We start from the raw sequence: 115,343 nt of genomic DNA, 5'->3' as shown, positions 1-115,343 counted from the left end.
GAGGCGATTTTGTAGCAAGGTACATTTAAAGATACGAGAAAATCTACAGAGGTAGCATCAAAAGGAGTGCTAAACCCAATTATTCCTAGTTCCTCGCAACGCTCAAAAATAGGTTTGTGCCATTCCCAAGGTGTGTAAGCCTGCTGATATAGCTGATACAGAGATTTCCCATGCCATAGACTATTAGGGGAATTAATGTAAAAATCACCCTCATTTATGTCTAAGGTCATTGTATCAGCAGTATAAGTCTGAACTTTAATTGCATGTACCCCGGCTTTAGCAGCTGCTTCAACGATATCTAAAGCTCTTTCTAAAGATTGGTTATGATTGCCGGAAATTTCAGCAACTACGAAGGGGAGATGACTAGCACCGATTATTCTATCTGCAATGTTAATTTCTCGCATTTACTCTCTCAATTAATCAAATTTACACTTGTCTATGATTAGAAGGATTGCTTGATGTCCTTGCAGTGTAGTTATTCCCATACTCTGAAAACCCGCTTTGGAAAATGCCTTAACAGATGCCTGATTACTTGGTTTTATGTAGGCATTAATTCTAGTAATATTGTAATCAAAAAATATTTGTTTACAAGCTAATTTAATTAAGCTACTGCCATAACCCTGATTACGAAACGTTGGGTCAATACTCATGGAAACAGTAGCTTCATAATTTTCTATGTCATATCGAATCTGTCCAATAGGTAAATTATTATTGTTAATGGCAATGTAAAAGATACAATTAGGGTTAATCAATTTAGATTTAAACCATTGAATATGATTTTCCCAAAGTATAGACTTTGAAGAAAAAGAAAGCGCACGTACTTCTGGAGCGTTTGACCATTCCCATAACAGCCGACAATCATCTTGCTGCACCGAGCGCAATTGAAAAAAGTTATCTTTTAGATAGCACAAAACTCGACTGCTTCCTTGACCATCCACTAATTCTTGGCTACATCTAGTCATTTTTTCCCGTCTTTCAGCAGTTATTAGTAATTGCGTTACTGCCGCTGCTATTTCAACAGCAGAAACATTCTCATGCCATCCCAAATTGACAACTACTCCCATTGCCTCTAGTTTTTCGGCAATCGCCCGTTGGTTATCTGCCAAAATTACCATTACACTAGGCAAACCCATAAAAGCCAGTTCCCAACAAGTGCTACCACCAGCGGTCACTGCCACATCAGCCCAAGACATAAGATCGGGCATATCCGTTACATTCCTTTTCAAGTGAATAGTAAACCTGGACTCCTGACTAGCCGATCGCAGCTGCTCATAATGCGGATTACTTCCTCCAACTACAACAACTGCTTCTAGCCCTTCTATTTCTACTTGTTGTAATCCTTGAATCACCTTGAGAGTTACATTATCTGGATCTGCACCGCCTAGTGTAACTAGTAACTTCTTAGCTATCAGAGGGAGCGATCGCTGCCATCCCCGCCACTGCCAAAATTCCCGCCGCAAAAGGCTATAGCTTGTACCAAGTAACAGTTTGGTATATGGCTGTCTATTCCTGTATAATCCCTCACAAGCATGAATATTTTGATTTAAAACAATGTCCGCGTGGTACTGTTTTGCGTGTCCATAATCATCAATGAATAAAAGTTTTAGCTCAGATTCCTTGATGATTTCTTGATACTTAGCACCAAAGTGGTAGCCATCTACCACAACCCAATTAGCATCAAAATGGCGTGCCATTTTCGCTATTTCTTCTGCATCTTCAGCACTTCCAATCTCAATCGGCAGGTAGATAACTTCCATTCTTTCTGCCTTTAACCGAGTTATTAAATCTGGTACTTTCGTCGCCATCACAAAAATTACTTGACCACCTGCATCTTGCCAAGCCTGGGCTAAAGCTAGACAACGCATTACATGACCTGTACCTATTTGTGTTGATGCATCTACCCGGATAAATAGCTTCATTTTTGATAAATTAATAGTTATACAGCATATTTCTTTTGTTCTACGTGTGCGTTAATTCGTGACCAATCAGGATACTTTCTGAGTAAATCCAAACAATCCTCAAGAGTAAATTTTGGAATTTCAGGATAAAGTGCTTCAATAATTCTTTTGATCAGTTCAAAATCATCTGCTGTATCAACTGTCCAACGATGTGAACTTTCATTTTCTGAATAAACTACCTGAGCTAATCGATAACGTTCAGGGTGCATATAAATAAATGGAGTAACATGCTCTCGGTCAGGTTGTGCTGTTGCTTCTACAAACGCCTGATGTAATGCTAAAAATGAAAAAACTTCAGTATCCATTCCTCGTGGATAACTTCTCTCTAAAGAGTTAGAAACATAATCATATTCATAATTAATATAAAATTGAATTACCTTGTCAATCACTTGTGGATCAATTAGCGGACAATCAGAAGTAACGCGAACTACTACATCTGCTTGATGTTCTTTGGCTGCTCCATAGTATCTGGCTAATACGTCTTCTTCAGAGCCTCGAAAATACGGTATTGAAAGGCGATCGCAAAGTTCAATGATTGGCAAATCTGTACTATTGTTTGTAGTAGCAATTACAATTTCATCAATCAACTTTACTCGCTTTAATCTTTCAATTTGGTATTCTAACAAAGGCTTATCTAATACCTTTTTGAGGACTTTTTCGGGAAGCCGAGTTGAAGTCATTCTTGCCTGAACAATAATTACAGTTTTCATATCAGCCTCTCTTTTAGCGAAGCTACTACCCTATCTTGACTCTCTTCATCTAGTCCATAATATATTGGAATACTGATAGCTTCTTTGTAATATTTTTCTACTTGTGGAAAGTGTCCTAATTTAAAACCGAATTTTTGGTAATAAGGCTGTATATGAACTGGAATATAGTGCAAACTCACACCAATTCCTGCACCGCGAAGTTCTTCAAATACCTGCCGATGAGTTTTATTAATCTTATCCAGTTTGAGCCGAATCACATAAAGATGCCAGCTAGAATAAGTATCTGGATGTTGCCACGGCAGCATTAATGGTAAATCTTGCAGTAGTTGATTATAGCGGTTAGCTAAAAACCAGCGACGTTCTACAAATTCATCTAGTCTTTGCATCTGACTAGCGCCTAATGCTGCTTGAATATCTGTTATCCGATAGTTGAAACCTAATTCAAGTTGCTGATAATACCAAGATCCATGAGATTCTCCTTGCATGAAATCTGGATTGCGAGTTATGCCATGACTTCTTAATGTAATTAATCTTTGATACAATTCCTCCTGATTTGTTAGCACCATACCGCCTTCGCCAGTCGTGATAATCTTGACTGGATGAAAGCTAAAAACTGTCATATCAGAAAATTGACAAGAACCAACAGATTGTCTCTGATAGGTTCCCCCGATTGCATGAGAAGCATCTTCAATAATTTTGAAACCATATTGCTGCGATAAAGCGGCAATTTTCTCCATTTCACAGGATTGCCCTGCAAAATGCACAGGTATTAATACTTTTGGCAGGCACCCTTGATCTTCTGCCTCAGCTAACTTACTTTCTAGTTCATCTACGCTTAAATTATAGGTATTTGAATCAATATCAATAAAATCTACTTTGGCATTACAATAAAGTCCACAATTAGCTGAGGCAACAAAGGTATTTGGTGATGTCCAAAGAACGTCTCCTTGCCCTAAATCAGCTGCAAGACAAGCAACATGTAATGCAGCAGTGGCACTAGAAACTGCTACAGCATATTTTGCCCCACAATAGTTAGCAACCGCTTGTTCAAACCTCTCTATCACTGGGCCTTGAGTAATCCAGTTTGAGTGCAAAACTTCAATTACAGCATCAATATCTTCTTGATTAATATCTTGCCGCCCATAGGGAATGTAGTCACTCATTGCTTCAACATATCCAATAATTGGAAACCTTTTAGCCATTCTGTATTTATTTCGGAGCTATACTCAAACCCTTCTGCCACAGGGACTCCTTTTTCACCTAAAGCATTGCAGGTGTAATCAATAGAATAGGCATATTCAATAGTTGGTTTAATTACATAATGATCCGCAAACTCCAAGGCTAAATGTGAAGCTTCAGAAGAAAACATAGCTTCATGTAGTTTCTCTCCTGGTCTAATGCCAACAATTTTAATTGGAACTCCTGGTGCAAGTGTTTCAGCTAAATCAGTAATTTTCATTGAAGGAATCTTGGGGACAAATATTTCTCCACCGTGCATTCTTTCAAAGCTATTAAAAACTAAATCTACAGCATGTTGTAGGGTAATCCAAAAGCGGGTCATGCGTGGATCTGTAATGGGAATTTCGGCGGATTTTTCCTGAATCAGTTTTTGAAAGAAGGGTACAACTGAGCCTCTTGAACCAACAACATTACCGTAGCGAACTACAGCAAACCGAGTTTTCATTGACCCAACAATATTATTAGCTGCAACAAAAAGTTTATCCGCAGCTAGCTTGGTTGCGCCATAAAGATTAATTGGATTAACTGCCTTATCTGTTGATAGAGCAATTACTTTTTCTACTTCTTGCTCAATGGCAACATCAATGACATTATTTGCACCGTGAATATTAGTTTTAATACATTCCATTGGGTTGTATTCAGCAGCAGGAATATGCTTGAGTGCCGCAGCATGAATAACATAATCTACACCTCTCATTGCCATATGCAAACGATCGCGATCGCGCACATCTCCAATAAAATAGCGCATCACAGGTGCGTTAAACTCCTGAGCCATCTCATACTGCTTCAGTTCATCCCGTGAATAAACTATGACTTTCTGAGGCTGATATCGGCTGAGAACCGTTTTCACAAATTGTTTGCCGAAGGAGCCTGTACCACCAGTGATTAAAATCGATTTGCCATTAAACATCTTGTATTTATTTGTAATCTTAAAATTATGATCTTCCAAAAATATTTAAGTGAAATTGTTACTTAGATTTTGGCGGGTTGTTTGTGCTGCGATCGCCATTACCCTCTTGTTTTTTAATCTTCTCTAATACAACTTTGTAATCTTGCCGCTCAGGGTGCAACTTCACCAACTTCTCCAAAGGTTCTATCGCACCTTTATAATCTTTCAATTGCAACCGCAGCAAAGACAATTTCTCTAAAGCAAGTTGGTTTTCTGGTTCCCGTTGTAAAACCAACTCGTAGCCCTGCGCCTGTTGCTGTAATCCTGACTCAGGAGAAGCAGACGCAGTTGCTGGCTTAGGTTGGGTAGCCTGTTGGATTGCTGGAATGACTGCAAATAACGTAGAACCAAAAAACGAGAACATCGACACTATCGTGACAATCTTTTGTCGCCGCTGAATCTGCTTTTTGCGGGTAATTAGATATTCTTCGTCTGAACCAGCCATGTCTCACATATTTGCTGCGGTAAACACTTAAGTATCAGCAAGCCTCCGTTCTGAGGATACCCATCTGCTCAACAGAAACTAACATCCGCGCTAAAAATTTTTTACACAAACTTCAAATGCTGACTCTGAAAACGAGAGAACCTTATGGTAAACCTATGCTGTAGCAATAATTTTGCCATGCGTAGTTTACCGCCGTAGGCATCGCTCCTATACCTCAAAGCAAAACCCTACCCTGTGCCCTAACAGGTCTTATTCTCTAAACAAAACATAAAAATTATATAAAGATTTACAATTATTTCGCCTAAAGCCAGATGTTTGCGATAATCTAAATAACATTTAAATCAACAGAAAGAGTAGACCATTTCTACTCAATTGCAAATTTCCCAGTCGGTCAAAAACCTTCAAAGTAGCTCGTATCCTATAGCTAGTGCAACAAGCAAGCATATTTTTCTTAATTTAAACAAACAGAATTTTCCTAGTACTCCTCAGTCACACTACTTAGTGGAACTTCCCTGAGGACTAATTATTCTGCTCGGCGTCCACAATAGATATCTTACGAAAGGTAGTGTTGCACTGTTGCGGAAAAAAGGTAAATGTAAAGAAGAAAAACAAAAGGGGCAAAAGTTAAAGGAAAAAGGGTAAACATAAGCATCCCTTACTCCTTCTCCCAAAACTTTTGTCTGACTTCTGCGAAAAGTTTAAGGACTGCTTGGTAAAATTGGGATTTTCTGGTGGTAATTACCGTACAAAACCGAATTTATCAGTAACTTAGTAGAGTTTGTTATGGTATAGTTAAAAAGTTAAGACTAGCTTTACCAAATTAAACCACTCTACGGGCCGGCAACAATTGCAGAATGGAAAGCAGTTTTAATTAAGCATTTACCCACAAAATTCAGAATTCAATCGAGGTTATGACTCAGCAAGTGATTCACCCAATGGTGAAATTGCAGCGCAACGTGCAATCACTCATAGAATCGAATATTATCAAGCCAAGCGATAGCATCTGGAAAATCGCTTTGCTCTATGGTAATGAATGGCAGCACTGGAAACAAGAACTGCTTGACTTTGGCTTTAGTATGCAAGACCCAGTTAGTGAATTGCTAGCTGTAGAAACTTGGGATGAAGAGTAGGGAATAGGGCATAGGGCATAGGGCATAGGGAATAGAAATTTTTAATATTCACTACTCCCTAGACGCGATTAATAGCGTCTCTACATACTCCCGATTCTCTAAACTTTGCAGGAAGCTAAAGCCGCAGCCAATTCTTTTGCGTTTTGATAGCGATCGCGTGGCAATGGTTCTGTAACCCGATCGATAACATCTCTTAATTGGGAACTAATGGTGGGAACTTTTGCCACATCAAACCTGAAGTTTCGCCCTCGTTGGCGGTAATACTTGAACGGGTTTTCGCCTGTGAGCAGAAAAATCAGCGTTGGCCCAATTGCATACAAATCAGATTGAGTCAAAGGTTGTCCTCGTTCTTGTTCGGGAGCGCAGTAACCTTCTGCACCAATTCGAGTACCAGGCGCTGTGCCAATTTCTTTAACTGCGCCAAAATCTAACACCACGATCCGATTTTCTGAACTTCGCACCATTAAATTGGCAGGTTTGATATCGCGGTGAATCAGTGGAGGCTCTTGGCTATGAAGATAGTCCAAAATATCACAGGTTTGGATCATCCAAGCGATCGCTTGGCTTGGTGTTACTGGACCAGTGGTATAGACACGTTTCTCCAAATCTTGTCCGTGGATTAGTTCCATTGCCAAGTATTTTTTTCCGCCTTCTACAAAGAAGTCATAATACTTGGGAATTCCAGGATGGTTAAGGGATTTGAGAGTGTGCGCCTCTCGCTCAAATAACTCTTGAGCTTTGACAATTTTTAGCATATCAGCATTCATTTGCTTCAAAACCAGCAGTTGTGGCACACCCGCAATCAGACCAGCCTCATCCCAAGCGAGATAAGTAGTACCCATACCTCCTTGTCCGAGAGTTCGTAACACCTGATAATGGCGAATTCTCTGTTGGACTGAGAGAGGTTGACCGCAGTGGATGCAAAACAGATTGTTTGGGGAGTTGCCTTCGTGCGTACAAGTGGAAGATAAATTTGCCAGATTTCCTGCTGAGTAAAGCGTCTCGGCGGCGTTTTCTTCTGTCCCTTGTATTTGTTGCTGCGATCGCAAACCAGTTTCCAGTACTGTTACCTGCTGAATTTGGAATTGCAATATTGGGCCTCCCTGTGCCAATTGCAAAAGGGAATTATCTGGTAACGGACTCTGAAGTACAAGGATACCGTTGAGAAAAGTCCCATTTGTACCCTGACTAATCAGCTGCCAAGCATCGCCATTGCTAGCATCACCGACTTTTCTTAGTTCTAGATGATGCCGCGAAACTAAACTATCATTTAAAACAACGTGATTATCTGCCGCTCGACCAATCCGAATTATGGAGGAGTTCTCAAAGCTCCACTGCTGGAGGGGCGTTTTCTGTTGCGGTTCTAACAGGGTCAGACTAACCACAATGTAACCTATAAGGTAAGAGGACTGAGTATTGGGGATTGGGGATTGGGGATTGGAGATTGGGGATTGGGGATTGGGTATTGGGTATAAAGAATTTTATCTTAGTCCCTAGTCCCCAGTCCCCCGTCCCCAGTCCCTTCTTTAACTTTCTAGATTTGGACGTACTTTTGCCCGAATAAGTATACCAGTAATATTGTCGTGACCGTTGTGTTGATTTGCCAAATCAATTAATTCTGTAACGCCCCGTTCTAAGTTAACACCAGAACTAAGTAAGGGTTCTAAGTGGGTCTGCCAATGAGTTTCTAGTAAATCATTGTCTGATAGACCGTCCGATGCCAACAGCAGAAGAGTGTCTTCGTTAATGTCGAAAAAGCCAACGTCGGGATTAATCGAGTTTTCATCACGAGGCCCCAAGGCTTGGGTAAGTTGGTAAGCATCTGGGCGGGCGTAAGCTATGCTTGCTTCCACTCCTCGATTTATTTCCCGTTGCCCAACTTCGTGATCTACTGTGACTTGTTCTAGCCCCTGCTTGCGCGTCAGGCGATAGAGACGGCTATCTCCCACATGAGCAACTGCTGCTTGAGTATCTTGAATTAAAAGCATTACTAAAGTTGTACCCATACGCCCAACTCCAGAACGGGCATCTTGTTGATTGAGCTTGTAAATCGCCTCATTAGCTAAATACACTGCCTCACGAATGCTATCTTCTGTTGGCAGCTGGTTGGCAATCCAGTGTTCTTGAAAGTATTCCTGTAGGGTGTTGACTGCTAACTCGCTGGCTATCTCGCCGCCAGCATGTCCACCCATACCATCACAAAGAATATACAAACCATGCCCTTCTAAAACTCGACTTTTAGGGAACTCCAGTTTCTGAATTTTGGTTTCGATGCCAAAGCAGTCCTCGTTATGATGACGTTGACGCCCCACATCTGTGCGTCCTGCATCTTCTAAGCTACTTAACTGCATCGCCAGCACCACAGTTGGCATATCATCAGTTTTGCTAATGATATCTTCTAACTCATCTGATTGCGGGGTAGTGGACACAGCAGTATTTTTCTCCTTTATTGGGGGCAAAGTTGCGCTTCCTAATGCTTCCAGTTCAACAGAGATTTCCTCCAAACGCGATCGCAATTGGGCGATCGTCTGAATCTTACCTACCTCTAAATCCCCCAACATTTGGACTACGGAGCCAAATTGAGTCCGTTGCGATTGTCTAAATAGTGCTTGCCAAACCCTTCCCAAAGCTTGGATAGTTAACGGCTCCTCTGGAATGGCAGATGTTTGGCGAGGGACATCTTCTGACGACTCTGTGGCAGGCTGAGAATTCGGTGATTCCACATACAACCTTTGTAGTGCCAACGTTTGGTCTTCATCCAATCGCAAATTCGACAAATCTAAAAGGCTTTGACGACAATTTACTGGTTCCAATACTGCCCAAAGTTGGGTCATTTCATAACACCAGTGTAAAATTTTTAACGAACTGGTTGTTTCTTCTTGCCACAGGTCGAGTAAATACTGCCAATCCGAGCGGTTTTCGATTATTAATACCTGTATATCACCTTGCTGCCATGCGTCGTGAATCGACGGTATCCTCCGCTCACCTTGGGATTGTAAAGCAATATAAAGTTTAGCAAGGCGAGGAATCTCATTCGCTTCCACTGATGGTGTGAGCAAATCTGATTCCTGATTTTCTAGGATTGCCTCAATCGGTGATATTTGATACGGCTGACAGTCTATAACTCTCACACCCACATCAGTAATAATGGCGGTTTCCGTTTGCGTAGGTAGCGCATCTAATAATTGATAGCGTTCTTGGGAGTCTAAATAGGAGCCTAATGTAATTTGAGTAGGAGATACAGGAGATGAGGAGGGTATTGCTTGTTCATCTCCCTCACCTCCCACATCTTTGACATCCCCTTCTCCTCTCAAAGCTTCCCCAGTCGTTTCTTTAGCAATAATTGCCCAAAACACTGTTCCACATTCTGCGTCACAGTTATGACAACGTAATACATTCACAGGTACATCATCGGTACCGCATTCAGGACAAACCTTGTGAGTCAGGGATGTGCCACAGTTTTGACAGAATTTGTTGCTATTGGGGTTTTCAAATTTACACTGAGGGCAAATCAGCATAGTGGAAGTTCCTTTATTCCCATTCGTTCCAAGGTGCTTCTAGCCACTAACATCCAAGGTGCCACAATTGGCTGTCCCTGACTACAGTAGATTGTAGTTGATCAATGAATTTTAGTGGCAGTATTAATTGTGACGCATATTAGATAAATATTTCATATATTGGCAGCTAATTCCTTGGAAATGGGGACTGGGGACTGGGGACTGGGGACTGGGGACTGGGGACTGGGGACTGGAACTGGGGACTGGGGACTGGGGACTGGAACTGGGGACTGGGAACTGGGGACTGGGGACTGAGGACTGGGGACTGGGGACTGGGGACTAGAGACTGGGGACTAGGAAATAATTTTTCTACTATCCAATCTCCAATGCCCAATGCCCAATCCCCAATCCCCAATCTCCAATGCCCAATGCCCAATGCCCAATCCCCAATCCCCAATGCCCAATCCCCAATCCCCAATGCCCAATTATCAAGAGTCTGGCAATTGTGGAGGTTCAGCGTCAAACCATTTTTGATAAATTTGCTTGTAAGTGCCATTGGATAACAAAGTTGCTAAACCTTTGTTAATTGCATCCAAATGCGGTGAATCTTTGGGCGTAGCAATTCCGTAGTATTCTTGGGTGAGCAAATCCGCAACAACTCTAATGCCTTTGAGTTTGCCGTTTTTAATCGCATACAAAGTAGCGAAAGCATCGCTAACCACAGCATCAACGTTGCCATTGAGTAAGTCTTGGAAAAATTCTGGCCCAGAATTAAAAGTACTAATTTTGGCGTTGAGGATGGTTTTGGCAAAATCTGCCCCAGTGGAACCAATTTGGACAGCAATTTTTTTGCCTTTGAGACTTTTTAAGTCTTTAATATTTTGATTGTCTTCGCGGACAGCGATCGCAAGTCCGGCTTTAAAATAAGGTCGTGAAAAAGCAATTGTTTTCAGGCGTTCGGCGGTAATTGTGATTCCACTAATTGCTGCATCAACTCTTTTAGCTTGCAAAGTTGAGATCGTGCCATCAAAGGGCAGACTTTCAAACTGGATTGCAAAACGTGCTACTTTAGCGATGCCTGCGGCGGGCGACGCCAACGCATTCATCAAATCAATATCAAAACCTTCTAACTTACCGTCAGCTGTTTGAAATTCAAAAGGGACAAAGGTGGGGTCTGTGGCGACCTTGAGAATTTTAACATCTGGGTTAGTAGTGGGATATAAACTTTGACAGGCAATAATTAGTAGTAGGCAGCCTAAGCTTAGAATTAGCTGCTGCCACTTGAAGTTAATTAATTTCACCATAGTAATTTTGTTCTAGCAACCAATTTTTACGATACTTGTCAAGATGTTATAAGAAAGAATACATACGTATGACTTTTTGCTAATTGCCTTTGTGTGTGTTCTATATTCTGACTCTCAATTTTTAATCGCTTATGGCTTCTACCACTTCTGCTTACCAAATTGCTGATTTGTTCGCCGAAAGAGCTAGAAATCTGACACCACCAACTTACGGCACTGAGTTAACCAAAATCATCACCGTCAGCTTTGCCTATGGTCTGGCTGACCCAATTCTCTTTCCTCATGCTGATTTGTCTGCTGCAAGTGCTGCTGTACTGGCAGAAGAAGCTCCGCTCGCTCTCAATTACGGGCCACCTTCAGCCCAACTTTATGACCAAATAATCCTCCGCTTGCAGGCTCAAGGAATCCCTGCCGATCGCGATCGCGTCATTATTGGCTACGGTTCCAGTCAGATTTTGGGCTTGCTACCAGATGTGTTTGTCGAACGTGGTGATGTGGTAATTGTGGAAGGGCCAACCTTCTTGGAAGTAGTTAATAGATTTGTCCAGGCTGGCGCCCGCCTGATTACTATTCCTGTAGATGAGATGGGAATGGATGTAGATGCGTTAGAAGAAACTTTAAGCGACTTGAAAAAACGGGGGATTCGACCCAGGTTTATTTACACTATCCCTACTTTTCATAATCCCACAGGCTCTACTATGCCGTTATCTCGTCGCCAAAAACTGGTAGCGTTAGCGGCTGAGTATGGCGTGTTGGTGGTGGAAGACGATGCCTATAGCGATTTGCGCTTCCAAGGTGAAGTTGTACCATCTTTGGCAAGCCTTGACAAGGATGGGTGGGTGTTATACGTGAATACCTTCTCGAAAATCATTGCGCCTGGTATCCGGCTAGGCTGGGCTTGTGGCGATCCAGCAATTATTGAGCGGTTGGCAATGTTCAAAAGTGAAGGGCCTGTGGGGCCGTTTGTCAGCCATGTGGTTGGTCGCTACTGTGCTACAGGCAAACTAGATTATCACATTCAGGAGCTAATCGTCTGGTACAAACATAAGTGTAATTTGTTGTTAGAAGCGATCGCTCAGGAGTTTCCCACTGATGTAGTTGCTTTGCGACCAAGTGGTGGGTTTTATGTGTGGTGTAAATTGCCGTCAGACATCAGCGCCAAAGCACTCTTAACTGCTGCCAATGAACATGGCATCAGCTTTCTCCCAGGAACTCGCTGCTACGCCAATGGACAGGGAGATGATGCCATCAGGTTAGCTTTTAGCTTTCAACCAACTAAAAAGATTGTCGAGGGAATCGCTACCTTGGGAGCAGTGCTACGTGGATGGCGGTAATTCGTAATTCGTAACTCGTAATTCGTAATTTGTAATTCGTACCTCGTTCCCAGTCTCAGACTGGGAATGCTCTTTGAGAGGCTCCCGCCTCCTATCTTAGTGGTAGCAGCCCAATGAAGACCATTTCCTTTTTACAACCTGGAAATGAGATTTTGGTTTTTAATAAATTTTGTAAATCTTTAAAAAATTTGCTCCAAGCGCTGAAAATCGCGCTGGACTTCATACCAGAGACTTTTATTATGAGGGTCTGTTTTCAAAGCTTTTTTAAGATAAATTCTGGCTTTGAGTAGTTGTTTTTCGGAAATTAGCGCCCGTCCCCAAATTTGATAGGCGATCGCTAACCATTGACGAACTTCTGCATCTGTTGACAAACGATCTGCTAAAGCTTCCGCCAGGGCGATCGCTTGCGGAAATCGTTTTTCTTGCAAAAATCGCTGCAATTGCTCATAAGTCTTCCACTTCAGCCGTTCTTCTATTTCCAACAGATTAGGCGGCTTTGGTTTCCCTGATTCTTGACTTGTCACCGTTGTTACTGGTGTTTTCTGCCTATGCGTTGCCTTAGCGTCATCACGCCCACCAGATGTTGATACCTGAGTTGAATGTGCCACAGTTTCCTCTGGTAGTACCACTGTCATCAGGAGTTTGTACGCTTCTGTCAAGGCAATAAACTTATCTTTGGCTTTGTTGTCATCTGGGTTGATATCGGGATGATATTGCTGCGCCAGTCGTCGGTAAGACGCTTTGATGTCAGCAAAAGAAGCTCCCGATCTTAAACCTAGTAAACGGTAGCAATCTCCAAGATCCATCTTGAGCTATCAGCTATCGAATATTTAGCTATTGGCTATTATCTGTCAGTATCAGCTTCAAGCCCGGACTATTAATGATAAGGGCTAATTTTCTATTTTAAAGTTCAATGTTGACAGTTTGTTTATAAAAGGGCATTGGGCATTGGGCATTGGGCATGGGGCATGGGGCATGGGGCATGGGGCATGGGGCATGGGGCATTGGGGAATTAATTATTCTTCCTTGTTCCTCTGCTCCTCTGCTCCTCTGCTCCTCTGCTCCCCTGCCCCCTACCTCCCTACTAACCAGCTACTACAGAGGTTCGTTCTTCAATCACACGGTCAATTAAACCGTATTCTTTTGCTTCTTCGGCAGACATGAAAAAGTCACGATCCATATCTTTTTCAATTTTTTCTATGGTCTGACCTGTTTTATCGGCATAAATGCCATTGAGCTGGTGACGAATCCGCAGAATCTCTCTAGCTTCAATTTCGATATCGGTTGCTTGTCCACGGGTACCACCTGAAGGCTGGTGAATCATAATCCGTGAGTGAGGCAATGCTAGGCGTTTGCCTTTGGTGCCAGCAGCCAGCAGGAAAGACCCCATTGAAGCAGCTAAACCCACGCAAATAGTCACTACATCTGATTTGATATGTTGCATGGTGTCAAAAATAGCCATGCCAGATGTAACCATTCCACCGGGGGAATTGATGTATAAATAAATGTCTTTACCTGGATCGTCTGAGTCCAGATACAGCATTACAGCGATAATTTGATTGGCAATTTCATCATCAATATCACGCCCCAAGAATATAATCCGTTCTCGGTAAAGGCGATCGTAGATGCTAATCCAATCTGTATATTGTCCACCGGGCATCCGGTAAGGAACTTTAGGAACGCCTATAGGCATAATTTACTCCGTTTTTAATTAGTCAGTCATTAGTCATTGGTCATTGGTCATTGGTCAATTGGTTGTTAACATTAATAATTTTTGGTTATTAACATAAGGACAAAGGACGAATGACAAAGGACAAAAGATAAATTAAAGAACACTGGCAGGAAGTGGAGGATTGGCGAGTTCTTCTTTCTCAAAAACCCGGTCAATTAAACCGTATTCCTTCGCTTCATAGGGTGTTAAATATAACAACCGATCCATGTCTTTAGTAATTTTTTCTGGAGGCTGTCCAGTGGTGCGATGTAAGATATCAACTAACGCCCCTTTATTTACCAAAACTTCCCTAGCGCGAATTTGAATATCCGTTGCTTGACCTTGGGCGTAGCTCTTGGGCTGATGCAGGATAATCGAGGAGTGAGGCAAACTAGCGCGGCAACCTTTTGTACCAGCACTAAGAAGCATTGCTGACATACCCATCGCGGAACCGACGCAGATGGTATGGATAGGAGGCTTGATATATTTCATGGTGTCAAAGATGGCGAAGGCTTCGGTTTCAAAGCCAATGGGTTCGCCACTGTAACCGGAAGTGCCGGTGGAATTGATATAGATTTTAATCGGTTTTTCCGGGTCGTCGGATTGCAAAAACAGCAATTGGGCCACGATCAATTCCGTAACAGCAGGCACCAGTGGCATCCCAATATAAACGATTCGCTCCTTCAATAAGAGGGAAGGTAAATCTGGCGGTGGTGTTCGGTAAAAGTTATCGCCGTAATATGGGGCTTGAACAGCCTTGATTGGGGAAATGTCCATAGCAACTGATCGCCTGAAACTATGCCGTTAACTGTAATACATCCTAGCGCGATGCCAGCCTTCCTTAAGGTGCGGATTTCTCCCTAATGCTGAAGGTGGCTTCGCATCTGCCAATGCTTGGCTTCTAAGATATTCTGATTATATTAGTGTATTTGTGTTGGATAGGTTTTCCGTAGAGCTAAAGTGGTGCTTTGAAGTTATTTTTTAGTATGTATATCCTGAATAGGGACTCTGAGTTATGAAGGTTAATTTGCAGCCTGCCTTGAATGATGGTAATTTGGACGCAAATCAACTGAACAGTCAACGTCAGTTGGGAATTTCGATTTCGGCGATCGCAGAAAATCAAGACCGAAATGTGCCACTGAATCTATGCTTGATTCTCGATCATAGTGGTTCTATGAACGGGCGATCGCTAGAAACGGTGAAAAAAGCAGCGAATCGTCTGGTAGATAGACTCAATCCTAGCGATCGCCTCAGTGTTGTAGTTTTCGATCACCGTGCCAAAGTTTTAGTACCCAGTCAAAGTATCGAAGATCCAGAGAAAATCAAACAGCAAATTAATCGCCTATCTGCTGATGGTGGGACTGCGATTGATGAAGGACTGCGCTTGGGGATTGAAGAGTTGGCAAAGGGAAAAAAAGATACTGTTTCCCAAGCCTTTTTATTAACCGATGGGGAAAATGAACACGGTGATAACAATCGCTGTTTGAAATTCGCCCAATTGGCTGCTAGCTATAATTTGACTTTGAATACTTTGGGATTTGGTGACAACTGGAACCAAGATGTTTTAGAAAAAATTGCCGATGCTGGCTTAGGTACTTTATCTTATATTCAAAAACCCGAACAGGCAGCCGAAGAGTTTAATCGCCTGTTTAGTCGTGTTCAAACTGTGGGATTGACTAATGCTTATCTGCTATTCTCCCTGATGCCCCATGTCCGGTTAGCGGAACTCAAACCTATCGCCCAAGTTTCCCCAGACACAATCGAGTTACCACTGCAACAAGAAGCTGATGGACGTTTCGCTGTGCGGTTGGGAGATTTAATGAAAGATGCAGAACGGGTAATCTTAGCTAATATTTATTTGGGACAATTGCCAACAGGTGAACAAGCGATCGCTAATGTGCAAGTCCGCTACGACGATCCAGCCGCTAACAAGGTAGGTTTAGTTACACCAAATATCCCAGTTTATGCCCATGTAGTCAAAAATTACCAAGCAGATCCGAATCCCCAGGTGCAACAGTCTATTTTGGCATTAGCGAAGTATCGCCAAACCCAGTTAGCCGAGACGAAATTACAACAGGGCGATCGCTCTGGTGCGGCGACAATGTTACAAACGGCTGCGAAAACTGCACTGCAAATGGGAGATACTAGTGCAGCGACGGTGTTGCAAACTTCTGCCACCCAGCTACAATCTGGTGGAGATTTATCTGAAAGCGATCGCAAGAAAACCAGAATTGTCTCCAAAACAGTTTTGCAAGATACTCCTCCCCAGTAAACTCAAGTTTAGATGAAAGTTAAATTGCTCTCGGCGTTAAATGACAATAATGTTGATCTGGCTCAAACAAGTAGCCAACGTCAATTGGCAATTACAATTTCGGCAATCGCTGGTGAGTCCGATCGAAATCTTCCCCTTAATCTCTGCTTGATTTTGGATAAAAGTGGTTCCATGCATGGACATCCAATTAAAATGGCGATCCAGGCGGTGGAAGGTTTAATCGATCGGTTGAAAGTAGGCGATCGCATCTCGGTTGTAGCTTTTTCTGGCACTGCGGAAGTCATTATCCCCAACCAAGCGATTGAAGACCCCGAAAGCATCAAATCTCAAATTAAAAGCAAACTGACTGCTAGCGGCGGCACTGCGATCGCTGATGGTTTGGAATTGGGAATTACAGAACTGATGAAGGGCACAAGAGGCGCTGTTTCTCAGGCGTTTCTGCTGACGGATGGACATGGTGAAAGCGGTTTGCGGATTTGGAAGTGGGATATAGGGCGAGATGACAATAAGCGCTGTCTGAAACTGGCGCAAAAGGCTGCCAAGCTGAACCTAACTATCAACACTTTCGGATTTGGCAATAGCTGGAATCAAGATATGCTAGAAAACATTGCCGATGTCGGTGGTGGTACTTTAGCTTATATCGAACGTCCCGAACAAGCTGTGGAGCAATTTAGCCGACTGTTTGGACGGATTCAATCGATTGGGCTAACTAATGCTTACTTGCTGTTATCTTTAGTGCCCAATGTCCGACTAGCAGAATTGAAACCCGTTGCTCAAGTTGCCCCAGACACAATCGAGTTACCAGTGGAAACTGAAGCTGATGGTAGCTTTGCTGTGCGTTTGGGAGATTTGATGCAGGATGTAGAACGGGTAGTTTTGGCTAACATTTATCTGGGAAAATTGCTAGAAGGGAAACAAGCGATCGGGCATCTGCAAATTCGTTATGATGACCCGTTGGTTAACGAACAAGGCTTACTTTCGCCCTTGATGCCAGTGTATGCAGATGTAGTGCGGGCATATCAACCGACATCTAATCCCCAAGTGCAACAGTCTATTTTCGCATTAGCGAAGTATAGGCAAACCCAGTTAGCAGAGGCGAAATTGCAACAAGGCGATCGCACTGGTGCAGCCACAATGCTACAAACGGCTGCTAAAACTGCTTTACAAATAGGAGATAAAGGTGCAGCAACAGTGTTGCAAACTTCCGCTACTCGCTTGCAAGCTGGGGAAAAACTTTCCGAAGCAGACCTTAAGAAAACTAGGATTGTATCAAAGACTGTTTTACAGGAATAGTAAAAATCCAGCTTAAGGTAATGGATGGTTGAGATGGACAAGTATGATTCATATCCGTTTTAGTGACGACCATTATGGCGGTGAGATTGATCTATCAGGTACACCGGGAGATTTGAGAAGCATTCGCCAATCGATTCTTGAATTCCTTCAAGCTCAGAATGTGCAAGTTTGTATTCCTGTCAATGAACTTGACCCAGCACCTTATGATTCTTGTTTAAATTCGTTACTCATTCGTAAGAGTGATTGTTCTCTCAAGGTTATGGTTGATGGCAGTTCTTTAAAGATTGAAGGAACACCAGAGAAACTAGAAGTGTTTGCAGACTGGTTTAATTTTGACACTAGTACAGAATCAGGCTATCATCACCACTTTGACTACTACGAAGGAAATGAGTGGGTTGATCCTGCCTCAGTTTCATTAATAATCTCAGTTCAGTAATGTGTACATCGGCAACCGAGCAGACGTGCAATAAAGTTACTAATTGCAGAATACCTGTATTTTTTAATTTGTGGAGTTAGTTAAATCGGTAATACTTGTGTTGTTTCAGGAGGGCATTTAACTACACCATTTATGTATTCTGGACGCGATGGTACACGCCCAAATTCATTGCTTCTACAGACAATACTTATTAGTTTCACTTGCTTGCTCCCAGGAATGCGAACTGCAAAGCTCGCTCCAACATACCACTTAAGTTCAAAGCCAAACATACCACCACAGTCGTCTTGAACGCCATAGCTATAAACAGCATCAATGGTTGTCTTAGAGAGAATATTAGTATCTGTTTTAGTATAGTAATGATAACATATTTGTGTTCCAAAAATTGGTGGAGATGAGCCATAGTTAGTTGCTGGTTCGTCAGGAGGTATAAAAAATATTTTGTTCTTTAAGAAGTAGTTTCTTTGAGTTTTAACTTTAGATATAATTTGCTTTTCTGCTTCTTCCTCCAGTCTTGATATTTCTTTATCCATCGCCTTATTTTCATCTTCTTTCTCACACCCACCAACAAAGAAACTCAGCAGAATAATGCTAAAAACTAAAAATTTTAGAGAAGGGTAAATAAATTTATTAGTATAATTACAAATCGGTTGTAACTTTCCTAAGTGTCGCAGATGCTTCAATTTTTCCAACATAAAGTAATGGGTTGAAAAGTTAAATCTAACTACGTGACAATAGTAATGTCTAGGTATTAAATCTATATCGTAAAGAACACCTGAAAGATTCTTGCTGAATGAAGCTTGCAAGCTAACGGCTCAACGATAGATCAACATGAATGCGGAAATTACTTAAATAAACAAGCAAACTGGGGTTTGAGAAAGTAAAAGCTCTTTTTACTTGTGGAAAATACCAAAATGAGAAAGCAAACTGGGGTTTGAGAAAGTAAAAGCTCTTTTTGCTTGCGGAAAACACTAAAATGAGAAAGCAAACTGGGGTTTAAGAAAGTAAAACGCCATTTTGAGTAAGCAATATGGCTTTTTGCTTATTAAATATGAAGTTTTGAGAAAGTAATATGGCTTTTTGCTGATTGAATATAAATTTAAGTTAAATATGCGAAAGTTTAGACATCCGGCAACAACGGTAAACGATGGTGTCAATACCTGCATCACGTAGCAATGCTGCCGCAGAGAGTGGTAATCCTTGCTCAAGCAACAATTTCATAGCGGTTAGATAGTTCAATGATGCGATCGCCCAAGTAGGACTATGCAAAAATTAAAGTTTGCATTTTCCAGATTAGCACTTTGCGAAAGCCCTGAACTTGCAAAGACTAGCAAAACTCTGCTAAAAGTGCTACAGGTAAATGATTAGTAGCTTGAAAAGTACACATGAAAACCACTGGCATTCATCATGTAGCGATTATTTGTTCTGACTATGATCGCTCCAAAGCATTTTATGTCGAAACTTTAGGCTTTTCGATTATTCAAGAGACTTTTCGCGCCGCCAGAAATTCTTATAAATTAGATTTAAAAGTTGCAGAAAATACTCAAATCGAACTATTCTCTTTCCCCAATCCTCCAGAACGGCCTAGTAAGCCAGAGGCTTGTGGTTTAAGACATCTTGCTTTTAAAGTTGATGATGTTGAGGAAACTGTTTTTTATTTAAAATCGAAAGGAGTAGAGGTAGAAAATATCAGAGTTGATGAAATTACAGGTAAAAAATATACTTTCTTTAAAGACCCAGACAATTTACCATTAGAAATTTATGAGCGTTAAAATTACTGCTGACAGGTCAACTTGTTATCACTATAGATAATGAAGCGATTGCACCACTGTAATTGTTAATCTCCTGAATACAAGTTATTTTTGATTCTAAGTCAACTTTACCGCATAAAATTTATCTGGTTGTTTGGGGGACAGTAAATACTTCTACCAAACGAATCGCCCGTTTCAGCATCCGTTACTTCCACAAGTTTAGCATTATCAGTACAGACACTTCTACCTTTAGCCATTCTCAACTCACCTTGGACAAAACCAGTCACAATCCACACCATTCGGTTGTTAGAAATCGATGATTTGTACTCCCCTGTTTTGGCTGTAAATTCCTCATATATTGTAAGTTTTGCTTCTACAATTTGCATCTTACTAGACTTTTTGATAACACTTTCAATCGTTATAAAACGGCTTGCTGGTAAGCTATTATTTGCAGGATATATTCGTACTCTTGAGTTGAATGGTATTGGTTGATTGACTGGCTTTTTTGTCTGTACTGGTTTAGCTATGACTGTCTGCACTAGCAATAAATTAGTGGTGCTAGCAAATATAAAAGCAGATAATGAAGTTATTCTAAAAATATTAACTGTAGTGCAAATGCGCTTCATAATGCTCAGAATTTTAACAATTTCATACCACTTTAAGCGATCGCTCCCATGAGTGATTGCATACATCACGCAACTCTATTCTGTCAGAACATCAAGTTTAGCTAGTTTTTTTAAGCTTTTTTCTGGGTTGCCAGTTGCGCCCATTGGTTTAAATCTGGTATATTCCCAGTCAAAAAACTCAAAAGCGATCGCTAGTAGATAAATATCTGCAATATCAGGTTAAAGAACCCAGGATAATGAATCATAATTAATCTCTATAGCTTTGAGCTATCAGCCATCAGCCACCAGTTACCAGCCGGAAGCTGAGATGCCGAATATTCAAGGCTTTTGATTCAACTTAACAAATTGACTATGAATTCTGAAAAAATCAAAAATTCTCTAAATATTTCGCCAGCGATACGTGTGGGAGTACTGGGTTTCGGCGGACTCGGACAAGCAGCCGCCAAGGTAGTTGCTGGCAAACGAGAAATGATTTTAGTTGCAGCAGCAGACCAAAAAGGTTACGCTTACGCTGCTGACGGTTTAAATACTAAAGAATCCATTGCAACATATCAGTCTCAGGGTTCAGTCGGTTATTTAGAGCCAATTGGTACATTAACAAATCAAAGTATTCAGGATTTAATCGAAATAGCTGAAGTAGATGGGTATTTTTTGGCTTTACCCAACCTACCTAATGACTTTATTCCCAATGTCGCCAAGGAATTTATCAAATCTGGTTGGCGTGGGGTACTAGTAGATGCGATTAAACGCACCACTGCTGTAGAACAACTCCTAGCGATGAAAGAGGAACTGCAAGCCGCCGGAATTACCTACATGACAGGATGCGGTGCTACACCTGGACTATTAACAGCAGCAGCAGCTTTAGCCGCCCAAAGTTACGCCGAAATTCATCAAGTTGAAATTACCTTTGGGGTGGGAATTGCTAACTGGGAAGCTTACCGCGCCACTGTCCGGGAAGACATCGGCCACATGCCTGGTTACACAGTAGAAGCTGCGAGGGCGATGACTGACGCGGAAGTAGAAGCACTACTAGATAAAACTAACGGCGTGCTGACCTTGAAAAATATGGAACACGCTGATGATGTGATGTTAGAAGTAGCCGGGATAGTAGGGCGCGATCGCGTTACAGTTGGTGGTGTAGTCGATACTCGCAATCCTAAAAAGCCTCTCAGCACTAATGTGAAGGTAACAGGACGCACCTTTGAAGGAAAGATTTCTACCCATACATTTACTCTGGGAGATGAAACCAGCATGGCAGCCAATGTCTGCGGCCCTGCTTTCGGCTATCTCAAAGCTGGCAGACAATTGCACCAACGCGGCATCTATGGAATATTTACCGCAGCTGAAATTATGCCCCAATTTGTTAAGTAAATAGGGAATGGGGAATGGGGAATGGGGCATGGGGCATGGAGAGCAGGGGAGCAGGGAAGATGAGGAGACAAGGGGGACAATGAGGATAAGGGGTAATTATTGAACAAGTCTCTCTTTTATCTCCCCCCTCTTCCTTGTCTACCTTGTCTCTTCTCGATGCCCAATGCCCAATGCCCAATGCCCAATGCCCAATGCCCAATGCCCAATCCCCAATGCCCAATCCCCAATGCCCAATGCCCAATGCCCAATGCCCAATGCCCAATGCCCAATGCCCAATGCTTAATCCCCAATTCTTATAATGGTATTTTAGTGCTGATAAATCGGAGGTAAGTGCGATCGCTACGGTACACTGGCAGGAACGAGTTGGTAATCAAAGAGATTGGATTTGGCGTGGCTGGCAAACTCGCTACACTTACATTCGTCCTAGCCAAAGTCACCCCAATACAACACCGCTAATTTTGTTACATGGCTTTGGCGCTTCCATTGGTCATTGGCGACATAATTTAGAGGTATTGGGTGAGCATCACACAGTTTACGCCATAGATATGTTGGGTTTTGGTGCTTCTGAAAAAGCCACAGCTAATTACAGCATCGAACTCTGGGTTGAGCAAGTTTACGATTTCTGGAAAACATTTATCCGTCAACCAGCAATATTAATAGGCAATTCCAACGGTTCACTGATATCTATGGCCGCCGCCGCCGCCCACCCCGATATGGTGCTGGGTATGGTGATGATGAGTTTACCAGACCCGTCATTAGAACAAGAAGCAATTCCTCTTGTGCTGCGCCCACTTGTCACAGCAATTAAAAATGTTGTTGCTTCGCCGTTGATACTTAAACCTGTGTTTAACTTCGTGCGCCGTCCTGGGGTGCTGCGTCGCTGGGCACGTCTTGCATACGCTAACCCAGAAGCGATTACCGATGAACTGATCGAAATTTTAGCAGGGCCTCCCCAAGACCGGGGTTCTGCGAGGGCATTTAGTGCTTTATTCAAAGCGGCGATCGGAATTAACTTTAGCCCCAGTGTCAAGACAGTATTACCAACCTTAACAATTCCGATGCTTTTAATTTGGGGACAAAAAGATCGGTTTGTGCCGCCAGCCCTAGCTAGCCAATTTGCCCAGTATAACGAGAAGTTGGAACTGCTAAATCTGGAAGACGTAGGGCATTGTCCCCATGATGAATGTCCAGAACAAGTTAACCAAGCGATTTTAGATTGGATTGAGAGAGGAGTTAGGAGTTAGGAGTTAGGAGTTAGGAATTAGGAGTTTGAATTCTTCCCCTGCTCCCTCATCTCCCTCATCTCCCTCAAGCTTCTGCCTTCTTGCACCTAGCCAATCGTTGCTTGGTTAGTGTCAACATCTGTAGCACCATTTACAGAACGCGCCACAGAAACCATTTTGTTGAGAATTTCTTGACTGGGAACTTTACCTTTCAACACTACAGTGCTACCCGTCTGAGCCACCCAAAGGGTATTAACATCGTCGAGTTGGGGATCTTCATCAAATGCCAACGCTACCCGCTTTGCTAAACCACTTTGATCGTATTCCCCGCTTAATCCCAGACGTTCTGGGGGTATTGATTGCGTAGCACTAGCAACATCACTACTAGGAGCTTGCTGTATAGCCTGTGGAGCCGGATTTACTTCTGCATTTTGAGGTTTTTCCATGCCAAACAATCTTTGTAGCCAACCCATAAAAACTTTTCTCCTATTAGAAACCGATCAAATCTGAGTATAAAAGGTTTGCAACAAATGCTGCATCTGCCAACAAAAAGATATACATTCAATCAAATTCTTGCTTGCAGTAGAATTTCTAAACAATTTCTCGATTGGAAATGCAATGAGTGCAGCTCTTAAGTTTACAATAGGAGGTCGCACTGAAAATTTAGTGCGGTAGTAGGTCTAGCATTGCCCTTAGCTAGTGTCTGCGTTACTCAATTCCTGCTCTAGCCTCTGTTGGCGAAGATGAAACATACCCTTTCAGTTCTCGTAGAAGATGAGGCGGGTGTTCTTTCCCGCATATCTGGTTTATTTGCGCGTCGCGGCTTTAATATTGAAAGCCTTGCTGTTGGCCCTGCTGAACAAGGAGGAGTCTCCCGAATTACAATGGTTGTCCCTGGTGACGATCGCGTGATCGAGCAACTCACTAAGCAACTGTACAAGTTAGTCAATGTCTTAAAAGTCCAGGATATTACCGAAACTCCTTGTGTAGAGCGGGAATTGATGCTTTTGAAGGTGAATGCTAGTACCAGCAATCGCTCAGAAGTGATCGAACTGTCTCAGATTTTCCGGGCGCGAGTCGTGGATGTGGCGGAAGATTCTCTCACTTTAGAAGTTGTGGGAGATCCAGGTAAACTAGTAGCGATCGTGCAAGTATTACAAAAATTTGGTTTGAAAGAAATCGCCCGTACTGGCAAAATTGCCCTAACTCGTGAGTCAGGCGTGAATACTGAGTTACTCAAATCTTTGGAAGCAAAGGTTTAGTTGGGAATTTAAATCAAGACTCAGAAATACTCAAACGCAGCAGAAGTTATAGTGGCAATTGTTACTATGACTTCTATTTAGGGACTAGCAAAAAAGAAATATTCAACTACCCACGAACCGCATAGTTTATAATTTATGTACAACTTTATGTACATTAACTAATGTTGTTTTACAAAATCACATCCCCAACCGATGCGAGAAATGACTTTTTTAAGTTATTAGAGCTGGTAGTAGAAAATCATCAGGTGTATATGATCAACCGTCGTGATGGTGAAAATGTAGCCTTGATTGCTGAATCAGATTTAGTGAGTTTACTTGAGACGGTTTATCTTTTGCGATCGCCTGCTAATGCGCGTCGTTTACTGGATGCAATAGAGGAGTCGAAAACAGGTAACATCCAATCTCAAACGCTAGCAGAACTTCAGCAGGAGTTGGGGATTGAGCAAGAAGAAAAAAAAAGCTGAACCTATTGAAATTAAATTAGTTATTGTTAATCGCAGTCCTGGTTTTAGTTCTCAATTTAAAGAAGATTTAGCTTGGTGGTTTAAGCAGGATTTTCAGAAAGCATCGAAAATATTAGATTTGGTTACGGCTGTAATGCAAGACCCGTTTGAGGGGATTGGTAAACCAGAACCATTAAAATATATGGATGCAGATATTTGGTCGCGGCGAATTGATTTAGAACATCGGCTTGTATATCGGGTGGGAAACACTCAGATTGATTTTTTAGCTTGTCGGTATCATTACGAATAAGGGCTGATTAACTACCTTTCAATTTTAGCGATCGCTTCTTCTGGTGAGACATTACCATAAATCACAGACATAATCCCTGGCAAGTATTCATCCATCATCGTCACGTTGGCGTAAACCACCCGTTGAATAAGTGCAAAACTGAGTCTGTCACCTTCAACATCAATACTAGTTTTGTAGCTAATTTCGCCATCGGTAAAATCTAACTCAAAATTGCCGATCATCATGCCAGAATTAGCTCTAGTTAAAAACTCTGCTACAGCCAGCCGCTTCTTTTCTGGTGAATTGACTGGACAAATTGAATAAAAAACGAATTGATTTTGTTCGCTTCTGGCTCTAGCGTAACAATTCCATTTGCCATTTTCGCCTTGGAACAATATTTGTAAAGCTGGCTGTCCTGGAAGTTGTACAAAGGGCCAATCATCAGCTTGGAAAAAATTGATTATTTCTTCAAAAATACTACCATCTGTAGAATCTGAGGGCAAATCTGCCTCTATTTTTTGTGTTATTTCATCTTGGTTAATATCAGCAAATTCAGTCAAAAATTTATCGATCCTTTCTAGCATTTTTGCAGATGCTTTCTGAGTTTTTACAGATAAATTAGCTTCAGTCCAATCTTTAAAAAAGTTGACAATACCTTCAGCAATTCTTTCACCGTTCGTGCTTGTTTGAGCTAGTTTTTCTGGACTAATATAAGACCAAAAAGTACGATAGCCGATTTCGCCTGATTCTTGTTGCTGTTTAACAGATAAACCTAACCAACTTTCGGTGGAAAGGATTTGATTATCAGGTTGTTCTTGACTTAAATTCAGGATATATTTTGCCGTTGCATCAATATTGACAGCGTGTTCTGCTAGTAGTGGTAATAAATCGGGTTTCAGACTGGTTTCGATGGTGATGTCTGGTTCGCGGAGAAATTTGTCAGATGATAGAGGGTTACGCACAGCTGGTTTAAGATTGAATAAAGCGGTGGTATCGATGCGTTGGTAGAGTTGTGGGTTGACTTGGAAGGTGAGACGACACGCAATGAGTTCGTTGTTTTGTTTGGTGAGAGTGAGTGCGATCGCGCGAACGGTTAAGGGAGATTGGCAGGAGTCGTGTAGGGTTAAGTCGGTGTTGATTTGATGATCATCTGTTTTAGCGATCGCGTACATATATGGTTATTTGACAATTAATGATTTTGCTGTAATAATTGAGCATCTAATTAGTAGCGATTGTAATGTCTGGTTCTCTTAGGAATTAGCCAGATGATAGGGGGTTATGCCCATCTGATTTGAGATTGAATCAGGTGGCAGTGTCAATAGTTACCACTTTTGAAAGTCCACTCTACTTGTTGTAGAGGTTAGCCAGGTTTTCAAGAATCTCACTAATTTCTTTCCATTCATGTTGTGTCGCAAGGTAGCGTGCTGCATCCACTACAGATATTAGAGCTTCGCCCTGGAAATTGTAAGACCAGAATGCAGCGCTGATCAGAGCATCAAAGGCGCGTGCTGGTTCACCCGATTCATCTAAGTTTTTGGCTGCTTCAACATGAGCCAAACCATTATATGTTTTGCCCTCGTTAGCTAAAGTTATTGTTGCTGTCCAAATCGGATCGCGTTTCCATTCTTGCAATACCGAATCCTGCTGTTTTACCAGAATCTGCGCCGCCTTAGCTACCCTTAAATCAGCATTACCACCGAGTTTGAAGATATGTTCAATTGTGCGGGAGGTGCTTGTATCTATAGAAGCAGGAAGTTTAGCAACCTCCCAAGCTGCAAGTTGCTGTTCTTCAATATTTTTCTTCAACTGGTTACTGATCTGTAGCGCTACAACTGCTGCTGCATTTCTCCAAGTACCAAGCCGATCGGGAAGCGGAATAGCTACTACCTGCTTAGTTATTGCTTGATGCAGGTATTTTCGATATAGTAGGTGTTGCGGATTTGAGTCTAAACGCTCCAAACTTTCACACGCAGCTTCCTGAACAACTGCTGCATTGTCGCTTTGTGGATATAATTTGTCATCGAAGATGACTGACTCCAGCCCTTCGAGATGATCCTCTCCACCCATTGCAACATGGAGTTCGATCAGTTCGTCCTTTACCTCCGGCCACAACTCACGTAGAGATTCCTTCCCACGGCGTAATTTATACAACTTATATCTATAAATGAGCATTGGTAGGGCCGTACTTAAAGAAGTAGATACAGTAACAATTTGGTTTTGAGAGCAGACAACTACAGGACTCTGCGCTAAGACTTTACCAGGTAAAAGGCGAATACCAACTATCTCCTTGCCAAAGGTATCTGTAAAAGGAAGAACTCTGGCGAAAGGAAGTACACTCCACGTACCTTGATTAACCAAACTGATACGCTGCTCTGGTTGGATATTAAAGTCTATTTTAGTTGCTTTGCGGGCACTTTCGCTCAAGTTGAATGTTGAGGGATCAAAAGAACAGGTTAAGGAAAGCCGAGTCATGTCGATGTCTGCTCCTTTTGTCAAGCTAAATGTTAGCTATTGTCAGCTTTTCATTTTATTTTGTCAGCTATGTGTCAGATTTACTCCTTCCTTATGTAATATTTTATGAAACTAAAGTTTAAATTTAGTACCAAAAATCAATTGGTATTCATTTTTTTGAGATGAAACCATAATACCTAATGTATTGGTCTATAAATTGGTTCCCATGTTTGTTCTGCTAGATCCTCCAAATCATTCATAGCTGCGTTTTTATTCTTTGAGCTACCATCTACTTTGCTGGCATCCAAAGCTAACTTTACTTTAGTTTTATCAAAGTGGTAGGCGTCATTAAAAGCTCGCTCAAGTAAATTGTTTAACTGATCTTTGGTGTTTTCTAAGATTCTTTCTCTATCATCATCGTCAATATCCTTGAATTCTTTTTCTGCATCACTCAAGATAATTTCAGCAACTTTCTTTTGGTTAGGTGATTGGGCTTTGTTTTTAATTTCTTGGTAACAAGCTGCTAAAAAATCTCTCCAGTTATTCGTCCTTGGATTCACAAGAAGCTTTTTCTGAGTGGCATCCATAACCCTTATCCGCTTCTGTTGAGTCAGTTGCTGCTCTGCATCTAGATGTTTTGCGAGTGGTTCTTTCAATTTGCTGTTATGCACAGCTGTTGAACTCTTTTTATGAGTATCTTCGTGAATTAGAATCGCGCTAAGTCCCACACCTTCTTTATTAATATTGTTGAGTTCAGCAACACGAGTATTAAGATTATTTGCCAGATCCTTAGCAGCATTATCATCTTTGAAAGGTTTATTTTTCAGCTTTTTGATGATTGCTTCCAAATCCTGACTGATGGCAACTTTTAGTCCTTTAGCAGGAACGTGGTGAGAATGGCGTGGTGGTTTGCGACCCTTAACTACATCCTTCACCACGTGTTTACCGACAATCGGGGCGGGATTGTCATATAATTTGGGTTTGGAAACCTTGTCTTTCTTCGCCTTAGGATTGATTTCACCCTCAAGATGAGCAGTTGTTTGCTCTTCAGCATCTTTGTCAATGACAAGTTTGCACGAAGTCATCTTATATTTAGCTTTAATTTTAGGCAGACGCTTCTCGACATCTTCAAATGAAAGTTTATCATTGAGCATCAGTGTTTGAGCTTCTGCTAAAGCTGCCTTAAGGTCAGCTTGTTTCTTCTCCATTGTCCGCTCATCAGCTTTGCCATTTCTGGCTTGCCTTTCTTTGTGTTTATCCTTGCCAGACCTAAATCTATCCTTAATTTTATTGCCAAACTTGTGAAACTTATCCTTAACAGATTTTTTCTTATTCTCAACCCATTTCTGACCGGCTTCCTTCTTATCTTCAACCCATTGCTTACCTGCTTTATATTTCTCCTTCGCCGTATCTTTAGCAGCGTTGAATTTCTTTCCAACCTTACTCTTGTTAAATTTGTTGCCAACTTTCTTAAACGCCTTCGCACCTTTATCAATTACCCAATCAACTGCTTTTTCCATCGGTTTACGCAGCTTCTTGAATATTGCTTGAACCTTGCCAGCAATTCCATCTAAGCCCAAAAGACTTGCTAGGAAACTGATCGCAACTGGTAAAGATTTAGCTAGGGCATTTTCAACGCCTTTGATTGCTTGATCGATCGCACCACTAGCGATCGCACCAATTGCATCCAGTATCGCATTAATTAAATCGGCAATCTGCTGGGCGCGTTCAATAAAGAATTTGACAATTTCATAAATCGCCTTAGCAGCTTTGATAAATGCTGAAGTCGGAGTCAACAAGCTGAGAATCCACTCAATCCCTACTGTAATCACTTTTTCAATGATAAAGTTCTTGATGGGTTCAATCACCAAAGCGTTGAGGTCGCCCATCTTCTCTTGGACAAACTCCCACATCCCAGCCACTCCCTGACTGGCTAAAACTTGAAATACATCAACAGTTTGTTCCAATCGGCTGACCTTTTCTTCACCCAATCGTTTCACAGCTTGGGCGCGAATTGCTTCGTAGGTAAAGCCCAAAAGCTGCATCGCTAGGCTAAAGATTCCTTTGAGGTCGAAATTTTCTGGCATTTCAATACCAGTTTCTGCCATTGTGCCTGTCAGCCAGCCAATTAATCCTTGTTGGAGGTGCTTCCCGATGTTATTCATGAAGTTGAGGAAGCCTTGCTTCACCGCCTGGATCAAATTAGTCAAGAAACCAATCGGGTCTTTGAGGATTTGCCCAACTACGCCAGCAACTCGCGCTAGCACTTGCAAAAGCATTTTGGTCAGTTCAACGATCGTCTTGATGACTCCCACGATGAAGTCGAAAGCTTTTTGAATAAAACCTTTATTTGCTGCCTTCATCTCTTCAATGCGGGCATCAACAGCTTCCAAGTTTTCTTTATACTTCTGGGCTAGGGTGTCAATTAGCTCATCTTGTTTATCGTCAACACTTTGTTGCAATTCTGCAAATTTGCTGTCAATGTCTGCGGCAGCTTGTTGACCAACTCCTTTTAAGTCTTGCGGTAGTTGATTAACATAATTCTGAATCTCCTGCTTACCATTAGCAATTTCTGCTTTGGCTTGGGTAAGTCCTTTACTGATAATGGCGACAACTTTGTTAATCACACCATCCATCTGATTAATATAAAGCTGCCGTCCCTCTTGATAGAAAGCGTTCACCTCTGAGGGCATACCAAACAATTTGTCTTTCAGCCATTTTGCTGGCCCAAAAAAGCCACTGTAGCGATCGCTCTTATAATCGTCCATCCGCTTGCCAACGTAATCCTCGAAGGCTTTTTTGGCGTCAGCAGCACCAGCATCAAAGGCTTGTATAACTTGAGTGTCTAGTTCGCTGAGGGTTTTCTCAACTTTAGCTTTAGTCTTGTCATAAATCTTATTAATATCACCAGCAACTTTTGCCCGTGCTTGCTCATCTTTGCTCTTGGCACCCACCTGCTGCTCCCCTACCTGACCCAGGTTTTGAGTACGGATACCGTGCATTGCTTGGAGATGCTGCTGGGCTGTAGCTGATGCCGTAGCTTGAGCGGTTGCGAGTATCCCTTGCTCTTGTTGGCGATATTGTGGCGGTGCTTCTTGGGCATTGGTTTGAGCGTCTTTCTTGGCTGCGAGTGCCCCTTGAAACTCCGGTTCATTGGAGTTTGCCAATTGCTCCTCGGTAATATCCGCCTCTTTCATCTGCTGGTCAAGTTTTTTACTGTCATTTTGCAGTGGTGCTTCGACTTCACTTTGTCCTTTAGATTTGGGTGCGGCTTTATCTGCATCAACACCTGTTGGCGGTGTCCCTGGCTCATTCTTGGGCAGTGGTGTTACTTGTTTAGCCTCAATCCCACTAGCATCAGGTTTTTCTTTAGTTTTCTCTTCTAGTTGACCCTGAGAGCTTTTCTGTTCTTCTTTAACCTGACCGCTCAAATCGCCTTTAACAGAGTCCAGTTTATTGTTATTTTTAAAGTTGTCCGCCTCTTCCAAGTTCTTGGGAGCCATATCAGCAATCCGCTCCATCAATTTGGCTTTGAAGGCGGCAGCGTCAAATCCTGGTGTTGGGGCCTGTTGCATCTGTCCAACTTGATTGGCTTGCGCTTTGCTGTCTACTTCATTACCTGGGGGTTGGGCTGCTGCTTGGGCTTCTTGGGCTTTGCTATTAGCAGGTGGGTGTTTTTTCTCAAGTCCTGCAACCTCTTTTGTTGTGCCGACTACCGCTTGAAATCCTGGGTCATCTTTAGGGGAAGTGGGAGCCTTTTTACCATCAACTGCTGCATCAGGTAATTTTACTGTTGTACTGGCTACATTTGCCCCTGGTAATCCGGCGATCGCTTTCCCGGCGTTTCCTCCAGATAAATCTGCGTTTACCTTACCTACATCTGCTCCTTTGCTTTGAGCTTGCTGTTGAGAATCGACCTTTTCTGTATTAACTTTAATATCTTTTGACTCAAGCTCTTTTGGTTGATTTCCCCCAACCTCAACCTGTTTCTGAGTTACTGCTGCACCAACTTTTTTTGTTGGAGGTGGGTCTGTTGCCGCGTTCCCACCATTATCTGGAGGTGTAGCGATAGCTTGATGTTTTTCTGTTGTAGGCTGATTTTGTTGTTCGCCGTTTTCCGTATCAGTTTTTGACTCTAATTTTTTTTGGTTATCTTCGTCACTTGGTTTTTGAAAATTCTCTCGCAGTTGGATAGCTAGCCCATGCCCCGCAGAGGTTGTCGGCACTTTTGTCTGGAGTTTATTTTCTTTTGGTGCTAGATGAAGAGATTTCGGCTGCACTGCACTGCCATTCTGCTGGACAACGTGCGTCAACTCATGGGCCAGTAATTCCTTGCCTGCATCACTTCCAGGAGAGTATTCGCCTTGACGGAAGAACACATCCTGCCCTGTGGTAAAAGCACGAGCTTGTATAGATTCATTTAAACGATTAGATTGAGCATCAGTATGAACCCGGACGCTACCGAAATCAGCCCCAAATGCTTGCTCCATTGGGTGCTTGATATCATCTGCAAGTGGCTGCCCATTGCCACGTGCTTGTTGGATTGAAGTTTCTAGCTCAGATGTTGCGGCTGTCCTTCCTCCACCCTGACGCTGCACCAAAGGAGTAACGGAATCCGCCAAGGATTTCATTTGTAATTGGTCTTCTTCCTCTGGTAATGCCTCCCGTTGGATAGATTGCACAGGTTCGCTCATCCTCTGCATCACCAATTGGGCGACACTATCAGCCTCCTGCTCATAAATGTCTCCAGGTTGGCTAACTGTCAGTTTTGTTTGTGGACGCCGCAGTGAGATTCGACTAATGTCATGTTCAAGCGGTTTGCTTGGGGATTTTACCTCATTCATTATCTGGGATGAAGTACCAAGCGGCTTCATTTGCAATTCTTCTTCTGGTAGTTCCTCCCTTTGTAGCAAGGGAATTTCTCCCCAAGATTTCATTTGTACTTCTTCTAGCAGTTCCTCGCGCTGAATACTGCCCTCTGGCTTCATTTGCAATTCTTCTTCATCAGATAATTTTTCTCGCTGAAGTTTTCCACTCTGTGGCTGATGAATTTTTTGCATCACCTGACGTGCTGTTTGGTCAGCTTCCTGTTCGTACTTATCTCCAGGCTCCCCAATCGTCAGTTTTCCTTGAATTGGTGTTGATGTATTTGGTCTTCTGACTGGAATATTGGCAAAGTTATGACCAAATCGAGTTGCTTTTTCCAGCCGAGAATTCAAAGATCGATCCATCTTGGCTTGCAATACAGTCAGCCGTTCTTGTCCCTCTGGCGTAATCGTCCGATGCTTGGCTTGTAATTCCAATCCAGTTACTTCCATCTTTTCTTCAGCTTCATTCTCTACATCCGTTTGTGTCACGGGCGTAAAAGATGCTTTTTGAGTTTGGCCACCAAACGGTCTATAGGCCAATTGAGGAGTTTGTTCTGGCGCTTGAAAATTAGAAAAGCTGGATGAGGGACTTTTGAGGGATTTCATCGGTTTTGATTGCAACTATTGACGATTAAATTTGTCAAGGTGATTAGTTTTGATTATCATTTACCCAAAATTGCAATTATCAAGATAATTTTAGAACGCTAATCAATTAGAAATAATTAAGATGTGTTACTCCTCGAGATAAGTACTGGCTTGTAAAGAGTCTCATGTCGAATAAAGGAGAACACGCAGCCGTGTTCCCCTAGTCACGAGGAAAAGTATCCTTGAATCTGCCTTTTGATATTAGTACTTTCTTAAGTTGACAATGTTTTTATGCAAAACTGACTCCTAGTGTATAAATAAAATCAGGATTAGAATTGCTACCAGAGAAATTTTAAATTAGATGATGAAAATATCACTTCCATCAAGATAGTTATCATTGATACCACAATCAAGATAGTCATTACTGAAGCTGAGACTAGTTATCGGTGCGAAACTGCTGAACAAATCAGATATAAAAATTTGTTAATAATCACTAGTTAGTACATATAACCAAGCCAGTTTTAACTATACTATCCCGCTAAATTTGATAGGACAATTAAAAATAATCCTCAAACTTAATTGATAGTAATAATTTCAAGCAAAACTGTGATGACTTATTTTATTTTTGAGAGTCTCTCGGCTAATAATAGTTAAATTATGAGCGATAATTTCCCAGGCGACCCAATTGAAAAATCGAGCATATATAGCCGTTCTAAACACCTCTAAAGCTTCAGTAAAAGTGTTCAGAGGCTTGTTAGCCCACCTTCGCCTTAAGGGAGCATCCCAGCCAAAATAAAGGAAGAAACTCGCGAATAATCTAGTTTTTTTTCCCTCTTTTTGCAAAATGGGATGCTTCCGTTTTCTGGCGATATTTTTTGTCATGTTACTATTAACGTCTTAACCTTAGATATTTAGCCATAGCTAAGATCGCAAAAAAAGTGATGAAAACGATAATTTTTTGTACAACGATACAAGTAGGAATCTCAGCAATCATAGGATTGCTCTGGGCAATAATTTATCTACTGTATAGCCAAAATATTCAAGTAACTCTCAAGTTGTTTTTATACTCATTTTTGGGAGGATTGTTTGGTGGAATAGTTGGTGGTTTTATTGGTCATTTAGTTGGTTCGAGGACATATAAAGAAGCACCAGGTGGTATCTTCATTGGCGATCAAGCCTTAAACTGGTTCTTTTGGTTTTTTGTTTTCTGGATTATAGGCATTATTGTAGGAGCAGTTTTAGGAGGATTGATTTTCATCAGATTTTATTCATAATCCATTCTGGATAAGTACGTATTTATAGATCCTATTCGTGCGTATTTTTGGATTTTTATCGAATTTCGGTCTTTTATGTTTGTTATGTGTTTAACTATAAACTTTTACGGCTCATAATACTATACATATATAAATGGAAACTCAAAGTGTCATAGCAATCGTAACGATTCCAACAGGAATTTTAGGAACGCTTGGAGCGATTTGGGCAATATTTAATTTCAGATATACCCAAAATATTCAAGCAAGTTTTGAATTGTTTTTCTACTTCTTTTGTGCCGGTTTGATTGCTGGAATAGTTGGTCTAATTATTGGTTTTTTATTTCGAGGATTGTAGGTTAGTAAAGTATCAGGTTTGGGACGGACATTATTAGAAGGTTCTTTGAGAGAGAGTACGCTAGTAGTAGTTATTTTTTCATGCCCAAATAGCAATAGTCAATAGACATCTTGCAAAAGTAGCTTTTGCTTTCCGGTTGGAGAAAGGTTAAAGGTTACTGGGTTTGGGAAAATTCCATACCTTTACCCTTTAACCCTTCCCCTTTTCCCCACAAATGCCAAGAAGTCTAAAGTCGAAATCGGGATCGTCCCCTGGTTGAACTGTGGCAATCTGGGCTGAAGGATTAATGTTTGAGCCTGATGATAAGCAACCTAATCCTTCAGGACTGGCAAGTGTATTGTTTGTACTTTATCCAGTATTTTTCCGCTTATAGAAAAGTGAAATTGTCACTATCAAGTGTGAGACCTACTACCCCCTGCACAATACCGATGATTTCATCTTGCTCTGCTCCCAGTTTGTCTAAGAATATTCGTGTGTTACTTCCAACAACTTGCAAGCGGTAATCCTGTGAAAATCCGTTGAGTTCAATTCGGTCTTGGCTAGAGTTGAAGTCAGTAATAAAAGCCAAGTCTCCAAAACCAGGATTCGTAGTATTGTTATCGTCGTAGAAAACATTTTCAGCGTCCCCCAGGATAAATCTATCTGCCCCAGCCCCGCCAGTCAAGTTATCAATTTCCCCTAATCCAGGTGGAAGCGGACTACCAGGAAAAGTACCGATGAGGATATCATTTCCAGATCCCCCATTGAGGATATCATTGCCCGGCCCGCCTTGTAGGCTATCATTGCCGTCCTCACCATTGAGAAGATCGTCGCCATTACTACCGTCTAGCGTATCATCGCCTGCTCTTGCATTTAGAGTGTTATTAGAAGTATTACCAAAAAGAAAGTTGTTAAGACTGTTACCTATCCCGGTAAAGTTGCCACCTTCTCTCAGCCTCAGATTCTCCAGATTGGCTCCTAATGTGTAGCTTACAGAAGACCGGACGGTATCTATGCCTGAATTCGCAGCCTCTGTAATGATATCAAGAGTAGTGTCAACAAAGTAACTATCGTCACCTGCACCACCTTTTAAAGTATCATTTCCTATACCACCATTCAGTGTGTCATCGCCATTATTACCGGATAATTGATTATTTTGGTTATCGCCAACAATGTTGTCATTTGCATTTGTGCCGATGACATTATCAAAGTTGACTGCGGTAAATGACAATGTTCCTAAACCAGGAACGTTATTAGCAGTCAAACTTCGGCTTTGCAGGTTAACGGCGATAGATACTCCAGCTAAAGATTGGGATGCATCGATGGTGTTGTTGGCAACATTAGCATTAGCAATAACCCTTTCTACTTTAAAGAGTAGGTCTTGTCCCAATCCTCCAGCTTTTTGAATGGTTCCAACACCTGATAAGGTAATGGTTTGACCTAGTTGACTGTAGTCTGCGGTATCAATGCCATCTCCGCCATCAATGTTGTCGTTACCCTGACTGGCTTTGAAGGTATCACTGCCTGCATCACCTTTTAGAGTGTCGTTTCCTGTACCCCCATCAAGTGTATCATTGCCATTATTACCGGATAATTGGTTATTTTGATTGTCACCAGTAATGGTGTCATTTGCATTTGTGCCGATGACATTATCAAAGTTAACTGCGGTAAATGACAATCTTCCTAAACCAGGAACGTTATTAGCAGCTAAACTTTGGGTTTGTAGGTTAACGGCGATAGATACCCCAGCCAAAGATTCGGATGCATCTATAGTGTTGTTGGCAACATTAGGATTAGCAATCACCCTTTCTACTTTAAAGAGTAGGTCTTTTTCCAATCCCCCACCTTTTTGAATGGTTCCAACACCTGATAAGGTAATGGTTTGACCTAGTTGACTATAGTCTGCGGTATCAATGCCATCTCCGCCATCAATGTTGTCGTTACCCCGACTGCCTTTGAAGGTATCACTGCCTGCACCACCTTTTAGAGTATCGTTTCCTGTACCCCCATCAAGTGTGTCATTGCCATCTCCGCCGCTAAGACTGTCGTTCGCCGTGCCACCTGCGAGGGAATCGTTACCAGCCAAGCCATTCAAGATATCGTTACCGGAGGCAGTATTGGCGTTACCACCACTAGCCCAACCAACTATGGTGTCATTTCCCGAACTCCCATTTATCGTATCAGGATTTGTAGTACCGAAAACCATATTATCTCTCCTAAATTTCTCACTAAATATGTAAGTTCAGCATCAATGAAAGAACTATTTATCAGTTCCATGTAGCTTACTTGTAATTTGCGTAATTTCATGTTAAAAAACATTAACTATTTAGTTAGAAACTTCTCAAGAAAAAATATCCAACTACTTACTGTGGGCGCTTTGTAGCTTCTTATATTTTCTTCCCTAGTACCCAGAGGAGACTTCTAGTCGTTCCGTTGCTAAAATTTTGGATAGTCTCTAGTCTATAGAAATGCTCCGATACCGTAAGCAAACAATATTTATTATTATTTCTGTACTCATCGTTGTACCGATGGGATTTTTGTTTAAGTATTATAACGGCCCTGCTCATCACTGGTTTAATGACTACGGAGCAGCTGTATTTTACGAAATATTTTGGTGTCTGTTCGCATTTTGGTTTTTCAGAAGTTGGGCGGCAGTAATCCAAATTCCTATATGGGTTTTTGTCATCACCTGTATACTAGAATTCTTGCAACTTTGGCATCCGCCACTATTAGAGCAAATGCGCGCCACCTTGATAGGTAAATTGTTACTTGGTACGACTTTTGTTTGGTGGGATTTTCCTCATTATCTATTGGGTTCTGTTTTAGGCTGGTTATGGCTGCGACAATTACACAAAATAAGTTATGCAAAAAAAAGTCAAGGTTAAACCTAATTCAAAACAGCAAAAAATTGAAGAACAACCTGATGGTAGTCTGACTGTTTATTTAAAATCGCCCCCAGTTGATGGTAAGGCTAACGAAGAGTTAATTAAACTACTAGCAGATAAATTTGATGTACCCAAGTCTCATATCAGAATTAAGTCAGGTTTCTCCTCTCGGCAAAAGCTGATGGAAATCGATCCGAATACCTAACTGTTGCTTAATAATATCTTTTGTGAAGACTTTTCTGCTTTCTGAATGCGATCTACATTCCACCCAGGACATTCTCTACTAAAGACAAGAAACGAGAGATAGTAACTTGCTCTCATCTAATTTTTATGCCTTTGTAATACTGATATACCTTGGTTGAGTTTTGACTCTTTCTATCCAAGCTTGGATAGCAGGATATTGTGTTAAATCAAACCCACCTTCATCAGCTACATGAGTATAGGCGAACAAAGCAATATCAGCAATCGTATAACGTTCTCCGACAAAAAAATCTTGAGAAGTTAAGTGTTTATCCATCAAGTTAAGTGCTGCATAGCCTGGTTCGCGTTTTTGTTTGATAGCTTCACTGTATTCTTCAGTTTTACCTAAAATAGAAATCCAAAATCTTGATGTAGCAATAAAAGGCTCATGGCTATATTGTTCAAAACATAACCATTGCAGCACCTGCGCTCGTAAAAAACGGTCATAAGGTAAAAACTCTGTACCTTCACTTAGATAAACCAATATAGCATTTGATTCTGCCAAATATTTCCCTGGCTCGATTTCCAGAACAGGTATCTTACCGTTAGGATTTTTACTTAAAAATTCTGGTGTTCGAGTCTCTCCTTTCAAGATGTTAAGCTCTATCCTCTCAAAAGGCATACCTAGTTGTGTCAATAAAAGACGTATCTTATAACCATGACCAGAAGGTAAAAAATCGTACAGATGCAGTAGTTCCATGTTAAAATACAGTTAGGAATATGTTGAGAAGTAAAGGTTCAAAATACAATATTTTACCAAAAGATTTTCCCAAAACCGGATATTTTTTTTGTATTTAGGTTCTGAACGTACTACAGGAAATTATTCAAGAAAATAAAAAAATGTTATTTATTTCTAGTTTGAGATGTTTAATTTAGTTAATGGTCGAAAAGAAAACTATGTGTGGAAGATTTACTCTAAACTATTCGGCAGCAGGATTGTCTGAAGTTTTCCATGTCGAGTCAGTTCCCGATTTGGCAGCGGAATATAACATTGCGCCTACGCAAATGGTGGCGACAGTGTTACAAAATCCCGAAAACAAAAAGCGAGAATTTAAGCAGTTGCATTGGGGATTAATTCCGTCATGGGCGAAAGATGCAGGAATGGGGGCAAAGCTGATTAATGCTAGGGCAGAAACTGTTGCTGAAAAACCTGCTTTTCGTTCGGCTTTTAAGCACAGACGCTGTTTAGTGCTAGCTGATGGCTTTTATGAGTGGCAACGCCAACAAGGTAAGAAGCAGCCATTTTATTTTCGTCTCCAAGATGGGCAACCCTTCGGTTTTGCAGGTTTGTGGGAAAGATGGCGTTCGCCTGCTAACGAAGAAATAATTTCTTGTACAATTTTGACAACGGCAGCTAACGAATTACTCCAACCCATCCACGAGCGGATGCCAGTAATTCTGGAGCCACAAGATTACGATTTATGGCTAGATTCCCAAGTACAAACGGCCCAAACCCTACAGCAGCTATTGCGTCCTTATCCAGCGCCAGCAATGATTGCATATCCAGTTAGCACCTTGGTAAACAACTCTCGACATAATAGTTCAGAATGTATCGTACCCCTCAGTGAGAAGAACGCCCCCGCAAATCAGTTAAATTAACTATTGAGTGAACTATGGAATTGGGGAGACAAGCAGACAAGGGGATAAAAAAGCGTTTTCCCAATGCCCCATGCCCAATCCCCAATGCCCAATACCCAGAGAGAAATATGCCAAGAACACAAAAAAACGATAATTTTATTGACAAATCCTTTACTGTGATGGCGGATATCATTCTGAAGATCCTGCCAACTAACAAAAAAGCTAAAGAAGCGTTTGTTTATTATCGAGATGGGATGTCAGCCCAAGCGGAAGGGGAATATGCTGAGGCATTGGAATACTATGAAGAAGCTCTAACACTAGAGGAAGATACCAACGATCGCGGCTATATACTCTACAATATGGGGCTAATTTATGCCAGCAATGGCGACCACAACAAGGCTTTAGAACTATATCACAAGGCAATTGAGTTGAACCCACGTATGCCCCAAGCCTTGAATAACATCGCTGTGATTTATCACTACCAAGGCGAAAAAGAAAAAGAAGCTGGAGATAACGAGGCTGGCGAAGCACTTTTTGACCAAGCAGCAGACTATTGGATTCGTGCTATTCGCATGGCTCCCAATAACTACATCGAAGCTCAAAACTGGCTAAAAACCACCGGGCGATCGCAAATTGACGTATTCTTTTAGTCATTAGTCATTAGTTCTTTGTCATTTGCTAAGGACTAATGACCAATGACAAATGACAAATGACCAATGACAAATGACAATTTATGATTGACCAAGAACAAGTTCACAAAGTAGCCAATCTTGCTCGTTTAGAATTGACTCCAGAAGAAGAGGAACAATTCACTACTCAGTTGGGAAGTATTCTGGACTATATCGAACAATTGAATGAACTTGATGTCAGTAATGTACTGCCAACAACACGCGCAATTGATGTCAGCAACATCACACGAGAGGATGAATTGCAACCCTATCCTGATCGGGAAAGTATTCTCAACAGTGCGCCCGAACAGGAAGGGGAATTTTTCAAAGTACCAAAAATCCTCAATGCTGAATAGAATGGCACTAAGAAAAGCTGAAAGCTCGTCAGGGCAGGGTTGCAGGTTTAGGGTGTAGGGTGTAGGAAAATATGTTCTATGTCTAAATCTGTAATCACCGTTACCGTCAAATTGTTTGCTGCTTATCAAGAAGCCTTTAGGGTTTCGGAATTAGTGCTGGAATTTCCTAATAGTATGCCAGTCAAAGCAGTATGCGATCGCCTCATAGCTGAACGCCCTGAACTCTCTCAATGGCGCGATATAACCCGTTTTGGGATTAATTTGATATTTGTCGAACCAGATACCTTACTACAAGATGGAGATGAGGTTGTGTTGATTCCACCAGTCAGCGGCGGTTAGGAGTAGAGACGCGATTAACCCTTGTCTGTACAAGAGTTAGGAGCGATCGATTAAAGATTCAAAACTTTTAACTCATAACTATTTAAAGAGAATTGGTCTGAGCAGTTAGCTTTATTAAGTTATTTAACTCTTGTTGCATTTGACTAACAACTAATTCATAACATTCATTGACATAATGGCGATCGCTAGCTGCTTGACGACCGTAGCGTTCAAATACAATTGGCGGACAAACCCGCGTATACATGGGCACTGGTAATGGGATATTGGGCAACGGGCCAATTGCTAATCCCCACGGCAGTCCGAGATAGATTGGAAAAACTTCTGGGTCGATACCTAATAGCCAAGGCATTCCCCATTCGTGGAGTTGCCGCGCAATTTTGTAGCAGTCAGCGATAACAATAAGTGTATCGTGAGCGCCCCAAGAAATCACAGGCACAATCGGCACATTTTCCCGTAACGCTAACTTGATAAATCCTTGTCGCCCAGCTAAGTAGATTTTATTACGTAAATAATTCGGTCGGAAGATATCTTCGGCTCCACCGGGATAAACTAGCAGACTCGCTCCAGAGCGTAAGGCAGCGTAAGCCATTTTTGGATGAGCAATGATTGCTCCAGCCTTGGCGACTAATTGCGCTAGTGGTGGGCTAACCTGCCAAACTTTGGGATGCATCAAACCATAAACTGGTTTTTCTACACCAAATCTTCGGAACCAGTCGTACATCATCATCACCATATCTGGGGCTGCGAGTCCACCATTGTGCGAGCCAACAAACAAAACTTTTTGCTGGGGTGGAATATTCTCCCAGCCACTAGTTTGAACTTGGAAATAGTACCGATAGAAAAAGCCAACTAGGGGCATCAGAGATTCTATGAACTTTGGATCTCGCTCATCCAAAGACCAACCGAGTTTTTTGTTTAATAAATGTTGCTTTTTTGACATTGAGGCATTCTAACAGCATTGGCAAAGTTCAAACAATCCCTTGTTTAGATATAACCATCGCGGCGATTAATTTGGTGATGTCTATGGAGTAGTTGTTGGTTTTGAACGCTGTTGCTGGTAAAAACCGACAACTTTTTGAAGATATGTAGCAGTAAATCCACTGTTGCAGCCTGTATAGCTGCCAGTCATCCACCAACAACCGACGCCACGCACAGCAGCGATTTCATTATTACTGTTGGCGAGAAATTGCTTGTTAAACTCACGGCGCGTGATGCAAGATACAACTTGGCGTGCTTTGGCGGGACTATTTTCAAACTGCGTTGGTGTTAGTTCTTGTTTAAGACAATATTTCGACCAGCCTTTTAAGGTTTCTGGTTTAACTTGCCATTCACTGTAAAGTCCATCATTTGCGGTGCCGGTCTGCGGTGCAGCTAGTCGTAGCGCCTCTACCATTGCCGCGACTTGGGCATCAGAAACCTTTTGTTGTGCTTGAGCTAACAATGATGACAGTCCAAAGCTGACAATCACTCCGCTAAATAGTAATGCTATCCGGTTTCTCCTCATGATTTTGGACTTATTTTTAGATACCAATATGTAGGATACTACGTTTTTACACTTAGCAATTATCAAAGATTAGGTGAATTGGGCATTGGGCATTGGGCATTGGGTATTGGGGATTGGGGATTGGGTATGAAGAAGAGACAAAGGTAGACAAGTCAGAGGGGGAAGACTTGGGAGAGACTTGTTCAATAATTCCTCCTTGTCCCCCTGCTCCAACTCATAACTCATAACTCATAACTCATTACTCATAACTCATAACTCCCCTACTCCCCTGCTCCCCTACTCCCCTGCTTCATTCCCCAAATTGTTAAGCTGGCTTCCAAGTGCCGTGGAAGCTGTGGGGAATGACGCTAGGTAATCCTAGTTTGCAAACGGGTTCTGCATCCAGGCGATCGCTATCAAATACCCAAACTTCACTACTATGAGTATTAGCATCGTATACAACAGTTAGCACCCAGCCTTGCTCGGAGTTTTGGACATCTTGGGCATAGATGGGTTCTGAAGGATAGCGGTTTTCTCCTAAGTCTGCTTCGGTGAGAGTTTCAGTTTTATAGTCAAAACGGGCGATCGCACTGAACAATTCTTTGTCTATATCCCCTCTTTGGGGCATTAATGATACATAAGTATAGCGCCAAGGTTGTCCAACTTGCGATCGCTGCACTACAGGAAATTCACACTTGCGGTTGACAACTTCCTGTATTGCTGTTATTTTGCCCGTTTGGGGATTGAGGCGAACTTGCCACAATGTTCCTTGAGTTACTGTGTGCGTCTCACCACTTGCAAATTCTCTGAGATATTCATTAGTTTGGTGAAAATCTGCATATCGCACCATGTCCAAAACCACGGAACCGTCTTTATCTTCACAACCATTGCCAAAATGCCAATTGAACCAAGGATCGGTTTCGCCACGACTAACTAAAGATAAGTTTTCGCGATCGAAGATTAACACCTGGGTTCCTAATTGAGGTTCCCACAACAGAGATTCACTAAAGGTAGTCACACCTAGCAAAAGTGACAGCATTTTCATCCGCATCGGTGGCATGAAAAACACCAGATACTTTTGAGTTAAAACAAAATCATGCATTATCGAGTAGCGATCTAGCTTAAAAGCAGTTTTTTGGATAATTTTGCCAGTAGCATCGCTTTTGTAGAGATTCAGTTGTACGGAACTGCCGATACTGATTCCAAAGTTAAAAATCTCGCCTGTTTGGAAATCGCGCTTGTAATGAGCAGAATAAGGTAATCCGTTATCCAAAGCACCTAAATTATCCAATCCCTTGGTTTCTAAAGTTTGCAAATCAAGGGCATAAGGATTGGTTGCTTCCCATAAAGCCAACAATTTATCAGGTAAAGCCAACACTGAGGTATTTGCTGCATTCTTGATTTGTTGCCCCCAGCGCTTCCAGATGGGGCCAGGCGGATGCATCCCATAGACACCATAAAGAAATCTATCTGCTTGAGTTTCAGCTTGATATTCTGCTGTTTGCACATAGCGATAGACTCCGCTAGCTCCTGCATCTGTGAAATGGATGCCGAGAATTGCCCCATCTCCATCAAACCAGTGTCCAACGCGATTACCACCGCGTTCTAGCCGTGCGGGGCCATTGCGGTAAAGAGTGCCACGCAAGCCATCTGGGATTTTACCAGAAATAATTGACAGTTGAGTAAGGGGAAATTCTTTTGCTGGTTCTGCGATCGCACCAGCCCAAGATTTATTTATTGACTTTTTAGCGATAGTCTGCATATTAAAATCTTGCCTGAATTGATGTAGATGGATGTATTCTGACATTGTTACAATTTTTGGCGTTGCAGAGAAAGCGGGATGATTTAGCAACTTACAAAATTCCTCCCCTGCCTTCTCTGCTGGTTATATACGAGGGTGGTGTCATCAACGAATTTTTCAAGGATTTCGCCTAACCTGTCCAAACAGATAACGCGATAGTCTGAGCGATCGCGCATAATGGAAAGCATTTTCAGTATTGCTTGGCTCTTGCTAGAACCAACCAGGGAACCCAAGAACATAAATGACAATGGTGCTAAGTCGTCTGGTAGTTGAATATCTACCTGCAAAAGGTGTGAGGAGCAATTCAATACGGTCATTGCCAGATCAATTTTTAATACCAGTTTTTTACTGGTTGTACCAGACTAATTTTATCCCTGGCGATGTCTGCGGTGACAAGCTACGGAATATTGAACGCGGCCGATCAAATCTTTAGCGTAACTTTCGGAATAACTGCTTATTTCACCCCTATTAGCAGGTCGTAAATTAGATAACTTCATAATAACCAGCTTGTTTGACATCTATTGTCAGGTTATTAAAATGTTAGGTAAATTTTTGAATAACTGCTTATTTCACACCTATTGTCAGGCTATTAAAATGTTAAGAAGAAAGTTAAATAAAGTGGGATTTAAAAAGTGGGATAAGTGGGATAACTGGGATAAGTGGGATAAGTAGGATCTTTTCTAAAAACTGTTGACAAGCTTTTAGATAAATTGATATTTGTAAGTACATCCAAGGCACAAATGCCTACGCACTTTTTTTTGGAGAAAATTATGACTAACAATAAAAACTTGACACAACCCAACAATCAAGAAGTGATTTTGGAAGAAATTAATGAGGAAGAATTAGACGGAGTAGTGGGAGGAGGATTGATTGACGGGCTATTTGGACGAGTGGCCGGTTTAGTCGCAGACTTGGGCGCATCTCTCCAGAATTTTGTTGGATAGTAATTCGACGAAAGTAAAGCGTAAAAAATTTAGTTTCTAATACATGAGGTGAATTTGAGCGAATCAATATCATAAAACAACTCAAGGTGATTTTTGAGAAGTAAATAAAGTCAAGGAAGCAGCTAGTATAAAAATGTTAGCCTGTAAAGGTTGTAATTTTTATAAAAGTTTGTTGACCCAAAAAAGACTACAAATTCACCTTCCTTGTCGCTCAAAGAATATTTAGTATAACACAAATAGTACACTCCTCATTGTTTGTTACTGTAGCCAGAAGTCAGATTATTCTGACTTCTGAATTTTCTCATGTCACTTCTGTGTTTACAAAAAACCTATTTGTGCCAGAAGTTTGAATTGAGATTGAAGATTTGAGATTTTAGCGGTTCAGTGCCGTAATAAAGATGCGTGATGCTGCCAACATTAGCAGTAGTTTGGCAAACATCGAACAAATGTTTTTATAGCTTTTATTAATAATTCGCGTTTGTCGGATGGCAAAGACTAGACGACAATCTTTTTTGATGAAAAATCGTAATATTAAGCTTGTATATTCTAGAAATATTAGTAATAAAACTAGAAAAAATTAGAGAAATGAAAAATAAAAAATGAGAAAAGTAAGTTAGTTAGGAAAAGTAAGATATTTTTTATAATCTGTTGACAAATTATTAAATAAGCTGCTATTTGTAAATACATCTCAGACACAACATGTCTGCATTCTTCTGGAGTAATTTATGACTACTATCAATCAAGTGAGTTTTCAATCCACCTGTAATCGAAAAGTTATTGTCGAGGAACTGATAGATGGCGAATTAAAAGGAATAGTGGGAGGTATTAGTATTGTTTTAGATTTATCATCACAGATAAATGCGACTTCAACTGATGGAAATGATGCTGTTGTTCAAGACTCCAATCAGGATATTGTGAATACGAAAACTAAGCAAAGAACACGCACAAGAAGAAGATTCACACTGATAAATGGAGTTGGACAAACAATAGATTCAACAGTGACTTCAGCCATTTAGCATTCACAGTAACTCAAATTAAATTCACGGTTTATGTACCCAATTGAAGGTACGTATCCCCAACTTATAAATAAGTTGGGGATATTATTTTATGAATAATTTAAGATGTTATCTATTACTTATACAGCAAGAATTTGTGATATATATAGTTACTTTAAAAAAACTTATTTTTAGATACACGTTTGACTTATCCTACCTTTTTTTAATTTCAATTAATACCGATATTTGATATTTATTAAAAGACCAATCTTTAAAAAACTTTTTACTAACTTCATCATTTCTTTATATAAAATATTTTGAAAAACCTGTATTGTTTAAACATAGTGAAATCGCAAATTAAACCAATAACAAATTGTCGTTAAGCACATTTATTAGTGCGTTTTAACAACAAGTTTGGTAATAAAAATTGCTAGATACTTTTATTTTAAGCATCTAAATATTCTTATTAATTGGTTAATAAAAGTCAATATTTCACTATTTCAAAACCATTTTGTACAAGGAAGGAATTTTATGTCAGTTGTAACACTTGAACAAGAAACACTCGCAGTCATGACCGAATTAGCTGATGAAGAAATCAGTGGAATTGTTGGCGGTGGACGCGGAACAGATATTGATAACAGAACCAAAGTTGACGTTTATGCCAAAGGTAAGAACGTACAAGTATCCAATCAAGTTGGTAACGCATCAGCAATTGGTGGAGGCGATGCTAAGGTTTATCAAAATTCAAATCAACAGATTGATAATAGCAGAGACCGTGTGTACTTCTAGTACTAATAGGTATTAGGTTATCTCCATAGTACGCTCATGTTGAGTTACTATTTCACTGTTCCAAAACCATTTTGTACAAGGAAGGAATTTTTATGTCAGTTGTAACACTTGAACAAGAAACACTCGCAGTCATGACCGAATTAGCTGATGAAGAAATCAGTGGAATTGTTGGCGGTGGACGCGGAACAGATATTGATAACAGAACCAAAGTTGACGTTTATGCCAAAGGTAAGAACGTACAAGTATCCAATCAAGTTGGTAACGCATCAGCAATTGGTGGAGGCGATGCTAAGGTTTATCAAAATTCAAATCAACAGATTGATAATAGCAGAGACCGTGTGTACTTCTAGTACTAATAGGTATTAGGTTATCTCCATAGTACGCTCATGTTGAGTTACTATTTCACTGTTCCAAAACCATTTTGTACAAGGAAGGAATTTTGATGTCAGTTGTAACATTTGAACAACAAACACTCGCAGTCATGACCGAGTTAACTGATGAAGAAATCAGTGAAATTGTCGGAGGACGCGGAGGTGTAGATATCGATACCAAGGCTAAAATTGACGTTAAAGCCAAAGGTGGAAACGTACAAGTATCCAATCAAATTGGTGTTGCAATAGCAATTGGTGGAGGAGATGCTAAGGTTATTCAAAAATCAAATCAAGGGATTGATAATAGCAGAGACCGCGTGCGCTTCTAGTACTAATAGGTACTAGGTTATCTCCATAGCACGCTCATGTTGAGTTACCACCTCAACAAAAGTCACCTTAACGGTTTGTATTGCCAAAAATTTCTATATGTATGATTTGTATCATCACTACAAATCAAAACAACACTAAGCTAGCAAGTATGTAAGTTATGCATTATTTCGTTAGGACAGTTATTAAACAGTAATCCTTTGCCAATTGCTACGAACAACTGACAAAGGACTACAAACGACCCTTACGAATAAGCTACAGACATCTTATAACATAGTGGTCTGGCTATTATTGGCATCACAACCCTTTACAACGTTACACAAACATTGGCGGGTGTAAGCCGGATAATAACGAAAGGTCAAAAGGTAAGCGACCAATCACTATTATCCCTTACTTCTTACCCACCCGTCAATGTTTTCATATAAAGATTTCAAAATCGTTACTTTAACAAAAGTTACTCTTCGTCTACGCAAAATCGCAAAATTTAAAAATAAAAAATTTGATTTTCTCAGCTTTCGACCTTTCATCAGATGGTAGGTTGATTTTTGCATCTGAATTATTAGTATGCCAAAGCAAACAAAACATATCCGCCTTCCGCTAAAGATAGAAGGTAATTTTTTATTCAATTGTCAGCCTAATACCCAATTCCTTCTGAATGCAATGCAAATTGGGATGATTTATAGTGGTTAATCAGAAAAGCGACTTATTCCGCAAAGAAGCTTTAGAGCGTGCTTCTTCGCCGGAAGAACTAGATCAAATTATGCAGGTAGTCAGCCCGAAAAAGTGGCTACCTCTAGTTGCTGTTGGTTCGTTGGTGGCAGCGGGGCTGACTTGGAGTTTTTTAGGTCGAATCCCAATTACGGTGACGGGTACTGGAATAATAGTCTATCCCAGTACAATTACTTCATTCCAGTCACCGATCGCAGGTAAATTGCGAACAATCAATGTCCGGGTTGGCGACTATGTAAATAGAGGAGATGTGCTGGCGACGCTAGACCAAAGCGAACTGATGAAACAGCTACAATTAGTACGCTCTAAATTAGGGCAACTACAAACAGAAGATAGCGCTGCTAACTTAGTCCAAGGACAGCGGCAAAAGGCAGACAAAGAAGCGATTAAACAGCAACGCCAATCTTTGCAGCAAAACCTCCAGGCGGTACAGAAACTCACCCCGATTTTAAAAGAGAAAGGGCTAAATTCGATTCAACGCGATCGCGCCAATCAAACCCAAAGCTTACAAGCACTGCGGGATCTCTTACCTACCTTCAAACAGAGATTGACTAACCGCCAGCAGCTATTGAAGGAGGGAGCAATTTCTGGCGATACAGTCTTACAGTCGCAGCAAGACTACTTAAATGCTGTGACACAAATTAATGAAGCCGAATCGCAACTCAAGCAACTGGATGTCAAGGAAGCAGATGCTCAACGACAATACCTAGAGAATTTGAACTCAATTAAAGATTTGGAAGCGCAATTAAAACAACTAGATAGCAAAGAAGCGACTGCGGCGCAACAAGACTTAGAAACTGTAACCAACCGCAAAAAAGAAATCCAGGAAGTCCAGCGAAATATTGTTCAATTAGCACTGCAACTATCAAGCAACAGCTTAGTCAAGAGCAGTTACTCTGGACGAATTTTAGAAATCTCCGCAAGTCCGGGACAGGTTGTTTTACAGGGTACACCCATAGGAGCGATCGCTGCACAAAAGCGATCGGCTCAACCTGTGAGTGTGGCATTTTTTCCCGTTGGTAATGGTAAGCAAATTCAACCAGGGATGAAGTTACAAGTTACGCCTAGCACAGTGCAACGCGAACGCTTTGGTGGCATCATAGGTGCAGTCACAGAAGTCTCAGCCTTTCCCGTGACTAAAGAAGGTGCATTAAGTGTAGTCGGCAATTCCGAATTCGTGGAAGCTTTGATGTCACAAGGGCCACAGATGCTAATTACTGCGCGACTGCAACCAGACAATTCGACCTTCAGCGACTACAAATGGTCTTCTTCCCAAGGGCCACAGATGAAAGTCACTTCTGGAACTACCACTTCAGTACAAGTCACTGTGGAAGAACGCGCCCCAATTACTTTTGTCCTGCCGATTCTGAGATCCTGGAGTGGCATTTCGTGATATTGGCGATAAGAGGAATGAGAAAGAAATTATTAAAAATTTTACCGATCGAATCAACCTTGAGGCTGTACTAGAGTGCGGAAATTACTTAAATAAGAATGCCTTTTGGCGTACGGAGAAAACAATGTATCTAATTATTTGCGGAAAACACTAAAATGAATACGCGATCTACTGAAATGAGAAAGCATTTAAGCAAAATGAGAAAGCAATATACCTTTTTACTTATTAGACCTCTTGCATAAGTCGAATCGACCCCCCTTAATCCCCCCTTATAAAGGGGGGAAACTTGAAGTCTTGCTCCCTCCCCTTAACAAGGGGAGGGTTGGGGAGGGGTGATTCAAGGATTTTTGCAAGAGGTCTATTAATTTGGCTTCATCAATACAATCAGGACTTCCGAAGGGAAAAGTAGTGTAATACAGCAATTTTAGTCATGTTGAAAAATAGCTAAAAATTTATGTTTAAACGCTTAAATTAAGCCAAAATCCAAGTTTTAAAAAATATTTTTATGTTCTGGCAAAATCTGCAAAATATATTAGGGCGCTTGCCAAAAAACAAGCGGTGTCATACTCCTACTCTGCTGCAAATGGAGGTAGTAGAATGCGGCGCTGCTGCTTTGGGAATTATTCTCGGTTATTACAATCGCATTGTCCCACTAACAGAACTGAGGCAAGCGTGCGGTGTCTCGCGGGATGGAGTTAGTGCCTTAAATATCTTGAAGGCTGCCAGAAATTATCGACTCAACGCTAAAAGCTTTAAAACCAACTTAGCTGGCTTGTCGCAGTTAAAATTTCCCTACATTGTATTTTGGAACTTTAACCATTTTTTAGTAGTAGAAGGAATCACCAAACAGCGAGTTTATCTCAATGACCCTGCTACTGGACGGCGCATCGTCTCCTTAGAAGAATTCAGTGGCGCTTACACGGGTGTGGTGCTAGTTCTAGAGCCTGGTTCGGAGTTTCAACGCAAAGGACGCAAGCCTAGTACAATCTTAGCTTTGTGGTCGCGGTTGCGAGGCTCCATTGGCGCATTACTTTACTGCGTGCTGGCAGGATTTTTGTTAGTAATTCCTGGACTGGCGCTACCTGCATTTTCCCAGGTATTTGTAGACAATGTATTGATTGAGCATCGGTATGAGTGGTTGCGTCCGCTAATTTTAGGCATGATCTTCACAGCCGGACTCAGTGGATTTTTGACGCTGCTACAGTTGCAGTTTTTGCGTCAAATGAAAATTAAGTTGTCCGTGGGTATGGAAAGTCGGTATCTCTGGCACATTTTACGCCTACCCATGAGTTTTTACGATCAACGGTATGCTGGGGAAATCAGTAGCCGTATGGAACTCAACGACAGCATCGCTAATATGCTTTCGGGTGAATTAGCGACTACAGCGATCGCAACAGTATCAGTATTTATATATGTAGTAGTGATGCTGCAATATGATGTTGTACTAACTTTAATTGCGATCGCCTTTGTCGCGATCAACCTTGCCGCCTTACAGTGGGTGAGACGGCGGCGCACAGATGCCAATATCAAACTCATCCAAGAACAGGGAAAAGTTCGCGGCGTAGAAATTTCTGGTCTTCAGAGTATGGAGACGCTAAAAGCATCTGGGTTAGAGTCAGATTTCTTCTCCCGGTGGGCGGGTCACTATGCCAAAGCCATCAACACCCAGCAGGAATTAGAGGAAACAAACCAGACAATAGGTGTTTTACCATCTTTTCTGTCAGCGATCGCTTCTATGCTGCTTTTAGCTGTAGGCGGTTTGCGAGTCATGGATGGAGCCTTGAGCATCGGTATGTTAATAGCCTTTCTCGGCATGATGCAAAGGTTTTTCGCCCCAGTAAGTAATCTCATCAGCCTGGGAAGCGAACTCCAAGAGATGGAAGGTAATCTGACTCGCCTTGATGATGTCTTGCGTAACCCCATTGACCGGCAGTTGCAGGAAAGAGGCAGGGGAGCAGGGGAGCAGGGGGGCAGGGGGGCAGGGGGAGCAGGGGAAGCAGGGGAAGAAAATATTTCCTTGTCGTCTTTGTCTCTCTTATCTCCTTACACTTTGCCCAAACTCCAGGGGTATGTTGAATTACACAATGTCACATTTGGCTATAGCCAAATTGCCCCGCCGTTGATTGAAAATTTTAATCTTTTGCTCCAGCCAGGGCAGCGAGTTGCCTTGGTGGGTGGGAGTGGTTCTGGTAAGTCTACTGTTGCCAAACTTTTATGTGGGCTGTACGAACCGTGGCAGGGAGAAATTCGATTTGACGGCAAACCTAGAGAGCAAATTTCTCGCCAAATACTAGCCAATTCTATTTCTGTCGTCGAGCAAGAGATTTTGTTATTTGCTGGCAGCGTCAGAGACAACTTGACGCTTTGGGATACTACCATACCTGAGAGTCATCTCGTCCGAGCTTGTCAAGACGCAGCGCTTCACGATGTCATCCTTTCACTGCCAGGAGGCTATCATGCTGACCTTTTGGAAGGTGCTACTAATTTGAGTGGTGGTCAGCGACAACGGCTTGAAATTGCCCGTGCTTTGGTGAATAATCCCAGTATCCTGATTATGGATGAAGCCACTAGCGCCCTGGATGCCGAAACAGAAAAGAACGTCAGTCGCAATCTGCGGTTGCGCGGTTGCACTTGTATCATCGTGGCGCATCGACTCTCGACTATCCGAGATTGTGATGAAATTATTGTCCTCGATCGCGGCAAGATAGTCCAACGGGGAAGCCATGCACAATTGCAGCAAGTTGAAGGGCCGTATTTACAATTGATTCGCAGTGAAGAAACAGAAGAGGCGGGGGAGCAGGGGAGCAGGGGAGCAGGGGAGCAGGGGAGGCAGGGGAGCAGAGGAGTAGGGGAAGAAATTACTCCCTTGTCTTCCTCATCCCTCTTATCGTTTGCAAATCTCAAAGGACAACACTATCGTTTTCAATGCAATGAATCGCTACTGTTAGACGATCCGGAGACAATTTGGCTAGTAAAATCTGGTTACTTGGCGCTATTTGCGATCGCAGTTAATGATGGCATTCCCGAAGGCACTCGTCGCTATTTATTTAGTAGCACAGCCGGACAGGCGATGTTTGCGATCGCACCAAGTTTAAAGGGTAAGCAGCAAGAGGTTTTAGCAGTATCGCTTGAGGAGACAGAAATTCTTAAAGTATCGAAAGCAGACTTTAACCAGTTGTTTGCTGACGCTAATAGAGAAGTAGTAACTCTGATAGAACGCTGGATTTATCAATTAAGTTCGGTACTTGCTGGGATCGCTACGCCAACGATACCAACATCGCTGCCAAAAATCCGCCAGTTCTCTTTAGTCGAAGACCAAATCTTCCAGCCGCATCAAATATCGTGGGTGCAAATTCTTCAAGGGCGGGCTAGATGGATGGGGTTTGCAGAACTGCCGTTAACTTCTGCCTCTGGAATGTTGCCTTTGGCTGAAAATATGTGGTTGCAAGCAGATAACACTGTGGAGTTGAAAAGTGTTAACACCGCAGACATAGAAGATATCGATTCCTTGTTAAGTGGTTTGTCCCAACTACAAACTTACTTCCTCCACTGCATTAACCTGCTGCAACGGCAGGAGATGGATGCAGAATTACTGAGATTTCAAGCCAGAGAACGTCTTGAAAGCCAAGTGATGCAAGAAACGTTAGCAGAATTAGCATCTGTATTGCCACAGCCAAAGTCAGACAGACTAAATAATATAGGATTCAGTAGTAATCTTGATGCAACTGACCCAAATCAAGCCTTACTAATTGCTGCTGGTGCTGTGGGACGAGCATTAGGAATTAAGATTCGTCCGCCAGCTGCCTCAGAAGATTCTAATCGAGTCCAAGATCCTGTAGAAGCGATCGCTCGTGCTTCGCGTATCCGCTTGCGACGAATTCAGTTGCGGGAGAACTGGTGGCAAAAGGATTGCGGGCCGATGTTAGCATTTACACTTGTCGATAAACTACCAGTGGCACTATTACCAGTGTCTGATACACATTACAAACTCTACGTTCCTGGAGAACAAACGCCTATCTCTGTTGATGCCAACATAGCAGCAGCCCTAGCTAAGACTGCCTACGCATTCTATCGACCTTTACCTGATAAAAAACTGAAAACTTTTGATTTACTTCAGTTTGCCCTCCAAGGACATTACAAAGAACTAATTATAGTTTTAGTAATGGGAATTACCATCAGTCTGTTAGGAATGCTGACACCTCAAGCTACGGCTATCCTAATCGACAAAGCAATCCCAGATGCCGATCGAGGCTTGTTGAGCCAAATTGCTGTTGCTTTGGTGGCTGCTGCCTTTGGCGGAACGCTGTTTCAACTAGCCCTTGGGTTTGCCACCATTAGGCTGGAAACTTTTGCCGATTCCTCCACCCAAGCCGCAGTCTGGGATCGATTGTTAAACTTGAAGGTTTCCTTTTTTCGCTCTTACTCAGTTGGTGACTTGGATTCTAGAGTCACGGCTATTACTCAAATTCGCCAGCGACTGGGTAACACAGTCTTAAAAACAATCTTCTCCAGTTTGTTTTCCTTATTGAATCTGGGATTGTTATTTTACTACAACGTTTCCTTAGCTCTCATAGCTTGTGCAGTGGCACTGGTAAATATTGCCGTCACTATCATCTCTGGTACTCTTATTGTCCGTAAAGTTCGCCCATTACTAGAGCTACAAGGACAAATCTTTGGCGTGATGGTGCAGTTAATTAATGGAGTTGCCAAACTCCGAATCGCCAAAGCTGAAACCCGCGCCTTTGCTTACTGGGGTAAACAGTATACGCATCAACTAAAATTAATGCTGAGTACCCAAGGCATTGAAGATAGCCTCGCCGTCATCAATCAAGTATTACCTGTGTTAACCACTGCTGCCCTCTTCTGGTTTGCTACTAGCTTAATTGGGCAATCTCAAACTCCTGGAGGAGGTGGTTTATCCACTGGCACTTTCTTAGCATTCAACGTTGCTTTTGGCACGTTTATTAACGGAGCCACTAGCTTAAGCAGCACAGTTGTGGAAGTTTTGCAAGTTTTACCCTTGTGGCAACGGGCGCAACCAATTTTGCAAGCTGAACCGGAAATTAGTTCTGCTCAAGCAGATCCGGGTAGGTTATCGGGCAAATTAGTTGTAGATCGGGTAACTTTCCGCTATCGCGATGATGGCCCCTTGACGCTGGATAATGTCAACATTCGTGCTGAACCAGGAGAATTTATTGCCATTGTTGGGCCTTCTGGCAGCGGCAAATCAACTTTATTGAGGTTACTTTTGGGGTTTGAATTTGCCAAATCTGGCACGATTTACTACGACGGGCAAGACTTAACTTCTTTGGATGTCCATGCTGTACGCCGTCAATTGGGTGTGGTACTGCAAAATAGTCGGTTGATGTCAGCCTCTATTTTCGAGAATATTGCCAGTGGTGCTTTGGTGACGATGGACGAAGCTTGGGCAGCAGCCCAGATGGCAGGTTTTGCAGATGATCTTGCAGCAATGCCGATGCAGATGCATACAATCGTCAGTGAGGGAGGTAGTAATCTTTCTGGTGGACAACGACAACGGCTGTTGATTGCTAGGGCGTTGGTGTTGAAACCCCGAATTTTGCTATTCGATGAGGCGACTAGCGCTTTAGATAACAGAACCCAGGCAATTGTCAGTGAAAGTTTACAACAATTAAAAGTAACTAGGGTTGCGATCGCTCATCGCCTCAGTACTATTCAAAACGCTGACCGAATTTACGTACTTGCAAATGGCAAAGTAGTGCAGCAAGGTAGTTTTGTTGAACTAGGAAATCAATCAGGACTATTTGCACAACTGATGATGCAACAGTTGCTTTAATATCATGTCCGCTTGATTGCTTATTAAACCCGAAGAACCCCACCCCGCCAAAGCTGTGCTTTGTCTCCCCTCCCCGCAGGCGGGGAGGGGCTGGGGGTGGGGTTCTTTTATTATGGGTAATTTGGCGGACTTGATATAACTGTGTATTGGGAAGATAGTAAATAACTGAATTAACTTCGCTCCTATTTAAGCTTGCTCTCGTAATTTTTTAAGTAATTTATTCTTTGCAAGTCCCCTACTCTGGTAAAAAATGCTGAAACTATTAAGATTAGAAGCATCTGCCTACTGAATACTTACTAAACCTTCCCAGCCATGCCTCTGTCACGCCTAGTAACGCTGATTGTCGGTCTGATCGTCATTTTGGGGCTAGCCCTATGGCTTATTGATTCCCTGTCACGCCTCTATTGGCAATTATCCTATTCGCCGTTGCTAGGCAATTTACTGCTGTTGCTGCTGATTCTCCTGATTGGAGCCTTGGTTGCCGCTTTTGTTTATTATGTATTGGTGATTAGATCGGGAGAAAAGCGATCGCGTCGCAATCCGAAGCGAGCGACTGCGGCCCAAATTCCGGCTGCTAAATCTGACGCAGCTTCTACAACTCTCCAGGCTGTACGACAACAGGTAGCGCAAATTCAAGATGAAGTTACACGCCAAGCTTTATTAAGTCGATCGCGAGAGATTGAAGCCAACCTCGCACGCGGTGAAATTCAAGTAGTGGTATTTGGTACGGGGAGTGCTGGCAAAACTTCTCTAGTTAATGCGATTATGGGACGCATGGTCGGTCAGGTAGATGCACCGATGGGTACAACTCAGGTTGGAGAAACCTATTGTCTGCGGTTGAAGGGATTAGAACGCAAAATTTTAATTACAGATACGCCGGGGATTTTAGAAGCAGGAGTGGCGGGAACGGAACGGGAACAAATGGCGCGAGAACTGGCGACAGAAGCAGATTTACTGTTGTTTGTGGTAGATAATGACTTACGACGCTCAGAATATGAGCCGTTGCGGGGGTTGGCAGAAATTGGCAAGCGATCGCTTCTAGTTCTCAACAAAACTGATTTATATACAGATGAAGATAAAGAATCCATCCTTGCGAGATTGCGTCAACGGGTACGGGGATTTATTGCTACTAATGATGTGGTAGCGATCGCTGCTAATCCCCAACCTGCACAACTCGAAACTGGCGAAACCTTCCAGCCAGAACCGGATATTGTTCCTTTGCTGCGGCGCACGGCTGCTGTTTTACGTGCTGAAGGTGAAGATTTAGTAGCAGATAATATTCTTTTGCAATCTCTGCGATTGGGAGACGAAGCGCGAAAACTCATCGATGGCCAGCGTCGCCGTCAAGCTGACAAAATCGTAGAACGGTTTCAATGGATTGGTGCTGGTGTGGTATCAGTCACGCCAATACCAGTTGTAGATTTATTAGCCACAGCCGCAGTCAACGCTCAAATGGTTGTGGAAATTGGTAGAGTGTATGGCTGTGAATTGAATATGGAACGGGGACGAGAATTAGCTCTTTCTTTAGCGAAAACCATCGCTAGTTTAGGCATTGTCAAAGGAGCAATTCAATTATTATCTACAGCCTTGCAACTCAATGTTGCCACCTTTCTGGTTGGTAGAGCAATTCAAGGCGTGACAGCAGCTTATTTAACGCGAATTGCCGGTAAAAGTTTCATTGAATATTTTCGTCACGACCAAGATTGGGGTGATGGTGGAATGACAGAAGTTGTGCAGAAACAGTTTCAAATTAATCGCAGAGATGAATTTATTAAAGCTTTTATTCAGGAAGCGATCGCACGGGTAGTGAAGCCATTACAAGATAAATCTGAGGTGGTTGAACATGATGAAGAAGTCAATAGCTAAATATTATTAGTTTTATGACCATAAGCGATATCATCTGTGTGTAGTGTTATACGCTTACTAGAAATCAGGAGTGCAATGAAGCTTCAGCAACTAGTAATTGTCAGTGCAGTATTTGTTTTGGCGGCTGTGCCAAAAATTGCGCTTGCAGATGAAGTGTGGAATAGCGGCTATGGCAGGGTGGTCTATCAAAGCGATCGCGGTAAAACTGCTATATGGACTTATCCAGGAGGAACTATCTTCATTGAAGGGCTAGCTGGAGTAACGAGCAATCGTGGAATTTATCATGGCTATTGGGTTGGTAACTCTAATGTCAAATGTGATACGTCACGAGAAGATGGGTCAGGCAAGTTGAGCAACACCTGGGGACGATTTTCAATCCGGTTTCTGGTTCCTAATTTTCCCATGCCCTGGGAAGCAAGATGGAGTTATTGCGAGGGCGAACCTACTTTCTCTTGGAACGGAACCCCGCCAAAGCAAGCTTCAGTTCAACGTTAAAGTTTATTGACTTTTGTGGCTAAAATTCCCCAAACCTGAGTGCAACCATTTGAGTTGATGACTGATATCATGTTCGCCTAATTAGTTATAATTCTTGCATCTGTGCAAAAACCAAAAAACCCTATTTCCCCCTGCTCCCTGCCCCCTGCCCCCTGCCCCCTGCCCCCTGCTCCCCTGCGTTCTTAATGATAAGTCTTTCACCGGACATGATATCATACGTCATCGTGCAGGTTTCGACGCTTGCTTGGCGTATTCTTCTATCAGGAAAGCATAGTCTTCGTAATTGGGCAGGGTCTCGAAACTATGAACCGCAGAGGTCGTCGCCCATAGCAGCTTTTCCCTCGTCCAAGTTTCAATGAAAGGCGTGAACCATGACGCATCGTCCAGCATCGTCGCACGAAGGTTGACGAACTCATCTATTCCTTCCGGGTGAGTAAACATCCAACTCATGCAGTGCGGGCAGAAGTAATGGCGGGTCGCGCCGTGCAAACCGCCGATGGTCGGCTGACCTTTCAGTATTGAGAACCCAACGCTTGGAATCGCAACGCTTAAAGAAAAAGCGCTAGCGGTCATTCGCTGACAACCCGTGCAGTGGCAAGCCATCGTCAGCAGAGGCGGGGCACTTACCTGAAACCGTATCTGTCCGCAACGGCATCCACCTTCCCAGGGTAAATTCCAGTCGTTCACGATCTGCCGCCTCCGTTCGCTATTCATGTTCCATTCATAATTAACAATAATATTTCATGGATTATCTGCAAATACAAAAAAGGGAAGAGAAAGCAATATGCAATTGAATAGTGTTATCGCAAATCGTGTCCAACATTGGGAAGTATTTTGCAGCAAATCGACGCGCGATTTTTTCGTACTTGTTAGGCAACCCCATAGGCAGAAAACAACTAATTCTTTAGATAGAAGCCTTTGGTAAATATCAGTTTTAGCATGAAATAATTATCCTAATTAATTTTCGGAAAACAATAGTGGGTAGCGCATTGGAGCTTAATTACTGGGCTTTTTAATCATGGCTAGGCTGTATTTTAATTATTTGTGCAAGCAGGGCAATCTGTTTGTCATAAAACTTAGGAGATGATGAAAATGACAATTAATCATGGGATCTTATCGCAACTAGGTGATGGTGATAGTTATTCAGTAGCAGGCGATGTAACCACCTTTAAAGCTACGAGCGAACAAACTGATGGCAAGTATGCACTGTTTGAAGTAGTACTTGCACCCCAACTAGGCCCGCCGCCACATATTCATAGTCGAGAAGATGAAGCATTCTACATTCTTGAAGGTTCGATTGAGTTTTATCTTGATGAACAAACAGTTGTAGCAACTCCCGGAACCTTCTTACATTCTCCTAAAGGTCAACTCCATAGTTTTAAAAATATTGGTTCTGCACCAGCTAAAATGCTGATTTGGGCTACTCCAGGTGGAATAGAAAAGTTTTTTGCACAAGTCGGAACTAAAGTAGAGAATTCATCAGTTCCACCGTTACCTATAACTCAAGAATTGATTGACAGGATATTAGCAACTGCTCCAAAATATGGAATTACAATTGTTCTCCCTGAAACTGATAATTCTCCATAAAAATCAAACTTTAAACCCAAAAAACTTTCGGTAAAAAGAATTATTTAGTTAATCTGATACTCGGTATAATTTATATCAAGGTGAGGCATCAACCCCCCTTGTTTCATTACACTACCACAAACTTCCGACTATCCAACGCTGGCTCATACTTGAATGGCACGCTTGAATAACTTTAAGCTATGGTGAATAAGGCTATAGCTTTTAATGACCATCAAGCAGTAATGGTATGGGTCAGAGTTGGCTTATAGATAACTCATATAAGTACTGAGTTCACTCAGTATCTAAGCAGGCTGACCCGATATCACCAAAAAGCGATCGCGATATACTGAATATAAATTGTGAAAGGAAATAGACCTAATGACCTATCCTGATAATCAGAGTCTGCCAGACAATCAACCGTATAAAATTTACGAATTTAAAAAAAATAATCAAGAAAAAATACCTGGTTATTTAGTAGTTAGTACTGCGAAACTGAACGTTGAGACAGAAGAAGACAATTCTCATAGGTATTTCTCATCAGTTGCGAATAAAAAGTTTTTTAATATCAATGATGGAGGAGCTGAACCTTCAGCCCAAGACTTGATTAAGAAAATTTCTAAAAGTTTGCAATCAAGCCCTGACCCAGAAATAATTATAAATATTCATGGATATAGTTCTACACCATCGGATACAGAGACGGGGTGTAAAAAGATTTATGAATATGTTAATACGCATATTGAACAACCAAATAAATATATTTTTATCGGATACAGATGGCCATCAGAAAATCCTATAAAAACGGATGAGTCCGGTTCCTTTGGGCAAAAGCTAATCAACGCACTTAGTTCTTTACCAACTTTACTAGCTATTAATTTAGTTTTGGGACTAACAATTAGTATATGCTCTGCCATAGCTTTATTATTCCTAAATATTTTGAGTAATAGTGCTGTCCACTTTTTCACAGCGATGTTAATTTTATCTGGTATTGTATCTTCAATTATCTTTACACTAATTATTCTCAGGATATCTACTTATTTTCGTGATATTTACAGAGCAAGTAATTATGGAACTACAGATTTAGTTGAATTGATCAGACAGTTGGATTATACAGCAAAACTTCCCCCAAATAAGCGTATTAAATTATCTTTTATTAGTCATAGTATGGGGTGTTTTGTAGTAACAGATATAATTCGGATTCTCTCTGATGTTTTTGATGTTAAATCTATTAATAAAAAACCGAATTCGGATATTGGTAATGTATTTAGATTAGGCAGACTTGTATTAGTTGCACCTGATATCCCTGTAGAAAGTATCTTGCCAGGACGTGCTAATTTTCTTCGTTCTTCTTTACGTCGTTGTGAAGAAGCTTATATATTTTGTAATGAAGGCGACCTAGCATTACGATTTACCTCTACTGCCGCAAATTATTTTAGTTTCCCAGCGCGAACTCGTATTAGTGGGTACAGGCTTGGCAATATAACAGTTAAACATTTCAACAATAAAAATGATTCAGTGGGTCACACACCCAGATATGGAGTTGTTAATTTACACAAACAAGACTATGGCAAAGGTTACAGACTTGATAATCCTTATAAATATTTAGAAATTCGTTCTTCTAGTAGCGAACATAGAAAACTTGAAGAGATAACTGAAATGTCAGAAAACTTGGTACAACCCGCAGATTTATTTACATATTTTGACTGTACAGATTATAAAGATGACCGGATGAAGCAGATCGGAATAGTTAGTTCTGCCATCCAAAAGCCAGCGATAAATTTTGGGAATTATATTTTCCTCACCTTGGCATTTATTCGGAAGTCTTTTAAGAATATAGATCCTCAAGGTGTTGATACCCACACGGGCTATTTTGAAGGTGCTTTTACTCAAAAAGCTATCTATGAATTAGCTTTTTTAGGATTTCAAGGATTTTTGCAATCTTTGTCAATTGAAGGAGGCGAGTCCGAGCAAATTAGCGTTTTTTCTCAAAAATGCCACGAAAAGCAAATTCAAGTGATTCTTGCGCCGCAAATATATCAACAAAAGACTCAAGATTAGACAAGAAATTGCTAAGTCAAGGGGAAAGGGTAAGTAGGTCGGCGTAAATAATTATTGGGATAAGGCAGGGGGCAGGGGGAGAAAGAGTTTAAGGCTTATTTACTTTCCTTCACACAGTTTGGTTTTATTGCACCGACTTACTTAAAAGTTAAGAAAAATTGTAGGTTGGGTGAAGCAAAGCGCAACCCAACAAAGGCATTTTGTTTGCGAAGTATTTTTTTCCTAAAAAAATGTTTTTTATACGCAAAAATACTTAAAAAAAATTAACTTATATTTTAGTGTCAAAATTCTGGTTATTTATTTCTAAAGTATTCCGGAAACAGGAGGGAATGTCAGAAAAACTAGATAAAAGGACTTACTGAGTAACCAGGTCATGACCCACCACATAATCGGTAAATTACTACAAGGGCGTTACCAAGTTGTCCAAAGCCTCGGTGCAGGGGTGTTTGGACAAACATACATTGCTGTAGATGTAGATTATCCAGAGAATCCCAAATGCGTTATTAAGCAGATTAAAGTTAGCAGTTCCGAATCTGGCTATTTGGAGATGTTGAGGTTACTGTTTCTGACTGAAACCCAAACCCTCAAGCTTCTAGGAAGCCATGACCAAATTCCTGAATTTATCGCCTGTTTTGAAGAAAACGAGCGATTTTATATAGTGCAAGAGTGTATTGAAGGACATGCGCTAACTGCGGAATTGCCCATCGATAGCCAATGGGGCTGTCTGTGGAGTGAGAGCGAAGTTGTAAAATTTTTGATAGATGTCTTAGGTATTCTAGAATTTGTTCACTCTCAAGGCGTTATCCATTGCGATATCAAGCCGGAAAACTTGATTAGACGTACTGTTGATAACAAGTTAGTTATGATTGACTTTGGCTCAATCCAGTCGATCGATTTTGGCATAGGTGCAGAATTGCCCATTTATAGAATTCCCGTCACTTCATTGGGATACATACCGCCAGAACAATTTATTGGTCAGACACAGCCCAACAGTGATATTTATGCTTTGGGTATGATTGCTATTCAGGCTTTAACAGGGCTAGAACCACTACAATTAAAAACCGATCCTTCTACTAATGAAATTTTTTGGCGTTCTCAAAACACGCCAGTTAACGATTATTTAGCTGCTGTTCTCAGCCAAATGATCCGCTACAATTACCAAGACCGCTTTCAGTCTGCGGGTGAAGTGTTGCGGGTACTCAAACAAATAATCTGGGAACCTCAGCCATCAGAAACATTAGAGGAAGATTCTCAATTTTCCCTAGAAGTAGCGAAAAATTCTGCATCTGGAAAATTATCCCCATTATTAACGGGAATGAAAGTAGGATTGGCAGCTAATTCTTTAGTGATGGGATTTGGTGTATATTCTTTAGTTAATACTGCGCCTGCATATTCAGAAACAGATACTTTATATAAAGCCACAAAAGAATATCAAGCCGGAGATTTAGAAGAAGCGATCGCACTTGCTAAATCAATCCCTTCTCACAGCAATGTTTATCCAGAAGCGCAAGCTACAATTGAAGAATGGCAAGAACAATGGCAAGTAGCTGCACAGCAATACGAAATAGCACAACTAGCTTTTCAAGAGAGCAGATGGTCAGATGTTCTTCATGCTGCTGCGAAAGTTCCCAAAATTTTATATTGGCAATCTAAAACAGATAAAATAGTTCAAAAAGCATCTGTCAACATTGAATTACAGACGCAAGATTTATTAGCAAAAGCTTACGAAAAAGCTGCTGACAAAGATTTTTCTGCCGCCTTACAATATCTACGTCAAATTCCTCAAGAAAGTCGTGCCGGGGCTTTAGTTCAAGACAAGTTAGCTGAATATAATCGAAAACGGCAGATCAGAGCAGCCTACTTTTTACAGAAAGCCTATAAAAAAGCATCTATTGGTGATTTCGATCGAGCTGTAAAATTTCTCCAAAATATTCCCAACGATACTTTAGTTTATGCTCAAGCTCAAGTCAAATTGAATGAGTATACTCAAAAACAACGCGTGGTAGCTGACTATCAAAAGATAGCTTCTGCAAAAAGAACAAATTTATTTGTTCCGAAAAAGTCAGTTACTAAAATTGAATCTCTTCAAGAAGTAAATTACTTGCAAGAGGTTAATATTCGGTAGGTTTGGTAATTCGTAATTCGTAATTCGTAATTCGTAATTCGTAACACTTTGTACGTTTGCGTAGTATGTCGCAAACAGACACTGCACTTAGCTTGCTTTCCCGTAGAGGTACGATGAGATAAGGGAATAAGGGAAATAACCCATGCCCAATACCCTCTAGTTTTTACCAAGGAACCACACCGTTTTCATCAAAAAATCCTCCGCTAGAACCATCATCAGGTAGAGTAGCAAGTCTTACTGCTGCGATCGCACCCTGTTCAACAGTGCGATACCCTTGGTATTGATTAATGTCAGTTGCTGTAAAACCAGGATCGGCAGCATTGATTTTAATTGGGGTATCTTTAAGTTCAGCAGCCAATAAAACTGTGATTGCATTCACTGCTGTCTTGGATGAGTTATAAGCAAGAAGCTTAGAATTAGCGAATTCATAATTTGGATCGGAGTTTTGAGTCAGAGAACCTAAACCACTTGATAAATTCACTATTCGCCCTGCTTCTGACTTCTTTAAAAGTGGCAACAACGCTTTTGTAACTGCAAACACTCCAAATACATTCGTTTCATAAGTATGTCGCAGTGTTTCAATATCAACTTGACTAGGTGGAAGGCGATCGCCATCACTTATTATTCCAGCATTGTTCACAAGAATATCAAGTTTTCCAAATTCGCTCTCGATTTGTTTAGCCGCAGAGTCGATTGTTTTTTGGTCACTCACATCAAGTTGAATTGTTTGGGCATCGATCTGGTTAAGACGAAGTTTATTCGCCGCTTCTTCACCACGTCCTATATCTCTTGAACCAACAAGAACAGTAGCACCTCTAGAACCTAATTGGCGGGCAATCTCATATCCAATACCTTTATTTGCACCTGTGATCAGCGCAACTTTGCCTTTTAAATCTTCTGACATATTACTTCTCTATTTTGCTCGGCACTGACAACTTTTACTATCTTTGAGCAAGTTTAGTGTATAAGTAGTGTGTATAAACACAATATTTGAGATTTAGTAATCCTATACAAGTAGCGATCGCCTGTCATATTTGCACCAGTACTAATTCACACCTCAGATAGCTGTTGAGAAAATATTTGCAGCTTAAAGTAGCAATTGACTCAAAAATTCTTGCAGAAGGTAGATATGCAAACCAAACAGCTTGGCAATTCAGAGCTTAACATTACCCCAATCGGCTTTGGTGCTTGGGCGATTGGTGGCGGTGAATGGGCTTTTGGCTGGGGAGAGCAAGATGACCAAGAATCGATCGCAGCGATCGATCGCGCTCTTGACCTCGGCGTTAATTGGATTGACACCGCAGCTATTTATGGTTTAGGGCATTCTGAAGAGGTTGTTGCTAAGGCGCTCAAAGGTCGATCTAGTCGCCCTTACATTTTCACGAAATGCTCAATGATCTGGGATGAAAAGGGCGAAATTGCTCGCAGTCTGAAAGCGGATTCTTTGCGGCGGGAGGTTGAAGCCAGTCTGCGCCGACTAGACATTGAAACCATCGACCTTTACCAAATCCACTGGCCCAACCCTGACTCAGAAATCGAAGAAGGCTGGACAACTTTGGCCAAGCTCAAGGATGAGGGTAAGGTTCGCTATATCGGAGTTTCCAATTTCAATGTCGAACAGTTGAAACGTATCCAAGAGATTGCACCAGTTACATCATTGCAACCGCCTTATTCGCTGGTAAAGCCGGATGTCGAAAAGGAGATTCTGCCTTTTTGTAAGGAAAATAACATAGGTGTGATTGTTTATTCACCTATGCAATCTGGCTTGCTCACAGGAAAGATGACACCTGAGCGAGTTGCTAATTTCCCAGATAATGATTGGCGCAAAAACAGTAATGAATTTCAGGAGCCACGTCTATCTCGTAACCTGAAGCTAGTCGAGGTGTTGCAACACATTGGTAAACAACACGATCGCTCGCCAGGTGAAGTAGCGATCGCTTGGACTTTAAATAATCCGGCGGTGACTGCGGCGATCGTTGGCGGACGCAATCCTAAGCAGGTAGAAGGAATCATTGGTGCTGGAGAATTTCGCCTCAATCAGCAGGAACTAAATGATATTGATACTTTCCTGCGCGAGAATCCATAAAATCTCTGCTGGAAAACCTGATAAACCCCACGACTTAAGCCGGGGGTTTATTCATACTTTTATTTTGTTGCTACGCCGATAATATGAGGACTAACAATTGGCAATTGCGCATCAAATCGCTCATAATTGATGCTACTAAAACCAGCCTTTCCTAATGCTATCCAAATTTCTTTATCTGGATGACAACCATCACCTATTGCTTTCCCAATTGGACTAATTGTGTTTTGTACTTGTCGCAATAAACTTCCTTGAGGTGCGGCGACATGTTCAATAAATAAGAAGCGTCCGCCTGGTTTAAGTACTCTTAAAATTGCCTGCAATGTATAATCTATATTCGGCACATAGCATAAAAATAATGTACTAACAACAGTATCGATGCTGTTATCTTCGGCATCTAACCATTCGGCATTACCAATGCGGAGGTCGATATTTAAACCCAGTTTTTCTGCTTGTTTTTGAAGAGAAGAATGCCTATGTGAATTTGGCTCGATTCCTATCCAATGGATATCTTTAGGATAATAGGGTAAGTTAGCGCCTGTTCTGGGGCCAATTTCTAAAACTTTACCTTGGAGATTAGCAAAAAGAGAACGTTTGCGATCGCTGACAATTTTATCATATTTGCTACTACTTGAAGCCATCATCCAGGCAAAAAAATGTTTACCAAGGTTTGCAAAAATATTATTTTTTGAATCTCCAATAATTTGGTTTACAGTCATTATCTACTTCCTAATTTTTGAGCCGAGAAATTGGGGTGCTAAACAACCATTTGATAGCCTCAAGGTACAATACTTGGTGTTTGTTGTACCTCACCCATTAGACTCACCTGATAGGATGAATTTAATTAACGTATTACGTGTAGCACTGGAACCGTAAGATATTACAGAAAGAACAAAAGGATAGAGGCGTTTATATATACGATGATGAGCGATCGCCTGAGAAAATCTAATATAACTGCGGATGTTATAATCCAAAGTGGGTTTTGCAAAACAGCGTTTATTGAACTCCAATCGCTCTCATGAAGTACGAGATACCAAATTGGCAGCGGTAGTAACTTAAATTATACGACGAATAGTGACAGAGAAATTAACTCAAAACAATTGTTTCATCCAAGAAAAACTATGAGCTTTAAACTTCAAGCTTTGCAACTTCCGACTCTCCAGAAAAAATCCGAAGGGCCAATTGTAACTGCTTGGCAGAAATTTCTTTTAGATTATGACTTCCCGATTGCTGCCGTTGATGGGGATTTTGGGAATATTACAACTCAAGCAACGCGTGATTATCAGACTAGTAATGCTTTAACAGTAACGGGAATTGTCGATACAGCTACTTATAAAAAAGCGCTAGAGCAAGGTTTTGCAATTTATTTTGCTATCTACACCGATGCCGGGAATAAATTCTTAACCTATCTTAACTTTGGAGTAAATGAGGTCAAAGATTTACAAAAAAGTTTAACAGCGATCGGTCGTTTGAATCCGCCGTTAGTAGCTGATGGAGACTTTGGCCCCAACAGTACAAAAGGACTAGCCGAAACTTATAAAATCAGAGACGTCAATTTTCGAGCCGAGTTAGCTCAACAGATTTCTAATACAACAAAAACCAAGCTTGGCATTGATTTGGAGTTGGCTTTAGACAACATAACTGAATATGCCAAAAGATTAAGACAACGACTGAGTGGAAAAGCCTGGGTTAATTTTTTCCCAGACAGCGACTCAATTGATGATTTAGCTTCTCCCTTTCGTCAAAAAGTACAAGCTTTTGAGCAAGCCTTAAAAAATGCCGGAGCTAATATCGATATATCTTCAGTATTTCGCCCTTCAGAACGAGCTTATTTAATGCATTATGCTTTTCGTATTAGCAATAATGAAATTGCTGCCAAAGATGTTCCACCGATGCCTAATGTAGATATTAATTGGCTACATTACACCAATGCTGGTTCTGTCCAAGCTGCTAAAGAAATGGTGTCTGCTTATAATATTGCTTTTCGACCTGTTCTTACCTCTCGTCATACCCAAAGATTAGCAATTGATTGGGAAATTACTTGGTCAGGAACCTTAAATATCAAAAACGCTAACGGAACGACAGTCAGCATCAATCAGCCACGAACGAGTTATGAAAATTCTACTTTATGGCAAGTTGGGCGTTCTTACGGTGTGATTAAATTATCTAGCGATCGCCCCCACTGGTCACATGATGGACATTAATGGCTAGAGGAACCGCATATATGGAGAACGCAGTTCCAAAGTTCAGAGTAGAATGACTTGATAAAAATTCCAGATTGGAACAAGGAAAACTCCACAAAGGCTTCAAAATAACTCTTTGTGGGGGATTTCTATTTGCATCTCCCAATCTCTGCATATTTTTTGAGTACGGTAAACCGTATTTGCTCGTTAGTTCCCAAAGATTAATTAAATTGTTAAGTTTAGTTACATAAATAAGTAAAAAAATACTGCAAACATTGCTAAATGGGAGAAATTATGAGAAACAATAGTATACTTGAAGACCCAGACAAGCCGAATAACTTTGCCTTATCGTTAGCGAGTCTTCTCCCAAAGAGATGTAAGGGCTAACGAGCATCATGAGCCTTACAGCCCATCGTAGACATTGCTCAGATGCGAATATACCAGCATTTTTGACCAGTCTTTAATCAAGTTTCTCAAAGCGTTAAGGAAAATGAGAAACAGAGGAGAATGGGTAAAACCAATGCCCAATGCCCTATGCCCTATGCCCCATACACAATTTTCAAGTTAGTTTCATTATTTCAGGATTGGTAACATTTATGGGAATTAAAGAACAGCCTAAGTCACCTCGGTTTCGGATCGTCGCTAATATATTACTGGCAGTATCAGGGCTATTCTTGCTCTTAAATTTATTTTTGCCTAATTTATTTGCTTCTGGCCCGACTGGTGTTCCTTACAGCTTGTTTATTCATCAAGTACAGGAAGGGGAAGTCAACCGCGTTTCCGTTGGTCAAAACCAGATCCTCTACCAAATAAAAACAGAAAATGCCGAGCCGGGTCAGGTGTTTGCAACTACACCCATCTTTGATTTGGAGTTACCCAAACTCTTAGAAGAAAAGGGAGTTGAGTTTGCTGCTACACCGCCACCCAAAAATACTTGGTTTACAACCCTGTTAAGTTGGGTGATTCCACCACTGATTTTTATTGGGATTTGGCAGTTCTTTCTTGCACGTGGTGCTGGTGGCGGTGGCCCTCAAGGTGCCCTTTCCATTGGTAAAAGCAAAGCTAAGGTTTACGTTGAAGGCGAATCCGCAAAAATCACCTTTGCAGATGTGGCTGGGGTAGAAGAAGCAAAAACTGAGTTAGTGGAAATTGTAGATTTCCTGAAGACTCCGGCACGGTTTACGCAAATTGGCGCTAGGATTCCCAAAGGTGTGTTGTTAGTTGGCCCTCCAGGTACTGGTAAGACACTGCTAGCGAAAGCCGTAGCAGGAGAAGCAGGAGTTCCATTCTTCAGTATTTCTGGTTCCGAGTTTGTCGAATTGTTTGTCGGTGTCGGTTCTTCCAGAGTGCGGGATTTGTTTGAACAGGCTAAAAAACAAGCTCCCTGTATTGTATTCATTGATGAATTGGATGCGATCGGTAAGTCTCGTAGCAGTAACGGCTTCTACGGTGGTAACGATGAGCGCGAACAAACCCTCAACCAATTACTAACTGAGATGGATGGGTTTGCAGCTGGGGATGCAACGGTAATTGTACTAGCAGCGACTAACCGCCCGGAAACCCTAGACCCGGCATTGCTGCGTCCAGGCCGTTTTGACCGCCAAGTGTTGGTAGACCGTCCCGATTTATCTGGCCGTGAAGCAATTCTCAAGATTCACGCTCAAAAGGTAAAATTAGGAGATGATGTAGATTTAAAAGCGATCGCTACTCGTACTCCTGGTTTTGCTGGCGCAGATTTGGCAAACTTGGTGAACGAAGCTGCATTATTGGCAGCGCGCAATCTGCGTGAAAAGGTTGCTCAAGAAGACTTTGCCGAAGCAATTGAGCGGGTAGTCGCCGGTTTAGAGAAGAAGAGTCGCGTGATGAACGAGACTGAGAAAAAGATTGTTGCATACCATGAAGTTGGTCACGCAATGGTCGGGGCGCTGACAACCGGAAACGGTCGTGTAGAAAAGATTTCGATTATTCCTCGTGGGATGGCTGCTTTGGGCTACACTCTGCAATTACCAACTGAAGACCGCTTTTTGATGAATGAAGATGAACTGCGGGGTCAGATTGCAACTTTGTTGGGTGGACGTTCCGCCGAAGAGGTTGTGTTTAACAGTATTACCACAGGTGCTTCCAACGATTTGCAACGAGCAACTGACTTGGCAGAACGGATGGTAACAGCTTATGGTATGAGCAAAGTCTTAGGGCCATTAGCTTATCAACAAGGACAACAAGCAGCATTTTTGGGTAATGGTGCACCGAATCCTCGGAGATTGGTAAGTGAAGATACAGCGAAAGCGATTGATATCGAAGTCAAGGAAATCGTGGAAACAGCCCATGAACAAGCCCTAGAGATTCTCAGACAGAATCGAGACTTGCTAGAAGCGATCGCTACTCAACTCTTAGAAACAGAGGTCATTGAAGGCGAAAAACTGCACGATTTGTTGAGTCAAGTTAAACCCGTAGCTAATTCGTAATTCGTAATTCGTAATTCATACATAGAGGGACGCAGAAGATAACTTTGCGTCCCTCTGCGTTAAACCTCTGCGTTCCTTTGCGTTTCAGAAATGCCACTTATCGCAATACAAATACCAGCTAACAAAAATGCTAATCCACCCCCAACAGCACCAAAAAAAGGTGTTATTACTTGCAGTTGGGGAAATATAACGCCAAACAAACTCATAGCTAAAGCAAACCCACCAAAATACATCCCAATTCCTAATCCCGCCCATCGCTGGGGTACTTGCCCTAAAGCAAAAGGAATTGCCCCGTTGACAATTAAACTAAAGCTCGCAACGATCAACACAATTATTGGAATTTGTGCGCCCAGAGATATCATTATCAATAACGAAGGGATGATTGCACAGATCCCACAAAGCATTGCTTGACTATTACCAATTTTAACGGCAAAAATTCCTGCTGGTATGCTGGCAATTGCGATCGCTATTCCAATCCAAACCATTTGCATATCAATATTATCAGTATTCAGTTGGGTCTTGAGTACTTTACCCAAGACATCCATGAGAAATCGGATACCCCAGGCGACACCAAAACCAGTTCCTAAAATCAACGCCAATTTCTCTAAGGGCAACTTTACTGTTTCTGCTTGGTGTCTATCTACTGGTACTTCTGGGGGATTGACTAAGCGAAACACAGCCGCCGCCCCCAGCATCACAAAAGAACCGATCGCAAAGGTATAAACTGGGCCTAAACTCAGAATAAACTTGTAGCTTATTGGTTTAAAAGCTCCAATCACACCGCCTGTTAAAGTGACAAAACTTGCTGTTAAAGGTAACTGGGCTGGCTTAGAATACATCCCCAACAGGCACATAGCTGGAGAGCGAAATATTGTCATTGCCAATGCCCAAGCTACCAATACTATAGGTAAGAGCGATCGCATGACGGTAGTAGGCGGGATCAAACTTACAACGCATGGTATAGCAATAAACAAAGCCGATGCCAGAATCATACCTACTGAGATAAAAGGAAACCGAGTTCCTACCCAGCGCCTAGCTTGGTCTGAAAGTCCACCCATCACTGGTTCCAGCACCGCACCCAAAGCATTTTCGACTAGCACCAAACCAACTGCCAGTGAAGCAGGAAAACTAAACTGAGTCAAAAGTTGCGGTAAATAGATATTATAAATTAACCACGAGAGGGTAATTGCTCCCTGCACAGCTGCCAACACCCAAACTTGCACCCATAAAATATTCAGATGAGATTTCGAGGTAGTCAAGTCGCTTCGCTCCAATTAAAAATTAAAAATTATTAATTAAAAATTTCAAGACGCTCTCTACGAGACGCTGCGCCTAGCTTGCTTCTTTGCAGGAGTACGTGGCCTCGCTAACACTACGCTATCTATCATTGTTAGCTCTGTACCAAAATTAATTAATTAAAAATAGAAAAATTTTTAATTTTTAACTTTTAATTTTTAATTCCAAAAAGGTCATCAGCAGATGGGAAGTGGGGATTTAAACTGCAAACTCGCTCTGCTCACGGCAGAAGAAGAGGGGGAAAGGGAAAAGGTTAAAGGGAAAAGGACAGATATTCTCCTTTCCCCTTTCACCCTTCCCCTTTAACCCTTCCTTGTGCCTCCTGCCTGTCTTTGTTAATACTCTGGAACTGAAGGATCGATTTCTCGACTCCAAGCGGTAATTCCGCCTTTAACATTTGTCCCGACAATCCCGGATTCCTTAAGGATGGCGAGAGCTTTTGCCGATCGCCCGCCCATTTTACAATGAGCAATTAAACGATGACCGTTTAATATTTCCTTCACCTTAGCAACACCATTGCCATTTTCAATGTCTGGTAAGGGCACCAAAACTGAACCCGGAATCTTGGCAATGTCGTACTCATGGGGGTTGCGGACATCCAGCAGTACAAAATCTTTCGCACCGCTATCCAGCAACTCTTTCAAATCCTTGACGGTCATTTCTTGACTTTCCATCTGCTGTTTTGCCTCCTCTGCCTTAGCTTGTGGAATCCCGCAGAATTCTTCGTAGTCTATCAGCTTTTCAATCACTGGGCGAATCGGGTTCGGACGCAGCTTCAACTCCCGAAATTTCATATCCAAGGCGTTGTATAGCAGCAATCGCCCACTGAGAGTGTTGCCTTGTCCCAGAATGATTTTAACAGTTTCGGTTGCTTGGATTAAACCAATAATTCCTGGCAAAATTCCCAATACGCCACCTTCTGCACAAGAAGGAACCATTCCTGGTGGTGGTGGTTCTGGGAAAAGGTCACGATAATTCGGGCCACCTGCGTAATTAAATACAGTAGCTTGCCCTTCAAAGCGTAAAATTGAACCGTAGACGTTGGGCTTATTCAGCAATACGCAGGCATCGTTAACTAGATATCTGGTGGGGAAGTTATCAGTACCATCCACGACGATATCGTAAGGTTGAATAAGTTCTAGGGCGTTTTCGGAAGTCAGACGAGTTTCGTATAAATCAACCTGACAATAGGGGTTAATCTCGTGAATGCGGTTTTTTGCCGATTCAATCTTAGGTTTACCCACCCAGGATGTCCCGTGAATTACTTGGCGTTGCAGATTAGAAGTATCGACAATATCAAAATCGACAATTCCGATGCGTCCAATACCCGCCGCCGCCAAATATAAAAGTAGTGGTGAACCGAGTCCACCTGTACCGATACACATTACACTAGCGGCTTTCAGGCGCTTCTGTCCCTCTAGTCCTACTTCCGGTAAAATCAGGTGTCGGGAGTAGCGTTCGTAATCGTCTTTGGTCAACTGGATTTCGTCCAGATTGGGATTGAGCATAGCAGTTTATGATGTAGGAAAGCGGAATATTAATCCTATCGAAAAACTGGATCTTATATCATGTCCGCTTGATTGCTTATTAAACCCGAAGAACCCCACCCCGCCAAAGCTGTGCTTTGTCTCCCCTCCCCGCAGGCGGGGAGGGGTTGGGGGTGGGGTTCTTTTATTATGGGTAATTTGGCGGACATGATATTATATGGAGATAGGAGTGGGAAAGACGAATTTTCATCTGTGATAGCGGCGAAAACCGCGATGAGTGACTGTCTTTAAACTAAGCCAGTTATTTTATATTTTCAATTGCCTCTATTTGAAACTGATGAGTATCATCAAGGCTCCAGCTTTGTAGTTCTCCAGCTTTGCCGTTTTGGACGGAAACTATTATATACGAGTATCCCTGCCAAGCGTATAGGCGATCGCATTCTGAGGGTATAGCAGGATGATCTGGATGAGAATGAAAAATGCCGATAATGTTCAATGAGCGATCGCGTGCTTCCCTTTGTGTTTTTAGCATAACTTCGGGTGCGATCGTATATTGCCGTCTTTTACTTTCTGTTGTGCCTTCCCCTGGAAATTCAGCCGCCGCTTCTGTATTCCAAGCATTTTCTGTTGGCATGACTTCTACCACAGTTTTGCCCTCACTAGCCAGATAGCCCAAAATTATACCACAGCACTCATCTGGGTAAGTGCTTTCGGCATGGGTGCGGATGATTTGCAAGTGTTCTTGGCTAAGTTGGATCATGTCTGCGTTTGTAATTCTAGCAACTTCTAACAATTTTTGCTTAATGCGTATGCTAGCAAAAACCGCAGGCGATCTTAGATAGTTAAGAGAATAGTTGGATAATTACTACGTAAAAGCCTTGAAATAAGGTGAATCGTAGAGAAATATTACTTTTCTTCCAGAGGGAAGAAATGAAAGTATGCCAAAAATGTCAAATTTCGCTAAATTCTTTGTACCCTAAAAATGTACAAACCGTAGGTTTAGAACTGAAAGTTACTGAAAAAATCGATTTAGATAGGTAGAAAGATTATGGCAAATATTAATGGCACTAACGGTAATGATACTCTCTATGGGACAACGAGTGATGACCTGATTAATGGTTTAGCAGGTGACGATAAACTATATGGTAAGAGAAGCTACGACATCCTCAACGGCGATGCTGGTAACGATTACTTGAATATTGACTATTCATCAGGCAATACTACCCTCAACGGTGGCACTGGTGATGATACATTGAATGCTGAACATTCATCAGGCAATAACTTGCTCTTTGGAGGCGATGGTAATGATACTTTTTTGACCTCTAACGATATTGTCTCAACCTCTAACTCCTATATCTTCTATGGTAATAACACCCTTAACGGTGGCAATGGGAATGACACCTTTTATTACGATAAGGTAATTAGTTATGTTAATGACTTGACAACTGGTGGCGGCGGCAAGGATAAATTTGTTTACGCTGGCGGCAAGGGCGCTTCTGGTATCATTACCATCACTGATTTCGGTGGCATTGGTAAAAACTCAAACCCATTAGCATCGGTAATTGCTGAAGCAGATACCTTGCAATTTACAGGAGATGAACAATTCACTGCCAGAAATTTGCAATTAACTCAAAATGGTAAAAATTTAGAAATCACCTTTGAAGGGAAAGGTGGTGTCAAAGTAGTCTTGCAAAACTTTGCCCTGGAAAACCTAGACAATTTAGCCCAGGTTGGCAATATCGTGTTTGATGGGCAAACTAGTATCACAGACAGCTTTGATGTCTTCAATGCCGACTCGACCCAAAGCACTATCTTTAACAAGAACACAGTCACCTTCCTTAACGACCTCGACAACAATGTCAATGGCTTTGACAACTCAGATGATGTGATTAATGGTCAAGGAGGTGATGACATCATTGACGGTAAAGGTGGCAATGACGTTTTGAGGGGTGGTGTAGCAGGAAATGATACTCTCATTGGTAGTGCTGGTGACGATACCTTGAGTGGTAGCGATTCATCAGGCGATAAGCTACTGAATGGGGGTGATGGCAATGATTTTCTCTCCGTCTCTAGCTCCTCTCCCGATCAGCAATACTCCTTCCCGCAACAAGACTCGGCTGACAAAAACACCCTTAACGGTGGTACTGGTGAAGATACCTTGGATGCTAGCAATTCACCAGCCGATAACCTCCTCTTTGGGGGCGATGGCAATGATTCTCTTTCCGTTTCTGGCGCTTTTGGTAATAATACCCTCAACGGTGGTAATGGCGATGATATCCTCATAGATGGCAATGGCAAAAATATCTTCACAGGTGGCGGTGGTAAAGATAAATTTGTTTACAACTCTTTCCTTTACAACAATAGTAAGATTGCTGATTTCGGTGCCGTAGGTAAAGGGACAAACCCGGCAGCAGCAGTCATTGGGGAAGTAGACACCCTAACATTTCAAGGTGTAGGCTTGACTGCCAAAAATCTGCTGTTGACTCAGAATGGCAACAATCTGGAAATCACCTTTTCTGGGGTGTTTGGTAGTCGCAAACTCATCCTGGAAAACTTCGCTCTGGAAAACCTGGATAACCTAAGCTTATCTACAGGAGCCACTGTAGACGTGGGCAATATTCTTTTTTATGGGCAAACTACCATCACAGATAGCTTTGATGTCTTCAATGCCAACTCTACCCAAAGCACTATCTTCAAAAAGAACACTGTCACCTTTCTTAATGACCTCGACAATAATGTTAACGGCTTTGACAACTCAGATGATGTGATTAATGGTCAAGGGGGTGATGACATCATTGATGGCAAAAGTGGCAACGATCTTTTGAGGGGTGGTGCGGGCAATAATACTCTCAACGGTGGTGCTGGTAATGATACCTTGAATGTTGACTATTCACTAGGCGATAATTTGCTCTTTGGGGGCGATGGCAATGATTTTCTCTTTGCCTCTGGCTACCAGTACGACTCCGGCCCCTTGTACGCATACGATCTTCTCTGGTTAGGAAATAATACCCTCAACGGTGGTGCAGGTAACGATACCTTGAGTGCTAGGGGTTCAAAGGGCAATAACCTGCTTTCTGGGGGCGATGGTAATGATTCTCTTGACATCTCTGGCTATGAGTCTGGAAGTTCCGGTCAGTACTACTACACCTCCACTAACTCTGTCGCGTCTGGCAATAACACCCTCAATGGTGGTGCTGGTGATGATACCTTGGGTGCTAGCGGTTCAAGAGGCGATAACCTGCTTTTTGGGGGCGATGGCAATGATTTTCTTAACATCTCTGGCTATGAGACTCGAGGTGGCGACTTCTACAACAACTCTGTCGCGTCTGGCAATAACACCCTTAACGGTGGCGCTGGTGATGATACCTTAGATGCTAGCGGTTCGACAGGCGATAATCTGCTCTCTGGCGGCGATGGTAATGATGCCTTCTATCTAAGCTTCTTATCCGAATATAATGACCCCTCTGATTCTGATTTGGTGACACAAACGGTAGATGGAGGTAAGGGTAACGATGTGTTGTCCGTCAATTTTGGCAATCCTACCGCAGGAATCACGACAACATTCAATGCCACTACTAACATTGGCTCAATTACGATGGGCACATATAGCGTTAGCTACAAGAATATAGAACGATTAAATATTTCAGGTTCAGAGTACAATTTTTCAGGTTCACAGTCCGATGACAACATTGTGGGAAGCAATGGCAACGATACACTCTCTGGGAGCAATGGTGGCAAAGATACGATAGATGGGGGTAAGGGTGACGATTTGTTGTCCATCGATTACAGCTATTATGCTACAGGGGGGATCACAACGACATTTAATGCCAGTACTAAGGTTGGCTTAATTACGGCGGGCACGAATAGCGTTAGCTACAAGAATATCGAACAATTAAATATCTCAGGTTCACAGTACGATGATAACATTGTGGGGAACGATGGCGACGATACACTCTCCACAGGTGGTAGTGGCAAAGATACGATAGATGGGGGTAAGGGTGACGATGTGTTGTCCGGCAATTACAGGTTTGCTAGCAAAGGAATCACAACCACATTCAATGCCAGTACTAACATTGGCCTAATTACAGCCGGCACGAATACCGTTAGTTACAAGAATATCGAACGATTAAATATCTCAGGTACAGAGTACGATGACAACATTGTGGGGAACGATGGCAACGATACGCTCTCCGGGAGCAATGATGATTACAATGGTGGTAACAGTGGCAATGATACGATAGATGGGGGTAAGGGTGACGATTTGTACTCCGTTAATCTTAACTTTTCTACCGGAGGAATCACAACGACATACAATGCCAGTACTAACATTGGCTCAATTACGGCAGGCACGGATGGGGTTAGCTACAAGAATATCGAGCGATTAAATATCTCAGGTACAGAGTACGATGACAACATTGTGGGGAGCAATGGCAACGATACGCTCTATGGCAATCGTGGCAATGGTGACAATGATACGATTATTGGCGGTGCAGGTAATGATAGCTTGAGTGCTGGTGTCTATTCAGGCAATAACCTACTCTCTGGGGATGATGGTAATGATATCCTCACAGGTGGCAATGGTAATGATAGTCTAATTGGAGGAGCTGGTACTGATACGTTTGTTTTCAATAGTTATTATGGAAGTGTTGATACTATTTATGACTTCAACGCCACCAATGAAATAATTCAGGTATCGGCTGCTGGTTTTGAGAACGAGTTATCGCAGTCATCGTTATCATTATCATACGGTAGTCCGTTTATAATCGAAACATCTCCAAGGTTCTCAATAGGTTCACTTTTCCCTAATCAGTTTACAATTGGAATATCTGCAACCACAAGCGATCAACGATTTATCTATGACAATATTACGGGTGCACTATATTTTGACGCCGATGGCAGTGCGGGTGAATTTACTCAGGTAAAGTTTGCACAACTTTTGGGTAGTGTGACACTAACTGAAAACAACTTTGTGGTTGTTTAATCTTAAGCTAGCGCTCTTTGATCGCTCTAGCATGGAATGGGAGGTACTTAAAACAGCACCTCCCATTCGATTGTTCAATGCAATTAGTGCTAACAGAGAGTATGTCTTGGCTTTTATTCCTTAACTTTTGGTATGGGTGCAGATGATTTGCACTATTCTTGGTTAAGTTGGTTTATTTCTGCGTTGATAATTTTTATAACCTATAGCGATTTTTGCACAGATATATATTGGCAGGCGATCGCTCTCATCGTAGTATAAGTTAACCAAGGCGTAGCTAGCAAAAACCGCAGGCGATCGCAGCCTTCAAAAATAAAAATATGTATTTTTTATCACTTCCTAAAATATTTACCTACTAGGTTCTACTTTCTTATTGCCCAGACACAGAAGAGTATGAAGAATATACAAAGCTCAATACTTGTGTATAGATTTTTCAGCAAGTAATGTGAAGAGTATGCAAAGATAAGTATTTAAGTATAAACATCTAAGTATGATATTGACTGTGTAGTTCTTTTGAGGCTTTTGAGATGTTCTCTATTTTCAAGCTAGATGCCCACGGATAACAGCCTACAAGGAAGGCATCAAAATCTTTTTCCCGATTAAAAGTCAACTGTTGATTATTTTATATTCTAGTAAGACTTAGGCGCTGGCAAAAAATAAATATGAAGAAAGAATTTTAGGTATTGAAGCTGAATTTTTTGGTACTTAAAAGAGTAATTTTTACTCAAAAAGGATGATAAAAAACCTGAAATGACTAGTTCTCGCAAATTCACACGCTAATTAATTTGTACAGTGCTTAAGACTTAAATAGTTTGAGGTCAAAGAAGTATACGTAAAAACCTTGAAATTGGGTAAATTTTCCAGAAATTTACTGTTATTGAAGGGTGACGTATAAAGTATGTAGATTTCAACACAATCTGCAAATTGACAACTGAAGTTACTGAAAAAAACGATTTAGAAAGGTAAAACTTATGGCAAATATCATTGGAACCAACGGTAATGAGACCCTACAGGGTAGTTATGATGAGGCGGATACGATTAACGCTAAAGCAGGCAACGATACCATATATCCGAACGGTGGCAACGACACCTTGACTGGTGGAGGCGGCAATGATAAATTCGTCTTCTACTACTACTATAACAACAACAACAATATTGCGATCGTCACCGATTTTGGTGGTGTAGGTAAAGGAACAAACCCGACAGCAGCAGTCATTGCCGAAGTGGATACCCTAGCATTCGAGGGCGATGACACCACTGCCCAAAATTTGTTGTTGGCCCAAAAAGGCAACAATTTGGAAATCAGCTTTGCAGGGGATGCTTATTTGAGGTTTATTGATAACTCAGTTATCCTGCAAAACTTTGCCCTGGAAAACCTGGAAAACTTGAGCAAATCTACAGGGGCCACTGTAGACTTGGGCAATATCTTATTTAATACACAAACTAGCACCACAGATAGCTTTGATGTGTTCAATGCCAACTCCACCCAAAGCACTATCTTTAATAAGAACACAGTCACTTTTCTTAATGACCTGAACAATAATGTTAGCGGCCTTGATAACTCAGATGATGTCATCAATGGTCAGGGCGGGGATGACCTCATTGACGGCTTAAGTGGCAACGACACACTCAGAGGTGGTGCGGGCAATGACTCCCTCATTGGTAGTGCGGGGAATGATATTCTCATAGGCGGTACGGGTAATGACTCTTCCACAGGTAATCACTCCCTCGTGGGTGGTGCGGGCAATGACTCCCTCATTGGTGGTACTGGTAACGATCGCTTAGATGTTGAATTTTCAACAGGCGCTAACACCCTCAAGGGTGGCGTTGGTGATGATACCTTGGATGCTGGGGCAACATCCGGGAATAACTTACTTTTTGGGGGCGATGGTAATGATTCTCTTTCCACGTCTAATGCTTATAGCAGCTTCAGCCCTAACATTTATTACCCCTCCTCAGGTAATAACACCCTAGAAGGAGGTGCTGGTGACGATACCTTGAATGCTCAGTCTCCATCAGGGAATAACTTACTTGCTGGAGGCGATGGCAATGATTCTCTCTCCACCTCTGGAATTACAACTTATAGAGGAGACCCTAATTTTAAGGCATCAGGCAATAACACCCTCAACGGTGGTGCTGGTAACGATACCTTGAATGCTGGCATTTCAACAGGGAATAACTTACTGTCTGGGGGTGATGGTAATGATTCTCTTGATATCTCTGGCGATATTATCAACTATAGCGGTCGAGAATTTTATTACCTTTCTTCAGGCAATAACATCCTCAACGGTGGCGCGGGTGACGATACATTGACTGCTGATTATTCAACAGGCAATAACTTGTTCTCTGGGGGCGATGGCAATGATTCCTTCTATCTAAGTACCACATCCTCAGATACTCCCCTCTCTGATTTAGCAATTCAAACGATAGATGGGGGAGCAGGTGACGATTTTTTATCCGTTGATTACAGTTTCGCTACAGCGGGTATTTCAACGACATTCAATGCCACTACAAACAATGTAGAAATTACGGCAGGCACATATCAGGTTAATTACAAGAATATCGAACGATTGAATATCTTAGGTACAGCTTACGACGACAATATTGTAGGAAGCAGTGCGAACGATACGCTCTCTGGGGGATATGATGGCAAAGATACAATCGATGGGGGAGCAGGTGAGGATCTATTGTCCGTTGATTACAGGTACAGCAATCCTACAGGGGCGATCGCAACAACATTCAATGCCACTACAAACAAGGGAGTAATTACGGCGGGCACAAATCAGGTTAACTACAAGAATATCGAACAATTAAATATCTCAGGTACAGCTTTCGACGACAATATTGTTGGCAATAGTGGCAACGATACGCTCTCAACAGGCAATACTGGCAAAGATACAATTGATGGGGGAGCGGGTGACGATGTATTGTCCGTTGATTACATCTCCAATGTCAATATTACAAAGGGGATCGCAACGACATTCAATGCTGCTACAAACAAGGGAGTAATTACGGCGGGCACAAATCAAGTTAACTACAAGAACATCGAACGATTAAATATCTCAGGTACACAGTTCGATGATTTTATTGTGGGGAACGATGGTAACGATACGCTCTTTGGGAGCTATGGCAAAGATACGATTATTGGCGGTGCAGGTAATGATATCTTGGCAGGTGAGAGTGGGAAGGACACCCTAACTGGTGGCACGGGCAATGATAAATTTGTTTATAGCTTGAGCGATAGCTCCTATGACGGCACTAACATTGATATTATCACCGATTTCGGTGGCATAGGTAAAGGTTCAAATCCCTCAGCAACCGTAATTGCCTCCTTAGACACTTTGCAATTTATAGGTTTTACTGCTGAAAATCTGCAATTAACTCAAAATGGTAACAACTTAGAAATTACCTTTGAAGGTTTCGGTAATGACAGGAAAGTTATTCTACAAAACTTTAAGTTAGAAAACCTGGATAATCTACCAGCAACTTCTTCACGACCAGCTATTGGCAATATCCTGTTTAATGGACAAACCAGCATCAGCGACAGTTTTGATGTGTTTGATGCTGATTCCACTCAAACTACTGTGTTCAACAGGAACACTGTTACTTTCCTGAATGACCTGGATAACAACATTACGGGTTTTGACAACTCTAATGATGTCATCAATGGTCAGGGGGGTGACGACATCATCGACGGGTTGAGTGGTAATGACCTACTCAGAGGTGGTGCGGGAAACAACACCCTTGACGGAGGTACTGGTGACGATACCTTGAGTGCTATCAGTTCAACAGGCGATAACCTGCTCTTTGGGGACGATGGTAATGATTCTCTTGATATCTCTGGCAGGATATTCAGCGACACATTCAGTGGCACATTCGACAAATTCGACTCTCGCTCATTAGGCAATAACACTCTCAACGGAGGTGCAGGTAACGACACGTTGAGTGCTAGCGGTTCAAAAGGTGATAACCTGCTCTCTGGGGGCGATGGCAATGATTCTCTTGACATTTCTGGCAGCTACAGGAATAACTACGGCTACATCTCCGACTCTCGCTCATTAGGCAATAACACTCTCAACGGAGGTGCTGGTAACGACATCTTGAGTGCTGGTGGTTTAAAAGGTGATAACCTGCTTTCTGGGGGCGATGGCAATGATTCTCTTACCATTTTTGGCGGCTACAACGAGAATAATCCCACAGACTCTTCGGACTCTCGCTCATTAGGCAATAACACTCTCAACGGAGGTGCTGGTGACGATCGCTTGAGCGCTGGTGGTTCAAAAGGCGATAACCTGCTTTCTGGGGGTGATGGCAATGATGAGCTTGATATCTCTGGTGGCTATGACAGCTACAACTCCAACGACTACTCCGACTCTCGCCCGTCTGGTAATAACACGCTAGAAGGAGGCGCTGGTGACGACAAGTTGAGCTTTAGCAGTTCAACAGGTGATAACCTTCTGTCTGGGGGCGATGGCAATGATTCATTCAATCTAATCATTAACTCCCTAGATCCTGACCTGTCTGATTTAGTGACTCAAACGGTAGATGGGGGTAATGGTGATGATTCGTTGTTCACCCTTTACAACTATACAGCTGGAGGAATCACTTCGACATTCAATGCTACTACTAACACTGGCTCAATTACGGTAGGCTTGTATCGAGTTAACTACAACAATATCGAACAATTACATATCTCAGGTACGAGCTATGATGACAATATTGTTGGCAGCAATGGCAATGATATCCTCCGAGGTGGAGACGGTAATGACAGCCTAATTGGAGGGGATGGGACTGATACCTTTGGTTTCTATAATTACAATGGGGGTGTTGACACTATTTATGACTTCAACGCTACTAATGAACTGATTGAAGTATATGCTAATGGTTTTGGTGGCGGGTTATTAATAGGTTCACTCTCGGATGCTCAGTTCACCATCGGAACATCTGCAACGACAAGCAATCAACGATTTATTTATGATAATTCTACAGGTGGACTGTACTTTGACCAGGACGGCAGTGCGGCTGAGTTTACTCAAGTAAAATTTGCCCAACTATCTGCTGGACTGTCATTAGCCGAAAAGAATTTTGTGCTTGTTTAATCGTAATCAGATTCTCTAATCGTTAGAGGATGTCTGAAAACTTTTTGGTGTTGTATTCGAGACTTGTAGATCCCCCTAAATCCCCCGATAAATTGGGGGACTTTGATTCCAGTTCCCCCCTTTTTAAGGGGAGCCAGCGCGGTCTTGGGGGTTTCCCCCATGAGCGACTGGCGTGGGCTAGGGGGGATCAAGCGAAATATTGAATACTTCTCAGACATCCTCTAAGCGACAAGGGTTGTGAGGTGCTTACAAAAGCACCTTGCAAACGATAGTGTTCAATGCAATTACTGTTAACAAAGAGTAGATGTTGAGTTTCATTTCTCAACTTTCGATATGAGTCTGGATGGTTTGCAGGTGTTATTGGCTAAATTTGATTATGTCTGCGTTTTTAATTTTAATCGCCGCCGTTGCATATTTGCGGGATGATTTTGTTAGTTTTGTGGGATGGGCCGAAAAGCCCGTCCCTTGTATTTCAGGGCGCAGGCATCAAAACTCATTAGCCTTAAAGTAGTAACAACAACTTTTTGTGGAATTGCGATCGCGAGACGATGAATGCTCTAATCAATTTACTGCTTTTTTTGCTGCCGATTCTGGGTAGCTTTTGGATTGCCCAAACTTTCAACCCTTTATCTTCTTATCAGCCTCTCCAAGCTGTAGACGGTGCAGCTTTATATAAAAAACAATTAACGAATGGTAACGAAGCCTATTTACAAGTTATTAATCTTCGTAAAATGCACATAGACCAAATTATCGGAGAGGTAGATAATATGGGTCTAAATGAAGGAAAATATTATCAAGGAGAAGGTGAATATTACAGCCCTTTTTTCCAAAATAAATTGTTTTCTGATGTTGCAGACGAATATCAAAAACTTTACGGAAACAACGTTTTTTCGACGATAAATTGTTCTTTTTTTGAACAATACCAATCTAGTACTCAATTATCCTTTCCGATTAAACTCAATGGTGTAGTCATCACTGGCGGCACTAGCCCTTATGGCCCAATCAAAGAACCAAAAGATAAATATTATCGTAATATTCGCCTCAAAACCTTAGTCTGGGATGATAAGCAGGCATATATTACCGATTACAACCAAGCTAGCGGTGCGCCTCTTAACCAAAAAGCAGTGAAGAATGCGATTGTCACTTACCGATATAGCGATCATCCGGCGAAAGTATTAGCCCAAAACCAAGCGAATAAGTATCAAGTTATCGGTACTCTGAACAAAGATGGTGTTAAAGGTGACGAGCTTTTGTTGATTATGACGGTGAACCAAGCGACTCTGGATGAGGCAGCCGATTTATTACGTAAATTAGGAGTCAAAGGCGATATTATTACCGTTGACGGTGGCAGATCGACTTATTTGTTCAATTCCCAAAAAGGAAATATTATTGTTCCCCAATTGTCTAATCTGCAAGAAAATCCTACTTTCCGACATCTACCTCATTATCTGGGATTCCGTAAGAAAAGCACAAATCAGATTGCGCCAAAAATCTCGATCGCTCAACCAGTTGGTAAAGTACTTCCAAAGAAGGATCAGCCTTTTTTAATATTGTGGCGGGATAATTTTGATGGCGATGTCTCGATTAAGTTGTACGATGGGAACAAACTTATCCAAAACATTTCTTCCCGTACTGCTAGCGATGGAGTTTATGAGTGGAAACCACGTATTTCCGTAAAAGAAGGCTATTTTATTCGTATTTCTAGCTGGAAAGACCGGAATATTTTCGGGCAGTTGCAATTGTAGCGGAATGGGAAAATGAAATGGATAACTAGCTAAACGCAAACCTCTCAACAAGGTTGACGGTGTGGCCGCGATCGCAATTGTTATCGTTTCTCACAGTAAACAACTAGCTTTGGGTGTGCGGGAACTCGCCGCGCAGATGGTTCAAGGCCAAGTTCCCATTGCTGTTGCAGCAGGTATTGAAGATCCTGAAAATCCATTGGGTACAGATCCGATTCAGGTTTATGAGGCGATCGCTTCTGTTTTTTCTGATGATGGTGTCTTGGTGTTAATGGATTTGGGTAGTGCTTTGCTGAGTGCAGAAATGGCAATCGAGTTTTTGCCAGAAGCACAGCAGGAAAAAGTGTATTTGTGTGAAGCACCTCTAGTAGAAGGTGCGATCGCTGCTGTAGTCGCGGCGGCGGCTGGTAGAGATATTCACCAAGTTATGGCGGAAGCACGCGGCGCACTCTTAGCAAAAGCAACTCAATTGGGTGTGGTTACTAAGCCGTTGTCAGTTGTCAGCCCAATCACAACCAATATAGAATCACCAACGCGAGAAATCCGGCTGATTGTGAGCAATCGCTTAGGATTACACGCCCGTCCCGCCGCCCAGTTTGTAGCAACGGCAGCCCGGTTTCAATCTCAAATTCTGGTACGGAATTTAACGAGAAATACTGAGCTAGTCAGAGGTGACAGTATTAACCAAGTCACAACTTTAGGAGTGCGTCAAGGACACGAATTGGTGATTACTGCCACTGGTTCTGATGCAGATGATGCACTAGCGGCATTACAGGGATTATTCGCAAATAATTTTGGTGAAAATAATGTTACTTTGAATTCTCCACCAGCTCACCATGAAGTTACTCCAGCAAATCACGGCGAACTTTCAGGGATTGCAGCTTCTGGTGGAGTAGCGATCGCACCTGTTGTTCGTTATCAACCCACTCACATCGCAATTACGGAATACCACGTAAACGATCCTGATGCAGAGTGGCAAAGATTACAATCAGCGATTAACACTGCCCGACAAGAAATTCAAGCAGTTTTCTCACAAGCATCTCTGCAAATTGGTGATGTTGAAGCCGCCATCTTTGATGCCCAATTACTATTTTTAGAAGATCCAGTACTGTTAGAAGCGGCTCATCAGCGCATTTTAGACAACCATATAAATGCTGAAGCCGCTTGGCAAGCTGTAGTCGATGAAGTAGCGACTTCCTACCGCGCACTTGAGGATTCTTATCTGCAAGAGCGAGTTGACGATGTTGTAGATGTCGGGCAAAGAGTGCTGCGATTACTGGTTGGGAATGCTGCGGCTAACTTGCATCTTGATTCACCAGCGATTTTGGTGGCGACTGATTTAACTCCCTCAGATACGGCAAGACTAGATCCGACAAAGGTGTTGGGTATTTGTACAACTTCAGGTAGTGCAACTTCTCACAGTGCCATTATCGCCCGGACGTTGGGTATTCCGGCAGTTTTGGGAGTGGATGCCCAGGTGTTGCACTTGGCAGATGGTACAATGATGGCACTTGATGGTGAAAGTGGCAAAGCTTGGGTAGAACCAGAATCAGACATCTTGGATTTACTGACAGCAAAGCAAGAAGCTTGGCAAACTGCCCAACAAGAAGCACGAGCTACAGCACATCAGCCAGCGATTACTCGTGATGGTCGGCAAGTTAGCGTTTTCGCCAATATTGGTAGTATCAATGATGTGCAAGTTGCGGTGGCTAGCGGTGCAGAAGGTGTGGGACTACTCCGCACTGAGTTTCTGTATTTAGACCGAACCAGTGCCCCGACTGAAGAAGAACAATTAGCAGTCTATCAGGCGATCGCCCAAGTTTTAGATAATCGGCCGCTAATTATTCGTACTTTAGATGTCGGTGGTGATAAGCCACTTCCCTATATTAAAGTAGGGTTGCCAGAAGCTAACCCTTTTTTGGGTTGGCGGGGAATTCGTTTCTGTTTAGATCGTCCAGAACTCTTCAAAACTCAGTTACGGGCAATTTTGAGAGCTAGTGTCGGACACCAAATTAAGATTATGTTGCCGATGATTGCGACTGTAACTGAGGTACGTGCAGCGAAGGTAATTTTGGGCGAAGTGCAGGCTGAATTAAATCAAGCTGGTATCGCATTTGATCCAGCGATGAAACTAGGAATTATGGTGGAGGTTCCGTCAGCAGTAGCGATCGCCGATCGGTTAGCTGCGGAAGTAGACTTCTTTAGTATCGGGACTAACGATCTGAGTCAGTACGTCATGGCTAGCGATCGCACTAATCCCAACGTGGCAAATTTGGTTGATGCACTACATCCAGCTGTATTGCGAATGGTGCAGCAAACTGTCCAAGCTGCCCATGCGGCGGGGATTTCGGTAGGATTATGTGGAGAATTGGCAGCAGATACTTTAGCAACACCAATTTTATTAGGTTTAGGGTTGGATGAGTTGAGCGTCAATCCTCAAAGTATACCTGGAGTGAAACAGGCGATCGCTCGGTTGAGTATAGTTGAAAGTGAAGCGATCGTGGCATCAGCATTACAACAAGATTCCGCAAAGCATGTTAGAGAACTAATCTCAACTTCAATTACTCCCCCTGCATAATGAATTCGCAATTGATAATGACGCTCTCTCGGAGATACTGTGCGAACGTCATTACGAATTACGAATTACGAATTACGAATTAGTTAAAATCTTATTCCCAGTTGCCCGTTAAAGCCACGAACAGAATTGTAACCAGCACCAACAAAAACGTTATTAGTAGCACCTACCTGAACGCCACCTGAAACGGCAACACCTTTATCCTCTGAATAAAGTCCAATTCCTACATAAGGTGAAATTACAGGCAAATTGATAAATTTTAAAACATCTACTCCCGTAGCACCATCAGCGCCAGTTCCCACTTCAACGCCGAAATTCAAAGCCCTAGCTCCGACAGCATAAGTTATATCACCGTCTTTTCCACCGACTGAAACCCAAGGTTGCGGTATCAGTTGAGCCGATGCTTGACTTGGGGCAAACAAAGTTAATAAACCTATAGATGTAATTAATGTTTTAGCAATAATCGCTATTTTCACGTTATTCTCCAATTAATTGTTTTTAGGACTGATACCAATCCTTTATGAGGACGCATAAAAAGAATCTCAGTGCCTTGGCATCTCCCTTTGGTAATACTATTTCACTTTCAGGTTGATACAAATAGCCAGTAGGGGAACAGGGGAAAAGAGTAAAGGTTTTTTCTTTCCCCTTTACCCTTTTCCCCAAAACCCAACAAGTATTGAGCTAGGTTATACCATTTGCAAAAAGACCTACAGATTCAAAGCTGAAAATCCAGATGAAATCTAACTCCTCTTAATTACGAATTACTACTTACGTAGCTTGCTTCTTGCCTTTGGGGAGTAGTACGAATTACATTGGTATTATTATCTCAACAATTTGCTAAACTCCAACTTCGTGGAGAGCAAATAAAAACAATTTGAGTATTGGGAATTTGGAGGGGGTCGCAGAGTGGCTGATGAACGCATAGTCAATACACAACAGATTTATCCAAAGGATTTTTCCTGGGGATTATGGCCTGTTGTGCCACTCTACCCCTACGGTAGGCGGCAGACAATTCGTCAAGAAGTGCTTAAAGACACAATCTGGAATTTTGACCAGATTCAAGGCATTTTCTACGTTGTTGTGCCGATTCGGATGACTGTTGTGAAGCTGGAAACTGGGGGTCTTCTTGTCTACGCGCCTGTTGCACCAACGCTAGAGTGCATCAGACTTGTGAATGAGTTGGTGGTGAAATATGGCGACATTAAGTACATCATTCTGCCAACTATCTCTGGTATAGAACACAAAGTTTTTGTTGGCCCCTTCGCCAGATACTTTCCGACTTCACAGGTGTTTGTGGCTCCCCATCAGTGGAGTTTCCCGCTAAATCTTCCCCTTAGCTGGCTTGGCTTACCCCCAAAACGAACTCAAGTACTTCCAGAAGATAGCAGCAAAACACCTTTTGCTGACGAGTTTGATTATGCAATGCTGGGCCCTATCGGTCTTGGCCCTGGTAGGTTCGCGGAAGTTGCTTTTTTCCACAAGCGATCGCATACTCTTTTAGTCACAGATTCTGTACTTTCGATTCCAGAAGATCCACCCGCGATCGTTCTCTTAGATCCATATCCTTTATTATTCCATGCCAAGGATTATGCTTCCGATCTTGTTGCAGATAGTCAGGTAAATCGCCGTAAAGGTTGGCAGCGTATTTGTCTGTTTGCTTTGTACTTTCAACCAAGCGCGTTAGATATACGCCGATGGAGTCAGGTATTGCAAGATTCTTTGAAAGCCCCAGAACGCTCAAGGAAAGCTTATTTTGGATTGTATCCCTTTAAATGGCAGTCAGATTGGCAGCGATCGTTTGATGCCCTGCGAGGTAATGGGCGTTTATTTGTCGCACCAATTTTACAAACGTTGATTCTCAATCGCGCACCACAAGAAACCATTGACTGGGCTAATAAAGTTATAAGTTGGGACTTCGAGTGGATAATTCCCTGCCACTTTGATTCACCAATTAAAGCTAAACCGCATCAGTTTCGCCAAGCTTTCTCTTTTTTAGAAAAGCAGCCTACTGTCAGTGGAGGTTTGATCGGCAGTAGCAGCTATCCTTTACCAGAAGAAGATTTTAAAACACTTAGGGAAATCGATGCAGGTTTAAATAAGTTTGGCATTGTGCCAGCAGCCAAGGAGAAAGTGTAGGAGAAACGATATAGCGCAATACAGTTCAGAATCAGCAACAATAACCCCGTCTAGAGACGCGATTTATCGCGTCTTGAAAGACCAATTATCCTTAACTGAACGTGAGTTCGATGAACCTCTCCCGGACAACCTCCCTCTCCCACGGGGCTACGGTGTACACACAAGTCGAATTACCCCCCTTAATCCCCCCTTGGAAAGAGGGGGGAGACAGGAAATCTAGTTCCCTCCCCTTTCCAAGGGGAGGGTTAGGGTGGGGTAAAACCCTGGTTAATCAGCTATTTCAGACTTGTGTGTACACCATAGCTCCCACGGGGAAAGAGCAACGAGAAATTAGGGTTTTGGCTCCCCTCTGGGTGTCCAAGAGGGGTTGGGGGAGAGGTCAAAAAAGGGCTTGTCGAACTCACGTTAACTGAATCATATTGCAATACAGCGTTCTCCTTTGGATGCAGGTAACACAGCTAGCTGTGCTACCAAAGCTATATATCTGTATCAGGTGTTTCGTAGAATGGTATTGCTGGAAATATGATTAGCCACCGATATTTGTTATACGGTCAATCAAAGGGGGTGCGCTTTAAAGGTCGCCTTGTGCCAGTGGCATTTTCGAGGTACCATGCAGTCGTGGATCGGGCACAGGAGGTTGCGGTTCTGGGCCTAGTGGTTGGGGATTTTCCACATACTCGAATTCGCCTTTGCCATCCATTGAGGGGCCTTTTGCCCAACGACCTTCGGCGCTTTCTGTGCCTTCTGAGTGATTCCAGAACTGATAAGAAAACTCGCGTTTCTCCAATTCCAACGGGAAGGAACTGGGAACCGGAGTGGTTTCTAATCCAGAACTTTCTAAATCTTCAATGGTTGCTAGCCACAAGTTTTGATGCATCGTATCACGAGCGATCATAAAGCTCAAGGTATCTTTCACTCCTGGATCGTCCGTCATTTCATACAGTCGCACTGCTTGCAAACGTCCCTGGCTTTCAGCGTGGAGATTAGACCGGAAATCTGCCAACAAGTTGCCACTGGAGACAATAAAACGACCATTCCAAGGATAGCCGACGCTATCAGATGGTGTTGCACCTAAACCAGAGACAATGGCGTGTTGGGGGTTCATCGCCGCCGCCATAATTACATCCCGTGGGTTACTACCGCCCATGACAGCACCCACAACCGCATCTTTGACACTTTCTTCTTGCATTTTGAGCGGCGCTTTATCTAGAAGATGGGCAATCATCGTTGCCAGCATCTCAATGTGACCGATTTCCTCAGTCCCAACATCTAGCAGCATATCCCGGTACTTGGCAGGGCCTCGACAGTTCCAGCCCTGAAACAGATACTGCATCATCACGGTCATTTCACCAAAAGTACCGCCGATGAGTTCTTGAATTTTCATTGCATAAACCGCATCTGGTTTTTCTGGCGGCTTAAAATACTGGAGTTTCTTATTGTGATAAAACATTTGAATTCCTCTGTTAATTGCAGATGCTGACACAAAATCAAACAGTTGCCAAACTTTTATCCGATTTTGTGTAGCCTCTCCTTATCTAGGAAACTAATCAATTGCTTTATCTTCATCAGCCTCTAGTCAGATATAAAAAATACTTTTAAATAAGTATTTCGACTAGGGCTTTTTTCTTTATAGTTCTGTCTAGGAATGGATTTCAGAAAGCTTTACTTTGTTTTGAGAAAGAATTCAAAAAAATTCAAAATCAAATCACCTGAACTGGATTGTAACTACTCCTAAAGTTTAATCCCCTTAAACCGTTCTTGCGCGGCTTTAAATGCTTCTTGCATCACTAACTGAATTTTTTGAGGATCGGGTTTCTTACCTCCCATTAGATCGCCAAAGTAAACACAGGCTGCTTCGCCTAGTGCCCAAGTATAAGCGGCTGCCCAAGAAGCTGCGATCGCACTCCCAAAACCTGGTATAAATTTAATTAACTCTCTGGCAATTGCTTGTGCGAAAAAACCACCTGCGATCGCACTCACAACGCCTCCCGCCTGAGAGGGAGTAACTGTCTGCCCATATAATTTACCCAACAGTCCCACCATTGATACTTGCAAAGCAGTCAGTACGGGCATTGTGGCAAATGGTAGAGGTACGGCAGCCAGAGTTGCAGACATAATCGCAAATGGCAAAATATAACGGCGTGCAGTATCTCGGTAAAGGTTGCCAATTTGCTTCCCAACTTCTTCTCGATCTAATAGCTGATAAATCGCTTGGGCTTCTGCTTGTGGGAGTAGTTCTGCTAAAGAATCTCGCAGTGCTTCTAAGCCATAAAATACTTGAGTGTAGCCATCTTCTTCTAAGGTAAAGTCAATCAGTACAGAGCGATCTGTTATTCCTGCAAAGGCTTCTTGTATTGCCGCAAATGCGCGGTTGACTTCTTGATAATCTGGCGGATAGGTGGGATGATCGACGGTATTGCCAGGATAAACTTCGTGCAAGCAGGTAACTACCAGCAGACAGGGAATGTCTGGATACTTCTGGCGCAGTTGTTGAGCAATTTGTCGTAGGGTATCAGTCGCAAAATCATTAATTTTAACCGTCAAAAGCAGGATTCTGGCGGAACGAGTTTCCTGTTGTAAATCGCCAACTAACTCTTGAATAATTTTTTGAGTATCTTGTTTGACATCACCCAGCCCCACTGTATCAGTAAAAATCAGTAGCGGCAGGTCATTGGAAGGATAGGCATAACGTTGGGTGTGTTGCGTGTGTGGGCGAAATCCTTGACCGATAATTTCAGCAGAAACTCCCGTCAATCCCCTCACAATAGAACTTTTCCCAGCTTGAGGTTTACCAATTAAGAGGGCTTCTGTGGTTGGCAGTTCGGCTCGGATTTTCTCTAAAATCTCTGCAACCTGAGTATCGCTCACACTAAACCATTCAACAACTGTCTGTGCCAGTTGTTCTACGGGTAGGTGTTGTATTAGACGTGTTGTTGCTTTGTTCCATACGCCAGCAATCTGATTTCTCCAGGAATTATCGGCCGACTTGGTAATCGTTTTGTCGGTCGGTTCGCTCAATTGCTGAGAATCAGTTGATGGTAAATCAGCATCACGTTGCTCAGTCATTTTCATCCAAATCTAGAAGACCCTTTTTGTCATCTTATAGCGATTCTCAAAGGGATAACTAGTACCTTTAGTAGTGTTCCTGAGCATGAGCGATCGCGTTTTGGCTGACAATGCGATTGTTTCGGCTGACAAGGCGATTGCATTGACTAACAATGCGATTGCATCGACTAACAATGCCATTGCATCGACTAACAATGCGATTGACCTTTCAAGACGCGATGAATCGCGTCTCTACAATCTGGGTTTTGTTGCTCATTCTGAACTGTATTGTCGCAAAATTTGCCCTCATCCCCCAACCCCTTCTCTCAATATTGGGAGAAGGGGAGCGAATTTCAAAGTCCCTCTCCCAAGCTTGGGAGAGGGATTTAGGGTGAAAGCTCATTGATTCATCCAAAAAGTCTATTACTTCAAAAACGGATTTAGTATCAACTTGGTTCAATCAAATCAGCGATCGCTTGTACCAATACATCTGGATCTACTGGTTTAGAAATATGCATTTGAAATCCTGCGGCTAATGCTTGCTGTTGATTCATTTCGCCTGCATAAGCTGTCAAAGCGATCGCTGGTACGTTTCCTCCTTGTTCAGGGGATCGCGATCGCACTTCACGCATCAGCATATAACCGTCTGTTTTTGGCATTCCAATATCGCTAATTAAAACATCTGGTATCGAGTCAGATAGCGCTTGTAGTGCTTCCTGTGCTGATGATACGGCGGTTACTTGCACGCCGTAGTCTTGCAAAATAAAGGTAACTAAATCGCGGATATCTGGTTCATCGTCCACTACCAAAACTTGAGTGTCTGCAAGCAGCGAGGATTCCGGCTCTGAATATGAGGACTGATTCTCTTCACCCCGAAATTGTTCGCTTCTCACCAAAAGCGGTAACTCGACAGTGAAGCTTGCACCCAATCCTTCTCCCAGACTTTCGGCTTGAACATTTCCCCCATGCATTTCTACAACCTTACGCACGATCGCTAATCCTAAACCTAGTCCGCCAAATGTGCGTGTAGTTGTGCCATCAGCTTGGCGAAAGTAATCAAATACATAAGGCAAAAAGTCTAGGCTAATTCCCTTACCTGTATCGCTGACCTGAATTTGAGCCTGATTACCAACTTCCATGAGTCGAATTTCTACCCGTCCTCCTGTTGGTGTAAATTTTACCGCATTAGAAAGTAAGTTCCACACAACTTGTTGCAGCCGATTTGGGTCGCCCATAACTTGTCCCAAATTGGGATCAAATAAGGTTTTAATTTGAATTGACTTGGCTTGTGCTGCTAGTTTTACTGTTTCTAGCACTGCTTCAACTACCATTACCAAGCTGACAGGACAGATATTCAAGTTTAATTTTCCTTGCAGGATGCGCGACACATCCAACAAATCTTCAATTAGCTGGGTTTGTAACTTCGCGTTGCGTTCAATGGTTTCTAAGGCGTGGTTAGTAGTTTTTTCATCAAACTTGCGAGTCCGCAGCATTTTCGACCATCCCAGGATGGGATTGAGTGGGGTTCGCAGTTCATGGGAGAGAACCGCCAGAAACTCATCTTTAATTTGGTTGGCGATTTCTGCTTGTTGTCGTGCTGTCCTTTCGCAATCGAGTAGGCGATCGCATTCTTGTTCAGCCAATTTGCGCTCGGTGATGTCCAGTATAAAAGCAACACCATGTTCTTGGGAATCATTCAGCAAAGCTATCCCCAAAACAATCGGTACTCGCTTGCCGTTACGCTGGATGTACTCTTTTTCATAAATTTTGGAAACTCCGGTGGTTTGCACCTCCAAAAGGGCGCGAGCGTCTGAATCCTGATACTCAACAGGAGTCAGTTCTCTCCAATTAATTCCACCTAAAGTAGCAAACTCATCATGAGTGTAGCCAGCTAGTTGAAGAAAGGCATCATTGGCATCAATCACAAAGCCATGCACATTCCAAAAAGCGACCCCAATCAAGTTAGATTCAAACAAACGCCGAAAACGTGCTTCGCTTTCACGTAAAATTTTTTCTGCCCGTTTGTGTTCGGTAATATCGCGAGAAACAGTAATTACGCCTTCAATAGTTTGGTCAACATTCCGTAATGGTGTGAGAATATATTCATAATAATGTACGCCATCACGAGTAACATATTTACACTCATCTTTAATCGGTTGCCCAGTTTTCATTACAGTAAGTCGTTGATTCTCTACCTGGGTTATTAGGTCTGCGGGTAAATCCATTTCTGGCAAACTTTTACCGATAATATCTTCGGGATTTAAACCTAGTATAGTTGCTCCATCGCAGCTGACATATTGATAACGACCTTGGCAATTAAAGATGTAAATATGATCTACTGAAGCAGTGAGGATGGCATTTAAAACATTTGCCTGTTCTTGGACTTGTGTTGTGAGTTCGCGAGTACTTTCTTTTGCCTGCTGACACACAGTAGTTTCCATACAAACGCCGATCATTCGCACCGCTTGGCCTTGAGCGTTATAGATAAATTTTCCGTTGGCAGAAATCCAATGTGTACTTTGGTCTGAGCGAACTATACGAAATTCATCATTGTAGTCAGTCTTTTGTGTGAAAGCGTGGGCGATCGCTTGCATTACAGATTGGCTGTCTTCAGGATGAACGCATTTTTTAAATGTTTCATAAGGACTATCATAATTACTTGGAATTAAACCAAAAAGTAGTTCATAATTTTCCGACCAAATAACTTGATTGGTAACAATATTCCAATCCCACAAGCCCATCTGGGATACCTCTAGAGTCAGCCTCAGCCGTTCTTCACTCTCTCTAAGGACTACTTCTAACTGCTGACGCGCCGCAATTTCTTGTTGGAGTTGCTCTAAAATTACTGCTACGTCTGTTGACATGAGATGCACAGATGTTTCTTGAACTTTAATATAAGACTTTTCTGCTTCTACTGCCAGCTTTCTTTTTAGTTCTGTTAATTGTTCTTCAAGTGCTGCTTGTCTTTGTTGATAAAATATCTCTGATTGCTCTAACTCAGCTACCCGCTGCCGCAACACTGCTAATTCATCAGTAAGTTGAAAGTTAATTCTATCAACATTTTGCATATTGTACACCGTTAATGTTTAACAATATCGAATTGAAGAGTAGGTATTCCTTAGTACCGCAAGGCGTAATTAAATAATTAAATAAAAATTAAAATTTCATACAACAGCGTAAGCGTTTGATTAATTATGCTTGATTAAGCAAAAACAATTTATATATTTCAGCCAAAAGGTATATATGAGTTTCAAGAACTGTAGGGTAAACACTGCCAAAAATATCAAAATTGAGCTTTATGACATCAGTCAGTTAATAGTGTCTACCTTAGAAATAATAGCTAGATAGCTAAATTAAAATTTATTTCTTTATTCGGATGAAAGCTGCACCAATTAATAATGCCACAACCTGCCCTAAGACGACAACACCCGATTGATTTACGCCAACAGGAGGAATATTTAAACTGCCTATACCATAAAAAAATTGTTGTACAAACCACCAAAATATATAGAAAAAGGCTGGTAGCTGGATAGGGATATACAAGATTATTAGCGGTAAAACAGTGTCAATTGTAGCTTTAGGAAACTTCATAACGTGTACTCCTAAAATAGCTGCGATCGCACCATTTGCCCCAATCAAGGGAACTGGCAAACTCGGTTCAAGCAGAATTTGTATTACACCTGTCATTAGACCAGCAGCCAGATAAAATCCTAAATAGCGTCTGTGTCCTAAAAGATTTTCTACAGTTTTCCCAAAAACCCACAAAAATAGTAAATTTCCTAATATTTGACTAAAACTGCCGTGCAGAAACATTCCAAAAAATAGGGTAAATACCCGCCAAATTACAACTATCCAAGCAGCAGAGTTGAAAAAGAGAGCATTGGTAACTGCTCCACTAATCTGCGCTGGAATCATACCCCAAGTATTGACAAAATAGCCTAATTGACCGCTAAACTCTAGTTGAAGTTCCCATAAAAATATAGCCAGGTTAATGCCAATCAACCAGTAATTAATAATTGGTTTATTTCGACAACGAATGTTATCACTAATAGGAATCATATAAATTTGTCATTTGTCATTTGTCATTGGTCATTGGTCATTGGTCATTTGTCGTGATTAGTTATTCTCCCCCTGCCTCCCCTGCCTCCCCTGCCTCCTCTGCCTCCTCTGCCTCCATCACTCCTTCTTAGCCTGTGGCAAGATTGAAATCAGATCGCATTGCACTTAACTAGGCAAACAAGATGCTAGGAAACACACTTGTAGGAAGATACCAAATTATTAGTAACTTGGGAGGTGGGGGTTTTGGTGAAACTTTTGTGGCTTGTGATACCCAATTACCTGGTTCACCTCTATGTGTTGTTAAGAAACTCAAACCCCAGGCAAGCGATCCGGTAACTTTGGAAACAGCTAGGCGTTTATTTGATACGGAAGCACAAGTTCTGTATAAATTAGGAACTCACGATCGCATTCCCCAACTTTTAGCTTACTTTGAGGAAAATGCCGAATTCTATCTTGTACAGGAATTGATCGAAGGTCATGACCTGAGTAAAGAATTAACATCAGGTAAAATCCTCAGTCAAGAAGAAGTCATTTCACTTTTACAAGAACTTTTGACAATCTTAGAATTTGTCCATCAACAGAATGTAATTCATCGCGATGTCAATCCTCACAATATTCTTAGACGCCAACCAGATGGCAAACTAATTTTAATTGATTTTGGTGCAGTTAAACAAATTGCGACTCAAGTTATTACTCCCCAAGGTCAAACTCTTGCAACAGTAGCTATCGGTACGCCTGGATACATTCCTGGCGAACAAGCTCATGGTACGCCAAAATTAAGCAGTGATATCTATGCTGCGGGAATAATTGCTATTCAAGCTCTTACTGGATTATCCCCAGAGGAAATAGTCAAAGATGCTGATACTAATGAAATTATCTGGCACGATAAAGCCACGGTAACACCAGAATTTGCTCAATTCTTAGATAAAATGGTGTGCTACGACTTTCGGCAACGCTATCCTTCGGCAACGGTGGCATTACAAGCGCTGAAAGAATTAAGACAACCACCTGTTCAGACAATAGCGTTAACTCCTCCTCCACCAAAAAATATCAACAAACCTGAACCACAAAAAGGTATTTTAGGTAAAGTTTTACTAACAATATTTTTCTTTACTGTTGGCGGAATAGCATCAATATTTATTTGGAATTACATTAATTCAAATAATGCTATAGAATTATCTAAACAAGGAAATACATTTTTTGATTTACAACGCTATCAAGACGCGCTAGAAGTATATGAAAAAGCCGTTAATCTCAGACCAGATTATGCTCAAGCTTGGAATGGTCAAGGCAAAACACTAAATAAATTAAGAAAATACAAAGACGCATTAGTGGCGTATGATAAAGCAATTCAAATTCAGCCAGATTATTTAGATGCTTGGATTGGACGTGGTACTGTATTAGGAAATTTACAGCGATATCAAGAAGCGATCGCCTCTTTTGATAAAGCCTTAGAATTAAAGAATGACAACTCAGAAGTCTGGAATGCTAGGGGTGAAGCTTTCAGTAATTTAAACCAATATGACCAGGCAATTAAGTCTTATGAAAAGGCAATTGAACTCAAACCAGATAATTACGAAGCTTGGTATAAAAAAGGATTAGCTTTGCAGAATTCTCGGCAATATGAAGAAGCGATCGCAGCTTATCAAAAAGTCGTAGATTTAAAACCAGACTACGAGCAAGCTTGGTATAATTTGGGGAATGCACTAGTCAATTTAAAACGCTATCAAGATGCATTTACAGCTTATGATAAATCGGTGCAATATCAGCCAGATTATTACCAAGCTTGGTTATCTAGAGGTAATATACTGCTGAATTTACGACGTTATCCAGACGCGATTGAATCTTTTAATCAAGTAATTAAATATAGTCCCAGAAACTATCAAGCATGGTATAATTTGGGATGGTCGTTGCATCAAAACCAACGCTATGAAGAAGCCATAAAAGCTTATAATAAAGCGGCGACAATTAAGCAAAATGACTATCAACTCTGGTATAATTTGGGAAATTCACAATACATATCGCAGAAATACGAAGATGCGATCGCGTCTTATAATAAGGCAGTTCGTTATAAACCAGACCATTCCGAAAGCTGGTATAGTAGAGGCAATGCTCTATTAAATTTAAAACGGTTTCAAGATGCGATCGCTTCTTACGATCGAGCAATAAAATACAAGCCTAATTACCAACAAGCAATAGAGGGCCGCAATCAAGCCCAAATTCAACTGCAAGGCGAAAAAGCAAAGCCTGTACCTGTAATTGTACCAACTCTTCCATTTCCTAATTCTCCCAATCCACCGCAGACGACACCTTAAACTGAACCTGGGTTTTCATCAAGGGAGATATTCTATAGGAGTTAAAAAGAACGGAGAGACGTAGCAGTGCTACATCTCTCCAAGGATGATAGATAATGGATATTTAATTTCACCAGATGTTTAATCAATCCTGCGACTAGGTAACTTAGTCCCGCATCTCTGACAAAACCCAGCATTTACATCATGGAAAGCTAAACCACAACCCGAACAAACTATTTCTACCTGATTAGCAGTTTTCACTACTTGCTTAATTAAATCCCCCACTTGCCAAGGAATCAATGCAATTCCGGTAAAAATCATCAATACTGTTAGCAAACGTCCTGATTCCGAAATTGGAATAACATCACCAAATCCTACAGTTGTCATTGTGACAACAGAGAAGTAGAATGCATCCAAAAATGTACCGTAATTTTCAGGATTAACCGGATGCTCGACTTGATAAATTAAGCCAGAGTAAATAAAAACAATTGCAAATAATGTAAATAATATTCGCGCAAAAATCATCCCATCTTCACTGCTGATGCTAGCGAATAAAAACTTTCTATCTATAAATCTAATTAATCGTAAAATCCGAAACCATCGTAATAGTCGGATAAAGCTAATATCTACCATACCGAGAAAAAATGGCAGAATCGCCATTAAGTCAATAATCGAATAAAAACTAAAAATATACTTAATTTTGTTTTCCGCACTCCACAGGCGAAGCAAATATTCCACAGCAAAGATGATGACGATCGCAGTATCAGCTACATTTAACTGAAACCGCATATCATCAGGAATATTATATGTTTCTGCCACAAAAATTCCTGATGATATTAGCACCAAAGAGGCAAGGGTTAAATTAATTGCTTTACCTATTGGTGTTTCTAGGTCTTCTAAGTAAAATTCTGTTTCTTGTCTGCTCAGTAACATATTCGACCATTAAAACATCTTAATTCCCAGTTATAACATTAGAAATACGATATTATTAACCATTATCCTTATGTTAACCTCAGCTTATATGAACTCAGAATCTTTTATGCGTTTAGCATTGGCAGAAGCAAAAAAAGGCGATGCACCCTACGGTGCAGTGATTGTTAAAGATAACAAAATCGTTGCCATAGCTCATAATACTGTAAAGAGAGACAACGATCCATCAGCCCATGCAGAAATCAATGCTATTCGTAGTTTAACAGCTAAACTGAAAAACCCCTCTTTAGAAGGTTATAGCATATATACAACTGGCGAACCTTGTCCGATGTGTGCAACAGCTTGTGTTTGGAGTGGTTTGTCAGAGATTGTATATGGTGCTTCAATTCAAGATTTAATTACTGTAAATCAATCACAAATTAGTATATCTTGCGAAGAGGTAATCGCTAATTCATTTCGGAAAATAAAAGTCACAAAAGACGTTTTAAAAAATGAATGTTTGGAGCTATTTAAATAATCTGAATTTAGATTCCTGACTTATTTAAAGTCGGGAATCTACGAGTTGCAATTTTCAACACTAAAATAGAACTGCTATAGAGCTTAAAATTACGAATTACGAATTACGAATTACGAATTATTTAACTTGGCTCATTCAAATACGATAAATATGTATTTGCCCAAATCGCCGCTTGAGTGCGATCGCGCAAATTTAATCTGTTTAAAATATTCGTAACATGATTTTTCACCGTCCCCTCAGAAATGTAGAGTCCGTGAGCTATTTCTCGGTTACTAGCGCCTGTAGCAATTAATCGCAAAACCTCTTTTTCTCTAGGAGTAAGTTCAGCTAAACTAGATGGTAAAGGCAGTGAATGAGTTGGTGCAACATGGGAAAATTGGGTCAACAGCTTTTTAACTATACCTGGGCCTAATTGCGTATATCCTTTATGAACGGCACGAATAGCAACAGCTAATTCCTCTGATGGTGTATCTTTCAATAAATAACCCATAGCCCCATTTTTTAAAGCTGCTGACACATATTCATCATCATCAAAAGTCGTTAGTACTAAAATCTTAGTTTTGGCAAAACGTTTTTGAATCTCCTTTGTGGCTGCAACTCCATCCATAATCGGCATTCTGATATCTAGTAATATTACATCTGGCTGAAATTCTGCAACAAAATTAATTGCTTGTTCGCCGTTTTCTGCTTCTCCAACTATTTCTAAATCTGGTTCTAATTCCAATAACGCTCTTAATCCTTGGCGAATTAAACTTTGGTCATCTACCAGCAATACTTTAATCATTATGTTAACCTTGTTAATGGAATATTAACTGTAATTTTGCAACCAGAACCAAGAGCACTATTAATATTAAATTGACCCCCAAGTGCTAAAGTGCGATCGCGCATACTATGAAGTCCAAAACCAGTGGTATTTTGCCCGACATCAAAACCTTTACCATTATCCTGAATTATCAATTGCAAATTGCCTTTAGTCGTAGTGAGTTCCAATTTTACCTCTGTGGCATAGGCATATTTAGATATATTAGTTAAAGATTCTTGAGTAATTCGATAAATAGCAGTATTGATTTCAGGTGGTAGAGAATATTCCAGGTTGATTTGATAAATTGGTAATATCCCATTAAAGCGATGAAAATTTTCTGAAAGACTAGCGATCGCATCTTCTAAAGATTGTTCTTGTAAGGGGTTAGAACGCATAGTAGAAACAGATTGACGGACATCCTTTAGTGCTTTTGAACCTAATTCCTTTGCAGTTGCGAGAAATGTTTCAGCTTTACCTGGATTAGATTGCCATAGTTTTAAAGCAGTTTCTAATTGCAGATTTAAAGCAGTCAGAGAATGTCCTAATGAATCATGAATTTCACGAGCAATGCGGTTACGTTCTTCTAAGGTAGCTTGATTTTCAATTTGCATGGCATATTGACGGAGTTTGTCGTTAGCAAGAGCTAGCTTTTCTCGACTTTGCCGTTCAGACAAAACTGCATTCATCATCAACAAGACAAAAACCAAACTTAAGCCAAATACTAGCGACGAATTCAAAATCAAAAATCGATATCGCTCTTGTGCCTGCGGCGATGCTTGAAAATTGAATAGCTGATATTTTAGTTGTGTAGTAACTAAAAATAAGGCAAATGACAAAGCTGTAACGAATAAGCGTCCATTTAACTGAAAAATTAGACAACTACGAGTCACTAAAATTATATATAGAAAAGGAAAAAGCCGAGCAAATCTTTCCCCAAAAAGTCCAATAATTAAAATTAATAAAATTTCAATGACTGTATATATTACTTTAGTTGTCTGATTTTTTCTGGGTAATGTTAAGCCCATTGCCGCAAAAATAATCAGACTATAAATTGATAGTTCTGGCAATATGCTACAAACTGACAAGTCTGGAAATGCACCACAAATTGATAGCTCTAGAGGCTTGGGACGAAATCGCCGTAACGGAGGTGGTATCACAGCTGTCAATGCGGTGATTGCCAGTAATGTCCACTCCAGATAAAGCAGAGACGGAAAAGGATGTTTCTTAATTTCAATTGGACGACTCATTAGTCGCGTTGCTCCAGTTAGAAGTGATGAGTTATGAGTTAGAAGTTAGGAATTAGAAGTGAATAATTCTGAAGATTTGAGCAGATGCTTTCACCGTTTATTTGTTCCTTGATTGAGAAATTAAAAGCAAATTCAAAGAACAAATTCGTTAGGTAATCAGCTAAATAATGACTGATAAAATCATCATAATCAAAATTTTCATAATTTATAACTCCTAACTCCTAACTTCTAACTTTTAACTATCTCTTGTCAATCGTGACTAAAGTCATGGTTATAACCATGACTTTCTCCTCATGTAACTGCTGAGGATAAGTTCTTATGATGGTGGCATCCAACCAGGAAAAACCCACCAGATAAGTAATGAAACTCAAAGCATTATCGCTAGTTGCTTCCGCGATCGCTCTCACTTTAACTGCAACCTCCTTTGCTGTTCACGCTCAAACAGCCTCTCCTTCACCCCTGTTACTTGCCCAAACTCCACAAAAAGAAAGAGGCCCTTGGAAAGAGTTGGGTCTAACAGATGCCCAAAAAGCCCAAATTCAGACGATTCGTCGCGATAGCCGCGCCAAATTTGAAGCAGTTTTGACCCCAGAACAAAAAGCAAAATTAGAGGCAGCGAAACAAGCACGGCGGGCTGAATGGCAAGCGCGTAAAGCTCAAGGGCAAACAGGTCAACGGCAACCCGGTCAACGTCGAGGAAAGGGTGGTTTTGCTGACTTAAATCTAACTGAAGCCCAAAAAACCCAAATGCGACAAATCCGCGAGTCTGAGAAACAACAGATTCAAGCAGTCTTAACCGCAGAACAGCGTCAAAAATTAGAGCAATTCCGTCAAAATGCTCCTTCACGCCGTCAACAAGGCAATCCTCAATAATCATCTTTCAAAAAATAATAATTCTGGGGTGGGCAGTGCCGCCGATCTCAATCCCAAAATAGATTATATAGACTTCTTGCAGAAGATGCGGAAAGGGGAAAAACTTCATCCCCTTTCCCTTTCCCTATTTATTCCCCTACTCAATTTAGTAGACTTTCAAGCTAGTTTTGAGTTATGAGTTAATCAAAACTCCGCTTGATTAAAATGTCAAAAGAATTCGCAATTGGTAGTAAAGTCCGTGTTGTGGCGCTACCAGCTTATGTCAAAACTGCTGAACCTATGCCCATGCTACGCCCCCCTAATGTAATTCACATGGGCGAAGAAGGTATAGTCATTGACCGCAGACCCGGTGGATATTGGGGGATTCGCTTTGCTAGGGGTGTCTTTCTCCTAGATAGTCAATATATCGAAAGTACAGATACCCCTGCCGAATCTCACTTAGAATAAGATTTCTCGTAACCAAGAATTGTAAACTTGTGTAAAGTTGTGATTCTGGTTTACACCATGATTTCCCGCCGTACTTTTTTAAGCATATTATTTGCCAGCTGTATTTCTATCATCAGCTGGCTGAATTTTACCCCTGCTGCTGATGCTATGGGTGGTAAACTTCCGGCAATTAATCAACCCGCACCTGAGTTTACTTTGCCAACCAACACAGGTGATGGCAAAATTTCCCTCTCTGACTTGCGCGGTAAATGGCTAGTCCTGTATTTTTATCCTAAAGACTTTACCTCTGGTTGTACTATAGAGGCTCGTCGTTTTCAGCAAGACTTACCCCAATACCTCGAAAAAAATGCTCAGATAATTGGCGTTAGTGTTGATGACATTGATTCCCACGCCAAATTTTGTGATTCAGAGGGACTCAAATTCCCCTTGTTGGCTGACACTGATGGTTCAGTGAGCAAAGCTTACGGTTCGTGGCTCGGCTTTTTATCTATGCGCCACAGTTTCATCATCGATCCTCAAGGCGTCTTGCGCGAGACTTTTGTCAAAGTCAACCCAACTATTCACAGTTCAGAAGTGCTGGCACGACTAGAAAAATTACAGTCCACAGCTTCTTAAACTTCAATAGTTTAACAAGGGGCTTAAGCCCCTTATTTTAACTCACAATAAACCCATATTTTTTGAGTACAGTTTTGGCTTCACTGCCAGATAAAAACTGAACAAATTCTTTAGCAGCAGAAGGATTTTTACTGCTTTTAATTATTGCTACTGGATAGACAATTGGGGAATGAAATTTCTCATCAGCAGCAACTACGACTTTTACCTTGTTGGAAATTTTAGCATCAGTGGCATAAACTAAACCCGCTTCGGCGTTACCACTTTCTACTGCTGCTAAAACTTGACGCACATTGTTAGCAAAGACCAATTTCGACTTGAGGCGATCGTAAAGTTTCAATTTCTTTAAGACTTGCTCACCATATTGACCGGCGGGTACGCTTCTGGGTTCACCGATCGCAATTTTTTTAATCTTACTATCTGTTAAATTGTAGAAGCTATTGATGCCAACAACATCCTGAGCCACAATCAATACTAGACGGTTATTTGCCAGGTTAGTACGGCTACCTGGTAGCAATAGTCCTTTTTGTTCCAAGGCATCCACTTGCTTTTTGCCAGCAGAAATAAAGATATCTGCTGGCGCACCTTGCTCAATTTGTTGCTGCAAGGCACCAGAAGCCCCAAAGTTATAATTAATATTGATATTTGATTTACTTTGTTGGTATAAAGGCTTAATTTCTTCCAGTACCTCTTTTAAGCTGGCAGCTGCGGACACGAGTATGCTGGTGTTCGACTGTGCTACTACAGGAGAAGGAGGAACCAACGGTAAACCAATTGCTAACAGCAAGCCAGCGATCGCTATACCCAAAAAGCCAAAAATTTGTCTTCTTTTCATAGAAAAGGCGTTTGAAGGGTTTCTTCCATAAAATTGACGTTAGGTAAAATAGTACCAAATATACCAACTTATAACCAACTATATCGGTAAAAATCTGCCGAGAAAAATTTCAGTAGGTAAACTGGGCTACGAACAGCGCAGCCCTTGTTTACCACTCTGTAGCTTATGAAAGTGCTGATACTGGTTCTAACTTCTCAGCTTTGTTCTTCAATACGGTTGGTAGTTCGCTGTTGAACGCCTCACCTTCAACCACTTGCGATCGGAAACCATCGGGCCCAACTGGAACATCGCCCGTGATGGTGGTGCGATAGAGAACGCGCTCGACTTCCAGATGATCCAAGTCTTGAGGGGCCAAATGGGAGGTAGCGCGGTTATCCCAGAATGCAATGTCACCGTTATTCCAGCGGAAGCGGGTGGTGTAGGCGGGCTTGGTAATCTGGTTGAAGAACAACTCAAGCAGCAAGTCGCTCTCTTGTCGTGATACGTCAAGAATGTGCGAGGTGAAGCCAGGGTTGACGTACAATGCGCGTTCACCAGTCTCAGGATGAACCCTTACCACTGGATGGATTGAAACCAGGGGATTGGCTGCGATGCGCTGGGCAATCTTGCTGTTGCTGGGCAAATTCAAACGCGCATTGAAGCGATGTTCGGCCTTTAATGTGTCTGCTAATGCCCGTAGGGGTGCTGACAGACCCTCATAGGCTGCAACTAAATTTGTCCACTGTGTGTCACCACCGAAGCTAGGGACATTAACCGCACGCAAAATTGATGCCGCAGGTGGGTTGACAACTGCTGTAACATCGGTGTGCCAACGGCTCTCGTAGCTGGAACGACGCAGACCATTGCGCCGCTCGTAACGGCTGCGGTCAATGGGCAAGATTTCTGAGAAGCCTTCAATCGGCTCGTCTTCGTGGGGATGTGCGTAAGTCACTTCGCCAAAACGAGCCGTGAATGCAATCTGTGCCGCATGATCGATGTTTTGACCGCGAAAGAACACGACTTTCCACTTCAATAGTGCTTGACGAATTTCTTTGACTGCATCATCGTGCAAAGGACGTGACAAGTCTACGCCGCTGATTTCGGCACCGATGAAACCTGCTACCTGTTTGACTTCAATGTGTTTGTTGCTCATCTCAATTCTCCATAGTTTGATCGATCGGGCGGTGTTCGCACTCGTCCGTTTACTTGAGATATGTTGCTTGCGCTTAATGGCTACATACCAAAGGAAGCGATCGCAGTTTAAATACATTACTATAAATTGATCGATTTACCGTAGTATTTACTTGCCGTATTTTAGACTGCTAGAACAATGGTCGATTTAGTCCGGGAAAAGCTAAGTAAAAATTCGGAACACAGATATTAAGAAGCTTCTCAGATCCAGTGAGACGTACTTAGAGTTATTTCATATAAAGTTTATTAAATCTTTTTATTTTTCACATAAGTATTTTATTTCTTGATTAATTTATACTGTAGGATGACAAAGAAACAATTATATTTATGATAATTACGTGTTGCAAAAAACTGCAAAATCAATATTTAAATAATTATTTGAAGTAAAAATTTTTAATTAAAATATTTGTAGACAATTTGATACTGGTTGATAAGAAAATAAGACCTTGTATTTAATTCGTAAATTAGATAAATCTTAATTTTAGTTCACTCTTTTATTCAGAGATACTAATTTGCTTTTTTCATTAGCAACACGCTAATAAAAAATTATCAGTTGATTTTTTACCAAGGTTGATTAATGCCTTGAGGAGATCGAAAACTACATGAAAAAGCAATTACCACAAAAGAAAACGCAGATATCACAGAAATGGACTATTTCTAAATATTGGTTGCGTTTTTTAATCATAGTTCTATTAGTAATAGGTGTATTTTTTCGCTTCGTTAATATTGATAAAAAAATTTATTGGGGTGATGAAGCTTTATCCTCATTACGCATATCTGGCTATACGCAGTCAGAAATGAGGAAGCAATTAGGTAATGGTCGTTTGATTGGCCTAGAAGATTTACATAAATACCAGTATCCTAATTCTGAAAAAAATACAATTGATACAATTAAAGGAATTATTGTAGAAGACTCGCAAATTTTGCCGTTATACATCTTGATGACCCGGTTTTGGGTAGAGTGCTTTGGCAATTCTATAGCAGCGATCAGAAGTTTTTCGGCATTTATTAGTCTGCTTACCTTTCCTTGTCTTTATTGGCTATGTCAAGAATTATTTGAGTCTTCACTAGTCGGATGGATAGCCATCGGGTTGGTAGCCGTTTCACCTATTCATATCGTGTATGCACAAGAAGCGCGATCGTATAGTTTAGCAATAGTAGCCATTTTTATATCGAGCTTAGCACTGCTGCGAGCTATGCGCCTTCAAACAAAAGTTAGTTGGTGCATTTATGCAGCAACATTATCAATAGGGTTTTATACTCATCTATTTTTTACCTTGGTTGCTTTTGCACAAGGAATTTATGTAGTTACAATCGAACGCTTTCGATTGAGTAAAACATTAATTTCTTACCTGCTATCATCGCTTGCGGGTTTTATGACTTTTGTACCTTGGATTTGGATTATTATTACCAATCCTCAGCCAGAAGCAGTAACTTGGGCGAATATTAAACAAACAGTATTTATGTCAGCTGTCAGGTGGGCTGGTATCTTTAGTCGTGCGTTTATTGATTTAGGTATTAGTCCTAACGAGCCTGGAAAACTTAAGTTTTTCTTAATTCCTTTGATTTTGATTCTTTTAGTTATAATCGGCTACTCAATTTATTTTGTATGTCGAAGAACCTCTAAAAAAGTTTGGTTATTTGTTTTAACCTTGATTGCATCAGTAGGGCTTCCCTTACTGATAATAGATTTCGTCTTTTTAAAACGATATGCTACTAGTCGATATACACTTCCTTCTGTTTTAGCGATACAGTTAGCTGTTGCTTACCTATTTACCACTAAAATTACGTCTATTTCTACTAAAGCTTGGCAAAAAAAGTTTTGGTCAATTGTAGCATTTATGGTAGTTATAGGCGGGGTTGTATCTTGTATGGTTCACTCTCAACCGCAGATTTGGTGGAACCAATTCCCTGAAAAATACCAAGAATATCCTCACATTGCTCATATTATTAATCAAGCTAAGAAACCGCTTTTAATTAGTGATGAGGATAACATCATTCCACCACTACAAGTACTTAGTAACTTAATCGATCCAAAAGTGCAATTCCAAATTGTAGGAAAAAATCAGTTACCAGAGATTACTAATGGCTTTAGTGACATATTTTTATTCTTGTTCGAGCCATCTGATTTCTTAAAAGCTGGAATTGAAAAAGTTTATAACTCAAAGTTACAGCAGGTAGACGACTTTCTCTGGAAAATAACAAAAGCTAATTAAACTAAGGATACGGGCACATCTACCGCCTGGGAGACTGCAAGTGGAAACTAAAAGCAGCTAGTTGGCATTTGAATCTCGCTTGGCGGTTAAAAATTAATATCAATTAGCCTGATAAGTTGCACAGTTAGAGCAAAAATATACTTTAATTAAACAAATAATTTAAGTATATACTTGTACTGCTGCCGCTTATGTCATCGCCCCTTGAGCGCCCGCTAAAAATTGAAATCAGACTGCCATCTTCCCATCCTCACTTATTGGAAGGACTGGATATATGGTTGCGTTTAGGTTTGATATCTGATGCCCAAGTCAGGCAGTTATGTAGAGAGTTTCTGGTGTGTGCGGTGGTGTTGCAACCCCAGGCTGAAGCTCAAACAAAGGTAGTATTTGCAACTTCCGACTCCGTGCAGGAGTTGCCTGTAGCAGCTTTACAGTCTAGTAGCGGTAAACAACCACAACAAAAACCAGCTAAACCCAACTTCATCGGCACAATGTTGCAGTCTTTGGGAGCAGAACTGAGTGTGCGTTGGCTACTTTTTCTAGGGGTTTTCTTGGTAGTTGTATCCTCTGGGGTACTGGCTGCTAGTCAATGGGCGAGGTTTCCTGCTGCTGGACAGTACGGGGTTTTATTTGCTTATACTTTGAGTTTTTGGGGATTAAGCTTTTGGGCGACTAGGCAAAATAACCTCAGATTGACGGCTCAGACATTGCTGATTGCCACTCTTTTGTTGGTGCCAGTGAATTTTTGGGCAATGGATAGCTTCAAATTGTGGCAAAATCCTGTGGATTGGATTGTAGTTGCGATCGCCTGTCCTACACTAACTGCTATAACTGTTTTACTCTCCAAAAATCGGACTATTTTTACCAATTTACATCCTGGCAAATTACCTCTGATAAATATTCTAGGGCTGAGTTATCTGCATTGGGGTTGGCAATTAAGAGGATTTCCCTTAATTGCTGTTTATCTGGCAACGATCGCCACAACTATCATTACTGTTTATTACAATCTTTTCCAACAGCCTCGTACTGTCAGCGACGATCGCCGTAGGTTAAGTATTAGTTTACCTGCTGCTGTAATTATTTATTCTTTAATAGTATTGTTGGTGCGGGCAATTTTTGTTACCAAGGTAGATGTCGCACTGTTGGGGTTAGCTATTGGCATTTGCGGCTGGTTGATGACTTGGTTAGCAGAGCAGGGGAGCAGGGGAGCAGGGGAGCAGGGGAGCAGGGGGGCAGGGGAAGTAACATTAATATCCTCCTCGTCTCCCTTGTCCCCCTTGTCCCCCTTGTCTCCCTTGTCTCCCTTGTCTCCCTTGTCTCCTTCATCCCTCTTACTCTGGGAAAGACTTGGTGGGGTTTTACTCTTTTTGGGTTGGGTGGTATCGGTAGTAAATTATCCTTGGCAAGCAATAGCTGTCTGTGGTTTGGGTTTGTGGTTTGTAGGGAGTCGCTTGTGGCGTTACAGTTTAAAGCGAGACTTTGCAGGGGCTTTCGTCATCGGCTTAGAGACGATTTTGCTAGGTTGGCGATTAGTACCCGATAACTTACAGAAATTAGCGATCGCAACTAGTACCCAACTCACCAATTCTCAAAATGAACCTTGGGCGCTACTGGGTATAGCTTTATTTCCCTACGTAATTTTGATGGTGGCGCTTACAGATAATTTGTATCGCCGCCAAAAACGAGAATTAGCTAAATTTGGCGAACTGCTTACCCTGTTATTTGGAGCTTTTTTAACAACGATCGCTCTTGTAAATCCTCCATTGCGATCGCTAAATCTGCTATTTTCTACCGCCACTCTCGCATTTGTTACTCAACGCCGCTCCCCCTCATCCCTTCCCCTGGTATACCTAACTCATATCATGGGGGTGCTGACATTTTGCTTTACGATTAATTGGTTATTCCCCAGCCTGACGCAACAATGCTGGGCAAGTATTTTATTGGCTCTGATGGTTGCAGAATGGCGATTTAGCTTGCAGGAAGGACTATGGCAACGTAGCGCATGGGATATCGGTTTAGGATTAGCCGCAGCGAGTTTTTTCCTGTTGTGGATGAATTCAGAATCATCTTGGTATGGCATCACTGACGAGCGATCTGATTGGGGAGTTTTATGGCTAGTTACGCCTTTAGCTCTGACGGGTGTTGCCAATGCCGCAATTATAGAGCGGCGGCTTACTAGCCGTTACTTGAGTGTCTTGGCTGTAATAGTTGCCCAGTTACTAACTTTACAACTACCAGGAATCAGATTAATCGGTTTGGCTGTAGGTGCTGGATTGATGTTTGTAAATACCCGCTATTTGCGCAACCAAGTATCTGCGGTAATTACAGAAGGATTTGTTTTAAGTTTCATTGGCGTGCTGCTGTGGACGGGTGTGCCTGGTTTACCTCGCCTAGCGGTAGCTGGTTGGTTTGTTGTCGGAGCGATCGCAACTCTCAGTCTATGGTTAGCGCGGACTGTTTTCAGTCGACGCGGTAACGAATTAGCAGTTATCTATGCAGCCGCCAGCGATAAATGGGCGATCGCTTTATGTAGTGTTGAATTATTAAGTTTGACGCTGCACTCATTGCTGATTTACCGAGGGTTTACGACTTCAGGATTTTTGTTCTTAATTGCCACTGTAATTACCTTGGCAGCCATTGTTTATCGCAGTTGGCGCGAACCGACAAATTGGGCATTTTATGGGATTGGTTGGTGTTTGGAATTGTTGATTGCCCAAGGGTTAGGGTTGGGAGAACGCTCAATTGTGAGAATTGCGATTGCAAACATCGCCTTGGGTTTAATTACTCAACTTGTCGGCGAGTGGTGGCGGCGACGACATCAATTAGAAAGGTTTCCTAGCAGCCTGCACATTTTGCCATTAATTTATGGTGCATTCAGTGTATTGCTGCGTTTGAACACCTTCACCGAGTGGACAGGTTTGTATTCCTTGGGTGTAGCTTTAATTATTATTGGCGTAGGGCGACGACACGAGAACTTCAAACCCTTGCTGTATTTAGGAATCATTGGCGTATCAATTTCTGCTTATGAACTTTTGTTCTATCAAATGTCACAAGCTTCAGGAGGAGCGTTAGGTGATGGATTGATTGCCATGTCTGCCCTTGGTGCGAGTATCATGTATGCTTACCGCATTTTGTCGCCTTGGCTAGTCAGCTACTTACATCTAACTCCCCAAGAATTGAAAAGAATTGCCCATATTCACTGGGTTTGGAGTAGCTGTTTATTAATGGCTGCCATTCCTGTTCCCATTGCAGTTAACCGTTTGGTGGGATTGGGAACGGGAGTATTTTTGATTCGCTACGCCATCTTTCAGGGACGAAATTTACCCACTTCCCCCAGGATTTTGGGAAGAATTACAATTGCCGAGATGTGGGTTTACCTTGGTTTATTAGAGGTAGCCGGCATGAGGATTTATTGGCGAGAGACAGCAGTAGGGCGATTTTGGGCTGGGCCATTAGTTCCTTGGAATGGTGCGATCGCTTGTGTGGTAGCCTACTTTTTGTACATCCTACCTTGGGAAAATTGGGGTTGGTCTAAAAGACCTTGGCAACAAGCTGCATACATCACACCACTGATAATTTTATGGGAAACCAGACTGCAAACTTACCCCATAACTTTGATAATCGCAGCTGGATTTTACATCTTTTTAGCAAAAGTAGGTGAAAACATCCGTTTCACCTATATTAGTGTAGCGTTGATTGATTGGGCACTTTACCGTTGGTTTGATTCCTTACACCTGACTGATGCTTTGTGGTATGTAACACCAATTGGGTTATCACTGCTTTATATTGCTCAAGTAGATACCCAACTGAAGCTACCAGAGTACAAAACATCTCGTCATCTTCTGAGAGTGCTAGGGAGCGGTTTAATTTGTGGGTGGGCAATTTTATTTAATCAAAATACAGCTTGGATTCCGGGTGTTTTTAGTCTCATCGCTATTTTTGCTGGATTAGCTTTACGAGTACGAGCTTTTCTCTACATTGGTACAGCAACTTTTTTAATCACAACAATCTATCAAGCGGTAATTTTCAGCTTGCAGTACTCCTTTTTAAAATGGGTTGTTGGCTTGTTAGTTGGCATTTTATTGATTTATATTGCCGCCAACTTTGAAACCCGTCGCGCTCAAATCACTTCCTTAATTCGTAGCGCCATTGATGAATTTCAATCATGGGAATAGGTAAGCTAAGGATTAAACTAATTAGACAAGCGATCGCCTAAATTTAAGATACTTGTAAAATTAAGCAAAAGCGATGGCTCTGCCAAAACTTTAAGCTAACGCATAGAAGTACAAAACAATGACACGGATTCCATTAACAGAAGCTCAACTTCGTTTACCTGAACTGATTGCAAGTCTGCAACCTGGTGAAGAAGTGCAGATTTTTTCCGGCAATCGCACCATTGCCAGATTGATTGGCGAATTCCAACCACCCCGGAAGCCTCGCCAACCCGGTAGTGCAATCGGAACACTAACCATCCTGTCCGAAGATGAAACCCACTTGGAAGATTTTCACGACTACATACCATGAAATTTCTGCTCGATACTCAAGCATTTCTCTGGTTTGTACTCAACGATCTTGCCCTTAGTCAAGTCGCATGTGATTTGATTGTCGATCCTCTCAATGACATCTTGCTCAGTCCTGCTTCGTATTGGGAAATTGCCATCAAAGTTAGTATTGGTAAGTATCAAATTCCTGAAAATTTTGAAACATGGATGGAGCATCAAATCCATGTTAATGAATTTGAAATATTACCGATTAAAGTTGTTCATGCTGCCGCAATCGTGACTTTGCCATTCCATCATAAAGATCCCTTTGATCGGCTTTTGGTTGCCCAAGCACTCACAGAAAAGATCCCGATCGTTAGCGTAGATACAGTGTTAGACAATTATGCAGTTACTCGTTATTGGTAAGTACGATAACCTGCGGTCAACCGCAGTGCGATCGCTCATCCCTGTCGGTTGGGTTGACATCAGGAAACCAAACATTCATTAACGTGAGTTCGATGAACCTCTCCCCAACCCCTCTCCGAGGCACAGAGGGGCAGAAATATTTTTAGTTGACAACGAAAAAATTAGGGTTTCAAAGCCTCTCTCCCTGTGGGGGAGAGGAATGGAAGTGGGGTTTTTAGAGCCGTCGAACTCACGTTAAATTTATGACAATTGAAACTTTATGCCAGGTCAAATTACTAAGCCAACAATATTTTCAATAATCTCAATTGTCTTACTAAAAATATTTAAGAAACCTACAGCATTATTTATTTCCTGAATTTCTTGATTTATCGCTTTAATGCCATCTTCAAAACCTTTTTCATTTTCCTCCAGTTTGTTAACTAGAATAGTACCAATTTTGTTTCTGACTTTGTTGACACAACTCGTCCATTTCTGACGATACTCTTTAAATTCTTCTTTCTGTTTTGGATTGATAAATTTACTTTCAATATCAATTTCATATAATTTTTCCTCTATGCCTTTGATCTTTTTAAAAAATTCTAATTGTTTCTTGTTATCAATATTAGACAATATCTCTGACATAAAATTATTTTTGCTTTTATTTATTAGTTATTTTTGATTTCTTCAGCTACATTAACTAGAGAGTTGATTTCAGATAAAAGTTCATTAGCGCGTGCAATAGTAAACTTATCTTCTAAAAGTAACTGAAAAGCTTCTTTGAAGTCTTTGGCTGATTCACTAGCATCATTCAAAGCTTCTATCGAAAGTGTCATCGTCAAAATCTTCTGCCGTTTTTCTATCCATTCGTCAGGATCGCTAATTGGATCGGCAGCCGTATAAGGTCTGAAGAGTAAACGCTCTTCCTGATTTTTTTGAATGGTTTTTAAATTACTTTGTAGTTCAATAGTAAGAAGTTCAAGTACTGATTCCTGAATAGCAAGCTCTCGGTAAATCGTTTCTTTCCTCTGCTCTAATTCTTTTCTCAACGCACCTTTAATTTTATTACTCAATATAATTTTAGGAATTTCAGATAAAGCAGAGCCAATTTTGTCAGAGACAAGAGGATTACCTTGAATATCAGTGCTGACATTATTTAATTGAGTGAAAATATCTTCAGTAACTTCTTGTGCTTGTGTTGGGGAATCTGAGGTTGCTAGATTTTCTAAAGCAATAAAGTAGCGTTGGAGTAGATCGGTATGTTGGCGCATTCGTCCAATTATCATAAGCCAATCCTTATCTTGTTTAGTAATGTCGATATACATTTCACCAGCTTTGACTGTATCTTCTAGGCGGTTACGCAGCAATTTTTCCGAATTGGCATCAACAACGTAGTTTCCTGATGTAACCAATAAAGTATCTAGTGCATCTGCATATTCTTGTCCAGCGTTGGCAAACTTTTTATATTCTCTTAGAGAAGCACCACAGGCAACTAATGAAGCTCCAATCAAAGAGATGATTGATGCTCTAATAACAAATTTAGATTTGATAGTAATCTCCTTTCTAAGCATAAAACGTATAAATAAGATGTTTCAAAAGCAGAAAGTTAAGTAAGAAAACTCTCAGGGCGTAAGCTTGATATAAGGTAAAAACGCTGTTATTTCCTTCTCCACTCCCCAATTAGTTAATTTCGGAATTTTGCGATCGCATCAAAAAATATTGCTCCAGGGTTGGCGTTTCGGTGTTTCGCGCAGTCTGTAACAGCTTCCGCCTTCCCTGTAAGAACTTCCGCTTTCACGTTTCCGTGTTTTGCGCAAGCTGTAG

General features: G+C 41.6%; 93 protein-coding genes and 1 pseudogene (1 of these 94 cut by a window edge). 49 read left to right on the top strand and 45 right to left on the bottom strand.

The features are described 5' to 3' along the window. The 6 genes in view from pseI to RM049_RS07100 are tightly spaced (at most 58 nt apart) and all read right to left on the bottom strand, a layout consistent with a single transcriptional unit that may run on beyond the window. On the bottom strand, positions 1-404 hold the beginning of the coding sequence (gene pseI, locus RM049_RS07125; RefSeq protein WP_322703665.1) for a pseudaminic acid synthase. The gene continues 673 nt to the left of window position 1, outside the view; only the first 404 of its 1,077 coding nucleotides appear in the window; its start codon is at positions 402-404; the stop codon falls past the left edge of the window. Positions 405-416: 12 nt separating this feature from the next. Continuing rightward, on the bottom strand, positions 417-1,919 hold the full coding sequence (gene pseG / locus RM049_RS07120) for a UDP-2,4-diacetamido-2,4,6-trideoxy-beta-L-altropyranose hydrolase (protein ID WP_322703664.1): 1,503 nt from the start codon (positions 1,917-1,919) through the stop codon (positions 417-419). A 17-nt stretch (positions 1,920-1,936) separates the two neighbouring features. Then, on the bottom strand, positions 1,937-2,668 hold the full coding sequence (locus RM049_RS07115; protein ID WP_322703663.1) for a glycosyltransferase family protein: 732 nt from the start codon (positions 2,666-2,668) through the stop codon (positions 1,937-1,939). Continuing rightward, a complete protein-coding gene (gene pseC / locus RM049_RS07110) occupies positions 2,665-3,870 on the bottom strand; it encodes a UDP-4-amino-4,6-dideoxy-N-acetyl-beta-L-altrosamine transaminase (RefSeq protein ID WP_322703662.1) in 1,206 nt (401 codons plus the stop codon). Before pseC ends, RM049_RS07115 begins: the two co-directional genes overlap by 4 nt. Beyond that, entirely contained in the window at positions 3,828-4,817 is a 990-nt protein-coding gene (pseB, locus tag RM049_RS07105) for a UDP-N-acetylglucosamine 4,6-dehydratase (inverting) (protein WP_322703661.1), read from the bottom strand. The genes pseC and pseB overlap by 43 nt, the downstream gene beginning before the upstream one ends. A gap of 58 nt (positions 4,818-4,875) precedes the next feature. Further along, complete coding sequence (locus tag RM049_RS07100; RefSeq protein ID WP_322703660.1) at positions 4,876-5,301, bottom strand: tetratricopeptide repeat protein; 426 nt, start codon at positions 5,299-5,301, stop codon at positions 4,876-4,878. Between the two features lie 911 nt (positions 5,302-6,212). Here RM049_RS07100 and RM049_RS07095 point away from each other — a divergent pair. Beyond that, the gene (locus tag RM049_RS07095; protein WP_012407469.1) at positions 6,213-6,431 is read left to right on the top strand and encodes a DUF4327 family protein; all 219 of its coding nucleotides are present in this window, start codon (positions 6,213-6,215) and stop codon (positions 6,429-6,431) included. Between the two features lie 98 nt (positions 6,432-6,529). Here RM049_RS07095 and RM049_RS07090 read toward each other — a convergent pair whose 3' ends face one another. The 3 genes from RM049_RS07090 to RM049_RS07080 form a co-directional block, all read right to left on the bottom strand. Continuing rightward, on the bottom strand, positions 6,530-7,816 hold the full coding sequence (locus RM049_RS07090; protein WP_322703659.1) for a protein kinase domain-containing protein: 1,287 nt from the start codon (positions 7,814-7,816) through the stop codon (positions 6,530-6,532). Between the two features lie 141 nt (positions 7,817-7,957). Beyond that, positions 7,958-9,949, bottom strand: a complete 1,992-nt coding sequence (locus RM049_RS07085; protein WP_322703658.1) for a serine/threonine phosphatase — start codon at positions 9,947-9,949, stop codon at positions 7,958-7,960. A gap of 467 nt (positions 9,950-10,416) precedes the next feature. Then, on the bottom strand, positions 10,417-11,232 hold the full coding sequence (locus tag RM049_RS07080) for a basic amino acid ABC transporter substrate-binding protein (RefSeq protein WP_322703657.1): 816 nt from the start codon (positions 11,230-11,232) through the stop codon (positions 10,417-10,419). 131 nt (positions 11,233-11,363) lie between these two features. Between RM049_RS07080 and RM049_RS07075 the strand changes: the two genes are divergently transcribed. After that, a complete protein-coding gene (locus RM049_RS07075; RefSeq protein WP_322703656.1) occupies positions 11,364-12,563 on the top strand; it encodes a PLP-dependent aminotransferase family protein in 1,200 nt (399 codons plus the stop codon). Between the two features lie 179 nt (positions 12,564-12,742). Here the strand turns inward: RM049_RS07075 and RM049_RS07070 are convergent, their stop codons facing one another. The 3 genes from RM049_RS07070 to RM049_RS07060 all read right to left on the bottom strand — a co-directional run bounded on the left by RM049_RS07070 (position 12,743) and on the right by RM049_RS07060 (position 15,051). After that, the gene (locus RM049_RS07070; RefSeq protein ID WP_322670449.1) at positions 12,743-13,369 is read right to left on the bottom strand and encodes a J domain-containing protein; all 627 of its coding nucleotides are present in this window, start codon (positions 13,367-13,369) and stop codon (positions 12,743-12,745) included. A 278-nt stretch (positions 13,370-13,647) separates the two neighbouring features. Then, a complete protein-coding gene (locus RM049_RS07065; RefSeq protein ID WP_322670450.1) occupies positions 13,648-14,256 on the bottom strand; it encodes an ATP-dependent Clp protease proteolytic subunit in 609 nt (202 codons plus the stop codon). Positions 14,257-14,388: 132 nt separating this feature from the next. Then, positions 14,389-15,051, bottom strand: coding sequence for an ATP-dependent Clp protease proteolytic subunit (locus RM049_RS07060; RefSeq protein WP_322703655.1), 663 nt, complete (start codon positions 15,049-15,051; stop codon positions 14,389-14,391). 238 nt (positions 15,052-15,289) lie between these two features. Between RM049_RS07060 and RM049_RS07055 the strand changes: the two genes are divergently transcribed. From RM049_RS07055 to RM049_RS07045, 3 genes are read left to right on the top strand one after another with little or no spacing between them, the layout of a single operon-like run. After that, a complete protein-coding gene (locus RM049_RS07055; RefSeq protein WP_322703654.1) occupies positions 15,290-16,546 on the top strand; it encodes a VWA domain-containing protein in 1,257 nt (418 codons plus the stop codon). A gap of 12 nt (positions 16,547-16,558) precedes the next feature. Next, on the top strand, positions 16,559-17,839 hold the full coding sequence (locus RM049_RS07050) for a VWA domain-containing protein (protein WP_322703653.1): 1,281 nt from the start codon (positions 16,559-16,561) through the stop codon (positions 17,837-17,839). A gap of 43 nt (positions 17,840-17,882) precedes the next feature. Continuing rightward, positions 17,883-18,275, top strand: a complete 393-nt coding sequence (locus RM049_RS07045; protein ID WP_322688261.1) for a hypothetical protein — start codon at positions 17,883-17,885, stop codon at positions 18,273-18,275. A gap of 80 nt (positions 18,276-18,355) precedes the next feature. On the opposite strand, the gene RM049_RS07040 is transcribed toward RM049_RS07045, so the two are convergent. Further along, complete coding sequence (locus RM049_RS07040; protein WP_322703652.1) at positions 18,356-18,967, bottom strand: hypothetical protein; 612 nt, start codon at positions 18,965-18,967, stop codon at positions 18,356-18,358. A 409-nt stretch (positions 18,968-19,376) separates the two neighbouring features. Then, positions 19,377-19,541, bottom strand: coding sequence for a hypothetical protein (locus RM049_RS07035; protein ID WP_322703651.1), 165 nt, complete (start codon positions 19,539-19,541; stop codon positions 19,377-19,379). Between the two features lie 116 nt (positions 19,542-19,657). Between RM049_RS07035 and RM049_RS07030 the strand changes: the two genes are divergently transcribed. Next, entirely contained in the window at positions 19,658-20,044 is a 387-nt protein-coding gene (locus tag RM049_RS07030) for a VOC family protein (RefSeq protein ID WP_322703650.1), read from the top strand. 107 nt (positions 20,045-20,151) lie between these two features. Here RM049_RS07030 and RM049_RS07025 read toward each other — a convergent pair whose 3' ends face one another. Then, a complete protein-coding gene (locus tag RM049_RS07025) occupies positions 20,152-20,715 on the bottom strand; it encodes a hypothetical protein (protein WP_322703649.1) in 564 nt (187 codons plus the stop codon). A gap of 285 nt (positions 20,716-21,000) precedes the next feature. Here RM049_RS07025 and bioU point away from each other — a divergent pair, with 285 nt between their 5' ends. The 3 genes from bioU to RM049_RS07010 all read left to right on the top strand — a co-directional run bounded on the left by bioU (position 21,001) and on the right by RM049_RS07010 (position 23,264). Beyond that, positions 21,001-22,020: a (S)-8-amino-7-oxononanoate synthase BioU gene (bioU, locus tag RM049_RS07020; RefSeq protein WP_322703648.1), complete on the top strand. Its 1,020-nt coding sequence runs from the start codon at positions 21,001-21,003 to the stop codon at positions 22,018-22,020. Positions 22,021-22,190: 170 nt separating this feature from the next. Beyond that, complete coding sequence (locus RM049_RS07015) at positions 22,191-22,319, top strand: hypothetical protein (RefSeq protein WP_322703647.1); 129 nt, start codon at positions 22,191-22,193, stop codon at positions 22,317-22,319. Between the two features lie 36 nt (positions 22,320-22,355). Further along, a complete protein-coding gene (locus RM049_RS07010) occupies positions 22,356-23,264 on the top strand; it encodes an alpha/beta fold hydrolase (RefSeq protein ID WP_322703702.1) in 909 nt (302 codons plus the stop codon). Between the two features lie 86 nt (positions 23,265-23,350). On the opposite strand, the gene RM049_RS07005 is transcribed toward RM049_RS07010, so the two are convergent. Then, positions 23,351-23,716 carry a BON domain-containing protein gene (locus RM049_RS07005; RefSeq protein ID WP_322670464.1) on the bottom strand — a complete coding sequence of 122 codons (366 nt, stop codon included), beginning with the start codon at positions 23,714-23,716 and terminating at the stop codon, positions 23,351-23,353. 270 nt (positions 23,717-23,986) lie between these two features. Between RM049_RS07005 and ilvN the strand changes: the two genes are divergently transcribed. From ilvN to RM049_RS06990, 3 genes are all read left to right on the top strand, one after another. Next, positions 23,987-24,505, top strand: coding sequence for an acetolactate synthase small subunit (gene ilvN / locus RM049_RS07000; protein WP_322670465.1), 519 nt, complete (start codon positions 23,987-23,989; stop codon positions 24,503-24,505). A gap of 161 nt (positions 24,506-24,666) precedes the next feature. After that, positions 24,667-24,969: a type II toxin-antitoxin system Phd/YefM family antitoxin gene (locus tag RM049_RS06995; protein WP_322688266.1), complete on the top strand. Its 303-nt coding sequence runs from the start codon at positions 24,667-24,669 to the stop codon at positions 24,967-24,969. Continuing rightward, positions 24,944-25,258, top strand: coding sequence for a Txe/YoeB family addiction module toxin (locus tag RM049_RS06990; protein ID WP_322703646.1), 315 nt, complete (start codon positions 24,944-24,946; stop codon positions 25,256-25,258). Before RM049_RS06995 ends, RM049_RS06990 begins: the two co-directional genes overlap by 26 nt. Positions 25,259-25,269: 11 nt before the next feature. On the opposite strand, the gene RM049_RS06985 is transcribed toward RM049_RS06990, so the two are convergent. The 4 genes and pseudogenes from RM049_RS06985 to RM049_RS06970 all read right to left on the bottom strand — a co-directional run. Beyond that, positions 25,270-26,409: a YbjN domain-containing protein gene (locus tag RM049_RS06985; RefSeq protein ID WP_322703645.1), complete on the bottom strand. Its 1,140-nt coding sequence runs from the start codon at positions 26,407-26,409 to the stop codon at positions 25,270-25,272. Between the two features lie 172 nt (positions 26,410-26,581). Further along, positions 26,582-27,709, bottom strand: a complete 1,128-nt coding sequence (locus RM049_RS06980; protein ID WP_322703644.1) for a hypothetical protein — start codon at positions 27,707-27,709, stop codon at positions 26,582-26,584. A 176-nt stretch (positions 27,710-27,885) separates the two neighbouring features. Beyond that, positions 27,886-33,162, bottom strand: coding sequence for an eCIS core domain-containing protein (locus RM049_RS06975; protein WP_322703643.1), 5,277 nt, complete (start codon positions 33,160-33,162; stop codon positions 27,886-27,888). Positions 33,163-33,735: 573 nt separating this feature from the next. Continuing rightward, positions 33,736-33,918: pseudogene (locus RM049_RS06970) on the bottom strand (hypothetical protein); the annotation flags it as partial. Between the two features lie 164 nt (positions 33,919-34,082). Between RM049_RS06970 and RM049_RS06965 the strand changes: the two are divergent. Together RM049_RS06965 and RM049_RS06960 are read left to right on the top strand one after the other, a co-directional pair. Beyond that, a complete protein-coding gene (locus RM049_RS06965; protein WP_322703642.1) occupies positions 34,083-34,415 on the top strand; it encodes a hypothetical protein in 333 nt (110 codons plus the stop codon). 133 nt (positions 34,416-34,548) lie between these two features. Next, on the top strand, positions 34,549-34,749 hold the full coding sequence (locus tag RM049_RS06960; protein ID WP_322703641.1) for a hypothetical protein: 201 nt from the start codon (positions 34,549-34,551) through the stop codon (positions 34,747-34,749). Positions 34,750-35,116: 367 nt separating this feature from the next. Here RM049_RS06960 and RM049_RS06955 read toward each other — a convergent pair whose 3' ends face one another. Further along, positions 35,117-36,934, bottom strand: coding sequence for a calcium-binding protein (locus tag RM049_RS06955; protein WP_322703640.1), 1,818 nt, complete (start codon positions 36,932-36,934; stop codon positions 35,117-35,119). 262 nt (positions 36,935-37,196) lie between these two features. On the opposite strand from RM049_RS06955, the gene RM049_RS06950 reads away from it, so the two are divergent. Both RM049_RS06950 and RM049_RS06945 read left to right on the top strand, forming a co-directional pair. After that, positions 37,197-37,613: a DUF2809 domain-containing protein gene (locus RM049_RS06950; RefSeq protein ID WP_322703639.1), complete on the top strand. Its 417-nt coding sequence runs from the start codon at positions 37,197-37,199 to the stop codon at positions 37,611-37,613. Next, positions 37,591-37,818, top strand: a complete 228-nt coding sequence (locus RM049_RS06945) for a DUF167 domain-containing protein (RefSeq protein ID WP_322670473.1) — start codon at positions 37,591-37,593, stop codon at positions 37,816-37,818. The genes RM049_RS06950 and RM049_RS06945 overlap by 23 nt, the downstream gene beginning before the upstream one ends. 123 nt (positions 37,819-37,941) lie before the next feature. On the opposite strand, the gene RM049_RS06940 is transcribed toward RM049_RS06945, so the two are convergent. Further along, complete coding sequence (locus RM049_RS06940; RefSeq protein WP_322684533.1) at positions 37,942-38,553, bottom strand: glutathione S-transferase family protein; 612 nt, start codon at positions 38,551-38,553, stop codon at positions 37,942-37,944. A gap of 197 nt (positions 38,554-38,750) precedes the next feature. Here RM049_RS06940 and RM049_RS06935 point away from each other — a divergent pair, with 197 nt between their 5' ends. The 4 genes from RM049_RS06935 (at position 38,751) to RM049_RS06920 (ending at position 40,794) form a co-directional block, all read left to right on the top strand. Beyond that, a complete protein-coding gene (locus RM049_RS06935; RefSeq protein WP_322670475.1) occupies positions 38,751-39,452 on the top strand; it encodes an SOS response-associated peptidase in 702 nt (233 codons plus the stop codon). Between the two features lie 107 nt (positions 39,453-39,559). After that, on the top strand, positions 39,560-40,081 hold the full coding sequence (locus RM049_RS06930) for a photosystem I assembly protein Ycf3 (RefSeq protein ID WP_322670476.1): 522 nt from the start codon (positions 39,560-39,562) through the stop codon (positions 40,079-40,081). Positions 40,082-40,164: 83 nt separating this feature from the next. Continuing rightward, on the top strand, positions 40,165-40,455 hold the full coding sequence (gene gatC / locus RM049_RS06925; protein ID WP_292856937.1) for an Asp-tRNA(Asn)/Glu-tRNA(Gln) amidotransferase subunit GatC: 291 nt from the start codon (positions 40,165-40,167) through the stop codon (positions 40,453-40,455). A gap of 78 nt (positions 40,456-40,533) precedes the next feature. Next, positions 40,534-40,794 (top strand): MoaD/ThiS family protein, encoded by a 261-nt coding sequence (locus RM049_RS06920; RefSeq protein WP_322670477.1) that lies wholly within the window; start codon positions 40,534-40,536, stop codon positions 40,792-40,794. An 82-nt stretch (positions 40,795-40,876) separates the two neighbouring features. Here RM049_RS06920 and RM049_RS06915 read toward each other — a convergent pair whose 3' ends face one another. From RM049_RS06915 to RM049_RS06900, 4 genes are all read right to left on the bottom strand, one after another. After that, positions 40,877-41,734, bottom strand: a complete 858-nt coding sequence (locus RM049_RS06915) for a lysophospholipid acyltransferase family protein (protein ID WP_322703638.1) — start codon at positions 41,732-41,734, stop codon at positions 40,877-40,879. An 81-nt stretch (positions 41,735-41,815) separates the two neighbouring features. Beyond that, positions 41,816-42,298, bottom strand: a complete 483-nt coding sequence (locus RM049_RS06910) for a hypothetical protein (protein ID WP_322703637.1) — start codon at positions 42,296-42,298, stop codon at positions 41,816-41,818. 304 nt (positions 42,299-42,602) lie between these two features. Next, entirely contained in the window at positions 42,603-44,039 is a 1,437-nt protein-coding gene (locus RM049_RS06905) for a carotenoid oxygenase family protein (protein ID WP_322703701.1), read from the bottom strand. An 83-nt stretch (positions 44,040-44,122) separates the two neighbouring features. Then, the gene (locus tag RM049_RS06900) at positions 44,123-44,395 is read right to left on the bottom strand and encodes a type IV secretion system DNA-binding domain-containing protein (RefSeq protein WP_322670481.1); all 273 of its coding nucleotides are present in this window, start codon (positions 44,393-44,395) and stop codon (positions 44,123-44,125) included. Between the two features lie 453 nt (positions 44,396-44,848). On the opposite strand from RM049_RS06900, the gene RM049_RS06895 reads away from it, so the two are divergent. The 9 genes from RM049_RS06895 (at position 44,849) to RM049_RS06855 (ending at position 57,802) form a co-directional block, all read left to right on the top strand. Then, the gene (locus tag RM049_RS06895) at positions 44,849-45,022 is read left to right on the top strand and encodes a hypothetical protein (protein ID WP_322703636.1); all 174 of its coding nucleotides are present in this window, start codon (positions 44,849-44,851) and stop codon (positions 45,020-45,022) included. Between the two features lie 725 nt (positions 45,023-45,747). After that, a complete protein-coding gene (locus RM049_RS06890; RefSeq protein ID WP_322703635.1) occupies positions 45,748-46,038 on the top strand; it encodes a hypothetical protein in 291 nt (96 codons plus the stop codon). Between the two features lie 510 nt (positions 46,039-46,548). After that, on the top strand, positions 46,549-46,806 hold the full coding sequence (locus RM049_RS06885) for a hypothetical protein (protein ID WP_322703634.1): 258 nt from the start codon (positions 46,549-46,551) through the stop codon (positions 46,804-46,806). 92 nt (positions 46,807-46,898) lie between these two features. Continuing rightward, positions 46,899-47,156, top strand: a complete 258-nt coding sequence (locus tag RM049_RS06880) for a hypothetical protein (protein WP_322703634.1) — start codon at positions 46,899-46,901, stop codon at positions 47,154-47,156. Positions 47,157-47,248: 92 nt separating this feature from the next. Beyond that, positions 47,249-47,506: a hypothetical protein gene (locus RM049_RS06875; RefSeq protein ID WP_322703633.1), complete on the top strand. Its 258-nt coding sequence runs from the start codon at positions 47,249-47,251 to the stop codon at positions 47,504-47,506. 680 nt (positions 47,507-48,186) lie between these two features. After that, on the top strand, positions 48,187-49,626 hold the full coding sequence (locus tag RM049_RS06870; protein WP_322703632.1) for an NHLP bacteriocin system secretion protein: 1,440 nt from the start codon (positions 48,187-48,189) through the stop codon (positions 49,624-49,626). 505 nt (positions 49,627-50,131) lie between these two features. Beyond that, complete coding sequence (locus tag RM049_RS06865) at positions 50,132-55,441, top strand: NHLP family bacteriocin export ABC transporter peptidase/permease/ATPase subunit (RefSeq protein WP_322703631.1); 5,310 nt, start codon at positions 50,132-50,134, stop codon at positions 55,439-55,441. A gap of 312 nt (positions 55,442-55,753) precedes the next feature. Next, entirely contained in the window at positions 55,754-57,307 is a 1,554-nt protein-coding gene (locus tag RM049_RS06860) for a GTP-binding protein (RefSeq protein ID WP_322670488.1), read from the top strand. A gap of 75 nt (positions 57,308-57,382) precedes the next feature. Beyond that, positions 57,383-57,802, top strand: a complete 420-nt coding sequence (locus RM049_RS06855) for a hypothetical protein (RefSeq protein WP_322684489.1) — start codon at positions 57,383-57,385, stop codon at positions 57,800-57,802. A gap of 219 nt (positions 57,803-58,021) precedes the next feature. Here the strand turns inward: RM049_RS06855 and RM049_RS06850 are convergent, their stop codons facing one another. Next, positions 58,022-58,405 carry a GFA family protein gene (locus RM049_RS06850; RefSeq protein WP_322670531.1) on the bottom strand — a complete coding sequence of 128 codons (384 nt, stop codon included), beginning with the start codon at positions 58,403-58,405 and terminating at the stop codon, positions 58,022-58,024. A gap of 489 nt (positions 58,406-58,894) precedes the next feature. Here RM049_RS06850 and RM049_RS06845 point away from each other — a divergent pair, with 489 nt between their 5' ends. The 3 genes from RM049_RS06845 (at position 58,895) to RM049_RS06835 (ending at position 63,548) form a co-directional block, all read left to right on the top strand. Next, the gene (locus RM049_RS06845; RefSeq protein ID WP_322684488.1) at positions 58,895-59,389 is read left to right on the top strand and encodes a quercetin 2,3-dioxygenase; all 495 of its coding nucleotides are present in this window, start codon (positions 58,895-58,897) and stop codon (positions 59,387-59,389) included. A 357-nt stretch (positions 59,390-59,746) separates the two neighbouring features. Then, on the top strand, positions 59,747-61,423 hold the full coding sequence (locus RM049_RS06840; protein WP_322703630.1) for an alpha/beta hydrolase: 1,677 nt from the start codon (positions 59,747-59,749) through the stop codon (positions 61,421-61,423). Between the two features lie 373 nt (positions 61,424-61,796). Then, entirely contained in the window at positions 61,797-63,548 is a 1,752-nt protein-coding gene (locus RM049_RS06835) for a serine/threonine-protein kinase (RefSeq protein ID WP_322703629.1), read from the top strand. A gap of 163 nt (positions 63,549-63,711) precedes the next feature. Here RM049_RS06835 and RM049_RS06830 read toward each other — a convergent pair whose 3' ends face one another. Further along, positions 63,712-64,452: an SDR family oxidoreductase gene (locus RM049_RS06830; RefSeq protein ID WP_322703628.1), complete on the bottom strand. Its 741-nt coding sequence runs from the start codon at positions 64,450-64,452 to the stop codon at positions 63,712-63,714. A gap of 225 nt (positions 64,453-64,677) precedes the next feature. Between RM049_RS06830 and RM049_RS06825 the strand changes: the two genes are divergently transcribed. After that, positions 64,678-65,634, top strand: a complete 957-nt coding sequence (locus tag RM049_RS06825) for an aldo/keto reductase (RefSeq protein WP_322703627.1) — start codon at positions 64,678-64,680, stop codon at positions 65,632-65,634. A 59-nt stretch (positions 65,635-65,693) separates the two neighbouring features. Here the strand turns inward: RM049_RS06825 and RM049_RS06820 are convergent, their stop codons facing one another. Next, positions 65,694-66,350, bottom strand: a complete 657-nt coding sequence (locus tag RM049_RS06820; RefSeq protein WP_322688290.1) for a class I SAM-dependent methyltransferase — start codon at positions 66,348-66,350, stop codon at positions 65,694-65,696. 402 nt (positions 66,351-66,752) lie between these two features. On the opposite strand from RM049_RS06820, the gene RM049_RS06815 reads away from it, so the two are divergent. Then, complete coding sequence (locus RM049_RS06815; RefSeq protein ID WP_322703626.1) at positions 66,753-67,835, top strand: peptidoglycan-binding protein; 1,083 nt, start codon at positions 66,753-66,755, stop codon at positions 67,833-67,835. 575 nt (positions 67,836-68,410) lie between these two features. Next, on the top strand, positions 68,411-70,279 hold the full coding sequence (gene ftsH4, locus RM049_RS06810; RefSeq protein ID WP_322670532.1) for an ATP-dependent zinc metalloprotease FtsH4: 1,869 nt from the start codon (positions 68,411-68,413) through the stop codon (positions 70,277-70,279). A gap of 59 nt (positions 70,280-70,338) precedes the next feature. Here ftsH4 and RM049_RS06805 read toward each other — a convergent pair whose 3' ends face one another. From RM049_RS06805 to RM049_RS06795, 3 genes are all read right to left on the bottom strand, one after another. After that, positions 70,339-71,538 carry an MFS transporter gene (locus RM049_RS06805; protein WP_322688292.1) on the bottom strand — a complete coding sequence of 400 codons (1,200 nt, stop codon included), beginning with the start codon at positions 71,536-71,538 and terminating at the stop codon, positions 70,339-70,341. 372 nt (positions 71,539-71,910) lie between these two features. Beyond that, the gene (gene moeB, locus RM049_RS06800) at positions 71,911-73,083 is read right to left on the bottom strand and encodes a molybdopterin-synthase adenylyltransferase MoeB (RefSeq protein ID WP_322703625.1); all 1,173 of its coding nucleotides are present in this window, start codon (positions 73,081-73,083) and stop codon (positions 71,911-71,913) included. A 280-nt stretch (positions 73,084-73,363) separates the two neighbouring features. Next, positions 73,364-73,822 carry a M67 family metallopeptidase gene (locus RM049_RS06795; protein WP_322670499.1) on the bottom strand — a complete coding sequence of 153 codons (459 nt, stop codon included), beginning with the start codon at positions 73,820-73,822 and terminating at the stop codon, positions 73,364-73,366. Positions 73,823-74,110: 288 nt separating this feature from the next. Between RM049_RS06795 and RM049_RS06790 the strand changes: the two genes are divergently transcribed. The 4 genes from RM049_RS06790 (at position 74,111) to ptsP (ending at position 87,459) form a co-directional block, all read left to right on the top strand. Then, positions 74,111-78,043 carry a calcium-binding protein gene (locus RM049_RS06790; protein WP_322703624.1) on the top strand — a complete coding sequence of 1,311 codons (3,933 nt, stop codon included), beginning with the start codon at positions 74,111-74,113 and terminating at the stop codon, positions 78,041-78,043. Positions 78,044-79,011: 968 nt separating this feature from the next. Further along, positions 79,012-83,139 (top strand): calcium-binding protein, encoded by a 4,128-nt coding sequence (locus tag RM049_RS06785; RefSeq protein WP_322703623.1) that lies wholly within the window; start codon positions 79,012-79,014, stop codon positions 83,137-83,139. A 548-nt stretch (positions 83,140-83,687) separates the two neighbouring features. Further along, a complete protein-coding gene (locus RM049_RS06780) occupies positions 83,688-84,884 on the top strand; it encodes a hypothetical protein (protein WP_322703622.1) in 1,197 nt (398 codons plus the stop codon). Positions 84,885-84,945: 61 nt separating this feature from the next. Beyond that, positions 84,946-87,459 carry a phosphoenolpyruvate--protein phosphotransferase gene (ptsP, locus tag RM049_RS06775; RefSeq protein ID WP_322703621.1) on the top strand — a complete coding sequence of 838 codons (2,514 nt, stop codon included), beginning with the start codon at positions 84,946-84,948 and terminating at the stop codon, positions 87,457-87,459. An 83-nt stretch (positions 87,460-87,542) separates the two neighbouring features. Here ptsP and RM049_RS06770 read toward each other — a convergent pair whose 3' ends face one another. Continuing rightward, positions 87,543-87,932, bottom strand: coding sequence for a hypothetical protein (locus RM049_RS06770; RefSeq protein WP_322703620.1), 390 nt, complete (start codon positions 87,930-87,932; stop codon positions 87,543-87,545). A gap of 430 nt (positions 87,933-88,362) precedes the next feature. Here RM049_RS06770 and RM049_RS06765 point away from each other — a divergent pair, with 430 nt between their 5' ends. Beyond that, the gene (locus tag RM049_RS06765; protein ID WP_322703619.1) at positions 88,363-89,592 is read left to right on the top strand and encodes a DUF4336 domain-containing protein; all 1,230 of its coding nucleotides are present in this window, start codon (positions 88,363-88,365) and stop codon (positions 89,590-89,592) included. A 571-nt stretch (positions 89,593-90,163) separates the two neighbouring features. On the opposite strand, the gene RM049_RS06760 is transcribed toward RM049_RS06765, so the two are convergent. The 5 genes from RM049_RS06760 to RM049_RS06740 form a co-directional block, all read right to left on the bottom strand. Then, a complete protein-coding gene (locus RM049_RS06760) occupies positions 90,164-91,042 on the bottom strand; it encodes a manganese catalase family protein (RefSeq protein WP_322669217.1) in 879 nt (292 codons plus the stop codon). Between the two features lie 281 nt (positions 91,043-91,323). Continuing rightward, the gene (locus RM049_RS06755; protein ID WP_322703618.1) at positions 91,324-92,658 is read right to left on the bottom strand and encodes a 50S ribosome-binding GTPase; all 1,335 of its coding nucleotides are present in this window, start codon (positions 92,656-92,658) and stop codon (positions 91,324-91,326) included. 12 nt (positions 92,659-92,670) lie between these two features. Beyond that, a complete protein-coding gene (locus tag RM049_RS06750) occupies positions 92,671-92,853 on the bottom strand; it encodes a hypothetical protein (protein ID WP_322703617.1) in 183 nt (60 codons plus the stop codon). 230 nt (positions 92,854-93,083) lie between these two features. Further along, the gene (locus RM049_RS06745) at positions 93,084-95,705 is read right to left on the bottom strand and encodes a PAS domain S-box protein (RefSeq protein ID WP_322703616.1); all 2,622 of its coding nucleotides are present in this window, start codon (positions 95,703-95,705) and stop codon (positions 93,084-93,086) included. Between the two features lie 292 nt (positions 95,706-95,997). Further along, positions 95,998-96,696, bottom strand: a complete 699-nt coding sequence (locus RM049_RS06740; protein WP_322703615.1) for a rhomboid family intramembrane serine protease — start codon at positions 96,694-96,696, stop codon at positions 95,998-96,000. 182 nt (positions 96,697-96,878) lie between these two features. On the opposite strand from RM049_RS06740, the gene RM049_RS06735 reads away from it, so the two are divergent. Further along, positions 96,879-99,011 (top strand): tetratricopeptide repeat protein, encoded by a 2,133-nt coding sequence (locus RM049_RS06735; RefSeq protein WP_322703614.1) that lies wholly within the window; start codon positions 96,879-96,881, stop codon positions 99,009-99,011. A 120-nt stretch (positions 99,012-99,131) separates the two neighbouring features. Here the strand turns inward: RM049_RS06735 and RM049_RS06730 are convergent, their stop codons facing one another. Continuing rightward, positions 99,132-99,923 (bottom strand): ion transporter, encoded by a 792-nt coding sequence (locus RM049_RS06730; RefSeq protein WP_322688305.1) that lies wholly within the window; start codon positions 99,921-99,923, stop codon positions 99,132-99,134. Positions 99,924-100,011: 88 nt separating this feature from the next. On the opposite strand from RM049_RS06730, the gene RM049_RS06725 reads away from it, so the two are divergent. Next, complete coding sequence (locus RM049_RS06725; RefSeq protein WP_322703700.1) at positions 100,012-100,437, top strand: nucleoside deaminase; 426 nt, start codon at positions 100,012-100,014, stop codon at positions 100,435-100,437. Positions 100,438-100,558: 121 nt separating this feature from the next. Here RM049_RS06725 and RM049_RS06720 read toward each other — a convergent pair whose 3' ends face one another. Further along, the gene (locus tag RM049_RS06720; RefSeq protein WP_094347645.1) at positions 100,559-101,221 is read right to left on the bottom strand and encodes a response regulator; all 663 of its coding nucleotides are present in this window, start codon (positions 101,219-101,221) and stop codon (positions 100,559-100,561) included. Beyond that, positions 101,221-102,486 (bottom strand): sensor histidine kinase, encoded by a 1,266-nt coding sequence (locus RM049_RS06715; protein WP_322703613.1) that lies wholly within the window; start codon positions 102,484-102,486, stop codon positions 101,221-101,223. The genes RM049_RS06720 and RM049_RS06715 overlap by 1 nt, the downstream gene beginning before the upstream one ends. 360 nt (positions 102,487-102,846) lie before the next feature. On the opposite strand from RM049_RS06715, the gene RM049_RS06710 reads away from it, so the two are divergent. The 3 genes from RM049_RS06710 (at position 102,847) to RM049_RS06700 (ending at position 104,421) form a co-directional block, all read left to right on the top strand. After that, positions 102,847-103,359 carry a P pilus assembly/Cpx signaling pathway, periplasmic inhibitor/zinc-resistance associated protein gene (locus tag RM049_RS06710; protein ID WP_322670533.1) on the top strand — a complete coding sequence of 171 codons (513 nt, stop codon included), beginning with the start codon at positions 102,847-102,849 and terminating at the stop codon, positions 103,357-103,359. Between the two features lie 204 nt (positions 103,360-103,563). Further along, a complete protein-coding gene (gene sipA / locus RM049_RS06705; RefSeq protein ID WP_322682666.1) occupies positions 103,564-103,806 on the top strand; it encodes a regulatory protein SipA in 243 nt (80 codons plus the stop codon). 57 nt (positions 103,807-103,863) lie between these two features. Next, complete coding sequence (locus tag RM049_RS06700) at positions 103,864-104,421, top strand: peroxiredoxin (RefSeq protein WP_322703699.1); 558 nt, start codon at positions 103,864-103,866, stop codon at positions 104,419-104,421. A 37-nt stretch (positions 104,422-104,458) separates the two neighbouring features. On the opposite strand, the gene modA is transcribed toward RM049_RS06700, so the two are convergent. Then, a complete protein-coding gene (gene modA / locus RM049_RS06695) occupies positions 104,459-105,253 on the bottom strand; it encodes a molybdate ABC transporter substrate-binding protein (protein ID WP_322703612.1) in 795 nt (264 codons plus the stop codon). Between the two features lie 163 nt (positions 105,254-105,416). Continuing rightward, positions 105,417-106,385, bottom strand: coding sequence for a TauD/TfdA dioxygenase family protein (locus RM049_RS06690; protein ID WP_322670518.1), 969 nt, complete (start codon positions 106,383-106,385; stop codon positions 105,417-105,419). 640 nt (positions 106,386-107,025) lie between these two features. Here RM049_RS06690 and RM049_RS06685 point away from each other — a divergent pair. From RM049_RS06685 to RM049_RS06670, 4 genes are all read left to right on the top strand, one after another. Further along, complete coding sequence (locus RM049_RS06685) at positions 107,026-108,639, top strand: glycosyltransferase family 39 protein (RefSeq protein ID WP_322703611.1); 1,614 nt, start codon at positions 107,026-107,028, stop codon at positions 108,637-108,639. A gap of 188 nt (positions 108,640-108,827) precedes the next feature. Next, positions 108,828-112,811 carry a DUF2157 domain-containing protein gene (locus RM049_RS06680; RefSeq protein WP_322703610.1) on the top strand — a complete coding sequence of 1,328 codons (3,984 nt, stop codon included), beginning with the start codon at positions 108,828-108,830 and terminating at the stop codon, positions 112,809-112,811. A gap of 118 nt (positions 112,812-112,929) precedes the next feature. Beyond that, positions 112,930-113,160 carry an antitoxin of toxin-antitoxin stability system gene (locus RM049_RS06675; protein ID WP_322703609.1) on the top strand — a complete coding sequence of 77 codons (231 nt, stop codon included), beginning with the start codon at positions 112,930-112,932 and terminating at the stop codon, positions 113,158-113,160. After that, on the top strand, positions 113,157-113,543 hold the full coding sequence (locus RM049_RS06670; RefSeq protein WP_322703608.1) for a type II toxin-antitoxin system VapC family toxin: 387 nt from the start codon (positions 113,157-113,159) through the stop codon (positions 113,541-113,543). Before RM049_RS06675 ends, RM049_RS06670 begins: the two co-directional genes overlap by 4 nt. A 267-nt stretch (positions 113,544-113,810) precedes the next feature. Here the strand turns inward: RM049_RS06670 and RM049_RS06665 are convergent, their stop codons facing one another. Together RM049_RS06665 and RM049_RS06660 are read right to left on the bottom strand one after the other, a co-directional pair. Then, the gene (locus RM049_RS06665) at positions 113,811-114,164 is read right to left on the bottom strand and encodes a hypothetical protein (protein WP_322670523.1); all 354 of its coding nucleotides are present in this window, start codon (positions 114,162-114,164) and stop codon (positions 113,811-113,813) included. A 23-nt stretch (positions 114,165-114,187) separates the two neighbouring features. Next, positions 114,188-115,090 (bottom strand): hypothetical protein, encoded by a 903-nt coding sequence (locus RM049_RS06660; RefSeq protein ID WP_322703607.1) that lies wholly within the window; start codon positions 115,088-115,090, stop codon positions 114,188-114,190. Positions 115,091-115,343: the final 253 nt, after the last annotated feature.

Origin of the sequence: Nostoc sp. DedQUE04 (assembly GCF_034530995.1) — a bacterium.
Lineage (GTDB): Bacteria > Cyanobacteriota > Cyanobacteriia > Cyanobacteriales > Nostocaceae > Nostoc.
The sequence above is the reverse complement of the archived record's forward strand: the minus strand, read 5'-3'. Positions and strand labels throughout refer to the sequence as shown.

Coding starts and splice junctions, on each gene's coding strand:
- pseG (WP_322703664.1), bottom strand. CDS start 1,919: ATGAAGCTATTTATCCGGGTAGATGCATCAACACAAATAGGTACAGGT.
- RM049_RS07115 (WP_322703663.1), bottom strand. CDS start 2,668: ATGAAAACTGTAATTATTGTTCAGGCAAGAATGACTTCAACTCGGCTT.
- pseC (WP_322703662.1), bottom strand. CDS start 3,870: ATGGCTAAAAGGTTTCCAATTATTGGATATGTTGAAGCAATGAGTGAC.
- pseB (WP_322703661.1), bottom strand. CDS start 4,817: ATGTTTAATGGCAAATCGATTTTAATCACTGGTGGTACAGGCTCCTTC.
- RM049_RS07100 (WP_322703660.1), bottom strand. CDS start 5,301: ATGGCTGGTTCAGACGAAGAATATCTAATTACCCGCAAAAAGCAGATT.
- RM049_RS07095 (WP_012407469.1), top strand. CDS start 6,213: ATGACTCAGCAAGTGATTCACCCAATGGTGAAATTGCAGCGCAACGTG.
- RM049_RS07085 (WP_322703658.1), bottom strand. CDS start 9,949: ATGCTGATTTGCCCTCAGTGTAAATTTGAAAACCCCAATAGCAACAAA.
- RM049_RS07080 (WP_322703657.1), bottom strand. CDS start 11,232: ATGGTGAAATTAATTAACTTCAAGTGGCAGCAGCTAATTCTAAGCTTA.
- RM049_RS07075 (WP_322703656.1), top strand. CDS start 11,364: ATGGCTTCTACCACTTCTGCTTACCAAATTGCTGATTTGTTCGCCGAA.
- RM049_RS07070 (WP_322670449.1), bottom strand. CDS start 13,369: ATGGATCTTGGAGATTGCTACCGTTTACTAGGTTTAAGATCGGGAGCT.
- RM049_RS07065 (WP_322670450.1), bottom strand. CDS start 14,256: ATGCCTATAGGCGTTCCTAAAGTTCCTTACCGGATGCCCGGTGGACAA.
- RM049_RS07060 (WP_322703655.1), bottom strand. CDS start 15,051: ATGGACATTTCCCCAATCAAGGCTGTTCAAGCCCCATATTACGGCGAT.
- RM049_RS07055 (WP_322703654.1), top strand. CDS start 15,290: ATGAAGGTTAATTTGCAGCCTGCCTTGAATGATGGTAATTTGGACGCA.
- RM049_RS07050 (WP_322703653.1), top strand. CDS start 16,559: ATGAAAGTTAAATTGCTCTCGGCGTTAAATGACAATAATGTTGATCTG.
- RM049_RS07045 (WP_322688261.1), top strand. CDS start 17,883: ATGATTCATATCCGTTTTAGTGACGACCATTATGGCGGTGAGATTGAT.
- RM049_RS07040 (WP_322703652.1), bottom strand. CDS start 18,967: ATGTTGGAAAAATTGAAGCATCTGCGACACTTAGGAAAGTTACAACCG.
- RM049_RS07030 (WP_322703650.1), top strand. CDS start 19,658: ATGAAAACCACTGGCATTCATCATGTAGCGATTATTTGTTCTGACTAT.
- RM049_RS07025 (WP_322703649.1), bottom strand. CDS start 20,715: ATGTATGCAATCACTCATGGGAGCGATCGCTTAAAGTGGTATGAAATT.
- bioU (WP_322703648.1), top strand. CDS start 21,001: ATGAATTCTGAAAAAATCAAAAATTCTCTAAATATTTCGCCAGCGATA.
- RM049_RS07015 (WP_322703647.1), top strand. CDS start 22,191: ATGCCCAATGCCCAATGCCCAATGCCCAATGCCCAATCCCCAATGCCC.
- RM049_RS07005 (WP_322670464.1), bottom strand. CDS start 23,716: ATGGGTTGGCTACAAAGATTGTTTGGCATGGAAAAACCTCAAAATGCA.
- ilvN (WP_322670465.1), top strand. CDS start 23,987: ATGAAACATACCCTTTCAGTTCTCGTAGAAGATGAGGCGGGTGTTCTT.
- RM049_RS06995 (WP_322688266.1), top strand. CDS start 24,667: ATGTTGTTTTACAAAATCACATCCCCAACCGATGCGAGAAATGACTTT.
- RM049_RS06985 (WP_322703645.1), bottom strand. CDS start 26,409: ATGTACGCGATCGCTAAAACAGATGATCATCAAATCAACACCGACTTA.
- RM049_RS06980 (WP_322703644.1), bottom strand. CDS start 27,709: ATGACTCGGCTTTCCTTAACCTGTTCTTTTGATCCCTCAACATTCAAC.
- RM049_RS06975 (WP_322703643.1), bottom strand. CDS start 33,162: ATGAAATCCCTCAAAAGTCCCTCATCCAGCTTTTCTAATTTTCAAGCG.
- RM049_RS06965 (WP_322703642.1), top strand. CDS start 34,083: ATGAAAACGATAATTTTTTGTACAACGATACAAGTAGGAATCTCAGCA.
- RM049_RS06960 (WP_322703641.1), top strand. CDS start 34,549: ATGGAAACTCAAAGTGTCATAGCAATCGTAACGATTCCAACAGGAATT.
- RM049_RS06955 (WP_322703640.1), bottom strand. CDS start 36,934: ATGGTTTTCGGTACTACAAATCCTGATACGATAAATGGGAGTTCGGGA.
- RM049_RS06950 (WP_322703639.1), top strand. CDS start 37,197: ATGCTCCGATACCGTAAGCAAACAATATTTATTATTATTTCTGTACTC.
- RM049_RS06945 (WP_322670473.1), top strand. CDS start 37,591: ATGCAAAAAAAAGTCAAGGTTAAACCTAATTCAAAACAGCAAAAAATT.
- RM049_RS06940 (WP_322684533.1), bottom strand. CDS start 38,553: ATGGAACTACTGCATCTGTACGATTTTTTACCTTCTGGTCATGGTTAT.
- RM049_RS06935 (WP_322670475.1), top strand. CDS start 38,751: ATGTGTGGAAGATTTACTCTAAACTATTCGGCAGCAGGATTGTCTGAA.
- RM049_RS06930 (WP_322670476.1), top strand. CDS start 39,560: ATGCCAAGAACACAAAAAAACGATAATTTTATTGACAAATCCTTTACT.
- gatC (WP_292856937.1), top strand. CDS start 40,165: ATGATTGACCAAGAACAAGTTCACAAAGTAGCCAATCTTGCTCGTTTA.
- RM049_RS06920 (WP_322670477.1), top strand. CDS start 40,534: ATGTCTAAATCTGTAATCACCGTTACCGTCAAATTGTTTGCTGCTTAT.
- RM049_RS06915 (WP_322703638.1), bottom strand. CDS start 41,734: ATGTCAAAAAAGCAACATTTATTAAACAAAAAACTCGGTTGGTCTTTG.
- RM049_RS06910 (WP_322703637.1), bottom strand. CDS start 42,298: ATGAGGAGAAACCGGATAGCATTACTATTTAGCGGAGTGATTGTCAGC.
- RM049_RS06905 (WP_322703701.1), bottom strand. CDS start 44,039: ATGCAGACTATCGCTAAAAAGTCAATAAATAAATCTTGGGCTGGTGCG.
- RM049_RS06900 (WP_322670481.1), bottom strand. CDS start 44,395: ATGACCGTATTGAATTGCTCCTCACACCTTTTGCAGGTAGATATTCAA.
- RM049_RS06895 (WP_322703636.1), top strand. CDS start 44,849: ATGACTAACAATAAAAACTTGACACAACCCAACAATCAAGAAGTGATT.
- RM049_RS06890 (WP_322703635.1), top strand. CDS start 45,748: ATGACTACTATCAATCAAGTGAGTTTTCAATCCACCTGTAATCGAAAA.
- RM049_RS06885 (WP_322703634.1), top strand. CDS start 46,549: ATGTCAGTTGTAACACTTGAACAAGAAACACTCGCAGTCATGACCGAA.
- RM049_RS06880 (WP_322703634.1), top strand. CDS start 46,899: ATGTCAGTTGTAACACTTGAACAAGAAACACTCGCAGTCATGACCGAA.
- RM049_RS06875 (WP_322703633.1), top strand. CDS start 47,249: ATGTCAGTTGTAACATTTGAACAACAAACACTCGCAGTCATGACCGAG.
- RM049_RS06865 (WP_322703631.1), top strand. CDS start 50,132: ATGTTCTGGCAAAATCTGCAAAATATATTAGGGCGCTTGCCAAAAAAC.
- RM049_RS06860 (WP_322670488.1), top strand. CDS start 55,754: ATGCCTCTGTCACGCCTAGTAACGCTGATTGTCGGTCTGATCGTCATT.
- RM049_RS06855 (WP_322684489.1), top strand. CDS start 57,383: ATGAAGCTTCAGCAACTAGTAATTGTCAGTGCAGTATTTGTTTTGGCG.
- RM049_RS06850 (WP_322670531.1), bottom strand. CDS start 58,405: ATGGCTTGCCACTGCACGGGTTGTCAGCGAATGACCGCTAGCGCTTTT.
- RM049_RS06845 (WP_322684488.1), top strand. CDS start 58,895: ATGACAATTAATCATGGGATCTTATCGCAACTAGGTGATGGTGATAGT.
- RM049_RS06840 (WP_322703630.1), top strand. CDS start 59,747: ATGACCTATCCTGATAATCAGAGTCTGCCAGACAATCAACCGTATAAA.
- RM049_RS06835 (WP_322703629.1), top strand. CDS start 61,797: ATGACCCACCACATAATCGGTAAATTACTACAAGGGCGTTACCAAGTT.
- RM049_RS06830 (WP_322703628.1), bottom strand. CDS start 64,452: ATGTCAGAAGATTTAAAAGGCAAAGTTGCGCTGATCACAGGTGCAAAT.
- RM049_RS06825 (WP_322703627.1), top strand. CDS start 64,678: ATGCAAACCAAACAGCTTGGCAATTCAGAGCTTAACATTACCCCAATC.
- RM049_RS06820 (WP_322688290.1), bottom strand. CDS start 66,350: ATGACTGTAAACCAAATTATTGGAGATTCAAAAAATAATATTTTTGCA.
- RM049_RS06815 (WP_322703626.1), top strand. CDS start 66,753: ATGAGCTTTAAACTTCAAGCTTTGCAACTTCCGACTCTCCAGAAAAAA.
- ftsH4 (WP_322670532.1), top strand. CDS start 68,411: ATGGGAATTAAAGAACAGCCTAAGTCACCTCGGTTTCGGATCGTCGCT.
- moeB (WP_322703625.1), bottom strand. CDS start 73,083: ATGCTCAATCCCAATCTGGACGAAATCCAGTTGACCAAAGACGATTAC.
- RM049_RS06795 (WP_322670499.1), bottom strand. CDS start 73,822: ATGATCCAACTTAGCCAAGAACACTTGCAAATCATCCGCACCCATGCC.
- RM049_RS06790 (WP_322703624.1), top strand. CDS start 74,111: ATGGCAAATATTAATGGCACTAACGGTAATGATACTCTCTATGGGACA.
- RM049_RS06785 (WP_322703623.1), top strand. CDS start 79,012: ATGGCAAATATCATTGGAACCAACGGTAATGAGACCCTACAGGGTAGT.
- RM049_RS06780 (WP_322703622.1), top strand. CDS start 83,688: ATGAATGCTCTAATCAATTTACTGCTTTTTTTGCTGCCGATTCTGGGT.
- RM049_RS06760 (WP_322669217.1), bottom strand. CDS start 91,042: ATGTTTTATCACAATAAGAAACTCCAGTATTTTAAGCCGCCAGAAAAA.
- RM049_RS06755 (WP_322703618.1), bottom strand. CDS start 92,658: ATGACTGAGCAACGTGATGCTGATTTACCATCAACTGATTCTCAGCAA.
- RM049_RS06745 (WP_322703616.1), bottom strand. CDS start 95,705: ATGCAAAATGTTGATAGAATTAACTTTCAACTTACTGATGAATTAGCA.
- RM049_RS06740 (WP_322703615.1), bottom strand. CDS start 96,696: ATGATTCCTATTAGTGATAACATTCGTTGTCGAAATAAACCAATTATT.
- RM049_RS06735 (WP_322703614.1), top strand. CDS start 96,879: ATGCTAGGAAACACACTTGTAGGAAGATACCAAATTATTAGTAACTTG.
- RM049_RS06730 (WP_322688305.1), bottom strand. CDS start 99,923: ATGTTACTGAGCAGACAAGAAACAGAATTTTACTTAGAAGACCTAGAA.
- RM049_RS06725 (WP_322703700.1), top strand. CDS start 100,012: ATGAACTCAGAATCTTTTATGCGTTTAGCATTGGCAGAAGCAAAAAAA.
- RM049_RS06720 (WP_094347645.1), bottom strand. CDS start 101,221: ATGATTAAAGTATTGCTGGTAGATGACCAAAGTTTAATTCGCCAAGGA.
- RM049_RS06715 (WP_322703613.1), bottom strand. CDS start 102,486: ATGAGTCGTCCAATTGAAATTAAGAAACATCCTTTTCCGTCTCTGCTT.
- RM049_RS06710 (WP_322670533.1), top strand. CDS start 102,847: ATGAAACTCAAAGCATTATCGCTAGTTGCTTCCGCGATCGCTCTCACT.
- sipA (WP_322682666.1), top strand. CDS start 103,564: ATGTCAAAAGAATTCGCAATTGGTAGTAAAGTCCGTGTTGTGGCGCTA.
- RM049_RS06700 (WP_322703699.1), top strand. CDS start 103,864: ATGATTTCCCGCCGTACTTTTTTAAGCATATTATTTGCCAGCTGTATT.
- modA (WP_322703612.1), bottom strand. CDS start 105,253: ATGAAAAGAAGACAAATTTTTGGCTTTTTGGGTATAGCGATCGCTGGC.
- RM049_RS06690 (WP_322670518.1), bottom strand. CDS start 106,385: ATGAGCAACAAACACATTGAAGTCAAACAGGTAGCAGGTTTCATCGGT.
- RM049_RS06685 (WP_322703611.1), top strand. CDS start 107,026: ATGAAAAAGCAATTACCACAAAAGAAAACGCAGATATCACAGAAATGG.
- RM049_RS06680 (WP_322703610.1), top strand. CDS start 108,828: ATGTCATCGCCCCTTGAGCGCCCGCTAAAAATTGAAATCAGACTGCCA.
- RM049_RS06675 (WP_322703609.1), top strand. CDS start 112,930: ATGACACGGATTCCATTAACAGAAGCTCAACTTCGTTTACCTGAACTG.
- RM049_RS06670 (WP_322703608.1), top strand. CDS start 113,157: ATGAAATTTCTGCTCGATACTCAAGCATTTCTCTGGTTTGTACTCAAC.
- RM049_RS06665 (WP_322670523.1), bottom strand. CDS start 114,164: ATGTCAGAGATATTGTCTAATATTGATAACAAGAAACAATTAGAATTT.
- RM049_RS06660 (WP_322703607.1), bottom strand. CDS start 115,090: ATGCTTAGAAAGGAGATTACTATCAAATCTAAATTTGTTATTAGAGCA.